The organism is Bacillus sp. NPDC094106, from assembly GCF_044764345.1.
Taxonomy (GTDB): Bacteria; Bacillota; Bacilli; order Bacillales; family Bacillaceae_G; genus Bacillus_A.
Map to the genome: position 1 here is coordinate 21,477 of NZ_JBIWHY010000017.1, position 82,490 is coordinate 103,966.

The following is an 82,490-nucleotide window of genomic DNA, read 5'->3' on the forward strand; positions in this document are numbered from 1 at the left end:
ACGTATCAGGTGGTGGTGGATCCATAAAAGTAATATTAGTAGGGTTCTCAGGTGGTGGTGGATCCATAAAAGTAATGTTAGTAGGGTTCTCAGGTGGTGGTGGATCCATAAAAGTAATGTTAGTAGGGTTCTCAGGTGGTGGTGGATCCATGAAAGTAATGTTAGTAGGGTTCTCAGGTGGTGGTGGATCCATAAAAGTAATGTTAGTAGGGTTCTCAGATGATGGATTAATACTTGTAGCAGCTGAAGCGTTGCTAAAACCGAATGCTGGAAGTGCTAATAAGGCCACCGCAGGTAATACAAAAAATTTTTTTTTCATAAAAAAACTCCCCTCAATTTGTATTCTTGTTAATTATCTGAAAATTCGTAATAAAATTCAATGTAATTCAGGTGGTGTAACTTGAAAAATAAATAACAGAAAATTCAATAAATTAATAAGGGTAAGGATCCTATTTGTTGAAACTATAACAGATAGACTCCTTATTCTATATGAGCTTTAAATAGATGGTTCAGTTTTTAGAGAAACATGTTATGTCGGTACATTCAATGAATGCAATTACTGTTGAAGGAACTAGCGAGCGAATTTGTAACGTTATATAAGAAAATGGCAGCAGAAGAATGAAACCTTGCGTATGCAAGGTTTTTTGTGCTTGAAAAAGGTTTAGTTATGACGAAAACAAAACCACTTATGTAGCAATCTATATCTTTTTTTCAAATATATGTAACAATGAAAGTGCAAAGGAGGTGGGAGCCATTGAAAATCCACATTGAATTAGACCCATCACAAGATGAGATAGAGATTATTGTAAAAGCAAAAGAAGTAACGGATGAAATTCACCATCTTGTAAAAAGGATAGAAGGGGGGAGTGTGAAGCAAATTGTGGGAATTCTAGAGCAGCAATATTATTTGTTGGAACTAAAAGATATTTATTGGTTTTATGCTGAGGGAAGAAAAGTGATGGCACAGACAACGAAGGGGAGGCTTGAAGTAAAGTCGAGGTTGTATGAGCTAGAAACAAGGTTACAAGACGATCGCTTTGTACGATTTTCAAAATCGATATTAGCAAATTTACAACATGTAACGAGTTTTGAAATGTCGTTTAGCGGAAGTATGTGTGCTCACTTTTCAAATGGAATGAAAGAGTACGTTTCGAGAAAATATGTACCACTTATTAAAGCAGCTTTAAATATAGGAGGAGGTTAGAAATATGGTTACATTATTTGATAGAATTGGCGGAAAGGTGCTTTCTGGAATGGCGATGGCAATGTTTTATAGCCTATTGTTTTTAGGGATTGGTTATGTAAAAGGAATGGAGAATATAGAGGTAAAAACACTACTTGTTTATCTTGTTACAGCAAATATTGTCGGGCTGATTTTTTCATTTGCTTCCTTTGTGTTTGAGAAGGAAGAATGGAGCATTCTAAAACAAACAATGATTCATTTTATTATTTTGTTGGGCACATTTTTACCAATTGCTATTTGGATTGGCTGGGTTCCGAATCATCTCGTTCCGATTCTTATTTGTATAGGTAGCTTTATCGTTGTTTATTTCATTATATGGCTCACGATGACAATCTATTGGAAGAAAAAAATCGAGGACTTGAATAATGAACTGAAATAAGATGTTGTGTTCTGTTGAATGCTCGATATACGAAAATAAGCCAATATGGCTTATTTTTTTTGGTTTAAACACAACTAAACACGAATATATTTTCATACAGATATGGGTTAAAAGTGTGTTGTTTTAAAATACACTATTTGAAGGCGGTAACTTTGTATGGCTAGATAATATAAAGAATATAGCCACTTAAAGCGCCAAGAATAACAATGATCCATGGAGGTGCTTTCCAAAATGCTAATAGACAAAATAAGAGAGAAGCGATGACAAAGTCAATTGTACTCATAACGGAACTTGTCCAAATTGGGTTGTAAAAAGCTGATAGTAAAATACCAACAACAGCGGCATTAATGCCGAGGAGTGCACCTTGTACATATGAACAGCGTCTAATCTGATCCCAAAATGGCAATACGCCAATGATGAGTAAGAACGCTGGGAGAAAGATAGCAATTGTCGCAAGAGTAGCTCCTAGTAGTCCATCCAGCACAGCTCCTATGTAAGATGCAAATGTAAAAAGAGGGCCTGGTACAGCTTGTGTTAAGCCGTATCCTGCTAGAAACTGCTCTTTTGTCATCATGCCATTTAATACAAATTCATTTTCGAGAAGAGGAAGAACGACATGTCCTCCGCCAAACACGAGTGAGCCAGAGCGATAGAAACTATCAAACATGGCAATCCAGTGCGAAAATGGTCGTAATATTGGTAACAGGAATAATAAACTAAAAAATAGTAAGAGACATGAGGCGGCAGTTATACGTGAAACAGGAATATGTGTTTTGCTAGCAGGTGGAATATCGTGCTTACGATATAAGAGCCAACCGATAAGACCAGCAAGTAGAATAAGTGTGACTTGCGTCAAAGCACTTGGAAATAATAATGCAATTGCAGCAGTAATAATTGCAATTGTTGTTCGGTTTCGGTCCGGTGTTAATTTCTGTGCCATTCCCCATATTGCATGAGCAACAATCGCTACTGCTACAAGTTTTAACCCATGAATCCAGCCAGCTTCCTCTATATGAAATTGCTGGAGTAGTGAAGCGAAAAAGACAAGAACGAGAACTGATGGGAGTGTAAAGCCGGCCCAAGCAACTACAGCTCCAAGGAGTCCTCCGCGGGATAAACCGATGCCGATTCCAACTTGGCTGCTTGCAGGACCAGGAAGGAATTGACACAGTGCCACTAAATCTCCATAGCTTCGCTCATCCATCCATTTTCGTTTTTGTACATATTCGTGATGGAAGTATCCGAGATGAGCCGTAGGTCCACCAAAAGAAGTGAATCCTAGTTTAAGCGATACGAAGAAAATTTCAAATATTGTTTTCAAAGTGAACCTCCCTGTGGGATTTTAAATATACGTGCATTATACAAGAAGTGGTTATGTAGAAGGAATGGTTGTTATGTAAAGCTTTTGTAAATATTTTTGAAGAGAAGTAACATGCTTTCAAGAAAGCGAAGTTGAAAAAGTCATAATTTATTATGTCCTAGTAATAAATTAGTTAAAGGGGTACCTAAAGTAAGGTGAAATTTATATAAGGAGAATGTTGCTCGTATGAAAAAACATTTCTTTGCTCGGCTAAAAGGGGAGATGGAAGTACCTCCTGTAAATACAAAGGCTTATGGTGTAACAGAATTTATTTTTAATAATGATTTAACAAAAATATATTATAGAATTATATTGAAAAACATTGAGGAAGTTACATCATGTCAGATTCATTTAGGAAAAAAGAATCAGATAGGTCCAGAAGTTTTATTTTTATATGGCCCTGTGAGGCACGGGATTAGCGTGAATGAAGGGATAATTACAGGTGTGGTAACGATTGAAGACCTAGAAGGGCCTTTGCAAAGAAAGATATTTGAGAATCTTATTGAAGAGGTAGATCATGAAAATGCATATATAAATGTTCATACAAAGAGATTTGAAAAGGGAGAAATACGGGGAATGGTGGAGGAGGTAAAGAGCTAGGAATATGAAATAGATAAAAACGTCTGTGAAGTTGAAATTTCACAGGCAGTCTTTAATCCCACTATTTTTTGTGGGGGATTTTTTATCACTCTTTAAACACAAAAATGGAAAGAGAAAAAACAAACAGCTCTAGTATATATACTAAAGCTGTTACAATCTTGTGTCCTTCCAAAAGTTCACCTCTAAGTGAGAGGAAGGGTTATAAGCAAGAAGTGTATAACCTTTTGCTTGAAGATAGTCAATTACCTTTGGAAGAATTTTTACAGTGACACTAGAATCGTGCATTAAAATGACTTCTACTTGTTCGTTGCTTTGGTTCATAACCCGATCCAGTATAGCAGAAGGATTATCATAGCTTTTCCAGTCATATGTATCGATCGTCCAATCCCACATTTTGTACTGAGCGGAAACAAGTGCATCACGATAATTCTTTTTTAAATACGGCATACTGCCATATGGAACGCGAACAAGATGTGTATCTAAATTTGTTACTTGCTGGACGATTGTTTGAGCTTGCTCCATTTCAGAAATTAAAGCAGATGGATCGCCAGTATATAGACGTTTTACATCATGAGACATACTATGCAGCCCAATATAATGTCCTTCCTCAATTAAGCGTTTCATCGTTTGTGGGTAATGTGGTACTTTTCCACCAATAACAAAGAAGGTTGCTTTTCCATGCTTTTGTTTTAAGATGTTTAAAATTTGTGATGTGTATTTATTTGGTCCATCATCAAATGTTAAGTACGCAATTTTTTGCGGAATAGAAGCAGTCTGAGTAGTAGAACGATGTTCAAGTGGAGAGTTAGTCGCTGCTTCAGTATAAGATGTCGTACATGTAGTAATGACTAAAAATATGATAATACATTGAAATACTTGCTTGATCATAACACTCACCCTCAGTTTAACAATCAAAGATGTAAGAAGGCATCGAGAGACGTTTCTCATTATCTTCTTTATATGTATAGCTTTCTCCAATAGAAGCACTCTCAAACAAACTATATTATGGAAATGAAAAATAGCATCCTCTCTTAAAAGAAAGGATGCTATCTGAATATTTCATAGTAATAAAGGCTATACTACAATTATTCTTCGCGTTTTTTCACTTTTTTATAGAAGGAAATAATTGGTTTATAACGTTCGTGCACAAGACCGATTATTTCTGCCACGATTTCAGTAAAGAAAATCAAGACAAACAGAAGAATAATGGATAACCATAATGTTGCGCTAGTGAAAATGATTGCATTTACGCTAAAGAAAATACCAAATGCGTAAATGATAAGTACCGTTGCACGGTGAGAGAAGCCCATTGCCAACAGACGGTGATGTAAATGCGACTTATCTGGTGCAGAAATTGGTTTCTTATTCACAATGCGTCTGATAATCGCAAATGTTGTATCAAAGATAGGAACACCTAAAATGATGATAGGAACAAGGAAACTGAATAACGTTACACTTTTGTATAATCCGAGTAACGATAAAACAGATATACAATATCCTAAAAATAGCGCACCTGTATCTCCCATGAAAATTTTTGCTGGATGGAAGTTATAGAATAAAAATCCAAGTGTACTTGCAAGTGCAATAAGTGCTAGTGGCAGAATGATTACAGCACCAGTACCCATAGGGCTTGTAAAGGCCATATATGCTAACGTTGCAAGAACGATGGATGAAATTCCAGCGGATAATCCGTCTAGTCCATCAATTAAGTTAATGGCGTTTGTAATACCGACAATCCAAAATACTGTAATTGGGTATGCAAGTAACCCAAGTTCAGTATCCCCTAGGAATGGGATATACAATACCTGTACTAATAATCCACTTTTTACAATGAGTATAGCAACTAATAATTGTCCACCGAATTTTACCTTCGCTGATAATTCATACATATCATCTAAAATACCGATGATGACGATGATAACAGCACCTAAGCTTATTGATAGCATTCTTTGCTCATATAATCCACTAACAATAAATCCTACAGCTACACCGATGAAAATTGCCAGTCCACCTAGACGAGGCATTATTTTTTGGTGTACTTTACGTGCGTTTGGCTTATCTGTTGCTCCGATCTTAAATGCTAATTTGATAACGAAAGGAGTAACGACTAGTACAGTAATGAAAGATGCCAAAACTGCATAAATCACTTGTGAGTCCATTAATACCCCACCTCTTATATTTTAACTTAATTTTTAAAGAAGTTATCTGAAAATTATGATGTTTGTTTGCGGGCTCATAACATATGGTATCACAAAAAGATTAGAATTCAATCTTTTTTTCTATTCACTGTAATTGGAAATGAATAAAATATATGACAAATCTATGATGAATGTGCTCTCAAGAGAGAAGGTTACAAAATCTTTACAATAGTATATGGTATAAACATTTTTCATTTAAATTGCAATCGAATAGAAGGATCCTCCTAGCAGCCTTTTTCCTGTACATTGATAGGGGAGTATTGCCTATAAGTGACTATGAATAGGAATGATCGATACAAAAGTTTATTTACTATAAGTGTTTCACGTTAAAATACGTACGTTCCATGTTAAAATATGGAAATGAATATGTAAAGTGCAAATGTACGCTGGAAATGGCATGAAAAACTGAATCATATTCTTTTACAAAATCTAAAAAAAAGAAAGAAAAACCCCTTTCATATAATAAAGAAGTATCTCATTGTTTTTCATTTAAAGAGATACACGTATGTCTTATTTTGAAGTGAAAAAAAGTATCCTGTGCAAAAAAAACGAATGAAAATTACAGTGATGAGTACTGGATATGTAGGATTAATTATAGGAGTAGATTAGGGGCAGTTATGTGTTTTGATATAGATAAGAGGAAAATAGAACGAATGAAGCAATCATAGGAGCTAGTGCGGTGTTTATTAGAAAGGTATGTAACGCTTATGAGGGAACCTATTTTATTTGATGGGAGAAATTGTTATACTGTTGAGGACGTTGCGAAACATAGATTGGATTACTACTCTGCTTGGAAGAGAGAGCATTTGTAATCGTAATGTTTCTATCGTCTAGTTAGGACACTTTCTTTTGTCCGACTGTATTCTCATATATAATGACAGTGTAACAATAACAGCATATATTGTAATTAGTGAAAGAAAAGAGGCAGTGAAATGACTGAACGTTTAAAAGTAATGACGATTTTTGGAACACGTCCAGAAGCGATAAAAATGGCACCTCTTGTGTTAGAGTTGCAAAAGCATTCTGAGAAAATTGAGCCGATTGTGACAGTAACAGCGCAGCATCGTCAAATGTTAGATCAAGTGCTGAATATCTTTGGTATTACACCAGACTTTGATTTGAATATTATGAAAGATCGTCAAACTTTAATTGATATTACAACACGTGGTTTAGAAGGTCTAGATAAAGTAATGAAGGAAGCGAAACCTCATATTGTTCTTGTTCATGGTGATACAACAACGACATTTATTGCGAGCCTTGCAGCCTTTTATAATCAAATTCCAGTAGGACATGTTGAAGCAGGACTTCGCACATGGGATAAATATTCTCCATATCCAGAAGAAATGAACCGTCAATTAACAGGTGTAATGGCAGATCTTCATTTCTCTCCTACAACAAAATCAGCAACGAACTTACAAAAAGAGAATAAAGATGAAGCACGTATTTTTGTAACAGGAAATACAGCGATTGATGCACTTAAAACAACTGTAAAAGAGACATACAGTCATCCAGTATTAGAGAAGCTTGGAAATGATCGTCTTATACTTATGACAGCGCATCGCCGTGAAAACTTAGGTGAGCCAATGCGCAACATGTTCCGCGCTATTAAACGTCTTGTTGACAAACACGAAGATGTACAAGTTGTGTACCCGGTTCATATGAATCCTGTTGTTCGTGAAACAGCAAACGAAATTTTAGGAGACCATACCCGTATTCATTTAATTGAGCCGCTAGACGTAATTGATTTCCATAATGTTGCAGCTCGTTCATACTTAATGCTAACAGACTCTGGTGGTGTACAAGAGGAAGCTCCGTCTCTTGGTGTACCAGTTCTTGTTCTTCGTGATACGACAGAACGTCCAGAAGGCATTGAAGCAGGTACATTGAAATTAGCAGGTACAGATGAGGAAACAATCTTTACACTTGCTGATGAATTGTTATCAAATAAAGAAGCGCATGACAAAATGGCACAAGCATCTAACCCTTACGGTGATGGTCGTGCTTCAGAGCGTATCGTAGAAGCAATTTTACAATACTTTAATAAAAAGTAAGTAAAAAGAGCCAATTCCTATAAGAATTGGCTCTTTTTATTTTTTTTACTGATGATTTCGCATAATCCATTCTGCATGGGCATTTGTAGATGCAGATGGTATTGTTGGTTTTTTATTTTCAGTAGATTCTTTTTTAGAATTTGTACTAGAGTGTGAATTCGCAGATTCATTTTTACTTGAATCTGTATTGTCATTTGAACTTGTATTTGTATTTGTATTTGTATTTGTGTTTTCGTTTGAATCTGTACCTGTATTTGTATTTGTATCAGTTGTAGAATCTGTTTGCTGATCTCCTTTTCCAATGTTTTTCAGAATGGTATTATGAACTGTCTGAACACTCATCTCATTAGGTAGGAAGTAATAGATACCATCTATTTTTTTATCTTCACCTTCTAACTTAAGTGTTTCGATATTAGCAGGATCAAATCCAGAAAATTTATTGTAAAGGGCGAGTCCGTCAGATATAGGGATATCAGTTTTTACATATTTTCCAATTACTGTTGTTAAATCTTTAATCTTAAATACTGTTGAAGTGGAATTCAACTTGTGTACAACAGCAGCGAGTACTTGACGTTGTCTCGCTGCACGGCCGTAATCTCCATTTGGATCTTGTTTTCGCATGCGAACATAAGCAAGTGCTTCTTCCCCATTCAAGTTTTGTTTGCCTTGCTTAAAGTTAATTTTCTTATCGTAGTCTATATCAGAACGTTCCCAGAAATCAAAAGGAACATCTACTGTAACACCGCCAACGGCATCAACAATGCCTTTAAATCCTTGGAAGTCAATTTTAATATAGTGATCGACAGGAACTTTTAAAAAGTTTTCGACAGTATCTATCGCCATCTTTTCTCCACCGTAAGCATGCGCCGCATTGATTTTATCTTTTTTATTCTTTCCTGCAATCGTAACCCGAGAGTCACGTGGAATGCTCATGAGGGAAACTTTTTGAGATTTTGGATCCACTGTTGCAATCATAAGAGAATCGGTACGACCATTTTTTCCATCGGTTGCATAATCTTCAATTCCCATAATGAGAATAGTGAAAGGCTCTTTCGTAATTTGAACTTCTTCTGTTCGTAATTTGGACTTATCACGTGTAAAGCCACTATACATCCCCATGAGAGAAGAATAGGAATTAAACATATAAAGTCCTACGCTACCAAGTAAACATGCGAAAATAAGGAATACGAAAAGTTTACGTCTTCGCTTCTTCTTAACTCTTCTTTTCTGGAGATGATAATAACGATCTTCCATATATAATCTCCTTTTAATTTGTAAGGTATTATTTTCAGTTATTCTATCGCAAGATTGGGAGGTAGAATAACTTGATTTGTCATTGATAATAGGAATGTAGGTTTATTGCGGAGCATCTTGCTCTAAATACAACATATTGTCTTCTTCAATTGTACATTTCCCATTTGTTAGCTCAATCATCCAATTTTTGAAATTATGCTTTTGGTCTTCCTCTACGTAAATATCAAATGTCACGTTTTCTAGATAATGTATATCTTTAATCGCGTACTCTGAGTGACGTAATTCGTTTTCAACTTTACCAAGTAACGTATAATCAATCTCTGTCTTCATAACGCGCATTAGTTTGCGTTCTACAACACCTACGTGACGAATTCCTTCACTTGTACATTTTCCATATGCACGAATTAAACCGCCGGCACCAAGTTTAATGCCACCAAAATAACGTGTAACGACAACAACTATATCTTTCAAATCGCGTTTTTTTAGTACTTCTAACATTGGTACGCCAGCTGTACCGCTCGGTTCACCATCATCATTCGCCTTTTGAATTTGATTTTGTTCACCAATTAAATAAGCAGAACAGTTATGTGTCGCATTCCAGTGCTGCTTTTTTATTTTTTGGATAAACTCTTGAGCCTCTTCTTCTGTTGTGGCTCGGCTAATATAGCAAATAAATCTTGATCTTTGAATGACAATTTCGTGCTCACCGTAGCCTTTGATTGTTAAATATTGTAATAGCAATGGTATACGCCCCTATCTTTCAAAATGCTTAGTACTTTACATTGTAAAAGGGGGAGTTTTTAGATTCAAACATTTTTTACAAACATATTATAATTTGTAAGATAAATTTAGTGTCTTTGTTGTAAATTGTCGAGACATTTATTATAATTTTAAGCCAGCATTCTCATACATTAATGCACCTTTTCTGGTTTTCGTGTAAAATTAGGGAATAAAAACTTTTTTTTATAAGGTAGGTACGAAAATGAGAACAGCTATTGTTACTGATAGTACAGCATATATACCAAGGCATATTCGTGAAGAACTCAATATACATATGATTCCATTAAATGTAGTTTTTGGGACGGAATCTTATCAAGAAGAAACAGAGATTACAGCGGATGATTTTTATGTAAAAGTACGTGAGCAGGAAGAACTTCCTAAGACTTCTCAACCAGCAATTGGAAAATTTGTAGAGCTATTTGAGGAATTAGCGAAAGAATATGACGCTGTTATTAGTATCCATCTTTCAAGTGGGATTAGTGGTACATATCAAACAGCAACAACAGCCGGGCAGATGGTCCAAGGAATTGACGTATATACGTATGATTCTGAAATTAGTTGTGAAGTACAAGGGTTTTATGTTCGTGAAGGTGTAAGAATGGCAAGTGAAGGAAAAACACCTGAAGAAATTTTGACGCGATTTGATGAAATGAAGCAAACAATAGATGCGTATTTTGTTGTAGATGATTTGCATCATTTACAGCGAGGCGGTCGCTTAAATAGTGCGCAGGCTTTTATTGGTAGCTTGCTACAAGTAAAGCCGGTTTTATATTTTAGAGATAAGATTATTATTCCATTTGAAAAAATTCGCACCCGCAAAAAAGCATTAAAGCGCATTGTTGAAATTTTTGATGAGCAGGCAAGTAAAGGTGTACCGATGGAAGCTGTTATTATTCATGCGAATCGCAAAGAGGAAGCGAAAGCGTGGCAGCAAGAATTACAAGAAGAATACCCTCATGTTACAATCCGTATTAGTTATTTTGGTGCTGTAATTGGTACACATTTAGGCGAAGGTTCACTTGGTTTAGGTTGGTATACAAAATAATAAAGATGTAAAAGCTCTCTGTTTGAAGAGAGTTTTTTTACGGTAGGTATCTATTTGACAAGTTAATATTTGGAAGTGATAAAATGTACATAATCTTAAATGAGGAAAGTTTTATTGCTTATTTTTTATAAGAAACTATTTTATAATAAAGGTGAGGTGAAACATATGGAGCATAATTCTTGTTTATGTCCAAAGTTTGAATCGGCTTTTACACTGCTTAGTAAGAAGTGGACAGGTTTAATTATTAAATCTTTACTAGAAGAGCCGAAGCGTTTTAGAGAAATCGCTGATATTATCCCAAATATGAGTGATCGTATGTTGTCGGAACGTTTAAAGGAATTAGAGAGCGAAGGTATCGTTGTACGTAACGTTTATCCAGAAGTACCTGTTAGAATCGAATATGGGCTAACAGATAAAGGGAAAGCATTGGAAAGCGTTATGAATGAAGTCCAAAGTTGGGCTGAAAAATGGGTGGATTAAAGTTAAGTTGTGCTTCGTGAGGTTTTCTATATTGAGAAAAAACGCAGGGGAAATTCCTCTGCGTTTTTTTATCCCGCAACAGCACGAATTGTGAGGGCTAATAATCAGTGAGGATGAAGAAATCCCCACTGATTAAAGTTTCACTTTATGTAACAAGCGAATGACAATTGCATGAAAAAATAGTGTGTTTTTCTTAAGATTCTGCAAATAAATACAGGATTAGAGCGATTTTGTCATAGGATTACAAAGAAAATATTACATTTATTTTACAAAAACGTAACATTGATAAAAAAACTCCCGAATTATGGTATAAATTTTAGTAGATTATATTCGGAAAAAGAAAAAAAGAAAGCGGTGTAAAAATAAAATGAAAAAGCTAAAGATGGCTTCTTGCGTATTAGCTGCAGGAATGATGTTTTCAGTAGTAACACCAAGTGTATTCGCAGAAAATATGAACGATGTAAAAACACAGATTAACGCACAAAATGACACTTTACATAAACAACAACAAGAACGTGATGAGCTTCAAAAACAAATGAATGACTTAAATAAAACAATTCAAGGTTTAGATAAGTCTGTTCAAGAAAATGCAGCAAAGCTTGATGAAACAACAAAAAAAGTTGCAGAAACAGAGCAATTAATCGAGAAAAAGAATAAAGATATCGCAGAGTTACAAACAAAAATTGCAAAACGTGAAGATTTATTAAGAAAGCGTTTAGTAGCACTTCAAGAACAACCAAACACGAACGTTGTAACAGAGGTTGTTGTAAACTCTAAAAACCTTGCAGATTTAGTAGATCGCTTAACTTCTGTTTCTAAAATTCTTGCATCTGATGAAGATATCATGAAAACACAACAAGACGATCAAGCAGCTGTGAAAAAAGATGTTGAAACGGTTAAAGTAAAACAAAAAGAATTAAAAGAAGCACAAGCACAAATCGAAACTGCAAAGAAAGAACTTGACGCTGAAAAAGCAAAAAAACAAGAAGCAGTAACTGATTTAAATGGTAAAATGGATACTGTTGTAAACAATATGACAAGTACAGAAGGTCAATTGAAAGAGCTTGAAAAACAAGCATTATACTTACAACAATTAGCTGAAAAAGAAGCGCAAGAAAAAGCGGCACAAGAAGCAGCTGCTAAGAAACAAGCAGAGCAAGCTCAACAGCCGGCACAACCAGCTGCTCCAGCAAATAATGGTGGACAAGCTACAAAAGAGCAACCTAAGAAAGAACAACCAAAACAAGAGAAAAAACCAGCTGAGTCAGCACCAGCTTCAAATGCAGGTGGCATAATTGGTAAAGCGGAACAATATCTTGGTAAGCCATATGTTTGGGGAAGTGCATCTCCATCAAACGGCGGTTTTGACTGCAGTGGTTTCATTTCTTACATTTATGGTGTAGGTCGTCAAGATGTTGCTGGTTACTGGAACTCAGTTTCTAAAGTAAGTAGCCCACAACCAGGAGATTTAGTATTCTTCCAAGGTACGTATAAATCAGGTCCATCTCACATCGGTATTTACGCTGGTAATGGAAAAATGATTCATGCTGGTGATAGTGGTATTGGATATTCTGACTTAAGCAGCAGCTACAATCAAAAACATTTCTTAGGTTATGGTAGATTCTAGGATTTGAATGATATAAAACATGTGTATAAAGTCGATAGCTTACTATTTTATAAGTAGGTTATCGGCTTTTTTGATTTTTTACGAGATAACGAGAAGGGATTATAGTAGAGCTGGAGGTGCTTGATGATGCTAGCAGGAAAGCAAATGTTACTAGAAGAACTTTCGTTATCGAAGGATGAACTAGAGTTTTTAGAAAGACGAGGAGATATTTCTTTAGCAAAAGGGATAACCAAGAAATCTTCACGCTCTGTATGCCAGCGCTGTGGAAATACAGAGCAGCGGTTATTTGCATCGTTTTTATGTAAAAGGTGCAATCAAATGTGTACGTATTGCCGAAAATGTATCACGATGGGGCGAGTGGGAGAATGTACAATGATTGTTCGAGGTACTCGTGATATAGAAAGAGAGTTCCTGTCACAACCTTTACAGTGGGAGGGAAAGCTATCACCCGGGCAGGAAATAGCAGCAAATGGCGTAGCAGAAGCAGTGTGCCGAAAAGAATCTTTTTTTATATGGGCGGTATGCGGTGCTGGTAAGACAGAAATGCTATTTTATGGTATCGAAGAGGCACTAAAAAAGGGAGAGTGCGTTTGTATTGCGACGCCCCGGACCGATGTCGTGCTGGAATTAGCTCCCCGGTTACAAACGGTCTTTCCAAATGTACCAGTTGCGGCACTGTATGGTGGTAGTCTAGATCGTGAAAAGGAAGCAAAACTTATCATATCCACAACACATCAGTTGCTTCGTTATTATAGGGCATTTGATGTCATGATTGTAGATGAGATTGACGCCTTTCCATATACGATGGACAAAATGTTACATCATGCGGTAGAGCAAGCAAGTAAAGAGAGAGGCGCACGTATTTATTTAACTGCGACCCCAGAAGAGAAGTGGAAACGTAATATTCAAAGTGGTAAACAAAAAGGTGTCATTATTCCAGGACGTTATCATCGTTATCCTTTGCCAATTCCTAAGTTTCAGTGGTGTGGTGATTGGAAAAAATTCCTCAGACGTAAAAAAATTCCCCATGCGTTACTACAATGGTTAAACATATATCTAGATAAACAATATCCTATTTTTTTATTTGTTCCCCACGTGCGCTACGTAGACGAAGTATGTTTATTATTAAAAGAATTAGATGATCGAATTGAAGGTGTTCATGCGGAAGATCCAAAGAGAAAAGAAAAAGTAGCGGCCTTTCGTAAAGGAGATATTCCACTATTAGTAACGACAACCATTTTGGAGCGTGGTGTAACAGTTGCAAACCTACAAGTAGCTGTGTTAGGTGCAGAAGATGTTATTTTTTCAGAAAGTGCACTTGTTCAAATTGCTGGCCGTGTTGGCAGGAGCTCTCGTGAACCGGATGGGGATATTCTCTATTTTCATTATGGAAAAACAGAAGCAATGATTCGTGCAAAAAAGCATATTCAATTTATGAATAAGAAGGCGAAGCAACAAGGGGTGATAGATTGATGCATTGTCTACTTTGTGATGATTACATTTCTGAGGCTGCTAGCTGGTATTCTTTTTTTATTCAGTCACAAAAGCGGTACATATGCGATCGGTGTGAACGAAAGCTTTCCTATATTATAGGAGAAATTTGTGATGATTGCGGTCGGCCGTTTGCTTTTCTTGATCAGGAATATAGAGAAGGAGATATATGCAAAGATTGTGTTAGTTGGAGAGAAGAAGGGAGATTCAGATTGATAAAGAATCGATCTGTATATGCTTATAACGATGGAATGAAGGAAATATTAGCTCAGTTTAAGTTTCGAGGGGATGCGGAGCTTGTACGGATTTTTTATACAAATTTTGCCACGGCATTTCTAAAATATTTTTCAAATTATGAGGCCATCCTTCCAGTTCCGCTTAGTAGGGAACGAGAATATGAGCGCGGCTTTAATCAGGCGGAGCTATTAGCATCTTGTTTGCCAATTCAAATTTTGCAAACGTCTTTAAGTAGACATGAGACGGAAAAACAGAGTAAAAAAAAGCGTGTAGAAAGACTTTCGGCAGCAAATCCTTTTTACTTTCGAGAAGAAGAGATGGTTGCTGGGAAACATCTTTTACTCGTTGATGATGTGTACACGACAGGGATTACGGTTAGGCAAGTTGGACAGCTTTTGTATGATGCGGGGGCTCAAAGTGTTTCAAGCCTGACGCTGTGCCGCGGGTAATATGTGTATGTCGAAAGATACAATAAAAAGACGACAGGTCTTCTTTGACTTGATATGTTGTCATTCGGTATAGTCAAATTATAGGGCAAATGTCCTGATTTTTAGAGTGAAGGGAATGGAACGAACATGCAAGGAAGAGTAAAGTGGTTCAATGCAGAAAAAGGATTTGGGTTTATTGAGCGCGAAGATGGTGATGATGTTTTTGTCCATTTTTCTGCAATTCAACAAGATGGATATAAGTCATTAGAAGAAGGTCAAAAGGTAGAATTTGATATTGTAGATGGAGCGCGTGGACCGCAAGCAGCGAATGTTGTGAAATTGTAATTTTGAATGAATCGTTTTGTGAGAAACATAGAGCTGCGTATGTGGTGGCGGTTTATATAATATTTAATTTGATCTTTCAACATAAAAATTGCGGCTATAAAGAACAGAAGGAGACTGCTACTCATTGTCTCCTTCTTTTTTTACATAGCATGGGGATAAAAAGGTCCCTGACCGCTACTATCCAAGGGCGGATGTTATTTCCCACTGAAAGCTTAGAATTTATGCCGATTTTCAATTTATAAATTGAATTTTGATTTGCTAGTATGTACATTACGGCTATGAAAAACAAAAGGAGACTTTCGCTCATCATCTCCTTCTGCTTTTGCATGGCATGGGGCTAAAAAAAGTCCTGACCGTTTCTATCCAAGGGCGGATGCTCTCTCCCACCTAAAAGAAATGGTTTTAAGTCGTTTATTACTATTATTGAAAACGTTGTCGAAAAGTTGTTTCTTTTCTGTAACGAATTGTCCACACTTATATTCGTTAATTACGATGTAAATAGGGTAAAATAAAAATAGAAACGATGCATCTTTTCTTTTCAACAAAAAACGATAAAAAAATTGCAATTTCGCTAACTTTTTTTAAAAAGTTAGAAGGAATTTTTAAGCCGTTGTCGAAACAGTATACATAGGCTTGAAAGGAGGAATTCATCTATGAAATTCAACATTCGTGGTGAAAATATTGAAGTAACTCCAGCATTAAAGGATTATGTCGAAAAAAAACTTGGTAAACTAGAGCGTTATTTTGATACATTCCCAGAGATTAAAGTTAATTTAAAAGTATACTCTGACAAGCAGCGTGTCGAGGTAACAATCCCATTTACAGATTTATTACTTCGTGCAGAAGAAACTCACAGCGATATGTATGCTGCAATTGATTTGGTAGTAGATAAAATTGAACGACAAATTCGTAAACATAAAACAAAAGTGAATCGTAAATTACGTGAAAAAGGTTCTCCTAAAAATGCATTTATTCTTACAGAGCCGGTAGCGGTTCAAGAAGAAGTGCAAGAGGATGAATTAGAACTTGTACGTACAAAACGATTTGATTTAAAACCAATGGACGTTGAAGAAGCTATTTTACAAATGGATATGTTAGGTCATAACTTCTTCGTCTTCACAAATGCGGATACAAATGAAACTAATGTTGTATATGGCCGCAAAGATGGAAAATATGGATTAATTGAAACAAAATAATAAGTCGAAAGCGTAGCTGTAAAAAGCTACGCTTTTTTATTTTCATGAAAGTGAGTTGTTTTTCCATATAAAGGTTGAGTAAAACTTTGTAATAGGGCCCTATTAATCAAAGCTTCCCTTAATTTAGGATTGACATTTGGACGATTGTTGTCATAGTTATAAGACAAGTGTTACAATTACCATTAGGTGTATACATTTTGTTTTTTAATTAGGAGAAAACTTGGCAGAAAATAAATTTGCTTTTTATAACGACTGATTGATGAATAGAGAGATAGAGCACAATCGGAAGTTTTATTTTAATAAAAAGAGGAGCGTATTTCCTATGATCGGTATTTTAAAAAAGGTGTTTGATGTAAACCAACGCCAAATTAAACGTATGCAGAAAATGGTGGACCAAATAGAGGCGTTAGAAGCATCTATACAGCCATTAACTGACGAACAATTAAAAGGGAAAACAGTTGAGTTCAAAGAGCGTCTGACAAAAGGCGAAACAGTAGACGATCTGCTACCAGAAGCTTTTGCGGTTGTTCGTGAAGCGGCAACGCGTGTTCTTGGTATGCGTCCATACCCTGTTCAGCTAATGGGTGGTATTGCCTTGCATGAAGGGAATATCTCTGAGATGAAAACTGGTGAAGGTAAAACATTAACATCTACTTTACCAGTATATTTGAATGCTTTAACAGGTAAAGGTGTTCACGTTGTTACAGTCAACGAATATTTAGCACAGCGTGATGCTAGTGAAATGGGACAACTTCATGAATTCCTTGGTTTAACAGTAGGAATTAACTTAAATAGTATGTCACGTGAGGAGAAGCAAGTTGCTTATGCTGCTGATATTACGTACAGTACAAATAATGAGCTAGGATTCGATTACTTGCGTGATAACATGGTGCTATATAAAGAGCAGCGCGTTCAGCGTCCACTTCATTTTGCGATTATTGATGAAGTCGATTCCATCTTAGTCGATGAAGCGCGTACGCCGCTTATTATTTCTGGACAAGCACAAAAATCAGCAGAATTATATATGTTTGCAAATGCATTTGTTCGTACGTTAGAAAATGAAAAAGATTATTCATTTGACGTGAAAACGAAAAATGTTATGTTAACAGAAGATGGGATTACTAAGGCAGAAAAAGCCTTCCATATTGAAAACTTATTCGATTTAAAACATGTTGCACTTCTTCATCATATTAATCAGGCGCTTCGTGCACACGTTGTCATGCACCGCGATACAGATTATGTGGTACAAGAAGGTGAAATTGTTATTGTCGACCAATTCACTGGTCGTCTTATGAAAGGTCGCCGCTATAGTGAAGGATTGCACCAAGCAATTGAAGCAAAAGAAGGCGTAGAAATTCAAAATGAGAGCATGACACTTGCGACCATTACATTCCAAAACTACTTCCGTATGTATGGAAAGTTATCAGGTATGACTGGTACGGCGAAAACGGAAGAAGAAGAATTCCGTAACATTTATAATATGCATGTTATTGTGATTCCAACAAACAGACCAATCGTTCGTGATGACCGTGCGGATTTAATTTTCAAAACGATGGAAGGAAAGTTCAATGCGGTTGTGGATGATATTGTAAACCGTCATAAACAAGGACAACCGGTTCTTGTTGGTACGGTTGCGATTGAAACGTCTGAGCTTATTTCAAAAATGTTAACACGTAAAGGTGTACGCCATAACATTTTGAATGCAAAAAACCATGCGCGTGAAGCAGATATTATTGCAGAAGCAGGATTTAAAGGGTCTGTAACGATTGCAACAAACATGGCTGGTCGTGGTACAGACATTAAGCTAGGTGAAGGTGTAAAAGAAGTTGGTGGCTTAGCAGTTATCGGCACAGAGCGTCACGAAAGCCGTCGTATTGATAATCAGTTACGTGGTCGTTCTGGACGTCAAGGAGACGCTGGTGTAACACAGTTCTACTTATCTATGGAGGATGAACTGATGCGCCGCTTTGGCTCTGATAATATGAAAGCAATGATGGATCGCCTTGGTATGGATGATTCTCAACCAATCGAAAGTAAAATGGTTTCCCGTGCTGTGGAATCTGCACAAAAACGTGTAGAAGGAAACAACTATGATGCACGTAAACAACTTCTGCAATATGACGATGTCCTTCGCCAACAACGTGAAGTGATTTATAAACAACGTCAAGAAGTAATGGAATCTGAAAACTTACGCGGCATCATTGAAGGTATGATGAAATCTACTGTAGACCGTGCCATTGCTCTTCATACGCAAGAGGAAATTGAAGAAGATTGGAACATCAAAGGTCTTGTTGACTACTTAAATACAAACCTTCTTGAGGAAGGCGATGTGAAAGAAGATGAATTACGTCGCCTTGCGCCAGAAGAAATGAGCGAACCAATCATGGCAAAATTAATAGGGCGCTATGATGCAAAAGAAAAGCTGTTACCGGAAGAACAAATGCGTGAATTCGAAAAAGTTGTTGTATTCCGCGTTGTAGATACGAAGTGGATGGATCATATCGATGCGATGGATCACCTTCGCGAAGGTATTCATTTACGTGCTTACGGTCAAATTGACCCACTGCGTGAATATCAAATGGAAGGATTCGCGATGTTCGAGGCAATGATTGCTTCTATTGAAGAAGAAATTTCTCGTTACATTATGAAAGCAGAAATCGAACAAAACCTAGAGCGACAAGAAGTAGCACAAGGTGAAGCGGTTCGTCCAACAGATAGTGGTGAAGAAGCAAAAAAGAAACCGGTCGTAAAAGGTGAGCAAGTTGGACGTAACGATTTATGTACATGCGGCAGTGGCAAAAAATATAAAAACTGCTGTGGTATTGGGAAATAAAGAAAAGCGAGGCCACCGAGTATACTAGCCGCCAGAGCTAGATAAAAAAGTGGAGCTTACGGTTTTATCCACAACTTTCCAATCTGAAAATGGAAAGTTGCAGGGAATATCCATATAATAAAAAGGACTAGACTCTCTCTGTAACAAGCGGGGAGAGTTTCCCTTGTTTTCATATAAAAGTAACAGCAATTACATAGAGGTGAAGAAAATGGAATTAGTAGAAATTAGACAAGAATTAGAGAAAATGGCTAAGAGATTAGCGGCTTTTAGGGGGTCTCTTTGACCTTCCTGCAAAAGAAAAACGTATTGCAGAATTAGAAGAAACAATGATGGGCGCAGGTTTTTGGGATGACCAACAAGGTGCGCAAACAGTAATTAACGAAGCGAATGCACTAAAGGATATGGTTGGGAAGTTTCGTCAATTAGATGAAACGTTTGAAAATTTAGAAGTGACACATGAACTTTTAAAAGAAGAATACGATGAGGATTTACATGAAGAGTTAGAATCTGAAGTGAAATCTTTAATTCAAGAAATGAATGAGTATGAGCTTCAGTTATTATTAAGCGATCCTTATGATAAAAATAATGCTATTTTAGAACTGCACCCAGGTGCGGGTGGAACAGAGTCACAAGACTGGGGCTCTATGCTATTACGTATGTACACAAGATGGGCTGAGAAGCGCGGATTTAAAGTGGAGACAGTTGATTATTTACCAGGTGATGAAGCTGGAATCAAGAGCGTTACGCTATTAATTAAAGGACATAATGCTTATGGTTACTTGAAAGCAGAGAAAGGTGTACATCGCCTTGTACGTATTTCACCGTTTGATTCTTCAGGTCGTCGCCATACATCATTCGTATCTTGTGAAGTTGTACCTGAATTCAATGATGATATCGAAATTGAAGTTCGTACGGAAGATTTAAAAATAGATACGTATCGTGCAAGTGGTGCAGGTGGACAGCACGTTAATACGACAGATTCAGCAGTTCGTATCACGCATACGCCAACGAATACAGTTGTAACATGCCAATCAGAACGTTCTCAAATTAAAAACCGTGAGCATGCGATGAAAATGCTAAAAGCGAAATTATATCAAAAGAAATTAGAAGAGCAACAAGCGCAGTTAGATGAAATCCGTGGGGAACAAAAAGAAATTGGCTGGGGTAGCCAAATTCGTTCTTATGTATTCCACCCATACTCTCTTGTAAAGGACCATCGTACAAATACAGAGGTTGGTAACGTGCAAGCGGTTATGGACGGTGAAATCGATCCATTTATTGATGCGTATTTACGCTCTCGCATTTCCTAAGAAAAAAGCCAACAGATTGTTGGCTTATAGGTGGGGAAATAGAGGAGTATAAAGAGGTATACCTTGTCTGTGTATGGATAAGAGAAGGAGGAAGAGAAGTTGGGGTGACAACTTCTCTTTTTGCTAGGATTGGTTTTAGGATACAATGTCGTATATTGTTTTGTAAAAAGCAGAAAATATAAGAACTGAGTTGTAATTGAGAAGAAATTTGTATAGAATTCTTCCTTTCTGTTTCTCAGAAAAAGTTTCTTTGTAAAGATTTAGAGTTGTTCACAGAATTGAAACAATTAGCGAAGGCTTTGCTTCAGTAGGGTTCTTGGTGAATTTGTAAAAAATATCCTGTTCATGTTAGTTTTTCTACATTAGGATAATGATTATAATGGCAAGTAAGCACATTATAAAAGTATGGCTATCAATAATAAGAAGAATATCAATAATGGGGAGCGATAGAAGTGAAAAAGAAATTGTTGACTGTTGCATTAGGGACATCATTGATTTTTGCCTTAGGAGCGTGTGGGAAGAAAGAAGAGAGTAAGTCTTCTAGTCAATCTGCAAGCACGGATACTGCAGAGAAAATTTTCCAAAAGAGTTGTGCAGGTTGTCATGCAAGTGATTTATCTGGAGCAACTGGACCGGATTTACGAAAAGTAGGTGGGAAATACGACGCAGCGGATATCGAAAATATTATTAAAAAAGGACGCGGAGCCATGTCACCAGGATTAATTCAAGGTGAGGATGCGAAAAAAGTATCAGAATGGTTGGCAGAACATAAATAAGAAGAGTAGAAGATTATTCTATATATACATCAATTAAAAAACCGACATAAACCCCCTCTTTTTAGGTGGGAGAGAGCATCTGGCCATGCATAGAAGCGGTCAGTGCCTTTTTCTGCCACATGCGAAGTAAAAACAGAAAGAGCCAACGAGTGTAGATTACTTTTTATTCTGCATAGCAGGGATGTAGATGTTGAAAAATTAAAATGGATTTATATAGCTGCGGGAAATAGCCAATAAAAAAGCCGAGTTGACATAGAGTCTCGTTGCTAAGGTTCTTTCATATGGAAAGCTCTTAGTATGAGAAGGGAGTCTGCTCGGTTTTTTTCGCTTTCATGAATAACAAATACGCAGTTTTCATCTTTTGTACGCTGTAACATAACTGTAACAAAAATGTATCCGAATTGGAAACCGATTGATGTTACAATGTAATTTGTAGAATTTTGATGAAAGATATACATAAAACAGCAGTGGCGATAACGAGAAAGTATGATCACTGTTATTTGACACAATTTGTGATACAACTAGAAGATAAGTGAGAGTGGGAGCTTATGCTTTCATTTTCATATAGACAGACCAAGTATTTCGAAAAAAAATCATTAAGTATTGGGTGATAAATAATGATAAAAATGACGAATGTTTATAAGGAGTATCCAAATGGCATGAAAGCCGTTGCTGGACTCACAGTTAGTATTAAACAGGGTGAATTCGTATACGTAGTTGGACCGAGTGGAGCCGGGAAATCTACATTTATTAAGATGATGTATCGTGAAGAAAAGCCAACAACAGGATCTATCAATGTAAACGGCCTTGTCATTGAAACATTGGCAGAGCGAGATGTTCCATATTTTCGTCGCCAGCTAGGGGTAATTTTCCAAGACTTTAAACTGCTACCTAAATTAACGGTATATGAGAATGTTGCGTTTGCATTAGAAGTAATTGAAGAAGAGCCTGATGCAATTCGTGAGCGTGTGACAGAAGTATTGGGACTTGTAGGTCTTGAAGATCGTGCAGATGCACTTCCAAGTGAACTTTCAGGTGGGGAGCAACAACGTGTGGCGATTGCAAGAGCGATTGTAAATAAGCCAAAGGTTGTAATTGCCGATGAGCCAACGGGTAACTTAGATATTGAAACAGCTCTTGATATTATGAGCATTTTCAAACGTATTAATGAGCGTGGTACAACAATCGTTATGGCAACGCATAACGCAGATATCGTAAATACAATTCGTCATCGTGTAATTGCGATTGAAGGCGGGAAAATTGTTCGAGATGAGATTGAGGGAGGATACGGATATGAAGGCTAAAACCCTTAGTCGACATTTACGAGAAGGTGTAAAAAATCTATCCCGTAATGGATGGATGACGTTTGCTTCTGTAAGTGCAGTAACGGTTACATTATTGCTTGTAGGTGTCTTTTTAACAGCGATTATGAATATGAACCATTTTGCGACGAAAGTAGAGCAAGATGTAGAGATTCGTGTACACATTGATCCAGCAGCAAAAGAAGCGGATCAAAAGAAATTAGAACAAGAGATTAATAAGATTTCAAAAGTAGATTCTATTAAATATTCTTCTAAAGAAGATGAATTGAAACGTTTGATTAAAAGTTTAGGTGACAGCGGAAAAACGTTTGAATTATTTGAACAAGATAATCCATTGAAAAACGTATACATTGTCAAAGCAAAACAACCAACAGATACAGCAGCAATTGCGAAAAAAATTGAAAAAATGCAGTTCGTAAGTAATGTTCAATATGGTAAAGGCCAGGTTGAAAAATTATTTGATACAGTAAAAACAGGTCGTAACATTGGGATTTTGTTAATTGCTGGTCTTTTATTTACAGCGATGTTCTTAATCTCAAATACAATTAAAATTACAATTTATGCACGAAGCACAGAAATTGAAATTATGAAGCTTGTAGGTGCAACGAACTGGTTTATTCGTTGGCCGTTCTTGTTAGAAGGTTTATTCTTAGGTATCATGGGTTCAATCATCCCAATTATCGTAATTTTATCTTCTTACAACTCGCTGCAAGGTATGTTTAATGAGAAACTTGGCGGAACAATTTTTGAACTGTTACCATATAGTCCATTTGTATTCCAATTAGCTGGTTTACTAATGTTAATTGGTGCATTAATCGGTATGTGGGGAAGTGTAATGTCAATTCGTCGCTTCTTAAAAGTATAAAAAGTTGCAAACATAATTCGTACAAGCTTATCATATAGTAGAAATAGGTAAAGGCATCACACAATGTGTGATGCCTTTTGCTACACCACCTGTGTGTTCTGGAAAGGGGAATTCCGCATTGAAACGTAGAGTTGCGATTATTGGAATGGTTGTTGCATTTTTAATTGGTGCTGGCGGGATGTTTGCAGGTATGTATATGTTTGGAATTAATCCAGCGTATGTGACGCAAACAATAACAAAAGATAGTGCTAGCACTGCAAAAGGAAATTTAGCAAAGATTAATGAGGCGTATGCACTGATTGATTCGCGTTATGTGGAAGACGTGAAGGACGATAAGCTCGTTGAAGGTGCGATACAAGGAATGTTGTCTACGCTGAAGGACCCTTATTCCACGTATATGGATAAAGAAACAGCGAAGCAGTTTAACCAATCGCTGGATCCTGAGCTTGAAGGTATTGGGGCTGAGGTGAACAAAACGGATGGCAAGCTTATTATTGTATCTCCAATTAAAGGTTCGCCAGCAGAAAAAGCAGGTGTTAAACCAAATGATCAAATCTTATCGGTAGATGGAAACAGTGTAAAAGATTTATCACGTGAAGAAGCGGTATTAAAGATTCGTGGTAAAAAAGGGACAACTGTTGCGCTTGAAATTAAACGTGAAGGAGTAGCTGACCCGTTAGAGTTTAAAATTAAGCGCGAAAAGATTCCAATTTTCACTGTGTTTAGTTCTGTGAAGAAAGAGAATGAGAAAAATATTGGTTATATTCAAATTACATCTTTCTCTGAAAACACAGCGAAAGAATTTAAGGATCAATTAAAAGAACTTGAAAAGAAAGAAATAAAAGGTCTAGTTATTGATGTGCGTGGGAATCCTGGAGGTTATTTAAATAGTGTAGAAGATATACTAGGATTAATCATGACGGATAAAAAGCCAATGCTGCAAATTGAACAGCGAGATGGTGAGAAGAAGAAATTCTCTACTGCGTTGAAAGAAAGAAAGCCATATCCAATTTCAGTATTAGTTGATAATGGAAGTGCTTCTGCTTCTGAAATTTTAGCTGCTGCGCTAAAAGAAGGAGAAGGATATGATTTAGTTGGTGAAAAAACATTTGGTAAAGGTACTGTGCAGCAAGCCGTTCCATTTAAAGATGGAAGTAACATTAAACTAACGATGTTTAAATGGTTAACACCAGATGGCAATTGGATTCATAAAAAAGGAATTGCTCCAACGGTAGAAGTGAAGCAGCCAGATTATTATCATGCAACGCCAATTCAAATTGAGAAGACGCTTTCTTATAATTCAAATGATGTACAAGTAAAAAATGCACAAGAAATGCTGAAAAGTTTAGGATATGTGCCAGGTCGTGAAGATGGATACTTCAGTAAAGAAACAGAATCAGCTCTTCAAGCATTCCAAAATGCAAATGAGATGGAACCAACTGGAGAACTTGATAAAAAGACAGCTGAAGCAATTCAAAATAAAATCATTGAAAAAATTCGTTCTGGCGAAAATGATTTACAATTACAAGCAGCATTAAAATTAATGGCGAAATAAGAAAAAATACAGGCATTTTGTTGCCTGTATTTTTTTATGTGTTAAACAAACGTTTGTTTAGTTGTGATAATATAAAAAGAAAGAATGATATAAATGGTGGTGAATCAGTTCGTGGAGGCGTGGTCTTTTGAGATAATGCGAGCAGTTGGGCGTTTTTTCTTACACCCTGCTGTCTATGTATTTTTGATAAGTAGTATTTTTGTTGGCTACTTACGTATATTACGAGAACGAAAAGATTTTTCTTTTAAAGTATATGATATTTGGTTTGAGCTGCGGACATCCTTATTTTCAGGAGTTGGATATGGTTTGGTTGTGTCCATCATAACAATTGGAGCCGGTCTAGTTGTGTCGCAAGCAAGTATATGGATGATTTTAATTTGGACACTATTATTTGGACTAGCTGCTCAGTATCGATATTTATCGGCAGCGTACACATTTGGTATAGCGATTGTAGCGGTTTTGTTATCTTCTAAGATGCCAATCTCTCTCTTACAGCTTGGAGAAGGAGAATGGGATACCATTGTATCGCTTGCTATTCTACTTGGCATAATGCTAGTAGTAGAGGGTCTATTAATTTCAAAAAATGCAGTACGATATTCCACACCAAAAATACGAAAAAGTAAACGTGGTTTAAATATTGGATTACATGAATCAAAACGCTTATGGCTTGTGCCAATTTTTATTCTTGTTCCAGGAGATGCGGTTACGCAGTTCGTTTCATGGTGGCCAGTCGTTTCTGTAGGTTCACAAACGTATTCTTTATTCCTTGTTCCATTTCTAATTGGCTTTATGCGGAACATTAGAAGTTATGAACCGAAGGCAGCATTATTATTTACAGGAAGACGTGTATTTGGATTAGCTGCGCTCGTTCTCGTTTTAGGTATTGCCAGCTATTGGTGGCATGTGTTAGCGATCGTTGCGATGGGAGCAGCGATGCTTGGTCGCTTTACAATTGCGATGCAGGAGAGAATTGCTGATGAGACGCGTCCAGCATATTTTGCAGCGCGCGATGAGGGATTAATGGTATTAGATACGATTCCGAATACTACCGGTGCCGAAATGAACTTGAAGCCTGGAGAGGTAATTACGAAAGTAAACGGTATAATTCCGAAAACAGCAGAGGAATTTTATGATGCACTACAGTCCAAGACGACAGGGGCATTTTGTAAACTAGAGGTGCTCGATACAAAAGGTGAGCTTCGTCTTGCTCAAACGGCGCTATATGCAGGTGGGCATCATGAATTAGGTATTGTATTTGTAGAACAGGATCATAAGTGGGATACGGAAGCTGTTTAATGTGATTTTTCATAATTGATTGATAAGGATGGCAGTTTCTCTTTATTTTTTAACTTGATGGCGATGTGCCGTGTCCCTATGACCTTTTGCATGCATCTTGGCGGAGCATATTGAAATGAATAAGATGGATTATTTGATTAAAGTGTTACTTTAGGTATATATACTATAATATAGACAGAGTAACATGCATAGAAAGGAACGATGAAATATGCCAAAGCAACAAATTGGAGTTGTTGGTGTGGGCGTTATGGGAAAAAGCCTCGCACTTAACTTTGAGAGTAAAGGGTATTCTGTTGCCCTATATGATATTTCAAAGGAAAAAGTAAATGAAATCATTGAGGAAAACCGTGGTAAAAACTTAGTTGGTACTCATATGGTTGAAGAGTTTGTTAACTCACTTGAATCACCTAGAAAGATTTTATTAATGGTTAATGCAGGGGAAATTACAGATAAGGCGATTGATTCGCTGCTTCCTCACCTCGATAAAGGTGATATTTTAATTGACGGCGGTAATACATACTTTGTCGATACAATTCGCCGAAACAAACGTCTTGCCGAAGAAGGAATCAATTTCATCGGTACAGGTGTGTCAGGCGGAGAAGAGGGTGCATTGAAGGGACCGTCTATTATGCCGGGCGGACAGAAAGATGCATACGAAAAAGTGAAGGATATGCTTGAAAATATCTCTGCAAAAGTGAATGACGAGCCTTGCTGTTCTTATATCGGACCTAATGGGGCAGGCCACTATGTAAAGATGGTTCACAACGGTATTGAGTATGGAGATATGCAATTAATTTGTGAAGCATATTTCTTCTTGAAACAAACACTTGATTTGACTGCAGAAGAGTTTCATGAAATATTTGCTGAATGGAATAAGGGCGAACTGAACAGCTATCTAATCGAGATTACAGCAGACATCTTCACGAAGAAAGATGAAGAAACTGGTAAGCCATTAGTGGATGTTATTCTTGATACTGCGGGACAAAAGGGTACAGGGAAATGGACAAGTCAAAGCGCACTTGATTTAGGTATATCTCTCCCTATTATCACGGAATCTGTATTTGCGCGTTGTATTTCTGCTTTAAAAGAAGAGCGTGTGAACGCAAGCAAAGTTTTATCTGGACCTAAAGATAAAGCAGCACTTGGAATTGAAAAAGCCGAATTAATTGAAGCAGTGCGCCAAGCTTTATATATGAGTAAAATTTGTTCTTATGCACAAGGATTCACGCAATTGAAGGCAGCTTCTGAGGAATATGATTGGAACCTTGATTTTGGCAGCATTTCTATGCTTTGGAGAGGCGGATGTATTATTCGTGCAGCCTTTTTACAGAACATTAAAGAGGCTTATGAGAAAAACACTGACCTACCGAACCTTTTACTTGATCCATACTTTAAAGAAATTGTAGAGTCATATCAAGGCGGATTACGTCAAATTATCTCAGCGGCTGTACAACAGGGCATTCCGGTACCTGCATTTTCAGCAGCAATTTCTTATTATGACAGCTATCGTACTGCAACACTACCTGCAAACTTGTTACAAGCGCAGCGCGATTATTTTGGAGCACATACGTATAAACGAGTGGATAAAGAAGGTACATTCCATACAAAATGGATATAAAATAAAAAAATGGGCCAAGATTAAATTCTTGGTCCATTTTTTATCCCGCAATTCGTAGGCGGTAAGACGCCCACTGATGGAAGTTTCACTTTATTGGAATAATAACACACGCGCTGGTGATGCATCTGTACCCATTAGTTTTAATGGAGCTGCAACCATAAAGTATGTTCCCGCTTCTACTTCTTTAAATGTTAATCCTTCGATTACAATAATATCGTGTGCAAATAGTGTTTTATGGGTTGGGTGACCTTCTTGGGCACGTTCAACACCTAATGCATCAATGCCTACACCGCGAATACCTTTTTCAGCAAGCAGTTTCGCACCGCTTTCAGCTAAATAAATAAAATCGAAGTTAAATCCTTCATCAAAGGAGTTCTTTGTTTTAAATAAAACAAAATCCCCTTTTTGAATATCGAAGTCTTTCAGGTCTTCAGCAGTAATGCCACCATCAACATGCGTCAGGTCAAAAACCTTCGCGTCGCCCACTAATCTCTCAATATCAAGTGTTTCAAACGTGTCTCCGTCATTTATCATATGCAAAGGCGCATCAATATGCGTTCCTGTATGAGCATCCATTTTTAATGTGGATTCTGTTACATGACCGTTTGTAACTTTGGAAAGTTGAGGCTGTTTTTCCGGTTTGTTTTTATATACAGGCATTCCTTCGTAAATAGGTACTGTAATATCATATACTTTTTTCATAAGAATTCCCCTTTGATTAGATTGAGTAGGCATTATCATCTGAAATAGGCCACCATTGGAAGCTGTTTTCCGCAAGTAAATCATCAGAAGCTTGCGGTCCCATTGATCCTGATTCGTAAGTAAGTAAATCTGTTGATACATCCTGTTGCCATGCTTTAGAAATAACATCAACAAATTTCCATGATAATGCTACTTCATCCCAGTGAGTGAAGTTTGTTGCATCGCCTTGAGTTGCATCATATAGAAGTTTCTCGTAAGCTTCTGGTGTATTTACTCCGTCCACGCAGTCATTGCAGTAATCAAGCTTAAATGGTGTTGTTTTTTCAGAAGTACCAATTTTTTTACCGTTTAAAACAAGAGAAATCCCTTCATCCGGCTGAATATGAATAATAAGCAGGTTTGGATGAACGTTGTTTTCTGCTTTAGAATATAAGTTCATTGGCAATTCTTTAAACTGAATGATGATTTTTGTTGATTTTTCTTGCATGCGCTTACCTGTACGAATGTAGAATGGCACACCTGCCCAGCGGAAATTGTCTATTAATAATTTACCCGCCACAAATGTTTCTGTTCTTGAGTTTGGATCCACTTTACTTTCGCTTCTGTACCCAGGAACTTCTTTTCCATTGATTGTTCCTGGTCCATACTGACTTCGTACAAAATATTGATCAACTTCTTCTACTGTTATTGGTCGAAGTGCGCGCAATACTTTAATTTTTTCGCTTCGGATTTCTTCTGTTGTTAAACGAATTGGCGGTTCCATCGCCAGTAAAGCAACCATTTGTACCATATGATTTTGTACCATATCTCTTAAAGCGCCGGAATGGTCATAATAACCTCCGCGGTCCTCTACACCTAAAGATTCACTGGATGTAATTTGAATATTAGAGATGTACTTATTGTTCCATAGTGATTCAAATATTGCATTTGCAAAACGAATGACACCAATATTTTGAACCATTTCTTTTCCTAGATAATGGTCAATGCGATAAATCTCATCTTCCGCAAATGCTTGACGAAGTTTTTCGTTTAATTTTTGTGCGGATGGCAAGTCATGTCCAAAAGGCTTTTCAATAATCAATCGATTCCAACCGTTTGAGTTTGTCACACCTTCTGATTTCAAGTAAGAAGCGATTGTTCCGAAAAATTCAGGAGCCATTGCCATATAATACATTCTGTTTCCTGGAATATTGAATTGTTCCTCTAGGTTAGTAAGTAACGTATTCAAATCTTGGTACGAAGCGGTATTCGTAACATCAAATGCTAAGTAGCGGAAATGAGTTAAAAATTCATCTAAATCATTCCCAGGTTTAATTTTTGACTCTTGAATAGAGGAAAATACATTTTCACGAAATACATCATCACTCCATTCACGTCTCGCCACACCAACAACAGCAAAATTTTTAGAGAGCTGTCCTTTTTTATATAGGCTATATATAGAAGGGAATAATTTTCTCTTTGCTAAATCGCCTGTTGCTCCAAATATAACCATAGTGCAATGTGTATTATCGTTCTTGTTCACTGGGTACCCTCACCTTTATTAATGTATAAATAGTATCTTAGAAGATTTTAACATAATTCGAAAGAAGTCTCCTACTTTTAAGTATGTGTAGGAAAGTAAGAATAAATCTCTTAAATTATTTTAGGGTGAAGATTATAGAAAATCAAAAGAAAAGCATGAAATCATTCATACAATGTAATGTAGTTATTTTGAAGTTGGCGTAATGAGAAAGAAATGAAGTGAAACTTCCGTCAGTGGGAATCTTACTGCCCATGAATAGCGGGATAAAAACCTGCAATTGTAGGAGTTAAGACGGAAAAGTGGGGAAATTAGGAGAGCCGATAGATTTCTGGTACAACGAAATACATTGTGCTATGATATGGAGAAATATAGAATAAAGCCATGTAACGGAGGGATTTTTTTGCCGCATATTGTATTTCGTGGAATTACTACTGAGCAATTAAAGAGTATAAGTAAACCATTAGTAGAAGAGCTCGCAGAGATTTGTGAGTGTGGTACGGATAATTTTACGTTGGAACTACCAAGTTCTACATTTGTATACAATGGGGAAGAAATAGAGGCATTCCCTCTTATTGAAGTAAAATGGTTCGAGCGTGGACAGGAAACTCGTGATCGATTTGCCAATGCCATTACTACATATTTAATGGATTTTGGACTTCCTGGAGTAGAGGTTGTGTTTACGGTTTTCACAGAGTCAGCGTATTATATTAACGGAAAGCATTGCGCAAGTTAAGGCTTTTGTAACATTTATAAACTTAATACATAGGAGGAAATATATTATGATCGTTACAACAACTTCTGTTATTCAAGGAAAAGAAATTGAAGAGTATATTGATATCGTAAACGGAGAAGCAATTATGGGAGCTAACATCGTTCGTGATTTATTTGCTTCTGTTCGTGACGTTGTTGGTGGCCGTGCTGGTGCTTATGAAAGTAAGTTAAAAGAAGCGCGTGATATTGCGATGGAAGAAATGAAAACTCTTACGAAGCAAAAAGGTGCAAACGCGATTGTTGGTATTGATGTGGACTATGAGGTAGTTCGCGAAGGAATGCTAATGGTTGCGGTAAGCGGCACAGCTGTCCGTATATAGAATATAAAGAAAGAAGCCGTGCTTAATGCACGGCTTTGTTGTATGTTTGCATATGTCGTATATTGTATAGAAGCGTGCTGTTTTTTGTGTAAAATAGACTGTTCTAGACGTTTCTTTTCTTGTACGCATTTATCATATTCGGCTTGTTTTTGTATTCTCTCACGTTCCTTTTGCTTACGATAATTTGAATAGTTTTCCTTTTGTTCATTCTCCAATCTGTACTGCATTTCACTCCCTTCGTATATATAATGTGAAGGTCAACTCTGTTTTTTGGAAAATAATTGAACATGATCTAAAAAGACTTGAATGGCTTTGGAAGGGATAAAATATTTACCGCGAACGATGGAGAAAGGCCGAATGAGTTTTTCATTTGGAACTTCGACGTGAAAAAGCTCTCTCGCTTGCAGTTCTTTTCTTACGGTCCAGTCAGAAAGTATTGCGATGCCAAGCCCTGCGGCAACGGCTTCTTTTACACTTTGAATACTGCTAAATGTAAAGAAACGCTTCATTTTTAAATGGTGCTGATGGATAAAGCGATCGCTATAGGCGCGTGTTCCAGAGCCAGTTTCTCTAAGAATCCATACTTGATCTTGTAAGGATACTTCATTGATTGCTTGTGCATGCAGAAGGGGGTGATTGGGCGGGACGACAAGTTTCATTTCATCTTCCATAAAGGTTTCTACATCCATATCGGTATACACGACTTGTCCTTCTACTAAGCCAATATCAATTTGATTGGAACGAACGTTTTGAAGGACTTCTTCTGTATTGGAGATGAACGTATGTACTTCTACGTGCGGATTCTCGTTAGCGAAACGTGCTAATATTTTTGGAAGTAAGTATTCACCAATTGTAAAGCTAGCTCCGATGCGCAGTGTTCCTGTCACAACATTATGTAATTCGTTAATTTCTTGTTTTGCCTCTTCATAAAGAGATAGCATCTGCTTTGCATGTGTGTATAAAATGTTGCCAGCTTCCGTAACTTGAACATGTTTTGGAGAGCGCTGAATGAGCGTAGTACCAAATTCGTTTTCTAAATTGCGAATATGCATGCTGACGCCTGGTTGTGAAAGATTTAATAGTTCTGCAGCACGAGAGAAATGTTGTTGCTCGACAACGGTAACAAATATTTTTAAAATATCGACGTTCATTGGCCTTACCCCTTTACTTATAGTGTTATGACTGTGTAGGTGCGCTGCTTCTGCTTTTTCTTTCATTTTATCATAAGTTTTTCTGATGATTGAGATTGTATATTGATATTAAACTTATTATTGAATCTCTTCTATAATGTAAATATAAAGAACATGCATGTTTCAATACGATTATTGGGGTGGTATAAAGTGGAACAGACACTTGTTATACAAAAGAAGAAGCGTCTCGGTTTTTCGCAAGGAATTGGGATTACGTTATTGATTGCCATTGTCGCGAAATATTTAGCGGAGCTTCCATTTTTAAATATTATGGGACAATTAGTAATCGCTATTCTAATTGGGATGATTTGGAGAGCTACAATTGGTATACCTTATGAAGCAATCGCAGGAACGGGTTTTGCGAGTAAGAAGTTACTTCGCTTCGGAATTATTTTACTTGGTATGCGCTTAAATTTAGTTGATATTGCAAAGGCAGGACCAAAGGTGTTGGTTATTGCCGCAATTGTCATTGCCTTTACAATTGTTGTTGTATACACATTAACACGTGTTTTTAAAGTAGATAAGACACTTGGAATTTTAACAGCATGCGGGACAGCAATTTGCGGCGCGGCCGCGGTCGTGGCAATTGCACCGCAAGTGAAAGCGAAGGACGATGAAACGGCGGTCGGTGCGGCAATCATTGCAATTTTAGGTACAATTTTTACACTGATTTATACTTTATTGTATCCGGTTCTTGGTCTATCTCCATATGGTTACGGGGTATTCTCTGGAGCGACGCTGCATGAAATTGCACACGTTATCGCCGCGGCGGCGCCAGGTGGAAGCACGTCTGTTGATATTGCGGTTATTGTAAAGTTAACGCGCGTTGCTATGCTTGTACCAGTGGCGATTTTAATTGGAGTATGGTTTGGGCGCAGCGAAGGTAACAAGCAAAAGGGTTCATGGCGTGACCTTCCAATTCCATGGTTTATCTTTGGTTTTTTAGCAATGAGTGCGGTTCATTCGTTAGGAATTATACCGGAGTTCGTCGCAGGTTATATCGTAGTCCTTGCTTACATGCTCATTGCGATGGCAATGGCGGGGCTTGGTTTAAATGTAGAGTTCAGGACGTTCCGTAAATTAGGAAGTAGAGCATTTGTCGCAGGGTTAATAGGATCTGTTTGTCTTTCTGTTCTCGGGTATATTCTTGTATATGCGTTAGGCTTTATGTAAGGTAAGAAAAGGAGGCATAATCGGTATGCCTCCTTTTCTATTTCATGAATGCTTCCACATCACGATGTAAAAGGCCAATCATAATGGATAATTCTTTTTCTACTTCAGTAAATTGTTTTTCTTTCACAAGCTGAATAATCTTTTGTGTACGTCTAAAGCGAAATGGGCGTACAACTTGTATGATAAGAGGTAAGGCTTCCTTTTCAAGTGTAGATAATGGTCGCTCTTTCATATAGGCTGATAAAAATTCATAAAAGCAGTCGTCTTGTTCATCCCCCATAAGTTCATATGCTAAAAAAATAGCTTCTCCGACGAGATGATTAATGAAAACTTCATCACCAGCAATATTGAAATCAATAAGGGATTGAAATGCACGGTTATGATCTAGCAAAATATTGTTTGGAGAGAAGTCACCTTGCACTGCACCTTTCGGAAGAGTATGCCACAACTTTTGCAAGGCAGCTCGTTTTTCATAAAAATGAAGAAAAACTTCTTCTACTAGTGCTTGATTGATTTCTTTTCGCTGTAAACTTTCCTTTAGACTATTTGCCTCTAATTCCACATCATCATAAATGCCAGGTACATCTGAAGTGTTTCCGCCGAACATCCCCCAATAAGTCCCGTATTTAAAATGGATATCATATGTCTCAGAAATTTTATGTGTTTTACCTAGTAGTTTACCCAGTGTATGTAATAGTTGCTTATTCACTTCTTGGTCCTCTAACTCTCTTCCTGGTATCCATTCTTCTACTGTAACAGGAAAAGAATTTTTGATTGTATGGGCAGGTAAATAGTATAGTCCATCGTTTGTTTGGAAGCGCCCGGGTACTGGAATTCCGTTTTCAATGAAGGCGCGGCAAAGTAGTCCTTGTGTTTGAAGGCCATCAATTGTAGTGAAAGAGTCTTTGTAAAATCGGATTAGTACTTTTTTTATCGGTGTTGAACATGTGATGAGGGTATCTTTGTCTTTGGAAGCGCGTATGACTCCGTAGTGAAACGGTTCTTGTAGTATATCGAAATTCTGCAAAATAGCTTGAATCATAGATTTTTCGAACATGTTGGTAGCCTCCGATAAGAAATAGTTTATTTATAATATATTTCCATATTGCGAAATTTTTCCCTCTATTTTGTAAAGATATCTTTACAAAATAGAGGGAAAATATTTATAATAAAAGTAAAGATATCTTTACTTTTAAAGGTGGATCTTATGAGTGTAAAAAACAAAATTAAAGAATTAAGAAAGCAAAATCACATAACGCAAATTGAAATGGCAAAAGCAATGCAAGTGACAAGGCAAACGATTGTAGCAATTGAAAATCATCATTACAATCCCAGCTTGGAATTATCGCTGAAGATTGCCAAGTATTTTGGGATGAAGGTGGAAGAGATATTTACGTTGGAATAGGGGGGAAAGAGTATGAGAATGCAAGATGAATACGAAAGACATCAGTCAGATAAAGCCTTTAAATATTTAGGGGTATTTTATGCAATAAGCTTAGCGATATGGGGTATGTATAATTTGATTGTTTACGGGAGTGCTGGAACGCCATTTATTCTTTTTGTAATAGGACAGTTTATATACTTTTTTGTGAATTATTGGCCGAAATGGCAGTTTAGAAAGGTAGAAGAGAATGAGTAGCGAGGTATGTTCTATATATACATCAATTAAAAAAACGATATAAACTCCCTCTTTTTAGGAGGGAGAGAGCATCTGGCCATGCATAGAAGCGGTCAGGGACTTTTTCTGCCACATGCGAAGTAAAAACAGAACGAGCAAACGATTGTAGGTTACCTTTTATTCTGCATAGCAGAGATTTAGATGTCGAGAAATTAAAATGGATTTATATACAAATAGATAAATAATGGAGAAACGGGATGGGATTACCAATTTTATGTGTGGTTGCAGCTGCATTTGCGTTCATATGGGGTATACAGAATTTTTCTCATAGTCCAGTGCCAAGCGCATGCATTGTTATTGGTGTCATAGGATTATCTTATTATTTATTAATTTCAGCGCACTATTATAAAACAGCAATAAGTTTTTTAGTTGGGGTTCTTGTTTTAATATGTGGGCGCGTGATACAAAAGCGATTGTTTCCGTAAAAGCTGTTTACATGAAGTGTGTAAACAGCTTTTTTGAATTTTTTTACAAAAACACTTGAAAGTTACGTTACGTCATCTTTTACAATGAAGAGGAAAGGGTGATGGAAATGATTTCAATTCAGGAACTTACAAAGGAAACTGGAGTTACAGTAAGAACGCTACGTTATTACGATCAAATAGATTTATTAAAACCGAGCGGGAAAACGGACGGAGGCCATCGGTTATATAGTGAAGCGGATGTGATTCGGTTGCAGCAAATTTTATTTCTAAAAGAAATGGGTTTCTCATTAAGAGAGATTACGAATATGTTAGTAACAGATGAATTCAGCTTAAAAGAGTCATTGGAAAAACAACTTAAGTTTGTACAACAAGAGCAGAAAAAGTTCAATCGAATGGAACGGATTTTGCAAGCTGTTGTGTATTCAGCTGAGCTAGAAGGAGAATTAGATTGGAAAATCATGTTTGAACTTATCCAACTTTCAAAGCAGTCTCCCCGGATACGCGAAATATTTCAACAAAAGACATTTTCAGACGAGGAGCAAAAACTTCTTCGTAATTTGCCGAATATGAGCGAGGAAGATGAAAACGTTCGAGAATGGGTTGAGTTGTTAAAACAGTTGCGTGGCTTTATGAAAGAAGGCAAGGATGCATCGCATGATGAAGTGCAAGAAGCTGCAAACAAACTAATGGCGAAGTGTCTAGAAATGGCGAATGGGGATGAAGCATTTCTAGATAAATTGTGGGAAGTAAGAAAATCACAAGAAGATTCAAAGAAGATGAGTATGTATCCAATTGAAGAGGAGCTTTTAATGTATATGGATGAAGCTTTTCGTATATATGATGAGAGGGAGGAGGGGAAATGAGTATACTTGCAGAATATCGTTGGTATTTTTTAATTGGTGCAGAAATTGTATTTTGGACATCGGCAATTGGATTTTTTGTACTACGTTATGGTTTTCGTTTACAGAAAGCGAGTTTTATCGCAGGCATTGTATTGCTTTTAAATGAAGTGTTTATTTTAGCGCTGGGCGCCATTGATTATTATCACACAGGTCAGTTTTCTAACTTTCAAATTATCACCGTAATTATATTATTATATGCGCTTTTATATGGAAAAAAAGATTTAAAAAAATTAGATATATGGGTACAAAAACTTGTTGCAAGATGGCGGAATGAGCCGATGCCTATAGAAGAACAATTAAAAGTTACGGGCTGGGCTTATACAAAGCAAGAAATGGGACAATGGAGCTTACATCTTATTTTGTTTACTGCTGTTCATATTGTATTTTTCTTTATGTATGGACTCGTGCCGGTCGAGCAGTGGGGAGATTGGTTTGAGAAAGGGATTGTTTTAAACCAAGGAGCTAGTCGTGTGAGCCAGGTGTGGGGTATTGTACTTCTTATTGATACGATAATTACATTTTCATATGTCATTTTTCCAAAAAAAGAAAAAAAACTGCTGTCCTAATGGGACAACAGTTTTTTTATTATGCAACGTCTTCTTTTTGTTTAGTTTGTAGCGTACTATTTTTATAACCGTAACTGAAATAAACAACAAGTCCAATTACAAGCCATATCACAAAGCCAATCCATGTGATTGCAGGTAGTTGCAATGCAAGGTATCCACAGAATAGAACAGCTAAAGCAGGAATCCATGGTACCAATGGCACTTTAAAAGCACGCGGTAGTTCGGGTTGTTTTTTGCGTAAGATAATGACTCCAATTGATACAACGATGAATGCGAATAATGTACCGATATTTGTTAATTCTGCTAGTTTATTCAAAGGAACGAAACCAGCAAAGAAAGCAACCATAGTGGCAGTAATCCAACTATTAATAACAGGTGTTTTTGTTTTTTTGTTTACGCGGGAAAGTACTTTTGGTAGTAAGCCGTCTCGGCTAATTGCGTAAAATAAACGTGTTTGTCCATATAACATAACGAGTAAAACAGTTGTAATACCAGTAATTGCTCCTAAAGAAATGAAACCAGCAACCCAATCTTGGTGAATGTATTGTAGTGCGAATGCAACAGGATTTTTAACACCTAACAGATTGTAAGGCACAATTCCAGTCAATATCAATGAGACGACAATATATAATATGGTACAAATTGTTAAAGAAGCAATGATCCCAATCGGCATGTTGCGCTGTGGATTTTTCACTTCTTCAGCAGCTGTTGATACAGCATCAAATCCGATGTAAGCAAAGAAAACAGTTGCAGCGCCAGTTGTTACACCAGAGAAACCAAATGGCATAAATGGTGTCCAGTTTTCAGGTTTCACATAGAAGGCACCTACACCGATAAATAGTAAGACAACAAAGAGTTTAATAGCTACCATGATGGCATTAAAGCGAGCTGATTTTTTTGCTCCCCTTGTTAATAACAATGTCATTAGAAAAATAATACAGATTGCCGGTAAGTCTACATATGTTCCAGCTGCAGGGTTATATGCGCTTGTTAAAGCGGTAGGTAATGTAATCCCGAATCCGCTCAATAGTCCTTGGAAATATCCAGACCAGCCTGATGCAACAGCTGACGAAGCCAATCCGTATTCTAAGATTAAATCCCATCCTAAAATCCAAGCAATTATCTCTCCAAACGTTGCATAGCTATAAGTGTATGCACTACCAGATACAGGTACAGTTGATGCGAATTCAGAATAACATAATGCCGCAAATACACAGGCTAAACCGGATAAAATAAACGATAAAATAAGTGCTGGTCCTGCATGTTCTGCTGCGGCAACACCGGTAAGAACGAAAATCCCGGTTCCGATAATAGCGCCGACCCCTAACATGGTAAGATCGAATGCGCCGAGTTCTTTCTTTAAAGATGCCCCTTTTTGTTCGGACTGTGCTAACAATGCTGAAATGGATTTTTTTCGAAATAGATTCATATCGTTTTCTTATCCCCTTTTGTTTAAAAATTCTGAAAAAATAACTCTGTTTTGTCGCATAATGTCGAATCCTTGTATTTCGTATTCTAATGTGAAAAAATAACTTTGTAAATAATTATTTTTTAGAAAATTCTACCTTTTCTGTATTTGTTGGTGTATTTGCATTGCTCTTCCAGTTCATTTCGTGTTGAATGATAGTATAAAGCCAAAACGAGCTGGAGAGGATTCATATGAGAAAAGGTATGCAACATAAAGAAGATGAGTTCTGTATTAACAGAAGTCATCTTCTTTAAATTCCATTGATATCTATAATGATTTCTTAATTTCATTTTCCAACTGAGTAAAAGACTCACAAGGCTTTATTTGTGGATGCGTGAATGAGCTGCTGTTCAAATTCCGTCGTTTTTGGTTATGGTTCAATCTTTCAAAATTTGTATTGAAAATTCGAAGTCCTAGGAGTATCATATTACATATTCAAATATTTGAAGATGTAATATGATGCTTTTTCAAATTAATGGTAAGTAATGGAGGTATTTGAATGGGAAACGAAATGCAACAATTTAAAGCTGATTTCTTTAAAGCCTTAGCACATCCTTTGCGAATAGGCATTTTAGAATTATTGTCAGAGGGTGAAAAAAGCGTAAATGAAATTCAATCGATTCTTAATAAGGAAGGTTCAGCTGTTTCTCAACAATTAAGCGTACTACGTTCAAAAAATATTGTTGTTGGTACCAAAGATGGGAAACGAGTTTTATATTCTTTACGAGATCCTATGATTATGGATTTACTGGTAGTTGCAAAGAGAATTTTTAACAACCATTTAATCGATACAATTTCAATGTTAGAGGAACTAGATGAAACAGAGCGTGAATTGATAGTTAAGGAGGGTTAGGTTGAGCATTGAAGTTAGGAAAGAAGATATCATTCAACATGGAATAGAAATATTTCGTTCAATAGGAGCCTATCACGTTTGTAGTATTTGTATTAAAAGTGGAAATTCTTGTTGTTTCTTATGTCAACATTTACAAGATGGAGTTGGATGTCAAAAAAGAAATACAGCTTGTACAGCTTGGTTATGCGGAATTCAGAGCTTTTTATTTGACCAAATAGGATTACTAGATGAATGGAACCGTTTGTGGAGTGAAATTCCAGGGCAAATGTTTCGTAGAGATATTACCCCAGATACAGTAAAGATTACATCGTTTATAGATATGAAAAAGCTAGATAGCCGAGACGGATTACTTTTAGCAGAAAGATTAAAATCCTACGTACAAGAAGGCGGAGATATAGGTAAATTAGAACGGCATTTAAGCAAAACGTATAACCGATATTAGGATGATACTTTTTTGTAACGAGATAGAGAGCGTTTAAATGTATTTGTAATACAAATTCATCACAAGAGAATATTCTTTCAGAAGAAAAGAAGCACGATTGATTAAAAATAGAAAAGAAGGTTTTGTAATGAAAGGGTTATTTACGGGAAGGTTTGAAGGGTATTCATTAGGACATTTTCAAAAGGATCTTCTTTCTGGAATGATTGTCGGAGTCGTCGCGATTCCACTTGCTATGTCTTTTGCTATAGCTTCTGGCGTCAAGCCGGAGTATGGAATTTATACAACATGTATTGCCGGGATACTCGTTTCGTTATTTGGTGGTTCGAAGTATCAAATTGGAGGACCTACAGGTGCTTTTGTTCCGATTCTTTTAGGGATTGTAATTACCTATGGGTATGAAAATTTACTACTGGCCGGTTTATTAGCCGGAATTATCTTATGCCTTATGGGAATTTTTAAATTAGGATCTTTAATTAAATTTATCCCGCGCCCTGTAACAATTGGTTTTACATCAGGTATTGCTGTTGGTATCTTTACGGGACAAATTGCTAGTTTTTTAGGTCTAACAGGTATAAAAAAGCATGAGGCATTTATAGCAAATCTAAAGGAAATCTTTATCCATATTGATACCATCAATTTTTATAGTATTATAACTGCTTTGATTTGCCTTTTTGTTATATTGATAACTCCAAAGATTTTGCCAAAAGTACCCGGTTCATTAGTAGGTATTATTATTTCAACTGCAATTGCAATTGTGTTTTTCTCGGGTCATGTACCTACTATTGGAACGGCATATGGTATGATTCCGAATACACTTCCTCAGTTTCATATCCCGGAAATCACATTAGAGCGTATAAAGCAGTTAATGGGCCCTGCATTTGTTATCGCCATGTTGGGTGGTATTGAATCCCTTTTATCCGCTGTCGTGGCAGATGGTATGACAAATAGTAAACATAACAGTAACAAAGAGCTTATTGGTCAAGGAATTGCCAATGTTGTTACATCATTATTTGGAGGTATCCCAGCAACTGGAGCGATTGCCCGCACAGCAACTAATATTAAGAGTGGGGCTGTATCTCCGATGTCAGGTGTTATTCATGGGATATTTGTGTTATCCACACTTCTACTGTTAGCGCCATATGCCTCACATATTCCACTTGCTAGTATGGCTCCTATTTTAATGGTAGTAGCTTGGAATATGAGTGAACAAAAACATTTTGTTCACATACTTAAGATGAAGACAGGGGATTCCCTTGTATTGCTTGTAACATTTTTGCTTACTGTATTTACTAGTTTGACAACAGCTGTGGAAATCGGCCTTATTTTAGCTGTTATTTTGTTTACAAAACGTATGAGTAATATGCTTGTTATATCTAAAGTGCTTCCTGATCATACAAAAAAGAATGAAAAATTGTTACCGCATGTGGTAAATAAGGCACATGATTGTCCACAAATTAGTATTTACACAATAGAGGGCCCACTATTTTTTGGTGCTGCTCAAACATTTGAACAAAACATTTTAGGGACTATTCATTATAAGCCGAAAGTTTTAATTTTACGTATGGGAAAAGTTCCTTTTATTGATACAACAGGAGAAGCATACTTTAGAAATATTATTCAGCATTTTAAAAAACAAGGTGGCGTACTTCTCATCTCAGGAATTCAATCCGAGTTAAAAACAACTCTAGATAAGAATGGATTGTACAACGAAATCGGGGAGGAACACTTTTTTGATCATACAGGAGAAGCTATTAACCGCGCTCTAGAACATTTGAATACGAAAAAATGTATAGGGTGTAAGCATTTTGCTTTTCATGAATGTACCGGGCTTTCTCAGCAAGTTAATATAATAAATAATAAAACCAATGCATTGGATTTTTAACATTCATTTAATATACAGAGTTTATTTAATTTACTCTTTTAATGATTTTATAAAAGATAAATATGGAGGAAATAAAAAATATGTCTAATTTACCAAATTGCCCAAAATGTAATTCAGCATACACTTATGAAGATAGAAATCTTTTTGTTTGTCCAGAGTGTGCTCATGAATGGGCTTTAGAATCAGAAGCGGAAAACAATGAGGATACAAAAGTTGTTAAAGATGCAAATGGAAATGTATTAAACGATGGTGATTCTGTGACAGTCATCAAAGACCTTAAAGTAAAAGGAACTTCATCAGTTGTGAAAATCGGTACAAAAGTGAAGAGTATCCGTCTAGTTGATGGAGATCATGATATTGATTGTAAAATTGATGGTTTTGGAGCTATGAAATTAAAATCTGAATTTGTTAAAAAAGTATAAATGATTTTTCATACAATAAAATTTCGACCACTACAAACAAATTAATAGCAAAAAGCCGATTTATCCTTTAGCGTACAGTTCAAGGAAATCGGCTTTTTCTTTGTAGAATTTTGCTTTAGCGTACAAAATTCGCGGTTTGTTGGTGCTACCCAATATTGATTGGGTAAAATGAATGTCGAATTTTTTACCGAATATTTGTTCGTTTTCTTGGTTTTTTTATGAGCGTTCGTGGTAAAATGAGAATACAGATTTTTTACGAGGAGGTCGGATTTGTTGGAACATCAATTTGAAATTGTCTCAGAATATTCCCCGCAAGGTGACCAGCCAAGAGCGATAGAACAGCTGGTAACAGGGATTAAAAATGATAAGAAGCATCAAGTGTTGCTTGGAGCGACAGGAACGGGTAAGACATTTACGATTTCAAATGTCATTAAAGAAGTGAAGAAGCCAACACTTGTAATGGCTCATAATAAAACGTTAGCAGGACAGCTATACAGTGAGTTGAAAGATTTCTTTCCGAACAACGCTGTTGAGTATTTTGTTAGTTACTACGATTATTATCAGCCGGAAGCGTATGTACCACAAACCGATACATTTATTGAAAAAGATGCACAAATTAATGATGAGATTGATAAATTGCGTCACTCAGCGACATCGTCTTTATTTGAACGAGATGATGTCATTATTGTAGCGAGTGTGTCTTGTATTTACGGTTTAGGTTCTCCAGAAGAATATCGGGAACTTGTTGTCTCTTTACGCGTTGGTATGGAGAAGGAACGTAATCAATTGCTTCGTGAACTTGTTGATGTGCAGTACGGCCGTAATGATATTGACTTCCAGCGTGGAACGTTTCGCGTGCGCGGGGATGTAGTTGAGATTTTTCCAGCATCCCTTGATGAACATTGTATTCGGATTGAGTTTTTTGGCGATGAGATTGATCGTATCAGGGAAGTGAATGCACTAACAGGTGAAGTATTAGCAGAACGTGAGCATGTGGCAATCTTCCCGGCATCTCACTTCGTTACACGCGAAGAAAAAATGAAAGTTGCCATTGAAAATATTGAAAAAGAATTAGAAGAACGTTTAAAAGAATTAAATGATAATGGCAAGTTGCTAGAAGCACAGCGGATAGAGCAGCGGACGCGTTACGATTTAGAAATGATGCGTGAGATGGGCTTTTGTTCAGGGGTTGAGAACTACTCCCGTCATTTGACGCTTCGTCCAGCTGGTTCAACACCATATACATTGTTAGATTATTTTCCTAAAGATTTCCTCATCGTGATGGATGAGTCTCATGTAACTGTACCGCAAGTAAGAGCGATGTATAACGGAGACCAGGCGCGTAAGCAAGTGCTTGTTGATCATGGATTCCGTCTGCCATCAGCGCTAGATAATAGACCGCTTATGTTTGAAGAGTTTGAAGAGAAAACGAATCAAGTTGTGTATGTATCAGCAACGCCGGGATCGTATGAACTAGAACATGCACCGGAAGTTGTGGAGCAAATCATTCGTCCAACTGGGCTTTTAGATCCGAAAATTGATGTAAGGCCAATTGAAGGACAAATTGATGATTTACTAGGGGAGATACAAGACCGTATCGCGAAAAATGAGCGCGTATTAATTACGACATTAACAAAGAAAATGTCAGAGGATTTAACAGATTACTTAAAAGATGTTGGGATTAAAGTAAACTATCTTCATTCTGAAATTAAAACGTTAGAGCGGATTGAAATTATTCGCGATCTTCGCCTTGGTAAGTTCGATGTGCTTGTCGGTATTAACTTGTTGCGAGAAGGGCTTGATATTCCAGAAGTATCACTCGTAGCTATTTTAGATGCGGATAAAGAAGGTTTCTTACGTTCAGAGCGATCATTGATTCAAACAATCGGTCGTGCCGCACGTAATGAAAACGGCCATGTAATTATGTACGCAGATCGCATAACGAAATCGATGGGGATTGCGATTGAAGAGACGCAACGCCGTCGTCAAAAGCAAGAGGCTTACAATGAAGAACATGGTATTACGCCGAGAACAATTCAAAAAGAAGTGCGTGGCGTGATTCGTGCAACAACAGCAGCAGAGAGTGCGGAAGTATATGAAGCGGCGCCTGCTAAGAAGATGACGAAGAAAGAACGAGAAAAAACAATCGCGAAGATGGAAGCGGAGATGAAGGAAGCGGCGAAAGCACTAGACTTCGAGCGTGCAGCTGAGCTAAGAGATTTACTGCTAGAATTAAAAGCGGAAGGGTGAAGATAGTGAGCAAAGATTTTATCGTTGTAAAAGGTGCGAGAGCGCATAACTTAAAAAATATTGATGTAACCATTCCGAGAAATCAGCTCGTTGTTGTGACAGGTCTGTCTGGTTCAGGAAAATCATCATTAGCATTTGATACGATTTATGCAGAAGGGCAGCGCAGATACGTGGAATCCTTATCCGCGTATGCGCGCCAGTTCTTAGGTCAAATGGATAAACCAGATGTGGATACAATCGAAGGGTTGTCGCCAGCGATTTCAATTGATCAAAAAACGACGAGTCGTAACCCTCGTTCGACAGTTGGGACAGTGACGGAGATTTATGATTATTTACGACTATTATTTGCACGAATTGGGACACCAATCTGTCCAAATCACGGGGTTGAAATTACATCGCAAACTGTAGAGCAAATGGTAGATCGTGTACTTGAATATCCAGAGCGTACGAAATTACAAGTGTTAGCACCGATTGTGTCAGGACGTAAAGGTACGCACGTGAAAGTATTAGAAGATATAAAGAAACAAGGTTATGTCCGTGTTCGTGTCGATGGAGAAATGCTTGATGTATCTGAAGAGATTACATTAGATAAAAATAAGAAGCATTCTATTGAAGTCGTAATTGATCGTATCGTTGTAAAAGAAGGGGTTGCAAGCCGCCTTGCAGATTCTCTTGAAAGTGCATTGAAACTTGGTGGAGGTCGTGTATTAATCGATGTGATTGGGGAAGAAGAACTTTTATTTAGTGAGCATCATGCTTGTCCGCATTGTGGTTTTTCAATCGGTGAGTTAGAGCCACGTATGTTTTCTTTCAATAGTCCATTCGGTGCATGTCCGACTTGTGATGGACTTGGTTCGAAACTAGAGGTAGATTTAGAACTTGTGATTCCAAACTGGGATTTATCATTAAATAAGCATGCGATTGCTCCTTGGGAACCGACAAGCTCACAATATTATCCGCAATTACTGCAATCCGTTTGTAATCATTACGGAATCGATATGGATATGCCTATTAAAGATATTCCGAAAGACTTATTTGATAAAGTACTGTATGGAAGCGGAGAAGAAAAGGTGTATTTCCGCTATGTGAATGACTTTGGTCAAGTGAAAGAAAGCGACATTTTATTTGAAGGGGTTATTCCAAATATTGAACGTCGTTACCGTGAAACGAGTTCTGATTATATTCGTGAACAGATGGAAAAGTATATGGCGGAGCAAGCGTGTCCGAAATGTAAGGGTGGCCGCTTGAAGCCAGAAAGCTTAGCTGTTTTTGTTGGCGAGAAAACAATTGCGGATGTAACGAAGTACTCCGTTCAAGAGGTCTATGATTTCTTCTCAACCATTGAACTAACAGAAAAACAAGAAAAAATTGCTCGTTTAATTTTACGTGAAATTAAAGAGCGTGTAAGCTTCTTAATTAACGTAGGGCTTGATTATTTAACTTTAAGCCGCGCCGCAGGGACGTTATCTGGTGGTGAAGCTCAGCGCATTCGCTTGGCGACACAAATTGGTTCTCGTCTTACGGGCGTACTATATATTTTAGACGAGCCTTCCATCGGGTTACATCAGCGTGATAATGACCGTCTAATTCGTACATTGCAGGAAATGCGTGACTTAGGGAATACGCTCATTGTTGTTGAACATGATGAAGATACAATGATGGCTGCTGATTACTTGCTTGATATTGGTCCAGGCGCAGGGATTCATGGTGGGCAAGTTGTATCAGCCGGATCGCCAGATGAAGTGATGAATGATGATAAATCATTAACAGGCCAATATTTAAGCGGTAAGAAGTTTATTCCGGTTCCACTTGAAAGACGAAAAGGGGACGGCCGTAAAGTTGAAATTATTGGTGCCAAAGAAAATAACTTAAAAAATGCGAAAATGTCATTCCCGCTAGGTACATTTGTAGCGGTAACAGGTGTGTCTGGTTCAGGAAAGAGTACGATGGTGAATGAAGTTTTATATAAATCGTTAGCACAGAAATTGTATAAGGCGAAAAGTAAGCCGGGGGCTCATAAGCAAATTAAAGGTCTTGAGCATTTAGATAAAGTAATTGATGTTGATCAATCACCAATCGGACGTACACCGCGTTCAAATCCAGCGACATACACAGGTGTGTTCGATGATATCCGTGATGTGTTTGCTCAAACAAATGAAGCAAAGGTACGTGGATATCAAAAAGGACGCTTTAGCTTTAACGTGAAAGGCGGACGTTGTGAAGCGTGCCGCGGTGATGGGATTATTAAAATTGAAATGCACTTCTTACCAGATGTATATGTTCCGTGTGAAGTATGTCACGGTAAACGTTATAATCGTGAAACACTAGAAGTAAGATATAAAGATAAAAACATTTCTGAAGTATTAGAAATGACGATTGAAGATGGAGTAGAATTCTTTGCGAACATCCCGAAAATTAAACGGAAGTTACAGACGCTCGTAGATGTAGGACTTGGCTATATGAAATTAGGTCAGCCGGCTACTACGTTATCAGGCGGTGAAGCGCAGCGTGTGAAACTAGCATCTGAATTGCATCGCCGTTCTACAGGCCGTACGTTATATATTTTAGATGAGCCGACGACAGGTTTACATGCACATGATATCGCACGCCTTCTAGAAGTATTACAGCGCCTTGTTGAAAGTGGTGAGACAGTGCTTGTAATTGAGCATAACTTAGATGTGATTAAGACAGCTGATTACATTGTTGACCTTGGTCCAGAAGGTGGAGACAAAGGTGGACAGATTGTTGCATCAGGTACACCGGAGCAAGTGGTCAAAGAAGAGCGTTCGTATACAGGGAAGTATTTAAAAGAAATTTTAGAGCGTGATACAGCTCGTATGAAAGAGAAGATGAAAGAGGTTGAAGTAGGGAGCTAAGCCAATTCGGCTGGCTCCTTTCCTTATTTTTGGTATGTTGTAGATAAAGGGTTTAACTGGACTTATGTGCAAACGCATGAAACAGGATGGTATGGTCTGTATTTTAGCTGGGGAAAATGGTAAGGTTGTAAGAAAACTACTTTAGAATGATAGGTATACAAGTATGGGGGATGGAATAAGCTTTTATATAATTCTATTTTGGTTTCCTACCGTGTAAGTCGCGGCTATGAAAAACAAAAGGTGACCTACACTCGTTTTCTCATTTTGTTTTTACATGGCATGGGGCTAAAAAAGGTCCTGACCGCTTCTATGCATGGCCAGATGCTCTCTTCCCACCAAAAAAAGAAAAGTTTTCTCTCGTTTTTTAATTTATTTACATGCTACTTGGCGTTTGCTAGCCATTAGCGTATGATTAAGTATATATGTCAAAAGGATGTGTAAGAAAATGAGATGGATTCTATCACTTCTTGTAAATAGCGTTGTGTTAATTGTTGTATCCGGTCTTCTAAAGGGAATCGCACCAGACGCATTTTACATAGAAAATATACAAACAGCAATTATTGCGAGTATTATTTTATCGATTTTAAATGTGTTTGTGAAACCTTTATTAATTTTAATTACGTTGCCAATTACTGTTTTAACATTCGGTTTCTTCCTAGTTGTGATTAATGCAATTACGCTAGAAATGACAGATTCATTATTAGGTAATGCTTTCAACATATCAGGATTTGGGGTAGCAATTATTGCGGCAATTTGTATTTCTATTTTAAATATGCTGATTGATAAAGTAATTGTTGAGCCGTTATCTGAAAAGAAATAAAAAAATGACAAAAGGAAAAACATTTCATGAGCCCCATGAAATGTTTTTTTCTATTTAATAGAAACGATATTTCTTGTTTACAGAAAAAAATGGTACAATATCGGTTAGAATGGAATTTTACATCAAATGAGACTGAACCCGCAGCGGAGTGGAGGTTTACATATGCCGAAAGTAAGGACAAAAGATTTAATTGAACAGTTTCAATTGGAATTAGTAAGTGGTGAAGAAGGCATTCATCGTCCGATTGATACGAGTGATTTATCGCGACCTGGGATTGAAATGGCAGGATTTTTCACATATTATCCAGCGGATCGTGTACAGCTTCTTGGAAAAACGGAGCTTACTTTTTTTGATACATTAACAAATGAGCAAAAGCAAGAAAGAATGAAAGTTCTTTGTACAGAAGAGACGCCATGTATTATTGTAACGCGTAGTCAAGATGTACCTGAGGAATTGTTACAAGCATCACGTGAATCTGGTGTACCTCTTTTACGTTCTTCCCAAACGACGACAAGACTATCAAGTCGTTTAACAAACTATTTAGAAGGGAAGTTAGCACCAACAACTGCTGTTCATGGTGTATTAGTAGATATTTATGGTGTTGGTGTTTTAATTACAGGTCAAAGTGGTGTTGGGAAAAGTGAAACAGCACTTGAGCTTGTGAAACGCGGCCATCGATTAGTTGCGGATGATAGCGTCGAAATTCGTCAAGAAGATGAAGATACTTTGGTGGGAAGCTCGCCAGACTTAATTGAGCATTTACTAGAAATTCGTGGTCTAGGCATCATTAACGTAATGACATTATTTGGTGCAGGAGCAGTGCGAAACCACAAGCGTATTACACTTGTAATTAATCTTGAGCTTTGGGATCAAAAGAAAAACTATGATCGTCTAGGCCTTGATGAGGAGAAGATGAAAATTATAGATACAGAAATTACGAAGATTACACTTCCAGTTCGTCCTGGTCGAAACTTAGCTGTTATTATTGAAGTAGCAGCCATGAACTTCAGATTAAAACGCATGGGAGTTAATGCCGCGCAGCAATTTTCAGAGCGCTTAATGAGTGCGATTGAACTAGGTAATCAGGAGTAATTTAGGAGAGGGAGGTCATACATATGCTTTTAGGTTCTGTACCACAGTTAGACCGTATAGCAATTCAGCTTGGACCGTTCCCAGTTTATTGGTATGGGGTTATTATCGGTACAGGTGTGTTGCTTGGACTTTGGCTTGCTACTCGCGAAGGGGAACGATTAGGTGTTCCGAAAGATACATTTATCGATCTTGTTTTATTCGCAGTACCAATTGCCATTATTTGTGCGAGAACGTACTACGTTATTTTTGAGTGGCAATATTATGGGCAAAACCCGATTCAAATCTTTAATATTCGTCAAGGTGGTTTGGCGATTCATGGCGCTTTAATTGGGGCTGTTATTACGGGAATTATTTTTGCAAAAGTACGCAAAGTTTCTTTTTGGAAGTTAGCTGATATTGCGGCGCCAAGTATTCTGCTTGGACAAGCGATTGGACGCTGGGGAAACTTTATGAACCAAGAGGCTCATGGCGGTGAAGTAACAAGACAGTTTTTAGAAGGTTTACATTTACCACAGTTTATTATTAATCAAATGTATATTGATGGTGTTTATTATCATCCAACGTTCTTATACGAGTCACTATGGGATTTTGCAGGTGTAATTCTATTGTTATTATTGCGCAAAGCAAATTTACGCCGTGGTGAATTATTCTTTACGTATTTAATTTGGTATTCGGTTGGGCGCTTCTATGTAGAAGGTTTACGTACGGATAGCCTCATGTTAGGACCACTTCGTATTGCACAAGTGGTGTCCATCGGGCTTATTATCATGTCTATCATTTTCATTATTGTGAGACGTAAAATGGGATATGCTAATAAAAGATATTCAGAAAAGTAGAGAAAAGTAGCATCTTACATGGGATGCTGCTTCTTTCATATTTGGGCAACTGAAGAATAGACAGGAAGGGACCAGGGAAAATGAAAATAAATACAGTGCTGTTTGATTTAGATGGGACGTTAATTAATACAAATGAACTTATTATCTCTTCTTTTTTACACACCTTAAATATATACTATCCAAATCAGTATAAGCGTGAAGATGTATTGCCATTTATCGGCCCATCTTTGCAAGAGACATTCGGTTTAATTGATGAGAGTAAAGTGGAAGAGATGATTCAGTGTTATCGTCATTTTAACCATGAGCATCATGATGAATTAGTAGAAGAATATGAAACGGTTTATGAGACAGTTCAAGAATTAAAGAAGCAAGGGTACAAAATTGGGATTGTTACAACGAAGGTAAGACAAACGGTAGAAATGGGTTTAAAGCTTTCAAAGTTAAACGAGTTTTTTGATGTTGTTGTCACAATTGATGACGTGGAGCATGTGAAACCACATCCAGAACCAATTCAAAAGGCGCTAAAGCTACTAAATGCAAAGCCAGAAGAAACGTTAATGGTTGGCGATAATCACCATGATATTGTAGGTGGACAAAACGCAGGTACGAAAACAGCAGCAGTGGCATGGACGATTAAAGGTAGAGAGTATCTAGAATCGTATAAGCCAGATTATATATTAGATAAAATGAGTGATTTGTTATCCATTTTGTCTGAATAGCGGGTAAGGGGAGAGAGTAAAGTGCGACGAACAACGCGCTACCCTGTTTCAGGAGCAAATTCATTATGGAATGTGTATAAAACGGTATCCTTTTGGAAGGTCATGAAAAATTTTATTGTCATTCAAATTGCGCGCTATACACCATTTTTAACTGTGAAAAATTGGTTGTATCGCACGTTTTTACGGATGAAGATAGGAAAGCAAACATCATTTGCACTTATGGCCATGCCGGATATTATGTTTCCAGAAAAGATTACGGTTGGAACAAATTCAGTAATTGGCTATAATACAACCATTTTAGCTCACGAATATTTAATTAAAGAATATCGCCTTGGAGAAGTCATTATAGGGAATGAAGTGATGATTGGAGCGAATTCCACTGTTTTGCCAGGTGTGAAGATAGGGGACGGTGCTATTGTTTCAGCAGGTACGCTTGTTCACCGGGATGTACCAAGTGGTGCATTTGTAGGTGGAAATCCGATGCGTATCATTTATACGAAAGAAGAAATGGCGGTAAGAGAAGGTCAATGTTAAAAATGTAACATTTCCCTTCTCTTTTTATGAATAAAAAGGAAATAATTGATTATAATATACTGTTTTGTTTTTTACGGAATCGTTTATACTTAAAGATAGAAGAATGTATGAGCGAAGAAAACAAAAAACTGGAGGATATATGGGGAAAAATCAAAGAATATACAAGGAGAACGGACAAGTTATCTCTTTTAATCAATTAGCGGATTTCTTTTATAAAAAAGGGATGAGAGCTTATCAGGGTCATAAATTACAAGATGCAATTAAATATTTTCGAAGAGCGGCACAAAGCGAGAAAGAGCCGTTTATTTTATGTCAATTAGCAACGGTATTATCGGAAGTTGGTGAGTATCAAGAATCAAATCAGATTTTCTTGAAACTGATTCGTTCGAATCCTGATATTGAACAGTGCTATTATTTTATTGCAAATAATTATGCATATCTTGGTTTGTTCCAACAAGCAAAGAAGTATGCCGAGCAGTATTTAGAAGTAGCGACAGAACAAGAATTCGTGGAAGATACGCTAGAATTGCTTGAGATTATGGAAGAAGAATCGATGGATACGGAAGAGCTTGAAGATGAAGATGAGCTAATTGTCATGCAGGAAGAGGCGAATCGTTATATTCGTAACGGACAATTAGAGGAAGCGATTGCTACGCTTGAAGTTGTGACGAAAGATTATCCAGAATTTTGGTCGGGCTATAATAACTTGGCAATTGCGCATTTTCAATCAGGAAATGTAGATCAGGCACTCAAGCTAACCGAGATGATTTTAGAGAAAAACCCTGGTAATATGCACGCGCTTTGTAATGCGCTTATTTTTCTATATTCAATTGGGGAACATAAACAAGTAGAATGTTTAGCGGGACAATTAGAATCCGTATATCCGATGTCGTTTGAACATCGTTTAAAGCTAGGGACAACGCTTGCGACAATTGGTCACTTTGCAAATGCTTATAAGTGGTTAAGATTATTAAAACGCCAAGGATATGAAGGAGATGTTAGCTTCTATTACTGGTTTGCATACTCAGCTTATATGGTAAAAGACCAGCATACAGCGGAAAAGATGTGGCGATCTGTTGTAGAATTGCACCCTGATAAAAAGGGAAAAGAGCCGTGGAATGCTTTAAATTTAGCTGATGAAGGGCAAAATATTTTGTTTGAAGAACTGCGAAAATCTTTCCAGCAAAGTGCAACGTTAGAAGAACAAATGCTAGCTTTATATTTAATGAATGAATTAACAACACCTGAGAAAATTGGGTTTTTCTTTGATATAACGCAAGCTAAAAATGGTGTTCCAATTGTGTCACAGCTTGCGAAATACTTCTTTTTACTTAATAGTCATAAGAGTATTCCGGGTGAATTACAGCCGTTTGAACAGTGTGTTCGGATTGCGGATGCCTTATATAATTATACAAATAAAGAAGATGAATTGATTGAAGAGTGCTTACATTTTTGGTTTTGCACTTTCATACGTTTATATACATCGGGAACAGTCTTTACGAATGTATTTGGCTGGTCGGCGGCAATTGAATATATTGTACGCGGTGAACAAAGAAATAAGATGACACAGGCCGAACTTGGAAATATATATAATGTATCTGTAGCAACTGTAAGAAAATATGTGAAAGCAGTAAAGCGTACGCATGCATAGGCAAATCATTGGGAAAAAACAGATGCTAACAGTATAATGAGGGTAAGTTATGGTAGGAATGAATAGGAGTGAATAGTGTGTCAGAAGAAAAAATTTATGATGTCATTATTATTGGTGCTGGGCCAGCTGGGATGACAGCTGCAGTGTATACATCTCGTGCAAATTTGAGCACGCTTATGTTAGAACGTGGTATTCCAGGCGGACAAATGGCGAACACAGAAGATGTAGAAAACTATCCAGGTTATGAATCCATTTTAGGACCTGATTTATCAAATAAAATGTTCGAGCATGCGAAGAAATTTGGTGCTGAATATGCATATGGTGATGTAAAAGAAATCATCGATGGTAAAGAGTATAAAACAGTTGTAGCTGGTAAAAAAGAATACAAAACACGCGCAATTATTGTTGCAAGTGGTGCAGAGTACAAAAAAATCGGTGTGCCAGGTGAGAAAGAACTTGGTGGCCGCGGTGTATCATACTGTGCAGTATGTGACGGCGCATTCTTTAAAGGAAAAGAACTTGTTGTTGTTGGCGGCGGAGACTCTGCTGTTGAGGAAGGTGTATATTTAACACGTTTCGCATCAAAAGTAACAATTGTTCACCGTCGTGATGCTCTTCGTGCACAGAAAATTTTACAAGACCGTGCTTTCCAAAATGAAAAAGTAGATTTCATTTGGAATCACACTGTGAAAGAAATTAACGAAGAGAACGGTAAAGTAGGTAGTGTAACACTTGTAGATGTAAACAGTGGTGAAGAGCAAGAATTTAAAACAGATGGTGCGTTCATCTACATCGGCATGTTGCCATTATCAAAACCATTTACTGAACTTGGCATTACAAATGAAAATGGTTATATCGAAACAAACGAACGTATGGAAACAAAAGTTCCTGGTATTTTCGCAGCTGGTGATGTTCGCGAGAAAATGCTTCGTCAAATTGTAACAGCAACTGGCGACGGTAGTATTGCAGCGCAAAGTGCACAGCATTATGTGGAAGAATTACTAGAGGAACTAAAAACTGTAACAGAAAAATAGGGGATGGGATTCCCTTTTGAAAAGAAAGCTACATGAATCGTAGCTTTCTTTTTTTATTTTTTACCTTAAATGTCAAATATTTGTCAAAAGTTCTTTGGATTACAAGATTACCTATTGTTATACTAGACTTTACGAAAAAAAATGAAAATAAGAAATGAGGAGTTTATTCGGTATGGAATGGCGTAATATATATCGGGGTTTTTGTATGGGGGTTAGTGATTTAATTCCTGGGGTGAGCGGCGGCACAATTGCTGTTGTACTAGGGATTTATGAAAGGCTGCTTGCGGCGATTAGTGGATTCTTTAGTCGTGAGTGGAAAAAACATTTGAGTTTTTTGATTCCGCTTGGTGCTGGTGTAGCGGCAGCATTTTTAACATTAAGTCATGTGATTAAATATTTACTGGCAAATCATTATGAGCCAACTCAGTTTTTCTTCCTTGGTTTAATCTTAAGTATTTTACCAATGTTAATGAGGGAAGCAAATGCAAAAGAAACATTTAAAGCAGGACATATTGTGATACTAATAGTTGCAGCGGCGCTTGTAGCTGTAACAGCATTATTTAAGCCGGATAAAGCGGCGGACCCAATTATGACGTTAACAATTTTAAATACAATTGGTCTATTTTTTGCAGGATGGATGGCGAGTATGGCTATGCTTCTTCCAGGGATTAGTGGATCATTTATTTTATTAATTATTGGTGTGTACCCAACAGCAATTAATGCTTTAACAACATTAAATCTGCCGTTAATTGTAGTAATTGGTGCAGGTGTTATGATGGGATTTGTTGTAAGTAGTAAAGGAATTAGCTATTTATTAACACATTTTAAAAGCGCAACATTCGCTGCGATTATCGGACTTGTGATTGGATCAATCGCAGTTGTATTTCCTGGAATTCCGTCCGGTGGCATGTCAATTGTAAGTTCTATTATTACGTTTGTATTAGGGTTTGCGATTGTATCATATTTTAGTAAGAAATAAGTGATTGAGGGATAGCCCTCAATCACTTATTTTTTTGTTTAGCATGAATTGTCCGGAAAAACTTGCTTGGTTCAATTTATATATATTGAAAAAACTGACATAAAAGCACTTTCTTTTTAGGGGAGGACGAGAGCAACTGGCCGTGCATAGCAGCGATTTCTATGTTGAAAAATGATTAGTAATCAGTGTGGGATGAAGATTACTAATCATTTTTATTAATAATTTTTGTATTTTTTACCAATAATATGTGAAAGAGGTAGATTTGAAGAAGTTGCTTGAACTTATATACATAAGTTGAATGATATAAAAGCCCTTTCTTTAGGGGGGACGAGAGCAACTGGCCGTGCATAGAAACGGTCAGGGCCTCTTCCTACCACATTTAAAAGGGAGTGAAGGTCATGTTTTATATGTAAAAGGATATATGGTAATTACCTTTATTTTTCTAGTTTACCCCGCTATTTGCAAACAGTAAGAATCCTACTACAAGATTCAGATAAAAGCTTTATTTGGAGGTGTCTATATGAAAGTGTCGGTATTTATTACGTGCCTTGTTGATGTTTTTTATCCAGAAGTAGGAAAAGATGTTGTTGAGATTCTCGAAGATTTAGGCTGTGAAGTCGACTTTCCCAAAAACCAAACTTGCTGTGGCCAGCCTGCTTATAATAGCGGGTATCATAAAGAAACGAAAACGGCTGCAAAGCATATGATTGAAGCGTTTGCTGGTTCAGAGTATGTTGTGGCACCATCAGGCTCTTGTGTCATGATGGTTCATGAGTTTTCAAGTTTATTTTCTGAAAGTGAAACAGAATGGCGGCAAAAAGCTACGGAACTTGCAAATAAAACGTATGAATTTACACAGTTTATTGTAGAGGTACTAGGAAAAGAAGATTTAGGTGCAAAGCTTCATAAAAAAGCAACTGTTCATACATCCTGTCATATGAGCCGGTTAATGAATATTAAAGAGCCCCCTCAAACATTATTAAAACATGTAGAAGGGTTGGAAGTCACTCCGTTGTCCCACAATTATGATTGTTGTGGATTTGGCGGTACATTCGCAGTGAAGATGGCGGAAGTCTCTGAGCAAATGGTTGATGAAAAAGTGAAGCGTATTATGGAAACGGGTGCGGAATTGTTAATCGGGATGGATTGCAGTTGCTTAATGAATATAAAAGGCCGATTAACCCGTAATGGTTATCCAATTGAAGTGAAGCATATTGCGCAAGTGTTAAATGAGGATAGAGGGGGGATATAAAAATGGGAATGAAAATCGGGAACGATCCCTTTCATAAACGTGCTGAAACAGGGATTGGGGATCAATTCATGAGAAATGCTGTTAAGAAAGCGCAAGATGGTCTTAGAAGCAAGAAATTAAAAGCTACTGAGAGTCTTGGGAACTGGGAAGAATGGCGTTCTTTAGGAGAAGAGATTCGAAAGCATACATTAGAAAATCTTGATTATTATTTATATCAACTCACTGAAAAGATTGAGCAAAATGGTGGTTCTGTTTATTTCGCAGAGACTGCTGAAGATGCAAGGGAATATGTAAAAGGGATTATAAAAAAGAAAAATGCGAAAAAAATTGTAAAGTCAAAATCTATGGTAACGGAAGAAATCAGTCTAAATGAAGCAATTGAAGAAGTTGGCGGGGAAGTATTAGAAACAGACTTGGCAGAATTTATTTTACAAATTAATGATCATGATCCACCATCGCATATTGTTGTTCCATGTCTTCATAAAGATAAAGAAAGCATTTGCGAGTTGTTTAAAGAAAAAATAGGTTATACCGGGCCAGCTGATCCCGAAAAAATGGCGAGGTTTGTACGGAACTATTTGCGTAATGACTTTTTAACAGCGGATGTAGGTGTGACGGGATGTAATTTTGCTGTTGCGGAGTCCGGGTCTATTTCGATTGTAGCGAATGAAGGGAATGCGAGATTGGTTACGACCATTCCGAAAACGTTAATTACCGTGATGGGGATGGAGCGCATTGTCCCAACATGGGAAGAACTTGATGTTTTAGTAACGCTTTTGTGCCGAAGCTCTGTCGGACAAAAGTTAACAAGTTATATTACAGGTTTAACGGAACCTGGGGGGACAGATGGACCTGAGGAATTTCATTTAGTAATTGTTGATAACGGTCGTTCTAATATTTTAGGAACAGAGTTTCAAAGTGTTTTGCAGTGTATTCGGTGCGCGGCATGTATTAATGTGTGTCCAGTATATCGTCATATCGGGGGACATGCATACGGCTCTATTTATCCTGGCCCAATTGGTGCTGTATTGACACCGCTTTTAGGCGGATATGATGAATATAAGGATTTACCTTATGCATCTAGCCTGTGTGGTGCTTGTACGGAAGCATGTCCAGTAAAAATACCTTTACACGAATTATTAATTGGTCATCGGCGACAGATTGTAGAAGAAGCGAAAAAGTCTCCTGTAGCCTGGGATATGGCTATGAAAGGCTTTGAAAAAGTGGTGAATAGTTCGAGGTCGTTCTCTTTAGCAGCGAGGACAGCTCCGTATGCATTAAAGCCTTTTACAAAAGGAGATAAAATTGAGCGCGGGGTAGGACCGTTAAAAGCTTGGACAGAAGCAAGAGATTTTCCAGCTCCGAAAAAACAACCGTTTAGAGATTGGTTTGAAAAGCGGAAAAGGGAGGATCGATAATGGCCATTCAAAATCGCGAAACATTTTTATCCAAGGTATCAGAAAGACTTGGGAGAAAACGTCCGGAAACTGTAGAAAAGCCGAGTTGGTCTGTTTCTCCGCAATGGAGCGTTTTTGACGGATTAACAAAGGACGAGCTTGTATTGAAGCTGATGGAACATTGTGAAACTATTCATACGGAAGTTCGGCGAACAGAAAAGGCTAACCTTGCAGAAACGTTACACTCCTTTATGAAAGAATGGAATATCAAATCTGTTATTTATTCAAATGATGGACGGTTTGATGAATATAATCTTAGCGAATTTTTAACAAATGAAGGGGCAATACATTTTCATAAATGGGATTTAGCCCATAAGGAAGAGAGTATTGAATTTGCGAAAACAGCTAATGTTGGAATTACATTTTGTGATATTACTCTTGCGGAATCAGGAACTGTCGTTTTATTTAATGATGGTATGAAAGGGAGACACGTTAGTCTTCTTCCTGAATCGTATATCGCAATTGTCCCAAAAAGTACGATTGTCCCCAGATTAACACAAGCTACAAAGATGATTCATCATCAAAATATTGAGGGTGAAGCCATTCCGTCTTGTTTGAACTTCATCTCTGGTCCGTCAAACAGTGCTGATATTGAAATGAACCTCGTCGTAGGTGTACATGGACCGATAAGAACAGCGTATATTATTGTCGATGATCAATAATTGTTCAAGACTTCTCTGTGGGGGTCCTGTTTACAAAGTAAGTAGTGAAAGATGAAGGTGTCCGACTGATAAAAGTTTCACCTTATCTCCGTACAATTGCTTATAAGATATGCAAATTACTGAGGTATTCTATTTTGTAACTGAATGGCGATGGGAATCGATTCCCATCGTTTTTTGTTTGTTTAGGCTGGGAGTTCCTTCATTGTGACAAACTGTTTTTGATAGTATAATGAAATGAGTATGTGATGAAAAAATTCGTCATTAGTAGCTGAGGTGAAGAAGCATGCAAAGAGTCACAAACTGTGTATTAATTAAAGATAGTGAAGTGCTCCTACTACAAAAGCCTCGTCGAAATTGGTGGGTCGCACCAGGCGGAAAGATGGAGCGCGGTGAGACTGTAAGAGAATCAGTTGTTCGTGAATATCGTGAAGAAACAGGTATTTATTTAAAGAACCCAGCATTAAAGGGAGTCTTTACCTTTGTCATCCAAGAAGGTGATAAAGTTGTTTCCGAATGGATGATGTTTTCATTCTTAGCAACAGATTTTGCAGGAGAAAACAAATTAGAAAGCGAAGAAGGCATCATTGGCTGGCATACATTTGATAAAATTGATGAGTTAGCAATGGCACCGGGAGATTATCATATTATTGATTATTTGATCAAAGGAAACGGCATAATTTACGGTACATTTGTATATACACCAGATTTTGAATTACTTTCATATCGATTGGATCCAAGCTAAACCTTCGAGGAGGGGATACGATGACAGAGAATAATGATATTAAAATGGTAATTATTACAGGAATGTCTGGTGCAGGAAAAACAGTAGCTCTGCAAAGTTTTGAAGATTTAGGATATTTTTGTGTAGATAATTTACCTCCGATGTTATTGCCGAAGTTTGTTGAACTTATGGCAGAGTCAAAAGGAAAAATGAATAAAGTGGCACTCGGTATTGATTTACGAGGTCGTGAATTTTTTGAACATTTATGGGGATCACTTGATGATTTATCAGAACGCACGTGGATTATTCCTCATATTTTATTTTTAGATGCAAAAGATAGTACGCTCGTAACACGTTATAAAGAAACGAGACGTTCGCATCCACTTGCACCAACTGGTTTGCCGTTAAAAGGGATTGAGGCAGAGCGTAATTTATTAACAGACATGAAAGCAAGAGCAAATATTGTACTTGATACGTCTGAGTTAAAACCGAAAGAACTGCGTGAAAAGATTGTTCATCTGTTTGCAACAGAGGGTGAGCAAGCATTCCGTGTAAATGTGATGTCATTTGGATTTAAGTACGGCATTCCAATTGATGCAGATTTAGTATTTGATGTTCGTTTTTTACCAAATCCATACTATATTCCACAAATGAAGCCATTAACAGGACTTGATGAAGAAGTTTCGTCATATGTGCTCAAGTTTAATGAAACACATAAATTTTTGGAAAAGTTGACGGATCTTATTAGTTTCATGCTTCCGCATTATAAAAGGGAAGGTAAGAGTCAGCTTGTGATTGCAATTGGATGTACAGGTGGGCAACATCGTTCTGTTACGCTTGCAGAATACCTTGGGAAACATTTGAAACCAGAGTATATGGTTCATGTATCTCATCGTGATGTGGAGAAGAGAAAGGGCCATTAAGGGATGAAAAAAGAGAGAAAACCTAGAATTGTCATTATGGGAGGAGGAACTGGACTATCTGTTTTATTAAGAGGATTAAAAAAGTATCCGGTTGATATTACAGCGGTCGTGACAGTTGCCGATGATGGTGGCAGTTCGGGTAGATTACGTGATGAACTAGAAATTCCACCCCCAGGCGATATTCGTAACGTGCTTGTTGCGTTATCAGATGTAGAGCCGCTTGTGGAAGCTTTATTTCAACATCGTTTTACATCCGGAGAAGGATTAACAGGTCATGCGTTAGGGAATTTATTATTAGCAGCTATGACTTCCATTACGGGGGACTTTTTCCATGCTATTACAGAAACGAGTAAGGTGTTAAATGTAAGAGGACGTGTATTACCAGCGGCAAATCAAAGTGTTGTGCTTCATGCAGAACTTGAAGATGGGCAAATTGTAACAGGCGAATCAAAGATTCCTTACTTTGGAAAGAAAATTAATCGTGTCTTTTTAACACCTGGGGATGTAGAGCCGTTATATGAAACATTGGCTGAAATTCAGCGGGCAGATTTACTCGTATTTGGTCCAGGAAGTTTGTACACAAGTATATTGCCGAATTTAATCGTGAAAAAAATCGGAGACGCCGTTCTTGCTGCAAAGGCGAAGAAGGTATATGTATGTAATGTTATGACACAAGCTGGTGAAACGATGGGTTATACTGCATTTGATCATATCCAGGCGCTACATGATCATCTTGGAACCTCATTTATCGATACTGCGATTGTGAATAATCAGGAGATTCCTTGTCCATTACGTAAATTGTATGCAAAAGAAATGTCTGAACCTGTTGTAGTTGATGAAGAACGTTTCACTGAGAATAACATTAATTTGATTCAAGATGAATTAGCGAAGTACGATGATCAAGTTGTAAGACATGATACATTAAAATTAGCTTCTATCTTATATTCGTTGTTATAAGCGTGCGTTATCTCTTTATGAGATAACGCTACTCATTCATATAGGACAAAATTTTTGTTCCAAAATATCGTATAAGGAGGTGTTGACTGTGTCATTTGCATCAGAAACAAAGAAAGAGCTCACGAAGCTTGAAATGAAGGAATGCTGTGAGAAAGCAGAATTATCAGCATTGCTTCGGATGAACGGATCGCTTTCTTTTTCAAACCGTCGTCTTTCCATTGATATTCAAACAGAAAATGCAGCAATCGCCAGAAGAATTTACACATTGCTGAAAAAAGGATATGACGTGACGGTAGAATTACTTGTTCGTAAAAAAATGCGACTGAAGAAAAATAATGTATATATCGTTCGACTTGTTGAAAAATCCCGCGAAATATTAGCGGACCTTCAAATTGTTCGAGAAGATTTTTCATTTATTCGGAATATATCACAGGAGTTAATTGAGAAAAAATGTTGTAAACGATCGTATTTACGAGGTGCATTTTTAGCAGGTGGTTCAGTAAATAACCCAGAAACATCATCTTATCATTTAGAGATCTTTTCGTTATACAAGGAACATAATGATTCTATATGTGAACTGATGAACGGATTTGATTTAAATAGTAAGACATTAGAAAGGCGAAAAGGATATATTACGTATTTGAAAGAAGCGGAGAAAATTACGGAGTTTTTAAATATTATCGGTGCACATAATGCACTCTTAAGGTTTGAGGACATTCGAATTGTTCGCGATATGCGTAATTCAGTGAATCGCTTGGTGAACTGTGAGACGGCCAATTTAAATAAAACAATTGGTGCGGCATTAAGACAAATTGAAAACATTCGTTACATTGATGAGACGGTTGGGCTTGATATTTTGCCAGATAAACTGCGAGAGATTGCACAACTAAGAATTAACTATCAAGATGTAACATTGAAAGAATTAGGCGAGATGGTATCTGGGGGGAAAATCAGTAAATCAGGTATTAATCATCGCTTGCGTAAAATCGATGAAATTGCAGAAAAATTACGCACGGGGGAAACAGTAGTAAAAAAATAAGAGCAAAGGGGAGAGAACTGTGGTTCAAAAAAAGGTTACAGTTTCATTAAAAAACGGCTTACAAGCACGTCCGGCTGCGTTGTTTGTACAAGAGGCGAATCGTTTTCATGCTGATATTTTCATTGAGAAAGATGGGAAAACAGTCAACGCAAAGAGCATAATGGGGATTATGAGCTTAGCGATTGGATCTGGCTGCAACGTAACAATCACGACAGAAGGTTCAGATGCAGAAGCAGCTTTAGAAGCGCTAGCTGCATATGTGCAAAATAAAGAATAAAAGCTATCGCAGGCGCGGTAGCTTTTTATTGTTAGATGTTGTCGAACGGTTGATATAAAAAAGACTATCGCTTGAGCGATAGTCTTTTTTTAATATCCAGCGACCATTCTAAACGAGCCGCTTTCGCTTTTAAATCTATCCAGCTCCAGCGGCTAGAATGGTCGGTGGTTTCGCTTCTTCCGCCGAGGTAAAAAGCACCTCTTTGTTAGAAGCTCCATCCCCCTCCCATTCTGAGCGAGCCGCTTCCACTTTTGAATCTATCCAGCCTCAGCGGCTAGAACAGTCGGTCGTTTCACCCCTTCATTCGAGGCAAAAAGCGCCTCGGAATCGGGGGTTCCAACGCCCTCCTGTTCTAAACGAGCCGCTTCCGCTTTTAATATATTAACGATTTGTAAAGATTTTATCGATTAAGCCGTATTCTAGTGCTTTTTCTGCTGTCATGAAGTTGTCGCGGTCTGTGTCGCGTTGTAGAACTTCTAATGGTTGACCTGTGCGCTCAGAAAGAATTTGGTTTAATTTTTCACGTAAGAATAGGATGCGTTTTGCTGCAATTTCAATTTCAGTTGCTTGACCTTGTGCCCCGCCAAGTGGTTGGTGAATCATAACTTCACTGTTTGGAAGTGCAAAACGTTTTCCTTTTTCACCTGCTGCAAGTAGGAAAGCACCCATAGATGCTGCCATACCAATACAAATTGTTGATACTTGTGGTTTAATAAATTGCATTGTATCGTAAATTGCCATACCTGCTGTGATAGAACCACCAGGGCTGTTGATGTATATGTGAATATCTTTTTCTGGATCTTGAGATTCCAAGAATAAAAGCTGGGAAACGATTGAGTTTGCTACGTTATCATCAATTGCGCTACCAAGCATAATGATGCGGTCTTTTAATAGGCGAGAGTAAATATCGTAAGCGCGTTCTCCACGATTTGTTTGTTCAATTACTGTAGGAATTAAATTCATCTGTTATTTCCTCCTTTGAAAGCTTTCTTAGTCTTATAATACAATTATGGTCAATAAAGGTCAAACGAAACCACTTTAAATCAAAAAAATATGTAGTTGTACCATGATTTATTCGCTATGTTTTTGAAATTCCCTGCTTATGTATCTTCAACATCATAACCGAATTATATAAATTTAAACGTCATAAGAGAAGTATGTTATTTACAAAAAAACAAAAGAACGCCTTTTCTAATAGAAGCGTTCTCTCGTTTCCTATTCTTTTAAGAGGTAGGTGACTTTATTTAAGATATGCTCGATTTGTTTTGCGTTCTTGCTATACATTTGACTTGCCGATTTTGATTTTGTTTCCAAAGAAAATAATTCAAGATCAGCATGACATTTTTTTAAGGAAGCTAACAATAATGGTTTATCTTGAGGAGAAGGCATTTGAATTTTATCATTATAGATGTCAACAGTGAGCTGTCCATAGGAATCAACTTGTCCAAGAAAAACATTTTCGATCATTACCCCAATTTTTTCTAATTCAGCATGAAGCCAAGCGCGATTATGACCGCTAGCTGAAAGAGGCTCATCCAGCACATTTCCATCCATAATGACTGTGTGTGTTTCTTTTTCATTTGGTAACTTTAATCCAATATCTTTTGCTGTTAATGGTTGTTTATCTTTCTTCAGTAAGATATTTAATTCACCATTTGGTTCTAATACGGCAAATTCCACATCCGCTATATTGAATACATCTTTCTTTCGAAGAAGTTCGAGTAATTCATCACTTGTATACTTTTCTTTCTTTAAATTGTCCTCAAGTACTTTGCCATCTTTTATAAACACGGTGGATTTACCTTCAAAGAAATCACGTATTGTTTTATTTTTTAGCGAAATAAGCCCTGCGAAAAACGGTACGATAGCGAAAACGAGCATACTGGAAACACCGTGGAAAAAGTTTTGTTCTAGTCCCGTCGATACTTCCGCAGCGATATCACCAATTGTCATACCAGCTATATATTCAAAGAAGGAAAGTTGAGAAATTTGTCTTTTTCCAAGCCACTTTGTAATGGCAAATAAAACAATTAAGACACATAAAGAACGGATGATGACAAGTGGCCATTCGGGTATGTGAGACATAGTAATTCCCTCCAGTTTGCCTAAAATCCTTTATACTGTGGTTCTTCTAATTCCAATACTGAAATTCGGTTCTTTAGATCAGCGATGACGCTGTCCATTTCTAACATACATTCATGAAAAATGCGTTTTGCTTCTTCGTCTGCAGCATTTTGTGAAAGAGTACTTAAACTAGCTTGTGCTCCTTTTAAACTAGCAAGACACGTTTTTACACTAGCAACAACAGTCATGAAAACACCTCTTATCCTTTCGGTTTAAATAATAGAGCTCCGATGAATCCGAAAATAATAGCTGCTGATACACCGGCGCTTGTTACTTTAAACATGCCAGTTATAACACCGACGATTCCATGCTTTGCTGCTTCTTCCATGGCTCCGTGAACAAGGGCGTTCCCAAAGCTTGTAATGGGAACTGTCGCTCCAGCGCCTGCGAAATCGATTAAAGGCTCATATAAATTGAATCCATCTAGTATAGCGCCGATAACAACGAGTGTTGCCATTGTGTGAGCAGGCGTCAGCTTCACGACATCAAACATAAGTTGGCCGATTACACAAATCAGCCCACCGATGACAAAAGCCCAGAAAAAAATCATTGTTGTACACCTCCAAGTTCAATGGATACAGCATGAGCGATGCACGGAATGGTTTCTGATTGCTGGAATGTAATGGGAGACAGTAAAGCACCTGTCGCAACAACAAGCATTTTTTTGAATTCCCCTTGTTTCATTCGGTTTAATAAATGCCCGTATACGACTGTTGCTGAACAGCCTGCGCCACTCCCGCCTGCTAAGACAGGTTGTTCTTCCTTATAAATGAGTAATCCACAATCTTGAAATTGTTTGCTCGTTACTTTTGTTCCGTGCTTATGCAGTAAATCGTAGGCAATCTCACGCCCAACATGACCGAGGTCGCCCGTTACGATTAAGTCATAGTAAGATGCATCAATTTGCCTTTCGCGTAAATGTGCCTCGATTGTATCGACAGCGGCAGGGGCCATTGCGCCTCCCATATTAAAGGGATCAGTTAACCCCATATCAACGACTCGTCCAATTGTTGCAGATGTCACACTTGGGCCGTATCCTTCACTACTCAAAATGGCAGCACCTGCACCAGTTACAGTCCATTGTGCGGTAGGTGGTTTTTGACCGCCGTATTCCGTTGGATAGCGGAATTGTTTTTCAACAGCAGTGTTATGACTGGATGATCCTGTTAATAAATATTTTGCACCTTTTGCATTAACGATACTTGCACCGAGGGCAAGGCCCTCCATGGAAGTAGAGCAAGCGCCAAATAATCCAAGATAAGGTGTACCGAGTGTACGACATGCAAAGCTTGAAGGAGTAATTTGATTAATTAAGTCCCCTGCAAGTACAAATTGAATATCTTCTTTACGAAGTTTTGCTTTTTCCGTTGCGCGGCTGCAAGCTTCTTCAAATAAAATTTTATGTGCCTTTTCATAAGAGTCTTGTCCCAGCCATAAATCTTCATGAAGAGTATCGAAGTCTTCAGGGATTTTTCCGTTCGCTTCAAATGGCCCACCGATTACGCCTGTTGAGATGATGACTGGTTTATTTTCAAATATCCATGTTCGGTGTCCTTGTAACATTTACAGCCCTCCCCATTGAACGAGAATGGTTTTAATAAGAGCAATCACAAAAGCAGAAAATACACCAAATAAAATAACGGCCCCTGCTAATTTGAACATGTTACCACCAACACCAAGGACAAAGCCTTCTGTTCGGTGTTCAATACAAGCAGCGATAACAGAGTTGCCAAATCCGGTAACAGGAACAGCTGTCCCAGCCCCAGCAAATTGTCCGAGGCGGTCATACACGCCGAAGCCAGTGAGTAACATGGAAATGAAAATGAGTGTAGCTACTGTAGGGTTTCCGGCAGATCGCTCGGTGAAATCAAAATAGGTGATATAAAAGGTCGAAATGAGTTGGCCGATTAAACAAATGAGACCGCCAACAAAAAAGGCTTTTATACAATTCTTTAAAACGGGACGCTTTGGTTCGCGCTGTTGTTCAAATTTTTTATATTCCTGTTGTATAGGTGTTAAATTTTTGTCTTTACTGGACATTTGAATCCTTCCTTTTCCTTTAGAGAACGTACAATTACGTATCAGATTTCATTTCTGATTGAATGATCTTTAATTGCTTTTTAATCTGATCCTTATTTACTATTTTTTTCTTAATTTTGTTTTCGAGTTTATCTAACATCATAAAAATTTTTCGATCTGTACTTACGTGAATATTGAAAGTTGGATACTCGTTACTGAGTTGCGTTTTAAGTCTGCTTCGCAGAGGTTTCAAACCAAATCTTTCATGATGTTCTGGTTTAACAGCTATGTAAAGATCTAAATTGGAGTTAACGGCTGCGGCTTCTGTGATTTCTTCCATAGCGAGTGCTTTCTTCTTTGCGCCTTGAGATATCGACTGATTAAAGGATTCTGTACTCATTTTCGTTAACTTTGGACCCTTCTTTTCCTCTGTTTGTTTTGCTTTTTCTTTATTTACTTTTTTATCTAATGGACTACTGCCACAGCCGGCAAGTGAACTGAGCAGGAGTACGAATAACGCGGTTATGATGCCAATTTTTCGCATTACAATCATTCCATTTCTATTGCTTTATGTAATTTGAGAGAAAAAGGATGATATGGAATCATCCTTTTTCTTCAAAAGGTGCGTACCATCAGAAGAGATGGTACTGTCACTTATTGTTGTGAGTATTGAGGCTCTTCCTGCTGAACTTCGTCTAAACGTGGGTTTAAAGATTCAATGATAGATTGTGTTTGTTGTGCAGCTGTTTGGAAAAGTTGTTTTGCTTGTTGATTATCTGTATCAAGAGCAAACCCCTCTAAGCTTGCTTGTGCACTTTTTAATCCAGAAACAGTTTGTTTTAATTTTGTAATTACAGTCATTGAATGAAGCCTCCTTTGGAATATCAATTCAAAGATTATGATTTGTGAGTAAGCATGAAAATATAATTACCAAATTTAGGTTTCATTCGAAGTGTAAATTTTCATCCATATGTAATTTGAAAATGTAAGGGATTAGCAGGTTTTCCGTATACAGGTTAAAAGCGACATCAACTCCCTTTTTTTGAGGTGGACGAGGGCATCTGACCGTGCATAGAAACGGTCAGGGCCTTTTCCTACCGCATGCAATGTTTAAAACAAAAGGGGAAAGCAAGTAGCGGGCATGTTGTATTCTGCATAGCAGCGACTTATATGTCGGAAAATTAAAATGAATATATATTTATGATGACAAATTGTGATATCAGTAGTTATATTTAAGAATAACGATTATGTATGAATTTGTAGGCTTTTGATTGAGGGTATTTTCAGAAGATACATATTTTATATTTCGTTGTTCAAAATATCATGTATCAATTCAAATATGGAGAATAAACATTAGCAAATAGCGATTAAAAGGAGAAAGAGTTATGGATCATCATACTTTAGTTAGATGGCTGGAAGCAATGTTAGTTATATTTGCACTAATTGCAATTTGGTTTTCTGCAAGTAATTTCAGTAGTGTGAAGCGCTTTTTAATTGGTCGTCCGATGCGAACGTCAGAGCTTCATGCACAACATAACAAACTATTTTGGTTAATTGCGCTGCCAATCCTTTCAGCAGATTTGTATTCATCTGTTGCATATGGACCGGAATCAGGAATGACAGAGCTTGCTGGGCTTGGTCCTGATGCGAAATGGTTAATCTTGCCGATTACCATTTCTACTATCGCTCTTTTGGCAATTTTGATTGTATCGTATATTATGGGGATTTTGGCATATCCAAACGGCGGGGGAGCGTATGCTATCGCGAAAGATAATTTCAAGCCGCGCTGGGTTTCTCTTGTTGCCTCTAGTTCGCTGCTCGTTGATTATGTGTTGACGGTAGCTGTATCTGTATCTGCAGCTATAGAGGCGGTTTCTTCTGCGTATCCTGTAGTCGCTCCATATGAAACGATTTTAGCAATCTTATGCGTCATTATCTTAGTGCTTGTGAACTTACGCGGATTAGCAGAATCAGCTCGCGTTTTTGCTTGGCCGACATTCGGTTTTATGATTTGTATGTTAATTTTAATTTTTACGGGATTTTTTGATGAACTGCGTCACGGGTTTATTCAACCAAGTACACCGAGCTTTGGAACAGTTCCAGAGGGCTTAACAACTTTACTAATTTTGAAAGCGTTCAGTTCAGCTTGTTCAGCACTTACAGGAATTGAGACGATTTCAAATGCAGTTCCTATTTTTAGAGAACCACAGCAAAAAAACGCAATTAGAACGTATATTGCTCTAGGTTCGATCACAGCTGTGACACTTTTAGGCTTTTCGTATCATCTGTATGCGAAAGGTATTACGCCAGACTCACACAACACGATGTTGTCGCAGTTAGCTGGCATGTATTTTGGACATGGAATTTTATATCAAGTAATTATATGGTTTACGTTTATAGTGTTAATTTTAGCGGCAAACTCTACATTTACAGGGTTTTCTCAGCTTGCTGCGATTGTAGCGGCAGACGGATTTTTGCCTCGAAGTTTAACAAATCGTGGAGACCGTTTAGGATATTCGAATGGAATTATTGTGCTAGCATCACTAGCATGTATTTTAATTATATCGTTCCATGCGCATACAAATGCGTTAATTCCACTATATGCGATCGGTGTTTTCCTTTCGTTTACAGTAGCGCAAATTGGTTTGATGCGCCGCTGGAAACGAGTAAAAGGATCGCATTGGAAAATCAAGTTTACGATTAATACAGTTGGTGCTGTGATTACATCAATTGTTGCTGTTATTTTTGCCGTTACAAAGTTTACGGGCGGCGCTTGGGTTGTATTAGTTGTCTTGCCTATTATTATTTTCATCTCAATGTCCATTCACAGGCATTATGAAGATGTTGCAGAAGAATTGCGCATCGATATGAAAACGATACGTCCAGAAGCAAGCGATGTAGTCACGCTCGTTTTAGTGTCAGGCGTTCATCGTGTTGTGAACAACACGATATCCTTTGCGAAAAGTCTAAATGTTGATCCGATTGCTGTATACGTTGGTTTCGATGAGGCGTCTATAAATAAAATGGAGAAAGAGTGGAAAGAATGGGGAACTCCTTGTAGACTGGTAGTTCTTCGCAGTAAATATCGTTCTCTACTTGAACCATTGAATCGTCTTATTAAAACAATAGAGGCGAAACAAGAAGCTGAGGGAGGACACATCCATATTATTATTCCGCAATTCATTTCGCACAAATGGTGGCATCATGTATTACATAACCAGAGTGCACTTCTTTTACGAATGTGGTTTATTCGTCATAAAGATATAGTCATTACAACAGTTCCATATCATTTGCATAAATAATATCGTTCAATTATTGGCGGCCTACATCATTACGCGATGTAGGCCGCATATTGTATTGGGAGTTATTCAGGAATTGCGAAATAAGAAGTAATTGCTTCCAAAACGAAGATATCGTATAATAAACAGTGCGTGATAGGATAAATGGTGTCCTTTTGCTGCAGAATTTATGATAATGCGCCCATAGCTCAGTCGGATAGAGCGGTGGTTTCCGGTACCACGTCTGCCGGGGGTTCGAATCCCTCTGGGCGCGTCAAAAAGTCCTAACTTACATTTGTAGGTTAGGACTTTTTTTATTTCTCTCTTGTTATATCTAGTAATAACATTTACTATTAGTATGTGGTAATAAAAATGTTCTATATGTCCACTTTGATTTTCAAACGTATAAGTCGCTGCTCTGAAGAACAAAAGGTGAACTGCATTCGTTCTCTTTTTTGTTTTAACATGGCATGACCGTTTCTATGCATGGTCGGATGCTCTCTCCCACCTAAAAAGAAAGGTTTTATGCCGTTTTTTCAATTTGCATTTATATGTTTTTTTATTGTTTTCTTTCAATATTATTCATTTTTCGGTTGTAAGATGGATATTTCATTAATACATATAAATTAATAATATTTTGGAATGGGTATCTGCACAGGATTCTCCTTTTAACAAACTTATTGTACAATAGAGACAAGGGGGAGATTAGTTTGAAGGCAAGTCTTTTACAAGAACAAAGCTTACGTTTGGCCATGACACAAGAGTTAAGACAAGCGATTACAATGCTCCAATATAATGTACAGGAGTTAACGGAGTTTTTGTATGAGCAATCGTTAGAGAATCCCCTTATTGAGTTAGGTGGCTTTGAGAGGGAGAAGAAAAAGAGCTCAAGTAAAAGTACAAGCAAACAAATCGACAATCAAATGGAAATTTATAGTGTGGATTCGACAACGATTCAGCAACATTTATTAGATCAAATACAGTATTATAAAATAGATGAAGAACAGCGAAAAGCAGCTTCTTTCATCATTATGAACATGGATGAGAATGGTTATTTACAAGAAACAAATGAAGAATTAGCAGAACTACTCGCTGCACCTATTGATGTGGTGGACTGTGCTATGAATCTTGTCCAGTCGCTAGAGCCAGCAGGGGTAGGAGCGCGTAATATTCAGGAATGTCTATCACTTCAGTTGAAGCGCTTACAAACAAAAGATACACTTTCAGAAATGATTGTGGATGAATATTTCTCATATTTTGTTAAGAAAGATTGGCGAAAATTGATTCAGATTATGAAATGTAGTAACGAGGAATTACAATCAGCTGTTGATTGTATTACATCATTGCAGCCGAAACCAGGACTTGCGTTTTCTTCTGAGAAGCCACTTTATATTGTTCCTGATATGGCCGTGAAAAAAGATGGTGATCGTCTCGTTTTACAAATGAATGAACGCAACATGCCGAAGATTGAAATTCATTCAGAGTATAGTGCACTTCTTCATAATAGTGAAAGTGAGGTTGCTTCTTATGTCTCTGAGAAGTATCAGCACGTTCAGTGGATTATGCGCAGTTTGAAGCAACGAAAACAAACCCTTTTGCAAGTAATGGAAATTATTATGAAGAAACAACGTGATTTCTTCATGGAAGGTTCAGAATATTTAAAACCACTTTCTTTAAAAGAAGTGGCAGAAGAATTAAGTGTACATGAGTCTACCATTAGTCGCGCTACGCGTAATAAATATGTACAAACGCCGCACGGATTGTTTGAAATGAAGTCATTCTTTAGTAACGCGGTGGTTACAACAGAAGATGAGGCCATTTCTACAAAGCGTGTAAAACAATTCATTCAAACGCTTGTAGAACAAGAAAATAAGAAAAAACCACTTTCAGATCAAAAAATTTCAAAATTGTTAGAAGACGAGCATGAAATTGTTATTTCTCGTAGAACAGTTGCAAAATATCGAGAACAAATGAACATTCCGGCCTCTTCTTTAAGAAAAACAATTGGATAGGTGAAGAAGATGAAAGTTGTTTTGTATACGAAAACGGACTGTGGTCTTTGCGTGAAAGCAAAACAGATTTTGAAAGAAGTACAAAAGGTATATTCTTTTGAAATTGAGGAAATAGATATATATGAAGATGATGAGCTTTTAGAAAAGTATCAAATTATGATACCGGTCGTGGAAATTGACGGAAAACAGGCGTTTTACGGTGTCATTCACAAAGATGTCATAATAAATTATATAAACAATTCAGTTAAGAGTTGAATAAGTTTCTATCTCCTGTTACAATAATACACGTAGCAGGGATTATTTTTTTAAACCATGTGGGACATAAAATGTCACTACGGGACACAACATGACCACAAGGTGAAAATGAACCAATGTAGTGAGGAGAAATGATATGCGCTCATGGATTCAGAACATGAAAAAATTATTACCCGATCTGCTACCTGTTATGCAAACAAGAATGCAAATTCTTCAGCACATTCGTCTCATGCAGCCGATTGGAAGAAGAAACTTATCTGCAAGTCTTGGTATGACAGAACGAGTATTGCGAAGTGAAGTGCAAGTTTTGAAAGAACAAAACTTAGTTCACGTCGCTTCTTCTGGAATGACTTTAACAGAAGAGGGAACAGCTTTAGTTCTTGCTTTGGAAGACTTTATGAAAGAAATTTCCGGGTTAAAGGTTTTAGAAAAACAACTTAAGGAAACATTAGATTTGGATGAAGTTTTCGTTGTCCCTGGTGATAGTGATGAATCACCTTGGGTCAAACTGGAGATGGGCCGTGCTTGTGTGAGTTGTATAAAAGACCGTTTGACAGCGAATAATATCGTTGCTGTGGCTGGAGGAACAACGCTGGCTGCTGCTGCGGACATGATGCAACTTGATTGCAAAGATTTACATATGCTGTTTGTCCCAGCGCGTGGTGGAATTGGAGAAGGTGTCGAATTAGAGGCCAATACCATTTGTGCCAAAATGGCAAAAAATACGATGAGTAATTATCGCTTATTGTATGTTCCAGACCATGTAAGTAGCGAAGCATATGCGTCTATTGTGACAGAGCCTTCTGTGAAAGAAGTTCTTGAGTTGATTCGATCTTCCAATATCGTCATTCATGGAATAGGTGATGCGTTAACAATGGCACGTCGCAGAAATACCTCGGAAGCAGATTGGTTAAAGATTAAAGCAAGTGAAGCAGTTGGCGAGGCTTTCGGTTATTACTTTAATGAACAAGGTAATGTCGTTCATAAAGTGCAAACAGTAGGCATGCAGCTAAAAGATTTACAACATGTATCTCACGTTGTTGCAGTCGCTGGAGGATCTTCAAAAGCAAAAGCTATACAGGCTGTAATTAAACAAGGGCACACTTCGATTCTCATTACAGATGAAGGTGCAGCAAAACAGTTAACAAAGGGTATTACCCTTTAATATAATCCCCCAAGGAGGAAATTCAAATGACTAAAATTGGTATTAATGGATTTGGACGTATCGGACGTGTGGTATTCCGCGCAGCTCTTAACAACCCTAACGTGGAAGTAGTAGCAATCAACGACTTAACAGACGCTAAAACTTTAGCTCACCTTTTAAAATATGACTCTGTTCACGGAACAGTAAATGCAGAAGTATCTGCTAACGGCGACAGCATCATCGTTAACGGTAAAGAAATCAAAGTTATCGCTGAGCGTGACCCAGCTCAATTACCATGGAGCGACTACGGCGTAGAAGTAGTAGTAGAATCTACTGGACGCTTCACTAAAAAAGCAGACGCTGAGAAGCACTTAGGTGGATCAGTTAAAAAAGTTATCATCTCTGCACCAGCTTCTGACGAAGATATCACAATCGTTATGGGTGTTAACCACGAACAATATGATGCAGCTAACCATAATGTAATCTCTAACGCTTCTTGTACTACAAACTGCTTAGCTCCATTTGCTAAAGTATTAAACGAAAAATTCGGTGTAAAACGTGGAATGATGACAACAATTCACTCTTACACTAACGACCAACAAATCTTAGACTTACCACATAAAGATTTACGTCGTGCGCGTGCAGCAGCAATGAGCATGATCCCAACTACAACTGGTGCAGCTAAAGCAGTAGCATTAGTATTACCAGAACTTAAAGGTAAATTAAACGGTGGCGCAGTACGTGTTCCAACTGCTAACGTTTCTCTTGTTGACTTAGTTGTTGAACTTGATAAAGAAGTAACAGTTGAAGAAGTAAATGCAGCATTCAAAGCAGCAGCTGAAGGCGAATTAAAAGGTATCCTTGGATACAGCGAAGAGCCATTAGTATCTATCGACTATAACGGATGCACAAATTCTTCTACAATCGATGCATTATCTACAATGACTATGGAAGGCAACATGCTTAAAGTTCTTTCTTGGTATGACAATGAATCTGGTTACTCTAACCGCGTAGTTGACTTAGTAGACTACATCGCTTCTAAAGGTCTTTAATTCTTAAGTTTATCAGTTATTAATGACAAAACGAGGGAGAGGGTTTGTTCCCTCTCTCTTCTTTCGTTTTAGAAGCAAATGTGATAAGCTTTTGAATGGGTTTTGTCAATCCTAACTAGTCGGAGGGAAATCCAATGAACAAAAAATCAATTCGTGACGTAGATTTAAAGGGTAAACGAGTATTTTGCCGCGTTGACTTCAACGTACCTATGAAAGATAGCAAAGTTACAGACGAGACTCGTATTCGTGCAGCTCTTCCTACAATTCAATATTTAGTAGAGCAAGGTGCGAAAGTCATTTTAGCAAGCCACTTAGGTCGTCCAAAAGGCCAAGTAGTAGAAGAAATGCGTCTTACTCCAGTAGCTGCACGTTTAGGTGAGCTTCTTGGTAAAGACGTGAAAAAAGCAGACGAAGCATTCGGACCAGCTGTACAAGAAATGATTGCAGCAATGAACGAAGGCGACGTGTTAGTTCTTGAAAACGTACGCTTCTATGCGGGCGAAGAAAAGAACGATGCAGAATTAGCAAAAGAATTTGCAGCTCTTGCTGATCTTTTCGTTAACGATGCATTCGGTGCAGCTCACCGTGCTCATGCTTCTACAGCAGGTATTGCAGACTACCTACCAGCGGTATCAGGCTTCTTAATGGAAAAAGAGTTAGAAGTATTAGGTAAAGCACTTTCTAACCCAGAGCGCCCATTCACAGCAATCATCGGTGGTGCGAAAGTAAAAGATAAAATCGGTGTAATTCGTCATCTACTTGATAAAGTTGATAACTTAATCATCGGCGGCGGACTTGCTTATACATTTGTAAAAGCAATGGGTCATGAAATCGGACAGTCTCTATGTGAAGATGACAAAATTGAACTAGCAAAAGAATTTATGCAACTTGCAAAAGAAAAAGGTGTAAACTTCTACATGCCAGTTGATTGCGTCGTTGCAGATGACTTCTCTGAAACTGCAAACCGACAAGTTGTAGATATCGATTCTATTCCTGCTGATTGGGAAGGATTGGATATCGGACCGAAAACAAGTGCAATTTATGCAGATGTAATTAAAAACTCTAAGCTTGTTGTATGGAACGGACCAATGGGCGTGTTCGAAATGGCTCCATTTGCAGAAGGTACAAAAGCAGTAGGACAAGCATTAGCAGATGCAGAAGGTACATACTCTGTTATCGGCGGTGGTGACTCTGCAGCAGCTGTTGAAAAATTCGGTATGGCTGACAAAATGAGCCACATTTCTACTGGCGGCGGTGCGTCATTAGAATTTATGGAAGGTAAAGAGCTTCCAGGTGTAGTTTGTCTTAACGACAAATAAGTAGCAGCCAAAGAAAAAGGACGGTGCAAAGCATGCGTAAACCAATTATCGCAGGTAACTGGAAAATGAATAAAACTCTATCTGAAGCAGTTAGCTTCGTAGAGGAAGTGAAAGGTCAAATCCCAGCAGCAACAGCTGTTGATGCAGTGGTTTGTTCTCCAGCTCTTTTCCTAGAGCGTTTAGTAGCGAAGGCTGAAGGAACTGACTTAAAAGTAGGTGCACAAAACATGCACTTCGAAAAAAATGGTGCATTCACTGGCGAAATTAGCCCAGTAGCACTTAGCGACTTAAAAGTGAGCTACGTAGTACTTGGCCACTCTGAGCGTCGTGAAATGTTTGCTGAAACAGACGAAACAGTAAACAAAAAAACTCTTGCAGCATTTGAACATGGTTTAACACCAATCGTTTGCTGTGGTGAAACTTTAGAAGAGCGCGAAAGCGGAAAAACATTTGATCTAGTAGCAGGTCAAGTGACAAAAGCACTTGCAGGTTTAACAGAAGAGCAAGTGAAAGTAACTGTTATCGCATATGAGCCAATCTGGGCTATCGGTACAGGTAAATCTTCTTCTGCTGCAGATGCAAATGAAGTATGTGCGCACATCCGTAAAGTTGTTGCAGAAGCTGTTTCTCCAGCAGCTGCAGAAGCTGTTCGTATTCAATACGGCGGCAGCGTAAAACCAGAAAACATTAAAGAATACATGGCACAAACTGACATCGACGGCGCTTTAGTTGGCGGTGCAAGCTTAGAGCCAGCTTCCTTCTTAGGTCTTCTGGAGGCGGTAAAATGAGAAAGCCAACAGCTTTAATTATTCTTGACGGTTTCGGACTACGAGAAGAAACTTACGGGAATGCTGTAGCACAAGCTAAGAAACCTAATTTTGACGGTTACTGGAACAAATTCCCTCACACAACGCTAACAGCATGTGGTGAAGCGGTAGGTCTTCCAGAAGGTCAAATGGGTAACTCTGAGGTTGGTCACTTAAATATCGGTGCTGGCCGCGTAGTATATCAAAGCTTAACACGTGTGAACGTTGCAATTCGTGAAGGTGAGTTCGATAAGAACGAAACATTCCAAAGCGCAATTAAGCACGTAAAAGAGAAAGGTACAGCCCTTCACTTATTTGGCTTACTTTCTGATGGTGGTGTGCACAGTCACATGAACCATATGTTTGCACTACTTCGCTTAGCTGCAAAAGAAGGCGTGGAGAAAGTATACATCCACGGATTCTTAGATGGCCGCGATGTTGGACCGCAAACAGCAAAAGGTTATATCGATGCAACAAATGAAGTAATTAAAGAAATAGGAGTAGGACAATTCGTGACTATCTCCGGTCGTTATTACTCCATGGACCGTGACAAGCGTTGGGATCGCGTAGAAAAATGTTACCGTGCTATGGTGTATGGCGAAGGCCCTACTTATAAATCAGCACTTGAGTGTGTAGAAGACTCATATGCAAATGGTATTTATGATGAATTCGTATTGCCGTCTGTAATTGTTAATGAAGATGAAACGCCAGTTGCAACAATCAATGATGATGATGCAGTTATCTTCTATAACTTCCGTCCAGACCGCGCAATTCAAATTGCACGTGTATTTACAAACGAAGACTTCCGTGAGTTTGATCGTGGTGAAAAGGTACCTCACATTCCAGAATTCGTTTGTATGACACACTTTAGTGAAACAGTAGATGGTTACGTGGCATTCAAGCCAATGAACCTTGATAACACATTAGGTGAAGTTGTTGCGCAAGCGGGATTAAAGCAACTTCGCATCGCGGAAACTGAAAAGTATCCGCACGTTACATTCTTCTTTAGCGGTGGTCGTGAGGCTGAATTCCCAGGAGAAGAGCGTATCTTAATTAACTCACCGAAGGTTGCAACGTATGACTTGAAACCTGAAATGAGCATTTACGAAGTAACCGACGCTTTAGTAAATGAAATCGAAAATGATAAACATGATGTGATCATTCTTAACTTTGCAAACTGTGATATGGTTGGCCATTCTGGGATGATGGAACCAACAATTAAAGCAGTAGAAGCAACTGACGAATGTTTAGGAAAAGTTGTAGAAGCGATTCTTGCAAAAGATGGTGTAGCACTTATTACTGCTGACCATGGTAATGCTGATCAGGAATTAACTCCTGAGGGACAACCAATGACAGCTCATACAACGAACCCGGTTCCTTTCATCGTTACAAAAAATGATGTTGAATTACGTGAAGACGGCATCTTAGGAGATATCGCTCCAACAATGCTTACACTTCTTGGTGTTGAACAACCAAAAGAAATGACAGGTAAAACAATTATTAAATAATACGTATATAAAAGGAGAGAAAATACTATGTCAACAATTATTGATATTTATGCTCGCGAAGTCCTAGACTCTCGTGGTAACCCAACTGTAGAAGTAGAAGTTTATACAGAAAGCGGCGCATTCGGACGCGCATTAGTACCAAGTGGTGCATCTACTGGTGAATACGAAGCAGTAGAATTACGTGACGGTGACAAATCTCGTTACCTTGGTAAAGGTGTTCTGAAAGCAGTAGATAACGTAAACGAAATTATCGCTCCAGAAATCGTTGGTTTCGACGTAACTGACCAAGCTGGTATCGACCGTGCTATGATCGAATTAGATGGCACTCCAAACAAAGGTAAATTAGGCGCTAACGCTATCCTTGGTGTATCTATGGCAGTAGCTCACGCAGCAGCTGACTTCGTAGGTCTTCCATTATACCGTTACCTTGGTGGATTCAATGCGAAACAATTACCAACTCCAATGATGAACATCATCAACGGTGGTTCTCACGCTGATAACAACGTTGACTTCCAAGAGTTCATGATCTTACCAGTTGGTGCTCCAACATTCAAAGAAGCTATCCGTATGGGTGCGGAAGTATTCCATGCATTAAAAGCTGTATTACATGACAAAGGTCTTAACACTGCGGTAGGTGGCGAAGGTGGATTCGCTCCAAACCTTGGTTCTAACCGTGAAGCATTAGAAGTAATTATCGAAGCAATCGAAAAAGCTGGTTACAAAGCTGGCGAGAACGTATTCTTAGGAATGGACGTTGCTTCTTCTGAGTTCTACAATAAAGAAACTGGTAAATATGACCTTGCAGGCGAAGGCCGTAGCTTAACTTCTGCAGAAATGGTTGATTTCTACGAAGGTCTTTGCAACGACTTCCCAATCATCTCTATCGAAGATGGTTTAGACGAAAACGACTGGGATGGCCACAAATTATTAACTGACCGTCTTGGCAAAAAAGTTCAATTAGTTGGTGACGACTTATTCGTAACGAACACGCAAAAACTTGCTGAAGGTATCGAAAAAGGTATCTCTAACTCAATCTTAATTAAAGTTAACCAAATCGGTACTTTAACTGAGACTTTCGAAGCAATCGAAATGGCTAAACGTGCTGGTTACACAGCAGTTGTATCTCACCGTTCTGGTGAAACTGAAGATGCTACAATCGCTGACATCGCAGTTGCAACTAACGCTGGCCAAATCAAAACTGGTTCTATGAGCCGTACAGACCGTATTGCGAAATACAACCAATTATTACGCATCGAAGACGAACTAGGCGAAATCGCTGTTTACGATGGTTTAAAATCTTTCTACAACCTAAAAAAATAATTGTAGAAAATAATGACAGACCGTGAGAAATCACGGTCTGTTTTTTTGTGTTTCTTTTTTTAGAATAGTAAGTACTAAAATTCAGAAAATAAAAACTTTATGTTTTAGGTCAATGTTTTTGACGTAAATTCCGCTCGGAAACGCAGTCGTATCAAGGGTGTAAGCGTATAACACATGCGGTTTTTTTTGTCAAGTCGATAAATTGCAGGTTTTTATAATTTATACTATGATAAGAATTGAAAACAGAAGATCGTATAAACATGAGGGATGATGAACATGAAGTTTACAAAGATTATTGTCCAAGTTGCAGCGCTTTACGTGTTTTACATGGTTGGAACATGGGTAGAAGAGATGTTGAATCTTCCAATTCCGGGAAGTTTGATTGGAATGTTTTTACTACTCCTTTTACTCAGCATGAAGGTTCTTCCTGTGAAATGGTTTGATTTAGGAGCAGAGACACTCGTTGCTATTATGCCGTTTTTATTGATTCCACCAACGATTGGTTTAATGAATTACGGTGCTTTTTTTATGAGTAAAGGAATTTCTCTTTGCATTACCGTTATCGCGAGTACATTTTTAATTATTATTGTCGCAGGACATACAGGACAATATCTTGCGAATAGAAAGGAAAAAGAATCATGATGAGCAATATATTAACCGGAATCGGTTGGGTTATTCTTACAGTGCTATTATATCAATTATCTAAAAAGATCTATAAAGTATTGCCAACACCGTTTACGATTCCAATGATTGTCGCAACAGCATTAATGATTGTCTTATTATTGGTGCTTGATATACCATATCAACAATACATGCAAAGTGGTGGAGGCTGGATTTCCAAACTGCTTGGACCAGGTGTTGTAGCATTTGCAATTCCTCTTTATAAGCAGCGTCACGTGTTGCAAAAATATGTTGTACCGATTGCAGGTGGTGTAATCGTTGGAACAACAGTTGCAATTGGAAGTGACCTTATCATTGCTTCACTTATGGGGACAGATAAAAGTTTAATTTTATCTTCTTTACCAAAATCGGTAACAATGCCAGTTGCGATGAGTGTATCAGAGCAAGTTGGTGGTGTTCCGTCATTAACAGCAGCATTCGTTGTTGTTGCAGGGATTACAGGAACAATTACAGGCCCAGTTCTATTAAAGTGGAGCCGCGTTACAAACTCTGTTGGTAGAGGAATTGGATTTGGCTGTGCATCTCATATTATGGGTGTTATGAGAGCAATGAAAAATAATGAGAACGAGGGTGTTATTGGATCGGTAACAATGACATTGACAGCGATTTTAACATGCTTACTTGGACCGTTATTTGCGGGTATGTTTATGTAATAAAGAAAGGCGAGAGCAATTGAACAGCCCTCGCTTTTCTATAGGATTTATGCTAACATTTAAACTAATTGAATCTTTGTAGGAGGTATACTGAGGTGCATACGTTATTATCAGTTTTACTTATTATTGTATCAATTTTAATAATTGTTATGGTACTTATGCAGTCTAGTAATAGTTCAGGCCTTTCAGGTGCAATTTCAGGCGGTGCAGAGCAATTATTTGGTAAGCAAAAAGCACGCGGAATTGAAGCAGTATTAAACCGTATTACAGTTGTTTTAGCTGTATTATTCTTCGTACTAACAATTAGTGTTACGTACTTGAACGTATAAGCAAAGGCCTTGCTTTTAGTAGATATGGAAAAAGAAGAAGCGTTAGCGGATTCGTGCTAATGGTTCTTCTTTTTTGTGCTCATTTGTATTCCATTATTCGAAAAAAGTTTCTAATTAGATTATGGAAATGGAACTATGGTAAACTAAGGACAGAAACAATACGACTAGATTACAGAAGAGAAAGAGGAGAAGAAGATGATGAAATTAGCATCTCCGAAACCATTTACATTTGAAGGTGGAGACCGTGCTGTTTTATTACTACATGGATTCACGGGGAATTCAGCTGATGTACGTATGCTCGGGCGTTTCTTAGAGAAAAAAGGCTATACTTGTCACGCCCCAATTTATAAAGGACATGGTGTGCCTCCAGAGCAACTTGTTCATACAGGTCCTGAAGACTGGTGGAAAGACGTAATGAATGCTTATCAGCATTTAAAAGATCAAGGATATGAGAAAATCGCTGCTGTTGGATTGTCACTTGGTGGTGTATTCTCATTAAAACTTGCTTATACATTGCCAATTTTAGGTGTTGTACCAATGTGTGCCCCAATGTATATTAAGAGCGAAGAAATTATGTACCAAGGTATATTGGCGTATGCACGTGAGTATAAAAAACGTGAACAAAAATCACCAGAGAAAATTGCTGAAGAAATGATGGAATTTAAGCAGACACCAATGAATACATTGAAAGCACTGCAAGACTTAATTCGTGACGTACGCAACAATGTCGATATGATTTATGCACCAACATTTGTTGTACAAGCACGTCATGATGAAATGATTAATACAGATAGTGCTAACATTATCTATAACGGTGTAGAGTCCACGTTAAAAGAAATTAAGTGGTATGAAGACTCTACGCATGTCATTACGCTTGATAAACAACGTGATGAGCTACACGAAGATGTATATAACTTCTTGGAGCAACTAGATTGGTAAGATCTAGTTGCCTCTTTTTTTCATGAGGTATTAAAACCATTCTTTTTAGGGTGGGAGAGAGGATCCGGCGATGGCTAGAAGCGGTCAGAGCCTGTTTTGTCCCCATGCCGAGTGAGAACAAAAGGAGAAAGTGAGTGGAGATCTTCTTTTATGTTCATGGCCGGTAATTAGGGTCAGTAAATCGAAATGAATTACTGAAATCTATTCTTTTTTTGGTGGAAGAGGGGATCCGGCGATGGCTAGAAGCGGTCAGAGCCTGTTTTGTCCCCGTGCCGAGTGAGAACAAAAGGAGAAAGTGAGTGGAGATCTTCTTTTATGTTCATGGCCGGTAATTAGGGTCAGTAAATCGAAATGAATTACTGAAATC

79 protein-coding genes, 1 tRNA gene and 4 pseudogenes are annotated in these 82,490 nt (G+C 37.7%); 66 read left to right on the forward strand and 18 right to left on the reverse strand.

What is annotated here, in order from left to right:
• The 3 genes from ACIQ7L_RS21490 to ACIQ7L_RS21500 all read left to right on the forward strand — a co-directional run.
• A partial coding sequence (locus ACIQ7L_RS21490) for a hypothetical protein (RefSeq protein WP_400571496.1) occupies positions 1-404 on the forward strand: 404 nt, incomplete at its 5' end.
• Positions 405-754: 350 nt separating this feature from the next.
• Positions 755-1,204 (forward strand): LytTR family DNA-binding domain-containing protein, encoded by a 450-nt coding sequence (locus ACIQ7L_RS21495; protein WP_400571498.1) that lies wholly within the window; start codon positions 755-757, stop codon positions 1,202-1,204.
• A gap of 4 nt (positions 1,205-1,208) precedes the next feature.
• On the forward strand, positions 1,209-1,622 hold the full coding sequence (locus ACIQ7L_RS21500) for a DUF3021 domain-containing protein (protein ID WP_400571500.1): 414 nt from the start codon (positions 1,209-1,211) through the stop codon (positions 1,620-1,622).
• Positions 1,623-1,782: 160 nt separating this feature from the next.
• On the opposite strand, the gene ACIQ7L_RS21505 is transcribed toward ACIQ7L_RS21500, so the two are convergent.
• The gene (locus tag ACIQ7L_RS21505; protein WP_400571501.1) at positions 1,783-2,943 is read right to left on the reverse strand and encodes a chromate transporter; all 1,161 of its coding nucleotides are present in this window, start codon (positions 2,941-2,943) and stop codon (positions 1,783-1,785) included.
• A gap of 225 nt (positions 2,944-3,168) precedes the next feature.
• Here ACIQ7L_RS21505 and ACIQ7L_RS21510 point away from each other — a divergent pair, with 225 nt between their 5' ends.
• The gene (locus ACIQ7L_RS21510; RefSeq protein ID WP_400571503.1) at positions 3,169-3,582 is read left to right on the forward strand and encodes a CHRD domain-containing protein; all 414 of its coding nucleotides are present in this window, start codon (positions 3,169-3,171) and stop codon (positions 3,580-3,582) included.
• A gap of 150 nt (positions 3,583-3,732) precedes the next feature.
• Here the strand turns inward: ACIQ7L_RS21510 and ACIQ7L_RS21515 are convergent, their stop codons facing one another.
• Entirely contained in the window at positions 3,733-4,470 is a 738-nt protein-coding gene (locus ACIQ7L_RS21515; protein WP_400571505.1) for a polysaccharide deacetylase family protein, read from the reverse strand.
• Between the two features lie 197 nt (positions 4,471-4,667).
• The gene (locus ACIQ7L_RS21520; protein WP_400571507.1) at positions 4,668-5,741 is read right to left on the reverse strand and encodes a glycosyltransferase family 4 protein; all 1,074 of its coding nucleotides are present in this window, start codon (positions 5,739-5,741) and stop codon (positions 4,668-4,670) included.
• Positions 5,742-6,466: 725 nt separating this feature from the next.
• Here ACIQ7L_RS21520 and ACIQ7L_RS21525 point away from each other — a divergent pair.
• Together ACIQ7L_RS21525 and wecB are read left to right on the forward strand one after the other, a co-directional pair.
• A pseudogene (locus tag ACIQ7L_RS21525) lies at positions 6,467-6,614 on the forward strand (UDP-glucose 6-dehydrogenase); the annotation flags it as partial.
• A gap of 98 nt (positions 6,615-6,712) precedes the next feature.
• Positions 6,713-7,831: a non-hydrolyzing UDP-N-acetylglucosamine 2-epimerase gene (gene wecB, locus ACIQ7L_RS21530; RefSeq protein WP_400571509.1), complete on the forward strand. Its 1,119-nt coding sequence runs from the start codon at positions 6,713-6,715 to the stop codon at positions 7,829-7,831.
• 45 nt (positions 7,832-7,876) lie between these two features.
• On the opposite strand, the gene ACIQ7L_RS21535 is transcribed toward wecB, so the two are convergent.
• Both ACIQ7L_RS21535 and ACIQ7L_RS21540 read right to left on the reverse strand, forming a co-directional pair.
• Positions 7,877-9,085 carry an LCP family protein gene (locus tag ACIQ7L_RS21535; RefSeq protein ID WP_400571511.1) on the reverse strand — a complete coding sequence of 403 codons (1,209 nt, stop codon included), beginning with the start codon at positions 9,083-9,085 and terminating at the stop codon, positions 7,877-7,879.
• Between the two features lie 102 nt (positions 9,086-9,187).
• Positions 9,188-9,826: a YigZ family protein gene (locus ACIQ7L_RS21540; RefSeq protein WP_400571513.1), complete on the reverse strand. Its 639-nt coding sequence runs from the start codon at positions 9,824-9,826 to the stop codon at positions 9,188-9,190.
• 241 nt (positions 9,827-10,067) lie between these two features.
• Here ACIQ7L_RS21540 and ACIQ7L_RS21545 point away from each other — a divergent pair, with 241 nt between their 5' ends.
• The 15 genes and pseudogenes from ACIQ7L_RS21545 (at position 10,068) to gndA (ending at position 28,289) form a co-directional block, all read left to right on the forward strand.
• Complete coding sequence (locus tag ACIQ7L_RS21545; RefSeq protein ID WP_400571515.1) at positions 10,068-10,910, forward strand: DegV family protein; 843 nt, start codon at positions 10,068-10,070, stop codon at positions 10,908-10,910.
• A 165-nt stretch (positions 10,911-11,075) separates the two neighbouring features.
• The gene (locus ACIQ7L_RS21550) at positions 11,076-11,390 is read left to right on the forward strand and encodes a winged helix-turn-helix transcriptional regulator (protein ID WP_097897171.1); all 315 of its coding nucleotides are present in this window, start codon (positions 11,076-11,078) and stop codon (positions 11,388-11,390) included.
• A 252-nt stretch (positions 11,391-11,642) separates the two neighbouring features.
• A pseudogene (locus ACIQ7L_RS21555) lies at positions 11,643-13,017 on the forward strand (C40 family peptidase).
• Between the two features lie 123 nt (positions 13,018-13,140).
• On the forward strand, positions 13,141-14,490 hold the full coding sequence (locus tag ACIQ7L_RS21560) for an ATP-dependent helicase ComFA (protein ID WP_400571517.1): 1,350 nt from the start codon (positions 13,141-13,143) through the stop codon (positions 14,488-14,490).
• Positions 14,490-15,194 carry a ComFC family protein gene (locus tag ACIQ7L_RS21565; RefSeq protein ID WP_400571519.1) on the forward strand — a complete coding sequence of 235 codons (705 nt, stop codon included), beginning with the start codon at positions 14,490-14,492 and terminating at the stop codon, positions 15,192-15,194. The genes ACIQ7L_RS21560 and ACIQ7L_RS21565 overlap by 1 nt, the downstream gene beginning before the upstream one ends.
• Before the next feature lie 126 nt (positions 15,195-15,320).
• On the forward strand, positions 15,321-15,518 hold the full coding sequence (cspC, locus tag ACIQ7L_RS21570) for a cold shock protein CspC (RefSeq protein ID WP_001162040.1): 198 nt from the start codon (positions 15,321-15,323) through the stop codon (positions 15,516-15,518).
• A gap of 653 nt (positions 15,519-16,171) precedes the next feature.
• Positions 16,172-16,714 carry a ribosome hibernation-promoting factor, HPF/YfiA family gene (gene hpf, locus ACIQ7L_RS21575; RefSeq protein WP_097897154.1) on the forward strand — a complete coding sequence of 181 codons (543 nt, stop codon included), beginning with the start codon at positions 16,172-16,174 and terminating at the stop codon, positions 16,712-16,714.
• 322 nt (positions 16,715-17,036) lie between these two features.
• A complete protein-coding gene (secA, locus tag ACIQ7L_RS21580) occupies positions 17,037-19,547 on the forward strand; it encodes a preprotein translocase subunit SecA (protein WP_400571522.1) in 2,511 nt (836 codons plus the stop codon).
• Between the two features lie 208 nt (positions 19,548-19,755).
• A protein-coding gene (prfB, locus tag ACIQ7L_RS21585; protein WP_400571642.1) for a peptide chain release factor 2 occupies positions 19,756-20,857 on the forward strand; the annotation gives its coding sequence in 2 pieces (ribosomal slippage) (positions 19,756-19,827 and positions 19,829-20,857; 1,101 coding nt in all).
• A 452-nt stretch (positions 20,858-21,309) separates the two neighbouring features.
• Positions 21,310-21,633 (forward strand): cytochrome c551, encoded by a 324-nt coding sequence (gene cccB, locus ACIQ7L_RS21590; protein WP_097897157.1) that lies wholly within the window; start codon positions 21,310-21,312, stop codon positions 21,631-21,633.
• A 617-nt stretch (positions 21,634-22,250) separates the two neighbouring features.
• Positions 22,251-22,937 carry a cell division ATP-binding protein FtsE gene (gene ftsE, locus ACIQ7L_RS21595; RefSeq protein WP_097897159.1) on the forward strand — a complete coding sequence of 229 codons (687 nt, stop codon included), beginning with the start codon at positions 22,251-22,253 and terminating at the stop codon, positions 22,935-22,937.
• A complete protein-coding gene (gene ftsX, locus ACIQ7L_RS21600) occupies positions 22,927-23,820 on the forward strand; it encodes a permease-like cell division protein FtsX (protein ID WP_400571525.1) in 894 nt (297 codons plus the stop codon). Before ftsE ends, ftsX begins: the two co-directional genes overlap by 11 nt.
• Positions 23,821-23,938: 118 nt before the next feature.
• Complete coding sequence (locus ACIQ7L_RS21605; RefSeq protein WP_483861812.1) at positions 23,939-25,375, forward strand: S41 family peptidase; 1,437 nt, start codon at positions 23,939-23,941, stop codon at positions 25,373-25,375.
• 93 nt (positions 25,376-25,468) lie between these two features.
• The gene (locus ACIQ7L_RS21610; RefSeq protein ID WP_400571527.1) at positions 25,469-26,671 is read left to right on the forward strand and encodes a PDZ domain-containing protein; all 1,203 of its coding nucleotides are present in this window, start codon (positions 25,469-25,471) and stop codon (positions 26,669-26,671) included.
• A 208-nt stretch (positions 26,672-26,879) separates the two neighbouring features.
• A complete protein-coding gene (gndA, locus tag ACIQ7L_RS21615) occupies positions 26,880-28,289 on the forward strand; it encodes an NADP-dependent phosphogluconate dehydrogenase (protein ID WP_400571529.1) in 1,410 nt (469 codons plus the stop codon).
• Positions 28,290-28,379: 90 nt separating this feature from the next.
• On the opposite strand, the gene ACIQ7L_RS21620 is transcribed toward gndA, so the two are convergent.
• Both ACIQ7L_RS21620 and zwf read right to left on the reverse strand, forming a co-directional pair.
• Positions 28,380-28,991: a cyclase family protein gene (locus ACIQ7L_RS21620; RefSeq protein ID WP_400571530.1), complete on the reverse strand. Its 612-nt coding sequence runs from the start codon at positions 28,989-28,991 to the stop codon at positions 28,380-28,382.
• A gap of 16 nt (positions 28,992-29,007) precedes the next feature.
• A complete protein-coding gene (gene zwf, locus ACIQ7L_RS21625; RefSeq protein ID WP_400571646.1) occupies positions 29,008-30,483 on the reverse strand; it encodes a glucose-6-phosphate dehydrogenase in 1,476 nt (491 codons plus the stop codon).
• A gap of 430 nt (positions 30,484-30,913) precedes the next feature.
• On the opposite strand from zwf, the gene ACIQ7L_RS21630 reads away from it, so the two are divergent.
• Positions 30,914-31,246: a DUF1904 family protein gene (locus ACIQ7L_RS21630; RefSeq protein WP_400571532.1), complete on the forward strand. Its 333-nt coding sequence runs from the start codon at positions 30,914-30,916 to the stop codon at positions 31,244-31,246.
• Between the two features lie 46 nt (positions 31,247-31,292).
• Positions 31,293-31,604 (forward strand): heavy metal-binding domain-containing protein, encoded by a 312-nt coding sequence (locus ACIQ7L_RS21635; protein WP_400571534.1) that lies wholly within the window; start codon positions 31,293-31,295, stop codon positions 31,602-31,604.
• A gap of 257 nt (positions 31,605-31,861) precedes the next feature.
• On the opposite strand, the gene ACIQ7L_RS21640 is transcribed toward ACIQ7L_RS21635, so the two are convergent.
• A complete protein-coding gene (locus tag ACIQ7L_RS21640) occupies positions 31,862-32,755 on the reverse strand; it encodes a LysR family transcriptional regulator (RefSeq protein ID WP_400571536.1) in 894 nt (297 codons plus the stop codon).
• A gap of 189 nt (positions 32,756-32,944) precedes the next feature.
• Between ACIQ7L_RS21640 and ACIQ7L_RS21645 the strand changes: the two genes are divergently transcribed.
• Positions 32,945-33,967 (forward strand): YeiH family protein, encoded by a 1,023-nt coding sequence (locus tag ACIQ7L_RS21645; RefSeq protein WP_400571537.1) that lies wholly within the window; start codon positions 32,945-32,947, stop codon positions 33,965-33,967.
• Between the two features lie 37 nt (positions 33,968-34,004).
• On the opposite strand, the gene ACIQ7L_RS21650 is transcribed toward ACIQ7L_RS21645, so the two are convergent.
• Complete coding sequence (locus tag ACIQ7L_RS21650; protein WP_400571539.1) at positions 34,005-35,024, reverse strand: phosphotransferase enzyme family protein; 1,020 nt, start codon at positions 35,022-35,024, stop codon at positions 34,005-34,007.
• Between the two features lie 150 nt (positions 35,025-35,174).
• On the opposite strand from ACIQ7L_RS21650, the gene ACIQ7L_RS21655 reads away from it, so the two are divergent.
• The 5 genes from ACIQ7L_RS21655 (at position 35,175) to ACIQ7L_RS21675 (ending at position 37,538) form a co-directional block, all read left to right on the forward strand.
• The gene (locus tag ACIQ7L_RS21655; RefSeq protein WP_400571541.1) at positions 35,175-35,372 is read left to right on the forward strand and encodes a helix-turn-helix transcriptional regulator; all 198 of its coding nucleotides are present in this window, start codon (positions 35,175-35,177) and stop codon (positions 35,370-35,372) included.
• 18 nt (positions 35,373-35,390) lie between these two features.
• Positions 35,391-35,606: a hypothetical protein gene (locus tag ACIQ7L_RS21660; RefSeq protein WP_400571648.1), complete on the forward strand. Its 216-nt coding sequence runs from the start codon at positions 35,391-35,393 to the stop codon at positions 35,604-35,606.
• Positions 35,607-35,842: 236 nt separating this feature from the next.
• Positions 35,843-36,070 carry a hypothetical protein gene (locus ACIQ7L_RS21665; protein ID WP_400571543.1) on the forward strand — a complete coding sequence of 76 codons (228 nt, stop codon included), beginning with the start codon at positions 35,843-35,845 and terminating at the stop codon, positions 36,068-36,070.
• Positions 36,071-36,171: 101 nt separating this feature from the next.
• Complete coding sequence (locus ACIQ7L_RS21670; RefSeq protein ID WP_400571545.1) at positions 36,172-36,933, forward strand: MerR family transcriptional regulator; 762 nt, start codon at positions 36,172-36,174, stop codon at positions 36,931-36,933.
• On the forward strand, positions 36,930-37,538 hold the full coding sequence (locus ACIQ7L_RS21675; protein WP_400571547.1) for a hypothetical protein: 609 nt from the start codon (positions 36,930-36,932) through the stop codon (positions 37,536-37,538). Before ACIQ7L_RS21670 ends, ACIQ7L_RS21675 begins: the two co-directional genes overlap by 4 nt.
• Before the next feature lie 19 nt (positions 37,539-37,557).
• Here ACIQ7L_RS21675 and bcaP read toward each other — a convergent pair whose 3' ends face one another.
• On the reverse strand, positions 37,558-38,967 hold the full coding sequence (bcaP, locus tag ACIQ7L_RS21680) for a branched-chain amino acid transporter BcaP (protein WP_400571549.1): 1,410 nt from the start codon (positions 38,965-38,967) through the stop codon (positions 37,558-37,560).
• A 538-nt stretch (positions 38,968-39,505) separates the two neighbouring features.
• Between bcaP and ACIQ7L_RS21685 the strand changes: the two genes are divergently transcribed.
• The 23 genes and pseudogenes from ACIQ7L_RS21685 to ACIQ7L_RS21795 all read left to right on the forward strand — a co-directional run bounded on the left by ACIQ7L_RS21685 (position 39,506) and on the right by ACIQ7L_RS21795 (position 62,684).
• Entirely contained in the window at positions 39,506-39,859 is a 354-nt protein-coding gene (locus ACIQ7L_RS21685) for an ArsR/SmtB family transcription factor (RefSeq protein ID WP_400571551.1), read from the forward strand.
• Between the two features lies 1 nt (position 39,860).
• A complete protein-coding gene (locus ACIQ7L_RS21690) occupies positions 39,861-40,301 on the forward strand; it encodes a DNA mismatch repair protein (protein WP_400571553.1) in 441 nt (146 codons plus the stop codon).
• 127 nt (positions 40,302-40,428) lie between these two features.
• Positions 40,429-42,183, forward strand: coding sequence for a SulP family inorganic anion transporter (locus tag ACIQ7L_RS21695; RefSeq protein WP_400571555.1), 1,755 nt, complete (start codon positions 40,429-40,431; stop codon positions 42,181-42,183).
• 80 nt (positions 42,184-42,263) lie between these two features.
• Positions 42,264-42,605, forward strand: coding sequence for a zinc ribbon domain-containing protein YjdM (locus ACIQ7L_RS21700; protein ID WP_400571557.1), 342 nt, complete (start codon positions 42,264-42,266; stop codon positions 42,603-42,605).
• A 273-nt stretch (positions 42,606-42,878) separates the two neighbouring features.
• Positions 42,879-44,855 carry an excinuclease ABC subunit B gene (gene uvrB, locus ACIQ7L_RS21705; RefSeq protein WP_400571559.1) on the forward strand — a complete coding sequence of 659 codons (1,977 nt, stop codon included), beginning with the start codon at positions 42,879-42,881 and terminating at the stop codon, positions 44,853-44,855.
• Between the two features lie 5 nt (positions 44,856-44,860).
• Positions 44,861-47,731, forward strand: coding sequence for an excinuclease ABC subunit UvrA (gene uvrA, locus ACIQ7L_RS21710; protein ID WP_400571561.1), 2,871 nt, complete (start codon positions 44,861-44,863; stop codon positions 47,729-47,731).
• Between the two features lie 42 nt (positions 47,732-47,773).
• Positions 47,774-47,854 (forward strand): annotated as a pseudogene (locus ACIQ7L_RS21715) (DUF4275 family protein); the annotation flags it as partial.
• Positions 47,855-48,176: 322 nt separating this feature from the next.
• A complete protein-coding gene (locus ACIQ7L_RS21720; protein ID WP_400571562.1) occupies positions 48,177-48,551 on the forward strand; it encodes a phage holin family protein in 375 nt (124 codons plus the stop codon).
• A 162-nt stretch (positions 48,552-48,713) separates the two neighbouring features.
• Positions 48,714-49,643: an HPr(Ser) kinase/phosphatase gene (gene hprK / locus ACIQ7L_RS21725; protein WP_400571563.1), complete on the forward strand. Its 930-nt coding sequence runs from the start codon at positions 48,714-48,716 to the stop codon at positions 49,641-49,643.
• A 23-nt stretch (positions 49,644-49,666) separates the two neighbouring features.
• Positions 49,667-50,479, forward strand: coding sequence for a prolipoprotein diacylglyceryl transferase (gene lgt / locus ACIQ7L_RS21730; protein ID WP_400571565.1), 813 nt, complete (start codon positions 49,667-49,669; stop codon positions 50,477-50,479).
• Positions 50,480-50,559: 80 nt separating this feature from the next.
• Positions 50,560-51,198, forward strand: a complete 639-nt coding sequence (gene ppaX / locus ACIQ7L_RS21735) for a pyrophosphatase PpaX (protein WP_400571567.1) — start codon at positions 50,560-50,562, stop codon at positions 51,196-51,198.
• A 21-nt stretch (positions 51,199-51,219) separates the two neighbouring features.
• Positions 51,220-51,732, forward strand: coding sequence for an acyltransferase (locus ACIQ7L_RS21740; protein WP_400571569.1), 513 nt, complete (start codon positions 51,220-51,222; stop codon positions 51,730-51,732).
• A gap of 139 nt (positions 51,733-51,871) precedes the next feature.
• Positions 51,872-53,383: a tetratricopeptide repeat protein gene (locus tag ACIQ7L_RS21745; protein WP_400571571.1), complete on the forward strand. Its 1,512-nt coding sequence runs from the start codon at positions 51,872-51,874 to the stop codon at positions 53,381-53,383.
• 77 nt (positions 53,384-53,460) lie between these two features.
• The gene (trxB, locus tag ACIQ7L_RS21750) at positions 53,461-54,417 is read left to right on the forward strand and encodes a thioredoxin-disulfide reductase (protein WP_400571573.1); all 957 of its coding nucleotides are present in this window, start codon (positions 53,461-53,463) and stop codon (positions 54,415-54,417) included.
• 172 nt (positions 54,418-54,589) lie between these two features.
• Positions 54,590-55,396: a DUF368 domain-containing protein gene (locus tag ACIQ7L_RS21755; protein ID WP_400571574.1), complete on the forward strand. Its 807-nt coding sequence runs from the start codon at positions 54,590-54,592 to the stop codon at positions 55,394-55,396.
• A 520-nt stretch (positions 55,397-55,916) separates the two neighbouring features.
• Entirely contained in the window at positions 55,917-56,648 is a 732-nt protein-coding gene (locus ACIQ7L_RS21760) for a (Fe-S)-binding protein (RefSeq protein WP_400571576.1), read from the forward strand.
• 2 nt (positions 56,649-56,650) lie between these two features.
• Positions 56,651-58,082: pseudogene (locus tag ACIQ7L_RS21765) on the forward strand (LutB/LldF family L-lactate oxidation iron-sulfur protein); the annotation flags it as partial.
• A complete protein-coding gene (locus ACIQ7L_RS21770) occupies positions 58,066-58,767 on the forward strand; it encodes a LutC/YkgG family protein (protein WP_400571578.1) in 702 nt (233 codons plus the stop codon). The pseudogene ACIQ7L_RS21765 and the gene ACIQ7L_RS21770, both read left to right, overlap by 17 nt.
• A 283-nt stretch (positions 58,768-59,050) precedes the next feature.
• Positions 59,051-59,509, forward strand: coding sequence for an NUDIX hydrolase (locus ACIQ7L_RS21775; protein WP_400571580.1), 459 nt, complete (start codon positions 59,051-59,053; stop codon positions 59,507-59,509).
• 20 nt (positions 59,510-59,529) lie between these two features.
• Entirely contained in the window at positions 59,530-60,411 is an 882-nt protein-coding gene (gene rapZ / locus ACIQ7L_RS21780) for an RNase adapter RapZ (protein ID WP_400571582.1), read from the forward strand.
• Between the two features lie 3 nt (positions 60,412-60,414).
• The gene (locus ACIQ7L_RS21785; RefSeq protein WP_400571583.1) at positions 60,415-61,368 is read left to right on the forward strand and encodes a gluconeogenesis factor YvcK family protein; all 954 of its coding nucleotides are present in this window, start codon (positions 60,415-60,417) and stop codon (positions 61,366-61,368) included.
• Positions 61,369-61,456: 88 nt separating this feature from the next.
• Positions 61,457-62,407, forward strand: a complete 951-nt coding sequence (gene whiA, locus ACIQ7L_RS21790) for a DNA-binding protein WhiA (RefSeq protein WP_400571585.1) — start codon at positions 61,457-61,459, stop codon at positions 62,405-62,407.
• 19 nt (positions 62,408-62,426) lie between these two features.
• Positions 62,427-62,684: an HPr family phosphocarrier protein gene (locus ACIQ7L_RS21795; RefSeq protein ID WP_097899271.1), complete on the forward strand. Its 258-nt coding sequence runs from the start codon at positions 62,427-62,429 to the stop codon at positions 62,682-62,684.
• 381 nt (positions 62,685-63,065) lie between these two features.
• Here ACIQ7L_RS21795 and clpP read toward each other — a convergent pair whose 3' ends face one another.
• From clpP to ACIQ7L_RS21835, 8 genes are all read right to left on the reverse strand, one after another.
• On the reverse strand, positions 63,066-63,647 hold the full coding sequence (clpP, locus tag ACIQ7L_RS21800) for an ATP-dependent Clp endopeptidase proteolytic subunit ClpP (protein ID WP_400571588.1): 582 nt from the start codon (positions 63,645-63,647) through the stop codon (positions 63,066-63,068).
• 252 nt (positions 63,648-63,899) lie between these two features.
• Positions 63,900-64,769 (reverse strand): DUF421 domain-containing protein, encoded by an 870-nt coding sequence (locus ACIQ7L_RS21805; protein ID WP_400571590.1) that lies wholly within the window; start codon positions 64,767-64,769, stop codon positions 63,900-63,902.
• A gap of 20 nt (positions 64,770-64,789) precedes the next feature.
• A complete protein-coding gene (locus ACIQ7L_RS21810) occupies positions 64,790-64,996 on the reverse strand; it encodes a DUF1657 domain-containing protein (RefSeq protein ID WP_097899268.1) in 207 nt (68 codons plus the stop codon).
• Between the two features lie 11 nt (positions 64,997-65,007).
• Complete coding sequence (gene spoVAE / locus ACIQ7L_RS21815) at positions 65,008-65,358, reverse strand: stage V sporulation protein AE (protein ID WP_097899267.1); 351 nt, start codon at positions 65,356-65,358, stop codon at positions 65,008-65,010.
• Positions 65,355-66,371, reverse strand: coding sequence for a stage V sporulation protein AD (gene spoVAD, locus ACIQ7L_RS21820; RefSeq protein ID WP_400571593.1), 1,017 nt, complete (start codon positions 66,369-66,371; stop codon positions 65,355-65,357). Before spoVAD ends, spoVAE begins: the two co-directional genes overlap by 4 nt.
• On the reverse strand, positions 66,372-66,848 hold the full coding sequence (gene spoVAC, locus ACIQ7L_RS21825) for a stage V sporulation protein AC (RefSeq protein ID WP_400571595.1): 477 nt from the start codon (positions 66,846-66,848) through the stop codon (positions 66,372-66,374).
• A 34-nt stretch (positions 66,849-66,882) separates the two neighbouring features.
• Positions 66,883-67,371: a YhcN/YlaJ family sporulation lipoprotein gene (locus ACIQ7L_RS21830; protein ID WP_400571597.1), complete on the reverse strand. Its 489-nt coding sequence runs from the start codon at positions 67,369-67,371 to the stop codon at positions 66,883-66,885.
• Positions 67,372-67,481: 110 nt separating this feature from the next.
• Complete coding sequence (locus ACIQ7L_RS21835; RefSeq protein ID WP_097899263.1) at positions 67,482-67,688, reverse strand: DUF1657 domain-containing protein; 207 nt, start codon at positions 67,686-67,688, stop codon at positions 67,482-67,484.
• Positions 67,689-68,212: 524 nt separating this feature from the next.
• Here ACIQ7L_RS21835 and ACIQ7L_RS21840 point away from each other — a divergent pair.
• From ACIQ7L_RS21840 to ACIQ7L_RS21905, 14 genes are all read left to right on the forward strand, one after another.
• Positions 68,213-70,129, forward strand: coding sequence for an APC family permease (locus ACIQ7L_RS21840; protein ID WP_400571599.1), 1,917 nt, complete (start codon positions 68,213-68,215; stop codon positions 70,127-70,129).
• A 174-nt stretch (positions 70,130-70,303) separates the two neighbouring features.
• A tRNA-Arg gene (locus ACIQ7L_RS21845) sits at positions 70,304-70,379 on the forward strand.
• 436 nt (positions 70,380-70,815) lie between these two features.
• Positions 70,816-72,117, forward strand: a complete 1,302-nt coding sequence (gene rpoN, locus ACIQ7L_RS21850) for an RNA polymerase factor sigma-54 (protein WP_400571601.1) — start codon at positions 70,816-70,818, stop codon at positions 72,115-72,117.
• 9 nt (positions 72,118-72,126) lie between these two features.
• Positions 72,127-72,372 carry a glutaredoxin family protein gene (locus ACIQ7L_RS21855; protein ID WP_097899260.1) on the forward strand — a complete coding sequence of 82 codons (246 nt, stop codon included), beginning with the start codon at positions 72,127-72,129 and terminating at the stop codon, positions 72,370-72,372.
• A 136-nt stretch (positions 72,373-72,508) separates the two neighbouring features.
• On the forward strand, positions 72,509-73,537 hold the full coding sequence (gene cggR / locus ACIQ7L_RS21860) for a gapA transcriptional regulator CggR (protein ID WP_400571603.1): 1,029 nt from the start codon (positions 72,509-72,511) through the stop codon (positions 73,535-73,537).
• Between the two features lie 26 nt (positions 73,538-73,563).
• On the forward strand, positions 73,564-74,568 hold the full coding sequence (gene gap, locus ACIQ7L_RS21865; RefSeq protein WP_400571604.1) for a type I glyceraldehyde-3-phosphate dehydrogenase: 1,005 nt from the start codon (positions 73,564-73,566) through the stop codon (positions 74,566-74,568).
• 134 nt (positions 74,569-74,702) lie between these two features.
• Entirely contained in the window at positions 74,703-75,887 is a 1,185-nt protein-coding gene (locus ACIQ7L_RS21870) for a phosphoglycerate kinase (RefSeq protein WP_400571606.1), read from the forward strand.
• Positions 75,888-75,919: 32 nt separating this feature from the next.
• A complete protein-coding gene (gene tpiA, locus ACIQ7L_RS21875) occupies positions 75,920-76,675 on the forward strand; it encodes a triose-phosphate isomerase (protein ID WP_400571608.1) in 756 nt (251 codons plus the stop codon).
• Complete coding sequence (gene gpmI, locus ACIQ7L_RS21880; RefSeq protein ID WP_400571610.1) at positions 76,672-78,201, forward strand: 2,3-bisphosphoglycerate-independent phosphoglycerate mutase; 1,530 nt, start codon at positions 76,672-76,674, stop codon at positions 78,199-78,201. The genes tpiA and gpmI overlap by 4 nt, the downstream gene beginning before the upstream one ends.
• A 27-nt stretch (positions 78,202-78,228) precedes the next feature.
• Entirely contained in the window at positions 78,229-79,521 is a 1,293-nt protein-coding gene (eno, locus tag ACIQ7L_RS21885; RefSeq protein ID WP_400571612.1) for a phosphopyruvate hydratase, read from the forward strand.
• 276 nt (positions 79,522-79,797) lie between these two features.
• On the forward strand, positions 79,798-80,163 hold the full coding sequence (locus ACIQ7L_RS21890) for a CidA/LrgA family holin-like protein (RefSeq protein ID WP_400571614.1): 366 nt from the start codon (positions 79,798-79,800) through the stop codon (positions 80,161-80,163).
• On the forward strand, positions 80,163-80,855 hold the full coding sequence (locus ACIQ7L_RS21895) for an LrgB family protein (RefSeq protein WP_400571650.1): 693 nt from the start codon (positions 80,163-80,165) through the stop codon (positions 80,853-80,855). The genes ACIQ7L_RS21890 and ACIQ7L_RS21895 overlap by 1 nt, the downstream gene beginning before the upstream one ends.
• A gap of 95 nt (positions 80,856-80,950) precedes the next feature.
• A complete protein-coding gene (gene secG / locus ACIQ7L_RS21900; RefSeq protein ID WP_400571616.1) occupies positions 80,951-81,184 on the forward strand; it encodes a preprotein translocase subunit SecG in 234 nt (77 codons plus the stop codon).
• A 198-nt stretch (positions 81,185-81,382) separates the two neighbouring features.
• The gene (locus ACIQ7L_RS21905) at positions 81,383-82,123 is read left to right on the forward strand and encodes an alpha/beta hydrolase (RefSeq protein WP_400571617.1); all 741 of its coding nucleotides are present in this window, start codon (positions 81,383-81,385) and stop codon (positions 82,121-82,123) included.
• Positions 82,124-82,490: the final 367 nt, after the last annotated feature.

What these genes read in the sequence shown, in the direction of transcription:
- ACIQ7L_RS21500 (WP_400571500.1), top strand. Translation starts at nt 1,209, where the DNA reads ATGGTTACATTATTTGATAGAATTGGCGGAAAGGTGCTTTCTGGAATG.
- ACIQ7L_RS21510 (WP_400571503.1), top strand. Translation starts at nt 3,169, where the DNA reads ATGAAAAAACATTTCTTTGCTCGGCTAAAAGGGGAGATGGAAGTACCT.
- ACIQ7L_RS21515 (WP_400571505.1), bottom strand. Translation starts at nt 4,470, where the DNA reads ATGATCAAGCAAGTATTTCAATGTATTATCATATTTTTAGTCATTACT.
- ACIQ7L_RS21520 (WP_400571507.1), bottom strand. Translation starts at nt 5,741, where the DNA reads ATGGACTCACAAGTGATTTATGCAGTTTTGGCATCTTTCATTACTGTA.
- wecB (WP_400571509.1), top strand. Translation starts at nt 6,713, where the DNA reads ATGACTGAACGTTTAAAAGTAATGACGATTTTTGGAACACGTCCAGAA.
- ACIQ7L_RS21535 (WP_400571511.1), bottom strand. Translation starts at nt 9,085, where the DNA reads ATGGAAGATCGTTATTATCATCTCCAGAAAAGAAGAGTTAAGAAGAAG.
- ACIQ7L_RS21545 (WP_400571515.1), top strand. Translation starts at nt 10,068, where the DNA reads ATGAGAACAGCTATTGTTACTGATAGTACAGCATATATACCAAGGCAT.
- ACIQ7L_RS21550 (WP_097897171.1), top strand. Translation starts at nt 11,076, where the DNA reads ATGGAGCATAATTCTTGTTTATGTCCAAAGTTTGAATCGGCTTTTACA.
- ACIQ7L_RS21560 (WP_400571517.1), top strand. Translation starts at nt 13,141, where the DNA reads ATGATGCTAGCAGGAAAGCAAATGTTACTAGAAGAACTTTCGTTATCG.
- ACIQ7L_RS21565 (WP_400571519.1), top strand. Translation starts at nt 14,490, where the DNA reads ATGCATTGTCTACTTTGTGATGATTACATTTCTGAGGCTGCTAGCTGG.
- cspC (WP_001162040.1), top strand. Translation starts at nt 15,321, where the DNA reads ATGCAAGGAAGAGTAAAGTGGTTCAATGCAGAAAAAGGATTTGGGTTT.
- hpf (WP_097897154.1), top strand. Translation starts at nt 16,172, where the DNA reads ATGAAATTCAACATTCGTGGTGAAAATATTGAAGTAACTCCAGCATTA.
- secA (WP_400571522.1), top strand. Translation starts at nt 17,037, where the DNA reads ATGATCGGTATTTTAAAAAAGGTGTTTGATGTAAACCAACGCCAAATT.
- ftsE (WP_097897159.1), top strand. Translation starts at nt 22,251, where the DNA reads ATGATAAAAATGACGAATGTTTATAAGGAGTATCCAAATGGCATGAAA.
- ftsX (WP_400571525.1), top strand. Translation starts at nt 22,927, where the DNA reads ATGAAGGCTAAAACCCTTAGTCGACATTTACGAGAAGGTGTAAAAAAT.
- ACIQ7L_RS21610 (WP_400571527.1), top strand. Translation starts at nt 25,469, where the DNA reads ATGGTGGTGAATCAGTTCGTGGAGGCGTGGTCTTTTGAGATAATGCGA.
- gndA (WP_400571529.1), top strand. Translation starts at nt 26,880, where the DNA reads ATGCCAAAGCAACAAATTGGAGTTGTTGGTGTGGGCGTTATGGGAAAA.
- ACIQ7L_RS21620 (WP_400571530.1), bottom strand. Translation starts at nt 28,991, where the DNA reads ATGAAAAAAGTATATGATATTACAGTACCTATTTACGAAGGAATGCCT.
- zwf (WP_400571646.1), bottom strand. Translation starts at nt 30,483, where the DNA reads ATGGTTATATTTGGAGCAACAGGCGATTTAGCAAAGAGAAAATTATTC.
- ACIQ7L_RS21635 (WP_400571534.1), top strand. Translation starts at nt 31,293, where the DNA reads ATGATCGTTACAACAACTTCTGTTATTCAAGGAAAAGAAATTGAAGAG.
- ACIQ7L_RS21640 (WP_400571536.1), bottom strand. Translation starts at nt 32,755, where the DNA reads ATGAACGTCGATATTTTAAAAATATTTGTTACCGTTGTCGAGCAACAA.
- ACIQ7L_RS21650 (WP_400571539.1), bottom strand. Translation starts at nt 35,024, where the DNA reads ATGTTCGAAAAATCTATGATTCAAGCTATTTTGCAGAATTTCGATATA.
- ACIQ7L_RS21655 (WP_400571541.1), top strand. Translation starts at nt 35,175, where the DNA reads ATGAGTGTAAAAAACAAAATTAAAGAATTAAGAAAGCAAAATCACATA.
- ACIQ7L_RS21660 (WP_400571648.1), top strand. Translation starts at nt 35,391, where the DNA reads ATGCAAGATGAATACGAAAGACATCAGTCAGATAAAGCCTTTAAATAT.
- ACIQ7L_RS21665 (WP_400571543.1), top strand. Translation starts at nt 35,843, where the DNA reads ATGGGATTACCAATTTTATGTGTGGTTGCAGCTGCATTTGCGTTCATA.
- ACIQ7L_RS21670 (WP_400571545.1), top strand. Translation starts at nt 36,172, where the DNA reads ATGGAAATGATTTCAATTCAGGAACTTACAAAGGAAACTGGAGTTACA.
- ACIQ7L_RS21675 (WP_400571547.1), top strand. Translation starts at nt 36,930, where the DNA reads ATGAGTATACTTGCAGAATATCGTTGGTATTTTTTAATTGGTGCAGAA.
- bcaP (WP_400571549.1), bottom strand. Translation starts at nt 38,967, where the DNA reads ATGAATCTATTTCGAAAAAAATCCATTTCAGCATTGTTAGCACAGTCC.
- ACIQ7L_RS21685 (WP_400571551.1), top strand. Translation starts at nt 39,506, where the DNA reads ATGGGAAACGAAATGCAACAATTTAAAGCTGATTTCTTTAAAGCCTTA.
- ACIQ7L_RS21695 (WP_400571555.1), top strand. Translation starts at nt 40,429, where the DNA reads ATGAAAGGGTTATTTACGGGAAGGTTTGAAGGGTATTCATTAGGACAT.
- ACIQ7L_RS21700 (WP_400571557.1), top strand. Translation starts at nt 42,264, where the DNA reads ATGTCTAATTTACCAAATTGCCCAAAATGTAATTCAGCATACACTTAT.
- ACIQ7L_RS21720 (WP_400571562.1), top strand. Translation starts at nt 48,177, where the DNA reads ATGAGATGGATTCTATCACTTCTTGTAAATAGCGTTGTGTTAATTGTT.
- hprK (WP_400571563.1), top strand. Translation starts at nt 48,714, where the DNA reads ATGCCGAAAGTAAGGACAAAAGATTTAATTGAACAGTTTCAATTGGAA.
- lgt (WP_400571565.1), top strand. Translation starts at nt 49,667, where the DNA reads ATGCTTTTAGGTTCTGTACCACAGTTAGACCGTATAGCAATTCAGCTT.
- ppaX (WP_400571567.1), top strand. Translation starts at nt 50,560, where the DNA reads ATGAAAATAAATACAGTGCTGTTTGATTTAGATGGGACGTTAATTAAT.
- ACIQ7L_RS21745 (WP_400571571.1), top strand. Translation starts at nt 51,872, where the DNA reads ATGGGGAAAAATCAAAGAATATACAAGGAGAACGGACAAGTTATCTCT.
- ACIQ7L_RS21755 (WP_400571574.1), top strand. Translation starts at nt 54,590, where the DNA reads ATGGAATGGCGTAATATATATCGGGGTTTTTGTATGGGGGTTAGTGAT.
- ACIQ7L_RS21760 (WP_400571576.1), top strand. Translation starts at nt 55,917, where the DNA reads ATGAAAGTGTCGGTATTTATTACGTGCCTTGTTGATGTTTTTTATCCA.
- ACIQ7L_RS21770 (WP_400571578.1), top strand. Translation starts at nt 58,066, where the DNA reads ATGGCCATTCAAAATCGCGAAACATTTTTATCCAAGGTATCAGAAAGA.
- ACIQ7L_RS21775 (WP_400571580.1), top strand. Translation starts at nt 59,051, where the DNA reads ATGCAAAGAGTCACAAACTGTGTATTAATTAAAGATAGTGAAGTGCTC.
- rapZ (WP_400571582.1), top strand. Translation starts at nt 59,530, where the DNA reads ATGACAGAGAATAATGATATTAAAATGGTAATTATTACAGGAATGTCT.
- ACIQ7L_RS21785 (WP_400571583.1), top strand. Translation starts at nt 60,415, where the DNA reads ATGAAAAAAGAGAGAAAACCTAGAATTGTCATTATGGGAGGAGGAACT.
- clpP (WP_400571588.1), bottom strand. Translation starts at nt 63,647, where the DNA reads ATGAATTTAATTCCTACAGTAATTGAACAAACAAATCGTGGAGAACGC.
- ACIQ7L_RS21805 (WP_400571590.1), bottom strand. Translation starts at nt 64,769, where the DNA reads ATGTCTCACATACCCGAATGGCCACTTGTCATCATCCGTTCTTTATGT.
- ACIQ7L_RS21810 (WP_097899268.1), bottom strand. Translation starts at nt 64,996, where the DNA reads ATGACTGTTGTTGCTAGTGTAAAAACGTGTCTTGCTAGTTTAAAAGGA.
- spoVAE (WP_097899267.1), bottom strand. Translation starts at nt 65,358, where the DNA reads ATGATTTTTTTCTGGGCTTTTGTCATCGGTGGGCTGATTTGTGTAATC.
- spoVAD (WP_400571593.1), bottom strand. Translation starts at nt 66,371, where the DNA reads ATGTTACAAGGACACCGAACATGGATATTTGAAAATAAACCAGTCATC.
- spoVAC (WP_400571595.1), bottom strand. Translation starts at nt 66,848, where the DNA reads ATGTCCAGTAAAGACAAAAATTTAACACCTATACAACAGGAATATAAA.
- ACIQ7L_RS21830 (WP_400571597.1), bottom strand. Translation starts at nt 67,371, where the DNA reads ATGCGAAAAATTGGCATCATAACCGCGTTATTCGTACTCCTGCTCAGT.
- ACIQ7L_RS21835 (WP_097899263.1), bottom strand. Translation starts at nt 67,688, where the DNA reads ATGACTGTAATTACAAAATTAAAACAAACTGTTTCTGGATTAAAAAGT.
- ACIQ7L_RS21840 (WP_400571599.1), top strand. Translation starts at nt 68,213, where the DNA reads ATGGATCATCATACTTTAGTTAGATGGCTGGAAGCAATGTTAGTTATA.
- ACIQ7L_RS21855 (WP_097899260.1), top strand. Translation starts at nt 72,127, where the DNA reads ATGAAAGTTGTTTTGTATACGAAAACGGACTGTGGTCTTTGCGTGAAA.
- cggR (WP_400571603.1), top strand. Translation starts at nt 72,509, where the DNA reads ATGCGCTCATGGATTCAGAACATGAAAAAATTATTACCCGATCTGCTA.
- gap (WP_400571604.1), top strand. Translation starts at nt 73,564, where the DNA reads ATGACTAAAATTGGTATTAATGGATTTGGACGTATCGGACGTGTGGTA.
- ACIQ7L_RS21870 (WP_400571606.1), top strand. Translation starts at nt 74,703, where the DNA reads ATGAACAAAAAATCAATTCGTGACGTAGATTTAAAGGGTAAACGAGTA.
- tpiA (WP_400571608.1), top strand. Translation starts at nt 75,920, where the DNA reads ATGCGTAAACCAATTATCGCAGGTAACTGGAAAATGAATAAAACTCTA.
- gpmI (WP_400571610.1), top strand. Translation starts at nt 76,672, where the DNA reads ATGAGAAAGCCAACAGCTTTAATTATTCTTGACGGTTTCGGACTACGA.
- eno (WP_400571612.1), top strand. Translation starts at nt 78,229, where the DNA reads ATGTCAACAATTATTGATATTTATGCTCGCGAAGTCCTAGACTCTCGT.
- ACIQ7L_RS21890 (WP_400571614.1), top strand. Translation starts at nt 79,798, where the DNA reads ATGAAGTTTACAAAGATTATTGTCCAAGTTGCAGCGCTTTACGTGTTT.
- ACIQ7L_RS21895 (WP_400571650.1), top strand. Translation starts at nt 80,163, where the DNA reads ATGAGCAATATATTAACCGGAATCGGTTGGGTTATTCTTACAGTGCTA.
- ACIQ7L_RS21905 (WP_400571617.1), top strand. Translation starts at nt 81,383, where the DNA reads ATGAAATTAGCATCTCCGAAACCATTTACATTTGAAGGTGGAGACCGT.